93 protein-coding genes (1 of these 93 running past the window's edge) are annotated in these 108999 nt (G+C 45.2%); 45 read left to right on the forward strand and 48 right to left on the reverse strand.

The annotated features are described in order from the left end of the window. The 4 genes from trkA to gmhB form a co-directional block, all read left to right on the forward strand. Window positions 1-752, forward strand: the 3' portion of a protein-coding gene (gene trkA, locus DFP81_RS09465; protein ID WP_115897527.1) for a Trk system potassium transporter TrkA. The gene continues 622 nt to the left of window position 1, outside the view; only the last 752 of its 1374 coding nucleotides appear in the window; its start codon lies beyond the left edge, outside the window; its stop codon occupies window positions 750-752. 128 nt (window positions 753-880) lie between these two features. Further along, on the forward strand, window positions 881-2329 hold the full coding sequence (locus DFP81_RS09470; protein ID WP_115897528.1) for a TrkH family potassium uptake protein: 1449 nt from the start codon (window positions 881-883) through the stop codon (window positions 2327-2329). Between the two features lie 13 nt (window positions 2330-2342). Further along, entirely contained in the window at window positions 2343-2816 is a 474-nt protein-coding gene (gene ybaK / locus DFP81_RS09475; RefSeq protein WP_115897529.1) for a Cys-tRNA(Pro) deacylase, read from the forward strand. 58 nt (window positions 2817-2874) lie between these two features. Continuing rightward, on the forward strand, window positions 2875-3432 hold the full coding sequence (gmhB, locus tag DFP81_RS09480; protein ID WP_115897530.1) for a D-glycero-beta-D-manno-heptose 1,7-bisphosphate 7-phosphatase: 558 nt from the start codon (window positions 2875-2877) through the stop codon (window positions 3430-3432). 70 nt (window positions 3433-3502) lie between these two features. Here gmhB and DFP81_RS09485 read toward each other — a convergent pair whose 3' ends face one another. Further along, complete coding sequence (locus DFP81_RS09485) at window positions 3503-4069, reverse strand: CGNR zinc finger domain-containing protein (protein ID WP_220342903.1); 567 nt, start codon at window positions 4067-4069, stop codon at window positions 3503-3505. 102 nt (window positions 4070-4171) lie between these two features. On the opposite strand from DFP81_RS09485, the gene DFP81_RS09490 reads away from it, so the two are divergent. From DFP81_RS09490 to DFP81_RS09510, 5 genes are all read left to right on the forward strand, one after another. After that, window positions 4172-4567 (forward strand): VOC family protein, encoded by a 396-nt coding sequence (locus DFP81_RS09490; RefSeq protein WP_115897532.1) that lies wholly within the window; start codon window positions 4172-4174, stop codon window positions 4565-4567. Window positions 4568-4628: 61 nt separating this feature from the next. Beyond that, window positions 4629-6287, forward strand: coding sequence for an FAD-binding oxidoreductase (locus DFP81_RS09495; protein ID WP_115897533.1), 1659 nt, complete (start codon window positions 4629-4631; stop codon window positions 6285-6287). A 111-nt stretch (window positions 6288-6398) separates the two neighbouring features. Next, on the forward strand, window positions 6399-7271 hold the full coding sequence (locus DFP81_RS09500) for an AraC family transcriptional regulator (protein WP_115897534.1): 873 nt from the start codon (window positions 6399-6401) through the stop codon (window positions 7269-7271). 118 nt (window positions 7272-7389) lie between these two features. After that, on the forward strand, window positions 7390-9555 hold the full coding sequence (locus tag DFP81_RS09505; RefSeq protein ID WP_115897535.1) for a TonB-dependent siderophore receptor: 2166 nt from the start codon (window positions 7390-7392) through the stop codon (window positions 9553-9555). Next, on the forward strand, window positions 9545-10336 hold the full coding sequence (locus tag DFP81_RS09510) for a siderophore ferric iron reductase (protein ID WP_115897536.1): 792 nt from the start codon (window positions 9545-9547) through the stop codon (window positions 10334-10336). The genes DFP81_RS09505 and DFP81_RS09510 overlap by 11 nt, the downstream gene beginning before the upstream one ends. Window positions 10337-10376: 40 nt before the next feature. Here the strand turns inward: DFP81_RS09510 and DFP81_RS09515 are convergent, their stop codons facing one another. After that, complete coding sequence (locus DFP81_RS09515) at window positions 10377-10793, reverse strand: winged helix-turn-helix transcriptional regulator (RefSeq protein ID WP_245959130.1); 417 nt, start codon at window positions 10791-10793, stop codon at window positions 10377-10379. Window positions 10794-10876: 83 nt separating this feature from the next. On the opposite strand from DFP81_RS09515, the gene DFP81_RS09520 reads away from it, so the two are divergent. After that, window positions 10877-11728, forward strand: coding sequence for an SDR family oxidoreductase (locus DFP81_RS09520; RefSeq protein ID WP_115897537.1), 852 nt, complete (start codon window positions 10877-10879; stop codon window positions 11726-11728). A gap of 62 nt (window positions 11729-11790) precedes the next feature. Here DFP81_RS09520 and gyrB read toward each other — a convergent pair whose 3' ends face one another. The 4 genes from gyrB to dnaA form a co-directional block, all read right to left on the reverse strand. Beyond that, a complete protein-coding gene (gene gyrB, locus DFP81_RS09525) occupies window positions 11791-14214 on the reverse strand; it encodes a DNA topoisomerase (ATP-hydrolyzing) subunit B (RefSeq protein WP_115897538.1) in 2424 nt (807 codons plus the stop codon). After that, window positions 14215-15321: a DNA replication/repair protein RecF gene (recF, locus tag DFP81_RS09530; RefSeq protein ID WP_115897539.1), complete on the reverse strand. Its 1107-nt coding sequence runs from the start codon at window positions 15319-15321 to the stop codon at window positions 14215-14217. A gap of 78 nt (window positions 15322-15399) precedes the next feature. Continuing rightward, window positions 15400-16497 (reverse strand): DNA polymerase III subunit beta, encoded by a 1098-nt coding sequence (dnaN, locus tag DFP81_RS09535; RefSeq protein ID WP_115897540.1) that lies wholly within the window; start codon window positions 16495-16497, stop codon window positions 15400-15402. A gap of 32 nt (window positions 16498-16529) precedes the next feature. After that, the gene (gene dnaA, locus DFP81_RS09540) at window positions 16530-18086 is read right to left on the reverse strand and encodes a chromosomal replication initiator protein DnaA (protein ID WP_115897541.1); all 1557 of its coding nucleotides are present in this window, start codon (window positions 18084-18086) and stop codon (window positions 16530-16532) included. 514 nt (window positions 18087-18600) lie between these two features. On the opposite strand from dnaA, the gene rpmH reads away from it, so the two are divergent. From rpmH to DFP81_RS09580, 8 genes are all read left to right on the forward strand, one after another. Next, a complete protein-coding gene (rpmH, locus tag DFP81_RS09545; protein WP_084035504.1) occupies window positions 18601-18735 on the forward strand; it encodes a 50S ribosomal protein L34 in 135 nt (44 codons plus the stop codon). A gap of 8 nt (window positions 18736-18743) precedes the next feature. Continuing rightward, window positions 18744-19142, forward strand: a complete 399-nt coding sequence (gene rnpA, locus DFP81_RS09550; RefSeq protein WP_115897542.1) for a ribonuclease P protein component — start codon at window positions 18744-18746, stop codon at window positions 19140-19142. A gap of 96 nt (window positions 19143-19238) precedes the next feature. Continuing rightward, the gene (gene yidC / locus DFP81_RS09555; RefSeq protein ID WP_115897543.1) at window positions 19239-20894 is read left to right on the forward strand and encodes a membrane protein insertase YidC; all 1656 of its coding nucleotides are present in this window, start codon (window positions 19239-19241) and stop codon (window positions 20892-20894) included. A gap of 145 nt (window positions 20895-21039) precedes the next feature. Beyond that, window positions 21040-22419, forward strand: coding sequence for a tRNA uridine-5-carboxymethylaminomethyl(34) synthesis GTPase MnmE (mnmE, locus tag DFP81_RS09560; protein ID WP_115897544.1), 1380 nt, complete (start codon window positions 21040-21042; stop codon window positions 22417-22419). Window positions 22420-22795: 376 nt separating this feature from the next. After that, window positions 22796-24103, forward strand: a complete 1308-nt coding sequence (locus tag DFP81_RS09565; RefSeq protein WP_115897545.1) for an efflux RND transporter periplasmic adaptor subunit — start codon at window positions 22796-22798, stop codon at window positions 24101-24103. Continuing rightward, entirely contained in the window at window positions 24100-27216 is a 3117-nt protein-coding gene (locus DFP81_RS09570) for a multidrug efflux RND transporter permease subunit (RefSeq protein ID WP_115897546.1), read from the forward strand. The genes DFP81_RS09565 and DFP81_RS09570 overlap by 4 nt, the downstream gene beginning before the upstream one ends. After that, the gene (locus DFP81_RS09575; RefSeq protein WP_115897547.1) at window positions 27213-30374 is read left to right on the forward strand and encodes an efflux RND transporter permease subunit; all 3162 of its coding nucleotides are present in this window, start codon (window positions 27213-27215) and stop codon (window positions 30372-30374) included. Before DFP81_RS09570 ends, DFP81_RS09575 begins: the two co-directional genes overlap by 4 nt. After that, window positions 30364-31821 carry an efflux transporter outer membrane subunit gene (locus DFP81_RS09580; protein WP_115897548.1) on the forward strand — a complete coding sequence of 486 codons (1458 nt, stop codon included), beginning with the start codon at window positions 30364-30366 and terminating at the stop codon, window positions 31819-31821. The genes DFP81_RS09575 and DFP81_RS09580 overlap by 11 nt, the downstream gene beginning before the upstream one ends. Window positions 31822-31884: 63 nt before the next feature. On the opposite strand, the gene DFP81_RS09585 is transcribed toward DFP81_RS09580, so the two are convergent. The 5 genes from DFP81_RS09585 to acuR all read right to left on the reverse strand — a co-directional run bounded on the left by DFP81_RS09585 (window position 31885) and on the right by acuR (window position 37574). After that, entirely contained in the window at window positions 31885-33042 is a 1158-nt protein-coding gene (locus DFP81_RS09585) for a glycerate kinase (protein ID WP_115897549.1), read from the reverse strand. Between the two features lie 126 nt (window positions 33043-33168). Then, entirely contained in the window at window positions 33169-34527 is a 1359-nt protein-coding gene (locus tag DFP81_RS09590) for a GntP family permease (RefSeq protein ID WP_115897550.1), read from the reverse strand. 176 nt (window positions 34528-34703) lie between these two features. Then, window positions 34704-35831, reverse strand: a complete 1128-nt coding sequence (locus DFP81_RS09595; RefSeq protein WP_115897551.1) for a sugar diacid recognition domain-containing protein — start codon at window positions 35829-35831, stop codon at window positions 34704-34706. A gap of 14 nt (window positions 35832-35845) precedes the next feature. Further along, window positions 35846-36826: an acrylyl-CoA reductase (NADPH) gene (acuI, locus tag DFP81_RS09600; RefSeq protein ID WP_115897552.1), complete on the reverse strand. Its 981-nt coding sequence runs from the start codon at window positions 36824-36826 to the stop codon at window positions 35846-35848. Window positions 36827-36905: 79 nt separating this feature from the next. After that, a complete protein-coding gene (acuR, locus tag DFP81_RS09605; RefSeq protein ID WP_245959131.1) occupies window positions 36906-37574 on the reverse strand; it encodes an acrylate utilization transcriptional regulator AcuR in 669 nt (222 codons plus the stop codon). A 1678-nt stretch (window positions 37575-39252) separates the two neighbouring features. Between acuR and mnmG the strand changes: the two genes are divergently transcribed. From mnmG to DFP81_RS09675, 13 genes are all read left to right on the forward strand, one after another. Further along, window positions 39253-41142 carry a tRNA uridine-5-carboxymethylaminomethyl(34) synthesis enzyme MnmG gene (mnmG, locus tag DFP81_RS09615; protein WP_115897554.1) on the forward strand — a complete coding sequence of 630 codons (1890 nt, stop codon included), beginning with the start codon at window positions 39253-39255 and terminating at the stop codon, window positions 41140-41142. 38 nt (window positions 41143-41180) lie between these two features. After that, complete coding sequence (rsmG, locus tag DFP81_RS09620) at window positions 41181-41807, forward strand: 16S rRNA (guanine(527)-N(7))-methyltransferase RsmG (RefSeq protein WP_115897555.1); 627 nt, start codon at window positions 41181-41183, stop codon at window positions 41805-41807. Between the two features lie 4 nt (window positions 41808-41811). Beyond that, the gene (locus DFP81_RS09625) at window positions 41812-42600 is read left to right on the forward strand and encodes a ParA family protein (RefSeq protein ID WP_115897556.1); all 789 of its coding nucleotides are present in this window, start codon (window positions 41812-41814) and stop codon (window positions 42598-42600) included. A 38-nt stretch (window positions 42601-42638) separates the two neighbouring features. Continuing rightward, a complete protein-coding gene (locus DFP81_RS09630) occupies window positions 42639-43520 on the forward strand; it encodes a ParB/RepB/Spo0J family partition protein (protein WP_115897557.1) in 882 nt (293 codons plus the stop codon). 180 nt (window positions 43521-43700) lie between these two features. After that, window positions 43701-44105: an ATP synthase subunit I gene (locus DFP81_RS09635; protein WP_115897558.1), complete on the forward strand. Its 405-nt coding sequence runs from the start codon at window positions 43701-43703 to the stop codon at window positions 44103-44105. 49 nt (window positions 44106-44154) lie between these two features. Further along, complete coding sequence (gene atpB / locus DFP81_RS09640; protein ID WP_115897559.1) at window positions 44155-44976, forward strand: F0F1 ATP synthase subunit A; 822 nt, start codon at window positions 44155-44157, stop codon at window positions 44974-44976. A gap of 62 nt (window positions 44977-45038) precedes the next feature. Beyond that, the gene (gene atpE / locus DFP81_RS09645) at window positions 45039-45296 is read left to right on the forward strand and encodes a F0F1 ATP synthase subunit C (protein ID WP_009834415.1); all 258 of its coding nucleotides are present in this window, start codon (window positions 45039-45041) and stop codon (window positions 45294-45296) included. Between the two features lie 57 nt (window positions 45297-45353). Next, entirely contained in the window at window positions 45354-45824 is a 471-nt protein-coding gene (locus tag DFP81_RS09650; protein ID WP_115897560.1) for a F0F1 ATP synthase subunit B, read from the forward strand. Between the two features lie 11 nt (window positions 45825-45835). Beyond that, window positions 45836-46372 (forward strand): F0F1 ATP synthase subunit delta, encoded by a 537-nt coding sequence (locus DFP81_RS09655; protein ID WP_115897561.1) that lies wholly within the window; start codon window positions 45836-45838, stop codon window positions 46370-46372. Window positions 46373-46410: 38 nt separating this feature from the next. Continuing rightward, entirely contained in the window at window positions 46411-47955 is a 1545-nt protein-coding gene (gene atpA / locus DFP81_RS09660; protein ID WP_115897562.1) for a F0F1 ATP synthase subunit alpha, read from the forward strand. A gap of 88 nt (window positions 47956-48043) precedes the next feature. Continuing rightward, on the forward strand, window positions 48044-48904 hold the full coding sequence (atpG, locus tag DFP81_RS09665; protein ID WP_115897563.1) for a F0F1 ATP synthase subunit gamma: 861 nt from the start codon (window positions 48044-48046) through the stop codon (window positions 48902-48904). 28 nt (window positions 48905-48932) lie between these two features. Beyond that, complete coding sequence (gene atpD, locus DFP81_RS09670; RefSeq protein WP_115897564.1) at window positions 48933-50309, forward strand: F0F1 ATP synthase subunit beta; 1377 nt, start codon at window positions 48933-48935, stop codon at window positions 50307-50309. A gap of 61 nt (window positions 50310-50370) precedes the next feature. After that, on the forward strand, window positions 50371-50787 hold the full coding sequence (locus tag DFP81_RS09675; protein WP_115897565.1) for a F0F1 ATP synthase subunit epsilon: 417 nt from the start codon (window positions 50371-50373) through the stop codon (window positions 50785-50787). Between the two features lie 82 nt (window positions 50788-50869). Here the strand turns inward: DFP81_RS09675 and DFP81_RS09680 are convergent, their stop codons facing one another. After that, entirely contained in the window at window positions 50870-51610 is a 741-nt protein-coding gene (locus tag DFP81_RS09680) for a TrmB family transcriptional regulator (RefSeq protein WP_115897566.1), read from the reverse strand. A gap of 131 nt (window positions 51611-51741) precedes the next feature. Between DFP81_RS09680 and tcdA the strand changes: the two genes are divergently transcribed. Next, window positions 51742-52521 (forward strand): tRNA cyclic N6-threonylcarbamoyladenosine(37) synthase TcdA, encoded by a 780-nt coding sequence (tcdA, locus tag DFP81_RS09685; protein WP_115897567.1) that lies wholly within the window; start codon window positions 51742-51744, stop codon window positions 52519-52521. A 61-nt stretch (window positions 52522-52582) separates the two neighbouring features. Then, window positions 52583-53038 carry a hypothetical protein gene (locus DFP81_RS09690; RefSeq protein ID WP_115897568.1) on the forward strand — a complete coding sequence of 152 codons (456 nt, stop codon included), beginning with the start codon at window positions 52583-52585 and terminating at the stop codon, window positions 53036-53038. Between the two features lie 20 nt (window positions 53039-53058). Here DFP81_RS09690 and DFP81_RS09695 read toward each other — a convergent pair whose 3' ends face one another. Further along, window positions 53059-53454: a SufE family protein gene (locus DFP81_RS09695; protein ID WP_115897569.1), complete on the reverse strand. Its 396-nt coding sequence runs from the start codon at window positions 53452-53454 to the stop codon at window positions 53059-53061. Next, window positions 53447-54664, reverse strand: coding sequence for an aminotransferase class V-fold PLP-dependent enzyme (locus tag DFP81_RS09700; RefSeq protein WP_115897636.1), 1218 nt, complete (start codon window positions 54662-54664; stop codon window positions 53447-53449). The genes DFP81_RS09695 and DFP81_RS09700 overlap by 8 nt, the downstream gene beginning before the upstream one ends. Before the next feature lie 228 nt (window positions 54665-54892). Between DFP81_RS09700 and DFP81_RS09705 the strand changes: the two genes are divergently transcribed. Beyond that, window positions 54893-56431: a GntR family transcriptional regulator gene (locus DFP81_RS09705; protein ID WP_115897570.1), complete on the forward strand. Its 1539-nt coding sequence runs from the start codon at window positions 54893-54895 to the stop codon at window positions 56429-56431. On the opposite strand, the gene DFP81_RS09710 is transcribed toward DFP81_RS09705, so the two are convergent. The 3 genes from DFP81_RS09710 to DFP81_RS09720 all read right to left on the reverse strand — a co-directional run bounded on the left by DFP81_RS09710 (window position 56428) and on the right by DFP81_RS09720 (window position 58929). Further along, entirely contained in the window at window positions 56428-57054 is a 627-nt protein-coding gene (locus DFP81_RS09710) for a DsbA family protein (protein ID WP_115897571.1), read from the reverse strand. The two genes, DFP81_RS09705 and DFP81_RS09710, sit on opposite strands and share 4 nt — an antisense overlap. Before the next feature lie 181 nt (window positions 57055-57235). Beyond that, window positions 57236-58432, reverse strand: a complete 1197-nt coding sequence (locus tag DFP81_RS09715; RefSeq protein ID WP_115897572.1) for an amino acid aminotransferase — start codon at window positions 58430-58432, stop codon at window positions 57236-57238. A gap of 302 nt (window positions 58433-58734) precedes the next feature. Then, window positions 58735-58929: a PA3496 family putative envelope integrity protein gene (locus DFP81_RS09720; protein WP_115897573.1), complete on the reverse strand. Its 195-nt coding sequence runs from the start codon at window positions 58927-58929 to the stop codon at window positions 58735-58737. Between the two features lie 184 nt (window positions 58930-59113). Here DFP81_RS09720 and uvrD point away from each other — a divergent pair, with 184 nt between their 5' ends. Together uvrD and DFP81_RS09730 are read left to right on the forward strand one after the other, a co-directional pair. Further along, the gene (uvrD, locus tag DFP81_RS09725; protein ID WP_115897574.1) at window positions 59114-61327 is read left to right on the forward strand and encodes a DNA helicase II; all 2214 of its coding nucleotides are present in this window, start codon (window positions 59114-59116) and stop codon (window positions 61325-61327) included. A 40-nt stretch (window positions 61328-61367) separates the two neighbouring features. After that, entirely contained in the window at window positions 61368-62429 is a 1062-nt protein-coding gene (locus tag DFP81_RS09730) for a Gfo/Idh/MocA family oxidoreductase (protein WP_115897575.1), read from the forward strand. 120 nt (window positions 62430-62549) lie between these two features. On the opposite strand, the gene DFP81_RS09735 is transcribed toward DFP81_RS09730, so the two are convergent. From DFP81_RS09735 to DFP81_RS09750, 4 genes are all read right to left on the reverse strand, one after another. Next, window positions 62550-63233, reverse strand: coding sequence for a 1-pyrroline-5-carboxylate dehydrogenase (locus DFP81_RS09735; RefSeq protein ID WP_115897576.1), 684 nt, complete (start codon window positions 63231-63233; stop codon window positions 62550-62552). A gap of 23 nt (window positions 63234-63256) precedes the next feature. Further along, the gene (gene putA / locus DFP81_RS09740; protein ID WP_115897577.1) at window positions 63257-66379 is read right to left on the reverse strand and encodes a bifunctional proline dehydrogenase/L-glutamate gamma-semialdehyde dehydrogenase PutA; all 3123 of its coding nucleotides are present in this window, start codon (window positions 66377-66379) and stop codon (window positions 63257-63259) included. A 355-nt stretch (window positions 66380-66734) separates the two neighbouring features. Continuing rightward, window positions 66735-67517 (reverse strand): helix-turn-helix domain-containing protein, encoded by a 783-nt coding sequence (locus DFP81_RS09745; RefSeq protein ID WP_115897578.1) that lies wholly within the window; start codon window positions 67515-67517, stop codon window positions 66735-66737. Between the two features lie 174 nt (window positions 67518-67691). Further along, window positions 67692-68651, reverse strand: coding sequence for an NADPH:quinone reductase (locus tag DFP81_RS09750; protein ID WP_115897579.1), 960 nt, complete (start codon window positions 68649-68651; stop codon window positions 67692-67694). 428 nt (window positions 68652-69079) lie between these two features. Here DFP81_RS09750 and phoU point away from each other — a divergent pair, with 428 nt between their 5' ends. Both phoU and DFP81_RS09760 read left to right on the forward strand, forming a co-directional pair. Beyond that, window positions 69080-69787, forward strand: a complete 708-nt coding sequence (phoU, locus tag DFP81_RS09755) for a phosphate signaling complex protein PhoU (protein WP_115897580.1) — start codon at window positions 69080-69082, stop codon at window positions 69785-69787. Between the two features lie 172 nt (window positions 69788-69959). After that, window positions 69960-70460, forward strand: coding sequence for a GAF domain-containing protein (locus DFP81_RS09760; RefSeq protein ID WP_220342905.1), 501 nt, complete (start codon window positions 69960-69962; stop codon window positions 70458-70460). Between the two features lie 69 nt (window positions 70461-70529). Here the strand turns inward: DFP81_RS09760 and DFP81_RS09765 are convergent, their stop codons facing one another. The 7 genes from DFP81_RS09765 to DFP81_RS09795 all read right to left on the reverse strand — a co-directional run bounded on the left by DFP81_RS09765 (window position 70530) and on the right by DFP81_RS09795 (window position 78582). Then, complete coding sequence (locus DFP81_RS09765; protein WP_115897581.1) at window positions 70530-72335, reverse strand: sensor histidine kinase; 1806 nt, start codon at window positions 72333-72335, stop codon at window positions 70530-70532. A gap of 3 nt (window positions 72336-72338) precedes the next feature. Next, complete coding sequence (locus DFP81_RS09770) at window positions 72339-72857, reverse strand: putative pterin-binding protein (RefSeq protein WP_115897582.1); 519 nt, start codon at window positions 72855-72857, stop codon at window positions 72339-72341. A gap of 147 nt (window positions 72858-73004) precedes the next feature. Beyond that, complete coding sequence (gene oppF, locus DFP81_RS09775) at window positions 73005-74009, reverse strand: murein tripeptide/oligopeptide ABC transporter ATP binding protein OppF (RefSeq protein WP_115897583.1); 1005 nt, start codon at window positions 74007-74009, stop codon at window positions 73005-73007. Continuing rightward, entirely contained in the window at window positions 74006-74995 is a 990-nt protein-coding gene (oppD, locus tag DFP81_RS09780; protein ID WP_115897584.1) for an oligopeptide ABC transporter ATP-binding protein OppD, read from the reverse strand. Before oppD ends, oppF begins: the two co-directional genes overlap by 4 nt. 6 nt (window positions 74996-75001) lie before the next feature. After that, window positions 75002-75928, reverse strand: a complete 927-nt coding sequence (oppC, locus tag DFP81_RS09785) for an oligopeptide ABC transporter permease OppC (protein ID WP_115897585.1) — start codon at window positions 75926-75928, stop codon at window positions 75002-75004. A gap of 11 nt (window positions 75929-75939) precedes the next feature. Then, window positions 75940-76860 carry an oligopeptide ABC transporter permease OppB gene (gene oppB / locus DFP81_RS09790; RefSeq protein WP_115897586.1) on the reverse strand — a complete coding sequence of 307 codons (921 nt, stop codon included), beginning with the start codon at window positions 76858-76860 and terminating at the stop codon, window positions 75940-75942. Between the two features lie 99 nt (window positions 76861-76959). Beyond that, window positions 76960-78582 (reverse strand): ABC transporter substrate-binding protein, encoded by a 1623-nt coding sequence (locus DFP81_RS09795; protein ID WP_115897587.1) that lies wholly within the window; start codon window positions 78580-78582, stop codon window positions 76960-76962. Between the two features lie 331 nt (window positions 78583-78913). Here DFP81_RS09795 and cysZ point away from each other — a divergent pair, with 331 nt between their 5' ends. Together cysZ and DFP81_RS09805 are read left to right on the forward strand one after the other, a co-directional pair. Further along, window positions 78914-79693: a sulfate transporter CysZ gene (gene cysZ, locus DFP81_RS09800; RefSeq protein WP_115897588.1), complete on the forward strand. Its 780-nt coding sequence runs from the start codon at window positions 78914-78916 to the stop codon at window positions 79691-79693. After that, complete coding sequence (locus tag DFP81_RS09805) at window positions 79693-80547, forward strand: response regulator (protein ID WP_115897589.1); 855 nt, start codon at window positions 79693-79695, stop codon at window positions 80545-80547. The genes cysZ and DFP81_RS09805 overlap by 1 nt, the downstream gene beginning before the upstream one ends. A 96-nt stretch (window positions 80548-80643) precedes the next feature. Here the strand turns inward: DFP81_RS09805 and phoR are convergent, their stop codons facing one another. The 9 genes from phoR to DFP81_RS09850 form a co-directional block, all read right to left on the reverse strand. Further along, on the reverse strand, window positions 80644-81984 hold the full coding sequence (gene phoR, locus DFP81_RS09810; protein WP_115897590.1) for a phosphate regulon sensor histidine kinase PhoR: 1341 nt from the start codon (window positions 81982-81984) through the stop codon (window positions 80644-80646). A gap of 3 nt (window positions 81985-81987) precedes the next feature. Then, on the reverse strand, window positions 81988-82683 hold the full coding sequence (phoB, locus tag DFP81_RS09815; protein ID WP_115897591.1) for a phosphate regulon transcriptional regulator PhoB: 696 nt from the start codon (window positions 82681-82683) through the stop codon (window positions 81988-81990). An 84-nt stretch (window positions 82684-82767) separates the two neighbouring features. After that, on the reverse strand, window positions 82768-83622 hold the full coding sequence (gene ubiA, locus DFP81_RS09820) for a 4-hydroxybenzoate octaprenyltransferase (protein WP_115897592.1): 855 nt from the start codon (window positions 83620-83622) through the stop codon (window positions 82768-82770). After that, window positions 83619-84176: a chorismate--pyruvate lyase family protein gene (locus DFP81_RS09825; RefSeq protein ID WP_245959132.1), complete on the reverse strand. Its 558-nt coding sequence runs from the start codon at window positions 84174-84176 to the stop codon at window positions 83619-83621. Before DFP81_RS09825 ends, ubiA begins: the two co-directional genes overlap by 4 nt. An 8-nt stretch (window positions 84177-84184) precedes the next feature. Further along, the gene (locus DFP81_RS09830) at window positions 84185-85456 is read right to left on the reverse strand and encodes an HDOD domain-containing protein (RefSeq protein ID WP_115897594.1); all 1272 of its coding nucleotides are present in this window, start codon (window positions 85454-85456) and stop codon (window positions 84185-84187) included. Window positions 85457-85539: 83 nt separating this feature from the next. Next, window positions 85540-86319: an amino acid ABC transporter ATP-binding protein gene (locus DFP81_RS09835; RefSeq protein ID WP_115897595.1), complete on the reverse strand. Its 780-nt coding sequence runs from the start codon at window positions 86317-86319 to the stop codon at window positions 85540-85542. Window positions 86320-86341: 22 nt separating this feature from the next. Then, complete coding sequence (locus tag DFP81_RS09840; protein ID WP_115897596.1) at window positions 86342-87442, reverse strand: amino acid ABC transporter permease; 1101 nt, start codon at window positions 87440-87442, stop codon at window positions 86342-86344. A 10-nt stretch (window positions 87443-87452) separates the two neighbouring features. Further along, the gene (locus DFP81_RS09845) at window positions 87453-88631 is read right to left on the reverse strand and encodes an amino acid ABC transporter permease (RefSeq protein ID WP_115897597.1); all 1179 of its coding nucleotides are present in this window, start codon (window positions 88629-88631) and stop codon (window positions 87453-87455) included. A 109-nt stretch (window positions 88632-88740) separates the two neighbouring features. Further along, window positions 88741-89763 (reverse strand): amino acid ABC transporter substrate-binding protein, encoded by a 1023-nt coding sequence (locus tag DFP81_RS09850; RefSeq protein ID WP_115897598.1) that lies wholly within the window; start codon window positions 89761-89763, stop codon window positions 88741-88743. A 554-nt stretch (window positions 89764-90317) separates the two neighbouring features. Between DFP81_RS09850 and DFP81_RS09855 the strand changes: the two genes are divergently transcribed. Continuing rightward, window positions 90318-90794, forward strand: coding sequence for a winged helix-turn-helix transcriptional regulator (locus DFP81_RS09855; protein WP_115897599.1), 477 nt, complete (start codon window positions 90318-90320; stop codon window positions 90792-90794). A gap of 78 nt (window positions 90795-90872) precedes the next feature. On the opposite strand, the gene recG is transcribed toward DFP81_RS09855, so the two are convergent. After that, window positions 90873-92954, reverse strand: a complete 2082-nt coding sequence (gene recG, locus DFP81_RS09860; RefSeq protein WP_115897600.1) for an ATP-dependent DNA helicase RecG — start codon at window positions 92952-92954, stop codon at window positions 90873-90875. A gap of 7 nt (window positions 92955-92961) precedes the next feature. Next, the gene (locus tag DFP81_RS09865; protein ID WP_115897601.1) at window positions 92962-93867 is read right to left on the reverse strand and encodes a hydrogen peroxide-inducible genes activator; all 906 of its coding nucleotides are present in this window, start codon (window positions 93865-93867) and stop codon (window positions 92962-92964) included. A gap of 104 nt (window positions 93868-93971) precedes the next feature. Here DFP81_RS09865 and DFP81_RS09870 point away from each other — a divergent pair, with 104 nt between their 5' ends. After that, the gene (locus DFP81_RS09870) at window positions 93972-94823 is read left to right on the forward strand and encodes an NAD-dependent epimerase/dehydratase family protein (RefSeq protein WP_115897602.1); all 852 of its coding nucleotides are present in this window, start codon (window positions 93972-93974) and stop codon (window positions 94821-94823) included. A 73-nt stretch (window positions 94824-94896) separates the two neighbouring features. Here the strand turns inward: DFP81_RS09870 and DFP81_RS09875 are convergent, their stop codons facing one another. The 6 genes from DFP81_RS09875 to DFP81_RS09900 form a co-directional block, all read right to left on the reverse strand. Further along, window positions 94897-95283: a RidA family protein gene (locus DFP81_RS09875; RefSeq protein WP_115897603.1), complete on the reverse strand. Its 387-nt coding sequence runs from the start codon at window positions 95281-95283 to the stop codon at window positions 94897-94899. An 85-nt stretch (window positions 95284-95368) separates the two neighbouring features. After that, the gene (locus DFP81_RS09880; protein ID WP_115897604.1) at window positions 95369-97483 is read right to left on the reverse strand and encodes a RelA/SpoT family protein; all 2115 of its coding nucleotides are present in this window, start codon (window positions 97481-97483) and stop codon (window positions 95369-95371) included. 62 nt (window positions 97484-97545) lie between these two features. Then, window positions 97546-97770 carry a DNA-directed RNA polymerase subunit omega gene (gene rpoZ, locus DFP81_RS09885; RefSeq protein WP_115897605.1) on the reverse strand — a complete coding sequence of 75 codons (225 nt, stop codon included), beginning with the start codon at window positions 97768-97770 and terminating at the stop codon, window positions 97546-97548. Window positions 97771-97828: 58 nt separating this feature from the next. Next, window positions 97829-98452: a guanylate kinase gene (gmk, locus tag DFP81_RS09890; protein ID WP_115897606.1), complete on the reverse strand. Its 624-nt coding sequence runs from the start codon at window positions 98450-98452 to the stop codon at window positions 97829-97831. A gap of 292 nt (window positions 98453-98744) precedes the next feature. After that, window positions 98745-100736, reverse strand: coding sequence for an LTA synthase family protein (locus tag DFP81_RS09895; RefSeq protein ID WP_115897607.1), 1992 nt, complete (start codon window positions 100734-100736; stop codon window positions 98745-98747). A gap of 113 nt (window positions 100737-100849) precedes the next feature. Beyond that, the gene (locus DFP81_RS09900; protein ID WP_115897608.1) at window positions 100850-102082 is read right to left on the reverse strand and encodes an MFS transporter; all 1233 of its coding nucleotides are present in this window, start codon (window positions 102080-102082) and stop codon (window positions 100850-100852) included. Window positions 102083-102167: 85 nt separating this feature from the next. Here DFP81_RS09900 and DFP81_RS09905 point away from each other — a divergent pair, with 85 nt between their 5' ends. Next, window positions 102168-102974 (forward strand): AraC family transcriptional regulator, encoded by an 807-nt coding sequence (locus tag DFP81_RS09905; RefSeq protein ID WP_245959133.1) that lies wholly within the window; start codon window positions 102168-102170, stop codon window positions 102972-102974. Here DFP81_RS09905 and DFP81_RS09910 read toward each other — a convergent pair. Continuing rightward, window positions 102971-103288 carry a DMT family transporter gene (locus DFP81_RS09910; RefSeq protein WP_115897610.1) on the reverse strand — a complete coding sequence of 106 codons (318 nt, stop codon included), beginning with the start codon at window positions 103286-103288 and terminating at the stop codon, window positions 102971-102973. The two genes, DFP81_RS09905 and DFP81_RS09910, sit on opposite strands and share 4 nt — an antisense overlap. A 99-nt stretch (window positions 103289-103387) precedes the next feature. Here DFP81_RS09910 and DFP81_RS09915 point away from each other — a divergent pair, with 99 nt between their 5' ends. Beyond that, on the forward strand, window positions 103388-104272 hold the full coding sequence (locus tag DFP81_RS09915) for a LysR family transcriptional regulator (protein WP_115897611.1): 885 nt from the start codon (window positions 103388-103390) through the stop codon (window positions 104270-104272). 19 nt (window positions 104273-104291) lie between these two features. Here DFP81_RS09915 and DFP81_RS09920 read toward each other — a convergent pair whose 3' ends face one another. Then, on the reverse strand, window positions 104292-106037 hold the full coding sequence (locus tag DFP81_RS09920; protein ID WP_220342907.1) for a sensor domain-containing diguanylate cyclase: 1746 nt from the start codon (window positions 106035-106037) through the stop codon (window positions 104292-104294). Window positions 106038-106961: 924 nt separating this feature from the next. On the opposite strand from DFP81_RS09920, the gene DFP81_RS09930 reads away from it, so the two are divergent. Beyond that, entirely contained in the window at window positions 106962-108488 is a 1527-nt protein-coding gene (locus DFP81_RS09930) for a DNA cytosine methyltransferase (protein WP_115897613.1), read from the forward strand. Between the two features lie 2 nt (window positions 108489-108490). Here DFP81_RS09930 and DFP81_RS09935 read toward each other — a convergent pair whose 3' ends face one another. After that, window positions 108491-108904, reverse strand: coding sequence for a hypothetical protein (locus DFP81_RS09935; protein ID WP_181903071.1), 414 nt, complete (start codon window positions 108902-108904; stop codon window positions 108491-108493). Between the last annotated feature and the right edge of the window lie 95 nt (window positions 108905-108999).

Below are 108999 nucleotides of genomic sequence, written 5' to 3' on the forward strand. Positions count from 1 at the left end.
TCTTCTTTCTAACACCACAACGCGATGTGTTAGACGTGATGAGTGAGCTACGACCTTTGGATACCCCTTACCGTCGCATTATTATTGCCGGCGGCGGTAATATTGGGGAGCGCCTAGCTCACAGCTTAGAGAAAGAGTACCGCGTCAAAATTATAGAACGCGACCTAGAGCGCTGTCGCTATTTGTCAGAGAACTTGGACAGCACGATTGTTCTTAACGGCGACGCTTCAAAAAAAGAATTGCTGCTAGAAGAAAACATAGAGTCTACTGATGTGTTCTGTGCACTGACTAACAATGATGAGGCAAATATTATGTCGTCAATGTTGGCTAAAGTATTGGGTGTTCGCACGGTTATGACCATCATCAACAACCCAGCTTACGTCGACATAGTGCAAGAAGGGATGATCGATATTGCTATCTCTCCTCAGCAGACTACGATCAGCTCTCTGCTAAGCTATATTCGCCGAGGAGATGTTGTCAACGTACACTCTATGCGTAAAGGTGCTGCAGAAGCGTTAGAGGCCGTTGCTCATGGGGATATGCGATCATCTAAAGTGGTTGGTCGTAGCATAGCCAAAATTAACCTACCTGAAGGTGCGACAATCGGGGCGGTGGTTCGCGGTGACGATATCATTCTCGCGACCGGAGATGTGGTAATTCAAGCAGAAGATCACGTCATCATTTTTGTCTCTAATAAAAAACAAATACCCGCCGTGGAGCAATTATTCCAAGTGGGATTAACCTTCTTTTAAACAGCCAACCTTGCTCATCCCGTGGGCCATTTTTATTGGCCCACGGGAAGGGCGCTGAAAATAACATTACCTTCTACTAGGTGAATAAATTAAGCCAGATTTGGCAAAGTCTGAGCTAGGAAGCAAGTATGCACATAAAAGTAATATTGCGGGTTATTGGTTTGTTGGTCATGGTGTTTAGCCTCTCCTTGATTCCACCCATGATTGTCTCCTTAATTTACGCCGATGGCGTATTGGACTCTTTTGTTTATGCTATGTGTATCAACCTAGTAGGCGGCTTTCTACTCTGGCTGCCGGTAAGAAATCACCGTGGGGAGCTGAAGATCCGTGATGGCTTTTTGATTACGGTTTTGTTCTGGACCGTTCTAGGCTTTTTCGGTTCGGTACCTTTCTTCTTGGCGGATACTCCAGACCTGTCTTTTACCGATGCCTTATTTGAATCCATTTCTGGTTTAACCACGACAGGGGCAACCATACTGACGGGGATAGATGATCTTCCAAAATCCATCCTTTTTTATCGTCAGTTGCTCACCTGGTTAGGTGGTATGGGTATTATCGTGTTGGCGGTTGCCATCATGCCTATGCTTGGCATTGGTGGTATGCAGCTTTACCGAGCTGAAACACCTGGTCCGGTTAAAGACACCAAGCTGACACCCCGTATTGCAGAGACAGCAAAAGCACTCTGGTATATCTATGCCACGCTAACCTGTGTATGTGCGGTAGGATATTGGGCTGCAGGAATGAGCTTATTTGATGCCATTTGCCATAGCTTTTCGACTGTTGCTATTGGCGGTTTCTCGACTCATGACGACAGTATTGGTTACTTTAATAGTGTGCCAATAGAAATGATTGCTACTTTTTTCATGGTGGTTTCTGCGTTTAATTTCGCTTTGCATTTTCACGCTTGGCGACACAAAAGTGTACTGCATTATTTGATGGACCCAGAAGCCAGATTCTTTCTTTTCATCTTGCTTTGCACCATTTCTTTATCGACATTTGTCCTGGCAATGACCTCCACTTACGATTGGGGTTCATCATTGCGCTACGCTGTTTTTGAGAGTGTTTCGATCGCCACAACATCAGGCTTTGGTACTTCGGATTTCTCCGCCTGGCCGCATTTCTTACCTTTCCTATTAATCGTCACCTCATTTGCTGGGGGCTGTGCTAGCTCTACCGGTGGCGGTATGAAGGTGATTCGAATTCTATTAATCCTTAAACAAGGCATCCGGGAAATCCAACGTTTAGTTCACCCTAATGCGGTGATCCCCGTAAAGGTAGGAGGCAAAGCGATTCAGGAACGCGTGGTCTCCGCCGTTTGGGGGTTCTTCTCTGCCTACCTATTAGTGTATGTCATCTTGATGATAGGGCTGATGGCCACAGGATTGGATCAAGTAACCGCCTGGTCAGCGGTGGCGGCTACCTTGAATAATTTAGGTCCAGGGCTTGGCGATGTCTCTAGCACCTTTGCCGGAGTCAATGATTCGGCAAAATGGATGCTGTGCTTTTCTATGTTATTGGGCCGTTTGGAAGTCTTCACCTTACTGGTATTATTTACTCCTATGTTTTGGCAGAAATAAATAAGAGGTTGTCATGACACCGGCTATTAACCTGTTAAAAAAACACAAGATCGCGGTTTCGATTCATGAGTATGAACACGATGCGGAGTGCCATAATTTTGGTGAAGAGGCTGCGACTAAGCTAAATCTAGATCCAAAATCTGTGTTTAAAACACTGCTTGTCAGCGATGATAAGCACTTCTTTGTCGCTATCGTACCGGTTACTGGTACACTCAATTTAAAGCGCGCCGCAGCGGCCTTTAAAGTAAAAAAACTGCGCATGGCCGATCCTAAAGAAGCAGAAAGGCTGACCGGCTACTTGGTCGGCGGCATCAGCCCTATTGGGCAAAAAAAACGTTTAATCACCTGTATTGATAGCACGGCCAAAGAGTTTCCAAAAATCTATGTTAGTGGCGGTAAGCGCGGTTTAGATATTGGCCTAGCACCCGATGACTTAAGCAGAGTGTGTCAGCAGGCTTTGTTTGCGGATATTCGCGACGAAAAATAACCCACGATTCTTTCGGCCTTTTGATTAGGCCAATCACGTTCCAAAAAGGTATACCATCATGGCGCAAGCTAAACCCATTATTTTACTAGACCGAGACGGCGTCATTAACCAAGACTCTGATGACTATGTGAAATCTGTCGACGAATGGATTCCGTTAGCAGGCAGTATCAAATCGATTGCCGCGTTATCAAAAGCAGGCTTCCAAGTCTTTGTCGTCACTAACCAATCAGGTATCGCGCGTGGCTATTACGATGAAGCTACGCTTAATGCGATGCATGACAAAATGAGAAATTTGGTTGAGGCTGAAGGCGGTTCTATTGCTGGGATCGAATATTGCCCCCATGGCCCAGATGATAATTGCCAATGCCGTAAGCCCAAAAGCGGCATGATTGAAGCCATTGAAACCCAGCTTGGCGTTTCCTTTGAAACCACACCCGCAATTATGGTTGGTGATTCATTACGAGATTTGCAAGCAGGCAAAGCAAGAGGCTGTGCCCCTGTACTTGTGCTAACGGGAAATGGACGTGAGACACAGTATAAAGAGATCGATTTCTACTTCGATATCTATACAGACCTAGCAGCTTTTACAATCGCGACATTGCAAAAGTACAGCTAACAAAGCCGAAATAAATAGAGCAAGAAGTTAGTAAGTAATTACTTTATTCTTGCTCTATTTGTTATTCCTATTACTTGTTTGCCTGATAGAAGCTCGCCGCTTTAGCGCGATTACCGCAGCTTTCCATGCTGCACCAACGACGTCTTTTTGCTCTCGATGTATCAACAAACATCAAAATACACTTCTCATTCGAGCAACGTTTAAGCTGCTTAATCTGCGATGAAGCTAATAGATTAGCGGCTTCATCAGCAATTTTTCCTAACAATTGCGCTATCGATAATGCCTGATCAAGAGGCTGCAAAATGAGCTCTTGCTCTACTACCTTGAGCTGCTGTTGCAGTGGCGCATTCTTTAGCTGCTGATTAACCACCGCCAGAGCCTCTTCCGATAATGCTTGCTCATCAACATAACTCGTTAGTAATTGTTTTATGCTACTCCTAAATTGCCAAATATCTTCCATAGCTATGCTGGAGAACTCTTTTTTTAACGTTATTCCAGACTCATTAGCCCATTGATATACGTCTTCCATGGATGTGAGCATCTCGGCTATCACGCCCTGGTTCATATATTGTGTATTGGTAAAATCCACTGCCAGGTTGTTAGCTACATGGAGAAAGGTGTTTTTATCATTCATCATACTAACCATTATAATTTATCTTTACAGGTTATAAAAGAGAATCTAATATATAACCGTTAAAACACTATTTAATCGGTTATATATTATTGAAAAGGAAACATCATGGCACAAACTCAAGGTATCCATCATCTTGGTCTTACCGTCCCTAATATAAAAGAGGCCAGTGCGTTTTTTATCGACGCTCTTGGCTTTACTCAAGTAGGGGACGTTCCTAGTTACCCTGCCATTTTTGTGAGCGATGGCACAGTCATGCTCACTTTATGGCAAGCAGAGGAAACTGAGCAGGCAACCCCTTTTGACCGCACCAAGAATATCGGTTTGCATCATTTCGCGTTGCGCATTGCCGACTCGATTACTTTGGATGACGTCTACCAGCAGTTAAAAAACCGCTCTGACGTCACTATTGAATTCGCACCAGAAGCGCTTGGTGAAAACGGCATACAACACATGATGTGCCGTATTCCTGGCAACATTCGTCTCGAATTAATTGCCCTTTAGGTGAGTTTTAAAGCAACTATGATGCTTGCTAATACTTTGATGCTCTAGAACAAAGGAGGTGATGACCTTGGAAATACCCCATGAACCACATTCTGCTTTCCATGCAGGTGAACAAGCGGCACAAGAGCGCGTCGGCGTCCGTTCGACACTGGCTCATTGGGGCGAGAAAGCCATCCGTCCTTTTTTTCTAGAGCAGCATCAATCCTTCTTTTGTCAGCTGCCTTTTGTAGTGGCTTCTGCCCGAGATCAAGAGGGTTTGCCTTGGCTAACCTTGCTAGCTGACAGCATGGGATTTATTCACTCTCCAGATAACACCCACCTATATTTAGCGACACATCCTATAAAAGGCGATGCATTAGAAAAGGCATTCACTAAAGGGGCAGAGGTTGGGCTGGTCGGTATCGAACTCAGTACTCGCCGACGTAATCGAACCAATGGCAGAATAGAAGCTCATGATGAAGACGGCATAACCTTCATCGTGTCTCAATCCTATGGTAACTGCCCACAATACATATCAGAACGAGACTGGCGTTATGTTGATGTCGATGAATCGCAGACATCCGTAACTCATCATCAATCATTAACCGCCAGAATGAAGGATTGGATAAGCTCAGCAGACACGCTGTTTCTAGCCAGTGGTCACCCCGACAAAAGCGACCCTACAAGTGGTGTTGTCAACAAGGGAATGGACGCATCTCATCGCGGTGGAGCGCCTGGCTTTGTTACTATTTTGAATGATAATAAATTAGTTATACCTGATTATTCCGGCAATAACTTTTTTAATACCCTAGGCAATTTACTGCTAGATCCGTCTATCGGCTTATTATTCATCGACTTTGAAAACGGTAGTTTATTGCAGCTAACGGGGAGGGCTGGCATAGACTGGGAATCAGAAGAAATACAAAAGCACCCAGGCGCATTGCGCTTGCTGACCATCACTATTGATAAAATAGTACAGTTAGACGGAGTTTTACCATTGCGCTGGTATTTACCAGAAGGCATCAAAGGTGGGTTGAGGGTGAGCAATAAAACCGTTGAAAGCAATGAGGTAACTTCCTTTGAATTGGTTTCTAGCCTAGGAGAAAAGCTCCCTACATTTCGAGCGGGTCAGCATTTACCCATCCAACTGTCTCTTGCTGACAAAACTCCCTTACTGGAACGTAGTTATTCCTTATCCAATTCACCACGAAATGACCATTACCGCATCAGTGTAAAGCGGGAGAGTAGAGGGCTAGGGTCATCTCATTTACACGAAACCATTCAAGTCGGTAATATTATCCAGGCTAAGAAGCCCAATGGAGATTTCCTGCTTAAATTTCCCACCCGCCCAGTTGTATTGATCAGTGCTGGTATTGGTGTGACACCGTTAATGAGTATGCTATACGAAGCATTATCATTTAATAGCACGCCGTCAGTACACTTCTTTTATGGTGCCCGTAATGGCGAACATGCTCCTTTATTAACTGAGATCAGAAACTTACAAGAAAAGCATAACAAGGTGAATCTCAGTGTATTTTTTAGCCAACCTAATGAGCACGACCGCCTTAATCAGGATTACGATAAACAGGGGCGTATTACCGCTCATGCTATACAGCAGCAATTAACCAATCTAGATGCGGACTTTTATTTATGTGGCCCGACGTCATTCCTCAACGAGCTTATTTCTGGGTTAGAAACCCTTGGTGCCACAAAAGAGCAGATTCATTATGAACACTTTTAGCTGCCAATAGGGTTAATATAGGCTGCTTCATTGTTTTAAATAGACACAAAAGTTGGTATTTTACAGGCTCATAGATGATAATGGTTATTATTAATTTTATCGTGTTCTATTATGGCCCAGCAAAACAGACTCACCCGCATCGAGAAGGTTTTAGATTACATCCATGACAACCTGGATGAGCCTATTCATGTGGCGAACCTAGCAGAAAAAAGCTGTTGGTCTCGCTGGCAATTCCAACGTGTCTTTGGTGAAGCAACAGGCTTGACCGTCGCCCAATACATTAGGGAACTACGCCTTAGTAAAGCTGCTGAGTTACTACTTTCTAGCACAGGCCGCCAAATGGATGTCGCAATGCAATGTGGGTTTGATTCAGAGATCAGCTTCTCGCGTGCTTTTAAGCAGATGTTTGGCTGTACCCCTCGCGCCTATCGTCAAAGAGGCAAGCGCCAAGGGCTAAGAACCCCCTTACACTACCGCACTGACAATGGGCTATCAGTAAACCAGAGCAAAGCCTTTACACAAGTCCGTATAGAGAATCATGAACCTCTTTGTCTATACGGTATGCACGACTGGATTCGTGGGCCTTTCTCTTCTGCACCAAACTTTCTTGAACGTGTTCCTAAACTCTGGAGTAAAGTTGAAAAACACGCTGCAGCCATAAAAAGCAAAAAACCCATCGGCATAATAGACACTCATTATAATGCGCAGCACCCTGAGCAAATGCAGTATTGGGCTGGGTATCTAGATGAACAACTAGAAGGCCAAGAACAAATTCTAGTACCAGCTCAAGAATATGCCGTCATCCCAGTATACGGACCAGTCACAGAAGTTGAGAAGGCAGTAGGGTGGTTTTTACACCATTGGTTACCTGACTCACATTACTACAGTGTTTCAGGCTATGAATTGGAGAGATACAGTCCTAATTACGAGCCAAATAGTGTACACAGCTACATGGAGTACTGGCTGCCAATTCAGCCAAGATAGAGTAAAGAGTTTTACTTATTTCATTCAAGATGCACCAAATCGTTAAGTTTTTCCTTTTCGAGAAAAATATAATGAGAGTCATTCTCATTATAAAATCAACAACACTCTCGGAGCCAACATGAAACCCTCTTTGCCGATTCAACCCACTTTACTCGCACTCGCGCTTGCCAGCGCTGCATCTCATTCATTTGCGGCGGAGTCCGTAAATACAGATACCTCGGCAGGGAATACAGCCAACAGCGAAGAAGACGTTACCCTTTCAGCCGGACAACTTAGTCCATTAGTGGTGAAAGGAAAAACCTACCGAAATACAGCGACCAAAACCCAATTGGATCCAGAAGAAACACCTCAGGGTATTTCGGTTGTTGATCAAGAAGCCTTACAGCAAAGAGGTACTGAAACCGTTGCTGAAGCGGTTCGCTATACATCTGGGGTGAATACCGAACTTCGTGGCGGCGCAGTGACACGCATAGATTTATTTAATATTCGTGGCTTCCAAAACTATCAAACCTACTACGATGGTCTGCAATTATTATATAACGACTGGAACTTACAGCCGCAAATCGACATGGCCGCGGTTGAACAAGTGGAGGTCTTTAAAGGGCCCACCTCGACACTATATGGCTCCATGCCACCAGGCGGCATGGTAAACATGATCAGTAAATCACCACAAAAAGAAAGCAAAAGCAGTGTTGAAGTCACGCTTGGTAGTGACAATAAGCGCGAAACACAAATCGACAGCACAGGCGCTCTAACCGACGATATAAATTATCGAGTGATTGGTCTGTTCCGCAAGAAAGACGGCCAAGCAACAACGACGGAAGAAGAGCGCATTATGATTGCGCCATCGATCGACTGGCAAATCAGTGACGACACGCTATTAAATATCAATATGTATTACCAAAAAGACCCAAGTATGGGTGCCTATACCTCATTACCTTCTAAAGGAACGGTATACAGCAACATTAATGGCTCATTGGATTCAGATGCATTTTCTGGAGACGCCGACTGGAATACCTATCGTCGTGAAGAGTTTTTACTTGGCTATAAAATAGATCACACCATTAATGATACATGGAGCTTCATGCAAAATGCTCGCTTCATGGATGCCACTGCATATCAAGAGAATACCTATATAGGGAGCTTAAGTGACGACGAAACAACAGTATCAAGACGCGCTTATCTTACTGATGAATCGAGTAAAGGCATCACTATTGATAACCAGTTTTCTGGTGTCCTTGACCTAGGTGAAACAGAGCATAACTTGCTTATTGGGGTAGATTATCTGAAGCTAAAATCAGATATTCTGTATAAAGATGCGGCCACATCCAGTATTAATCTCTATGATCCAGACTACCACCAGATCAGCGCAAGTAATTTAGATTTCACTTTCACCCAAGATATTACCTTAGAAAAAGAGCAAACCGGTTTGTATATCCAAGACCAAATACGCCTTAACCAATGGATTCTTATCGCCGGTGGTCGTTACGACAAATATCACTCAACAGAGAAAGGGTATAAAACATCGGGAGACATTAATAACGAAGTCGAACAAAATCAATTTACTGGTCGTCTTGGTGTGCTCTATAAAATGGACAATGGCCTATCGCCCTTTATTAGCTACGCACAGAGCTTTGAACCTGTTTCAGGTAGCGACAAAGATGGCAATGCTTATGACACCTCCACTGCGAACCAATGGGAAGCGGGTATTAAATATGAATCAGGCCGTACCAAAGCAAGTTTGGCAGGTTTTCAGATTCTCAAAGAAAATGTGCTAACCCGTGATCCAAATGGTACTGCCAACGACAAAATCCAAGTAGGTGAAATTCGCTCACGAGGCCTAGAACTTGAGATCCAACAGCAGCTCACGCCTGCCATTAACTGGCGCGCAGCTTATACATTACAAGATGTAGAAGTAACAAAAGACAACAGCGGCATTGAAGGCAACACGCCGATTTGGGTGCCGGACCAGCAGCTGTCTACTTGGCTTTCTTACGCACCACAAGATGGGCAACTAACAGGCGCGACGTTCGGGACTGGGGTTCGCTATGTTGGTGAAATGGAACTGAACTCAACCAATACCGATACTGTACCTTCTTATACTCTTGTTGACTTCTCTGTAGGGTATGATTTGGCCATGCTCGGCTCAAAATGGAAAGGGGCAAGCGTTCGTTTCTCCATGAACAACGCCTTTGATAAAACCTACTACAGCTGTTACGACGAAGAGAACTGCTGGTATGGAGCAGACCGCTCCTTTGAATTAACAGGTCGTTATGAGTTTTAATTCCGTCAGTATGGAAAGACAGTTCACACAGAAGGAGGGTAGACCCTATCAGGAAAACCCTCTGGATCTTCTTGTTCACACTGCTGTCTCTTTTATACCTATTCTAGAAGGGGACATACTCTTCACGCCTGAGGACAATGCCATCCTGTCGTTGTCCGCTGGTGAGCCTGAAAAGTCGCTAACAATTCTACACAGCACCCTCAAACAGGCACACCCGGAAGCGGGGGCGCCTTATTGGCGTGTACGCTGTTGGGGCTTAGTATGTTGGCAACCACTATACTTGGCGCTCATCTGTGTCTATCAACTAAAAAGCGTGCCACTCAATCTACAACACCTAGTACAACGACAACAAAATACGATGGTTGCAGGCTATCAATTAGCCCCTGGACAATGGCAAACAGGCGCGCAGGGCGACTTAATACAAATGGTCTGCCAGTCACTGTCTATAATGTTTAAGACGCTCCAAGATGCTCATCTGGCTCTATTTGGCGGCAAACCCGTTCTCTACCAAACGTTATTAGCGGATCAGTTGTTGGCATCTCTTCTGGTTGCTGGGAAACTCTTACCAGAGTGCGATGAAGCGGCAATGACAACAGACTTTAGACACTGGGCAGAAGCGCTTAAACTGCCACTAACACCTCTCAAAGGGCTGCAAGTGAGCGCTGATCAAACCACACAATTTGTGCGTCAAAGCTGCTGTTTACATTTTCGTAGAGACGATGGTGCACTCTGCTCAGACTGCCCAAGACAAAAAACAAAGAATCACAAAAAGGTAAATTAAAGTAAGTACTCACTATCTGATTGAGGCTAAGGCAGCTTTATTACCCTATATTCTGTGACGCCTGGGAAGCCAAAATATCAGTGATATTACTTTCTATCCAATCAGCTAGCCCCACAACATGCTCTGATACTTGTTTGCCGGTATCGGTTAAGCTGTATTCCACATGAGGTGGCACCACAGGATATGAAACACGCAATACAAAACCATCTTGCTCTAGTACCTGCAAAGTCTGTGCGAGCATCTTCTCACTGACCCCATTAATAGTGCGACGCAATTCGCTAAAACGCTGCGTTTTTCCCTCTTTTAATGCCAATAACACCAGTACCGCCCAGCGGCTTGTCACATGTTTCAGGACATCGCGCGACGGACACTGATCCGAAAACACATTGCCGCGATCAAACTTTTGGCTTAATCCCATGTTTTCAGGCCCATTCATAGTATTTTGATTATTTTCCATACTTACCTTTTTGTACGTACTTACTAAAAGTTTGTTAGTGAATTATTCTACTTCCATCAACGACAAACTCAAAGGAGATAGCCATGATTTTAGTAACAGGTGCATCCGGTCAATTAGGCCGCCTTATCGTCGCAAGTTTACTCCAGCGCGGTACACCAGCAAGCCAAATCATCGCAGCGGTCCGCTCACCTGAAAAAGCACAGGACTTAGCAGAACAAGGTATTCTTGTGCGCCAAGCAGATTATATGGATACAGCGTCTTTAGCTGCTGCAATGGAAGGCGTAAAGCGAGTAGTACTGGTGTCATCCAGCGAAGTAGGGCAACGCACCGTTCAACATAAGAACCTGATTCAGGCAGCTCAAGAGGTTAAGGTAGAGCGGCTCGCGTACACCAGCATGCTTAATGCTCAGCATTCTCCATTAGCTCTGGCAGCAGAACATGTAGAAACCGAGCAAGTGCTGCAAGACTCTGGCATCCCACATGTACTATTACGCAATGGTTGGTATTCAGAAAACTACACAGGAACCGTCGCTATGGCCATCGAACATGGCGCCGTTTTAGGCTGTGCTGAAGAAGGCAAATACGCGACAGCAGCACGTGCAGACTACGCAGAAGCTGCCGCTGTTGCCATTACCGCAGAGAATCAAGCCGGAAAAGTATATGAATTAGCAGGAGACAATGCCTTTACACTGGCCGAATACGCCCAGAAAGTCAGTCAGGTCAGTGGAAAAAACGTGGTCTACAAAAATTTATCTGAAGCAGAATACACCAACGCCTTGGTACAAGTCGGTTTACCAGAAGGCTTTGCTGGTATTCTAGCAGACTCGGATGCGGGTGCAGCAAAAGGCGCGTTATTCGACGACAGTAAAACACTATCGGCGCTGATTGGCCGACCAACTACCCCGATAGAAGACAGCATCAAAGCCGCGCTTTAACGCCGTTTTTACCAAAAAAACCCCGCTTAACGCGGGGTTTTATTGATTACCAAAGCAAACGATTAAACGTCTAGGTTAGCAACCGATAGGGCGTTATCTTGAATAAAGTTACGACGCGGCTCTACTTCGTCACCCATTAAGGTTGTGAACATTTGGTCAGCAGCAACGGCATCATCGATGGTTACGCGCAACATGCGACGTGCATCAGGATCCATTGTGGTTTCCCAAAGTTGCTCAGGGTTCATCTCACCCAGTCCTTTGTAACGCTGTGTCGTTAAGCCACGAGACGCTTCTTTCATCAACCAAGCTTTCATGTCACTGATGGTTTCAACTGGCTGACGACGTTCACCACGCTGGATGTAAGACTCTTCACCAAACAACTCAGCAACGGTTTCTGACATAGCAACAATACGTTGGTACTCAGGCGAATTAAAGAAAGTCGCTTCAAAACGGTAACGGTTGGACACACCATGAGACATGATATCAACTACAGGCAAGTACAAGTTGCGCTCTTCGTCTTTTTCTACTGAGAAGTCAAAACGGAAACCGGTACGGGCATCCTGAGGCATCTGATTGCGGATTGCTTCCACCCATTCAGCAACGGTCGCTTCGTTGACTAAGTCTTCTTGTGACAGTGGTTTGCAGTACAGAAGCTTACCCATAACATCTTTTGGATACACACGGGACAAACGCTCAATATCCGACTCAATCTGGATGTAATCACGCACCAAGTTCGCCAAATGCTCGCCCTGTATGCCAGGAGCATCTTCATTAACGTGCATGTGCGCGCCATCGAGTGCAACTTCGATTAAGTATTGCTCCATTGCCGCTTCGTCTTTGATGTATTGCTCTTGCTTGCCACGCTTGATTTTGAACAAAGGCGGCTGTGCAATAAAGATATGACCACGCTCGATGATTTCTGGCATTTGACGGAAAAAGAAAGTCAGCAACAAGGTACGAATGTGTGATCCATCCACGTCGGCATCGGTCATGATAACAATGCTGTGGTAACGCAGTTTATCCGCGTTGAACTCATCACGGCCAATACCACAACCTAATGCAGTGATTAGCGTGCCCACTTCAACAGAGGATAGCATCTTGTCAAAACGCGCTTTCTCAACGTTCAAGATTTTACCCTTCAACGGCAAGATAGCTTGAGTACGACGGTCACGACCTTGTTTTGCAGAACCACCCGCAGAGTCACCCTCCACTAGGTAGATTTCAGAAAGCGCTGGGTCTTTCTCCTGACAATCCGCCAACTTACCTGGCAAACCGGCAATGTCCAACGCGCCTTTACGACGAGTCATATCACGAGCACGGCGAGCCGCTTCACGTGCGCGAGCTGCATCAATCATCTTATTTACGATGATTTTCGCTTCATTTGGCTTCTCTAAAAGGAATTCCGCAAAGCGCTTACTCATCTCTTGTTCTACAGCGGTTTTTACTTCAGAAGAAACCAGCTTGTCTTTGGTCTGAGAAGAGAATTTTGGATCCGGTACTTTCACAGAAACAATCGCGGTCAGACCTTCACGAGAGTCATCCCCCGTAGTGGCCACTTTTTGTTTCTTGGCTAGGCCTTCTTTTTCAATGAAGTTGTTCAAGGTACGGGTTAATGCACCACGGAAACCAGCTAAGTGAGTACCACCATCGCGCTGTGGAATGTTGTTGGTGTAACAGTAAATATTTTCTTGGAAACCTTCGTTCCACTGCAACGCAACTTCTACCGCGATGCCGTCTTCTAGATCGTCACGCTGACAAATAAAGTGGAAAATGTCGTTAATTGGCGTTTTGTTGGTATTCAAGTGCTCAACAAAGGAACGCAAACCACCTTCGTAGTTAAAGAATTCTTCTTTACCAGAACGCTCGTCTTTCAGCTTAATAGCTACGCCTGAGTTCAAGAAAGACAATTCGCGTAGGCGCTTCGCCAAAATATCATAGATAAATAGGATATTGCTGAAGGTCTCAGCAGACGGTTTGAAATGCACGGTCGTACCGGCACCGTCAGATTCGCCTACGATCGCCAACGGCGCTTGTGGCACACCATGAGCGTAATGTTGTTCGTAAACTTTGCCATTTTTACGGATCGTCAAAGTCAGTGCTTCAGAAAGCGCGTTTACCACCGACACACCTACACCGTGAAGACCACCAGAAACTTTATAAGAGTTATCATCAAATTTACCCCCTGCATGCAGGACGGTCATGATAACTTCAGCCGCTGAAACGCCTTCTTCTTCGTGCATATCGACAGGGATACCACGACCATTATCAGAGACAGAAATTGATTCATCAGGGTGGATGAGAACAGTGATAGTGTCACAATGGCCAGCTAAGGCTTCATCGATTGAGTTATCGACCACTTCGAATACCATGTGGTGCAAGCCAGTGCCATCGTCCGTATCACCAATATACATACCAGGACGTTTACGAACGGCATCTAGCCCTTTGAGCACCTTGATACTGGACGAATCGTAATTATTTTCACTCATTTAACTCTCCTGCAAACCTTTGCTCGATAAGGACAATTCGCCGTTATTCATAGAAAAGTGACGAACGTCTGTGGTGTCGGCCCACGCAAAATCCGTGGTATCTGGTCCAACACTTGTAATAAAAATTTGGCTCTCTAGAGACTCCAACAAACGACACAACTTTTGCCGATGATTGGCATCCAGCTCTGCCGGTAGATCGTCCACTAAAAAAACCAATGGGCGGCCCATGTCGATCAGTAATTGCCCCTGGGCAATCTTCAGTGCGGACACCACTAACTTCTGTTGTCCGCGTGACAGGGTATCCAAAGCATCGCCCGTTTCTGCTTTAACACGTAAATCCGCTCGCTGCGGTCCAGTGTGGGTATAACCAAGTTCAATATCTCGCTCACGACCCGCTACTACAGCCGCTTCTAACGACTTCTGCGAATCCCACCCTTGGAAGAATTGCAAAGAGACCTTTAGATCTTCGTTGAGTAACGATAACACCTTTAAAAAATAAGGTGTTAGGCGTTCGACATAGGCTTTACGCGAGGTATTAACCTGTTCACCAAGGCGGATTAATTCCTGATCGAAAGCCGCCAATAAACTGGCTGATATTTTACCACGTCTGAGTAAGGTATTCCGCTGTTTTAATGCTTTTTGCCAGCCTCGCCATGCACGAATAAATTCACTGTCGAAATGAAATACCCCCCAGTCTATAAATTGCCTTCTCACACTTGGCGACCCTTCCAGCAGTCGAAACGCATCAGGGTTAATCAGCTGTACAGGCAAACGTTCAGCGAGCTCAACAACAGACTGGGCGCGCTGGCCTTGAATACGCACCTCTATTTGCCCATCTCGATGACGCTGCAGCCCCACCGGCACTGGATTACCTTGATCTTGATGCAATTGAGCAAACACCAAACAATGTTCGGTTTCGTGCTGTATATAGGTTTTGTGCTTATGACTGCGAAAAGAGCGACCAAAGGAAAGCAGGTGAATCGCCTCTAAAACCGAGGTTTTACCGCTGCCATTCTCACCAATAATCACATTGACTTGAGGCGAAGGTTCAAACCGCACACTTGACAGGTTGCGAACATGAGAGATGTCCAAACACACCAGTGGCATAAAGTTAAAACCTTAATCGAAGGGAGGGAAAAACCGCTTGAACTTGCTATCAGCAAGCCAAGCGGTTTCAAATAAAGATTACAGACGCATTGGCATCACAACATACTGTGCTGCATGGCTTTGTGCTTCTTCAATAAGAGCACTGCTGTTCGAATCATTCAATGAGAGACGTACTTCTTGAGTATCGACCACACCTAATACATCCAACAAATAGCCCACATTAAAGCCCACTTCCAAATTGTCGCCTTGGTATTGAACCAAAACGGATTCTTCCGCTTCTTCTTGCTCTGGGTTATTCGCAAACACTTGCAGCATGCCATTTGACAAGATCAAGCGCACACCACGGTATTTTTCGTTAGATAGAATCGAAGCGCGCAAGAAAACTTGGCGTAGCTCAAGACGATCCGCAATGATAATTTTTTCGTTATTACGAGGAATCACTCGGTGGTAATCAGGGAACTTGCCATCAACCAGTTTCGAAGTGAAGACATATTCACCCACTTTGGCACGAATATGATTGGAACCAACAGTAAGCTCTACGGTTTCTTCGCTGTCGTTTAAGAGGCGGTTTAATTCCAACACCCCTTTACGCGGTACGATCACTTGCGTTAGATCACCACTTACTTGAGCGTCTTCTACTGCTGTTGCCAAACGGTGTCCATCAGTCGCAACAACGCGCAATTGACCATCTGCGACTTCAAACAGCATGCCGTTCAAGTAATAACGAACATCTTGGTTAGCCATCGCAAAGCCAGTACGATCGATCAAACGGCGCACATTTACTTGTGGGATAGCGACAACCAAATCGCCTTGCATATCTTGAATATTCGGGAACTCATCGGCCGGCAAAGTCGACAGGCTAAAGCGTGAACGTCCAGAACGAATCACCGCTTTTTGCTCATCCAGCGTAAATTCAATAACGGCACTGTCTGGCAAGCTTTTGCAGATATCCATGAGTTTACGAGCAGGCACTGTGATGCGGCCATCTTCACACTCATCTAATGGTACATGGCCCACTAATTCCACTTCTAAATCCGAACCGGTCAAAGTTAATGTTTGGTCTTTTACTTCCACCAAGACATTGGCCAAAACTGGCATGGTCTGTTTACGCTCTACAACGCCCGCCACCAATTGAAGTGGCTTAAGAAGTGTCTCGCGGACAACTGAAAATTTCATTATTTTCCCCGTTAACTCAATGTCTTAGACCATCAAGTGGTCAGAATTCGCATCAATTGTTTGTAGTCTTCACGGATATCAGAATCCGTATCTTGTAGTTCTTTGATCTTACGAATCGCATGCAAAGCAGTGGTATGATCACGGCCACCAAAGGCATCGCCAATCTCAGGCAAACTGTGGTTGGTCAGTTCTTTCGCCAGTGACATAGCCACTTGACGAGGACGAGCAACAGACCGACTGCGACGTTTCGATAATAAGTCGCTGATTTTGATTTTATAATACTCAGCAACAATGCGCTGAATATTATCAATGTTCACCAACTTATCTTGCAAGGCCAAAAGGTCTTTTAGTGACTCGCGAACAAAATCTGGTGTAATGGCACGACCAGTGAAGTGAGAGTTCGCAATCACACGCTTTAATGCACCTTCCAATTCTCGCACATTAGAACGAATTTTTTGAGCGATAAAAAAGGCAGAGTCATAAGACAATTTCACGCCACTTTCATCCGCTTTACGCATCAGGATAGCGACTCGGGTTTCCAGCTCTGGTGGCTCAATGGCAACGGTTAATCCCCATCCAAAACGAGACTTTAAGCGGTCTTCCAAACCCTGAATTTCTTTCGGGTAACGGTCACAGGTTAAAATCATCTGTTGGCCGCCTTCCAATAAGGCATTAAAGGTATGGAAAAATTCCTCTTGGGTGCGATCTTTCCCCGCGAAAAACTGAATATCATCAATTAACAGCGCATCAACCGAACGATAATAACGCTTAAAATCGTTAATCGCGTTCAATTGCAACGCTTTAACCATGTCTGCCACAAAGCGCTCAGAATGCAGATAAACCACTTTCGCATTAGGATTATGGCGCATCATTTCTGTACCAACGGCTTGCATTAAGTGAGTTTTACCTAAGCCAACACCACCATATATAAAGAGTGGGTTGTACGCACCGCCAGGATTTTCCGCGACTTGTAACGCGGCAGCATGGGCAAGTTGGTTCGATTTACCTTCAATGAAGTTTTCGAAAGTAAAGGAGTTATTAAGATTAGCGCCGTGGTTGATTCCGCCTTCCACTTCCACTTTACGTTTCGGTGCTGTCAGCGGTAACTGACCTTGTTCATAAGGTTCCAAGTCATGGCCACGTAGCCCAGCTCCCGATAAGGTTAATGGCGCTTCGAATTCTAAATCAGCATGCTGGCTGCCTTCGCCATCCATTAAGCCAAAGCCCACCCCTGGTCGATAACCGGATTCATTCGCCACTTCATTATTTAATGGGCTAGAAATAGGTTCGACTGGTGGTGCTGGCGGCGGCGGTGCAGATTGATTCGCTTGCGCAAAATTTTGCTCTTTAACAGCAAAACGTAAAGTCGGCGAAGGGTCGGTGCCAGCAAACTCTGACAACAACTCTTTGATACGCGCTTGATACTTGTTACTCACCCAATCTAAAACAAAACGGTTGGGTGCGCGTAGGCACAATTCGCCATTGGGCGTCATTTCAGCCTGTAACGGACGAATCCAAGTGTTGAACTGCGATGTGGAAAACTCATCCTGCAGGCGTTGCAGGCAAAGATTCCAATGCTCCAAAGACACTGTAGACGTACTCCTCGGTTGAGTGACAGAAATAAGAAGCGGATTTTACCTCGCGAAAACCTAGTTATCCACACATAAATGGAAAAAGAAGGATTCTCTGTATGAAAATATATTTTTGTTAATAACAGGTAAGGTTATACACACCAGTAGATAAAATTGATTTGGTGTGCATAAAACAGGTACTTATACACATATTAACAACGCTTTCTCGATTTTATTATCCACAGCTGGTTTCAAAGCTATCCTTTTGATTTTTATACACATAAATAACAGAAAAATCATTCTGTTTATAACTTTTGAAAACTCAAAAACAAACTGCCCACAGGGCAGGTAAAAGTCTGTGTGTAACTATTTAATGGAATGTGTGGTTATTTTTTTAACAATTAAGCCTTGCTAATGATTGAATTCCTTAAGGAAAGGTTTTAAAATCCGCGCCCTGATTTTGAATCAAATGCTGAGGCTTGGCTAAGGCTAACCCTCAAAACTGAAACACTGCTTCAGTGAGTGAATAAAGATGAAAAGAACTTTCCAACCTAGTGTTCTAAAACGCAAACGTAACCACGGTTTCCGTGCTCGTATGGCTACTAAAAGCGGACGTCAAATCGTTGCACGTCGTCGTGCTCGCGGCCGTAAGGTACTAAGCGCATAAACACGCTGATGACCGAATATTGTTTTCCTCGGCATGTCAGACTTCTGAATGCCGGGGATTATCAATCCGTATTTAATAACACCTCCTCCAAAGTCTTCGCAGGTGAATTCCTTCTATTGGCGACAAAACGAGATGATGACCAAACTCGCTTGGGTCTTATCGTTGCTAAAAAAACGGATAAACGTGCAGTAGGCCGGAATCGTATCAAACGCTTGGTACGTGATTCGTTTCGCCACCACAAAATTCCTCTTGCAGGTCTCGACATTGTCTTTCTAGCTCGTCAGGGCATTAAAGAATTAGACAACCCAACGTTGCACAAACGCCTCGATAAAGCGTGGGATCAACTGGCGAAAAAGTCGAAAAAATCATCACCTAATCAAAAACGCGGCCATTCGAGTCAGAAATAAGCTGAAAAAACAGTCAAAGGCTGGTTTAATAGCGCGTGTTTTTTTAAATAGGGTTCTGTGAACCCATTGTCCAACCAAACAAATTAGTTGAATACCATGGATTTCAGACGTTACTTTTTATGGGGTGCGCTTTTTGTCAGTGGCTACCTGCTGTTTTTACAGTGGACCCAAGACTATGGTCCTCAGTCCCAACAAAGCGTAGTTCAAGCAACTCAAACAGAATCTGCGACGAATGCTTCGTCAGACACAGATTTACCTAACGCCGTTCACAGCAGTGACACCAGTGTTAATGCAATCCCTAGCAATGCTAAAACTATTGCTCCAGGAAAGCTTATCGAGGTAACAACCGATACACTAAAAGTGTCCATTGATCCTGTCGGCGGTGATATTGTTGGTGCTGCTCTTCTTAAATACACCAAAGAATTAGGCCAGCCTGATCCTTTCGTCATTTTAGAGAACGATGCTGCCCATACTTATATTACTCAAAGTGGATTAATTGGTCCTAACGGTCCTGATGCATCGCCTGATGGCCGCCCTGTGTACCAGTCTGACAAATCCTCTTATGCTTTAGAGCAAGGGAAAGACAGTCTAGATGTGAATCTGTATTACACAGATGCACAAGGGGTGAAATACACCAAAACTTTCCGCTTCACGCAAGGCAACTACCGTATCCGTCAATTGATCACCGTTGATAACACCACAAACCAAACCTGGCGTGGTAATTTATTCGGTCAAATCAAACGTGATAATTCGCCAGACCCAAGCCAAGCGACAAGCATGGGTCTACAGCCTTACTTAGGTGGCGCAATCTCAGATGAAGACACAAAATACGAGAAGGTTTCTTTCGATAAAATGGAAGAAGAACCAGTAAAAGTATCTTCAGAAAAGGGTTGGGTTGCGGTACTTCAACACTACTTCGTAACCGCTTGGGTGCCTGAGCAAGGTAAGAAATTTACTCTGCAAGCACGCACCAATGGTGACTTTAACCTAATCGGTTTCACCGGTTCTGCAGTAGAAATTGCACCTGGCACGCAAGGCACATTGAGCTCTACTTTCTTTGTCGGTCCGAAACTTGAAGACCACCTTGAAGCAACCGCTGAAAACCTTGACCTGACTGTCGATTACGGCTGGTTATGGTGGTTAGCGAAACCTATTTTCTGGTTATTAACACTGATTCAATCCGTGGTAATTAACTGGGGTGTGTCTATTATCCTGATCGTAGTTTGTGTGAAAGCCATCTTCTTCAAGTTGTCTGCAACCAGCTACCGTTCAATGGCGAAAATGCGCAAATTCGGTCCTGAAATTGCCAAGCTAAAAGAACAATACGGTGATGACCGCCAGAAAATGTCAGCCGCTATGATGGCGCTGTACAAGAAAGAAAAGATCAATCCTCTAGGCGGTTGTCTACCTATCTTGGTACAAATGCCAGTGTTCCTTTCTTTGTACTGGGTACTAATGGAGTCGGTACAACTACGTCACGCTCCGTTTATGCTATGGATTAATGACTTATCTGTTATGGACCCATACTTCGTACTGCCTATTTTGATGGGTCTAAGTATGTTCGGTCAGCAGATGTTGAACCCATCTCCGCCAGATCCAATGCAAGCACGCTTGATGAAGCTAATGCCAATCGCATTTACCTTCTTCTTCTTGTGGTTCCCTGCAGGTCTTGTTCTGTACTGGGTAACCAACAACAGCTTGTCGATCGTACAGCAGTACATCATTACTAAGCGTATTGAAAAAGAGGACTAGCTACTTTAACTAGTTGCTACCTGCTTAACAAAGGCCTCCCTCGGGAGGCTTTTTTACGTTTAGATTGCCATGCTCCTCAGGCTAACGGACAATGGCAACATAGCCATTACTTTCACCTTATAAAGTCACCGTACAGAGTGTTATTATGACCGACTTTCAATACGCCACTGACCAAGACACCATCGTTGCTCAAGCCACCGCACCCGGCCGTGGTGGCGTAGGTATTATTCGCTTATCCGGCCCCAAAAGCCGTGCCATTGCAAAAACCATCGTAGGTTTTGAACCCAAGCCCCGTTATGCCCACTATGTGCCGTTTAACGACGCCAACAATGAGCAGCTTGATGAAGGTATCGCCTTATATTTCCCAGGGCCAAACTCTTTCACTGGAGAAGATGTCTTTGAACTGCAAGGCCATGGTGGCCCTGTCATTATGGACATGTTGCTGACCCATTGCGTCACCCTAGGAGCACGTTTAGCGCGCCCTGGTGAGTTTTCTGAGCGCGCCTTTTTGAACGATAAAATGGACTTAACGCAGGCCGAAGCGATTGCCGATTTAATCGATAGCTCATCAGAGCAAGCCGCTAAGTGCGCATTACGCTCGTTGCAAGGCGCATTCTCTAAACACGTCAATGAACTGGTTGAAGCATTAATCCATTTGCGTATTTATGTGGAAGCCGCCATCGATTTTCCGGAAGAAGAAATCGATTTTATTGGCGATGGTAAAGTGGCCAATGAGTTAGCGGGGATCCAAGCAAAACTGCGTGATGTACTTAAAGAAGCCAACCAAGGCGCTTTGATTCGTGAAGGGATGAATGTGGTAATAGCAGGGCGTCCAAATGCTGGTAAATCCAGCTTGCTAAACGCGTTATCTGGCAAAGATTCTGCCATTGTTACTAATATTGAAGGCACCACTCGCGACGTCTTGCGTGAACACATTCACCTCGATGGAATGCCATTGCATATTATTGATACTGCCGGCTTACGGGATAGCCCAGATGAAGTAGAACGCATCGGTATTCAACGTGCTTGGGATGAAATCGATAAAGCGGACCGTATTTTGATGATGGTCGATAGTCAATCCATCGACAGTAAGGACCCTAATGAAATTTGGCCTGACTTTGTGGAGAAACTTGGCGACACCAAACACCTGACACTGGTGCGCAATAAGGTTGACCTCACCAAAGAAGCCACTGGAACAGAAGTCATCAATGGTGTTCCTGTGATCTCTCTGTCTGCAAAAACAGGTGAGGGCGTCAATGACCTTACCAAGCACCTAAAAGCGGTTATGGGCTTTGACAGCACGACTGAAGGTGGTTTTATTGCCCGTCGTCGACATATCGAAGCTTTAAACAAAGCCAATCAATTCTTAGACGCTGGAAATGAGCAACTTCACGGCTATGGTGCTGGTGAATTGCTCGCAGAAGATCTAAAAGAAGCTCAGCAAGCACTAAGTGAAATCACCGGTGAGTTCACCAGTGATGATTTACTTGGCCGCATATTTGGCTCCTTCTGTATCGGGAAATAACCCGCTTCAGCAACCACAGATCTCCTCTGTGGTTGCTGATTCCTATTTCTTCTTGTCCAATTCCGCTGCGCTTAGCGGTGATTATGCTTCCCTTCCTTGGTGCCCGATTCAGCCACTCTACAGCGCTTACTATGCCTTTCTTGTCGATTCTACAACTTTCACATAAGGCCGCTCTCTGAGTCTTTTCCAGCTTCTTTATCCTCATACGTAAGCTTATGTAAATAAAGGTAAAAAGAATTGTTGGTCCATGGATTATTCATAGACTGATGACCACTTATCCTTAGTAAGACATCTTCTTATTTCGTTTCTGGTTAAAACAAGAACGTCGCTTACTTTGGTCACCCATTATCATCATTTTGACAACAGTGACGTAGCAATGACGACCCGCTCAGGAAAAACATCGCGATTATTTTTACTCCTTCTTGCCGTTCTAGTGATCGCTGGCGGCTGGTTTGGCTGGCACTACATTAGCGCTGAGGGCCCTTCACAAAGTGGCCCTGGCGCTCATAAAGGCGAACGCCAAAGGCCCCCCGGTGGCGGCCCTGGAGGACCAGGTGGAAGAAGGCGCTTTAACCCTAATCAGGTAACAGCAGTGTATGCGGATAAAGCGAGCCAAGCAGATGTTGCGGTGTTTTTAGATGCTTTAGGCACAGTAAAAGCCAATACTTCTGTGACTGTCACCAGCCGCATCACAGGGGAAATGCAAAAAGTCTTTTTTCGTGAAGGCCAGTACGTAACAGCAGGGCAGTTACTCGCACAAATTGATGATCGCAGCTATCAGGCGACCTTGGCTCAATATCAAGGAGAGCTAGCACAAAATGCCGCGTTATTAAAAAGTGCGCAAGCCACATTAACGCGCTATCAACAGCTGGCGAAAGAAGATTCTATTTCAATCCAAGCGGTACAAGAACAAGCGGCGACAGTCGGCCAGTATCAAGGCATAGTAGCCACTGATAAAGCTCAAATCGACGCAGCTAAACTGGACATTGAGTACGCTAAAATTCACTCACCAATCAGTGGTTATACAGGGCTACTCGATGTAGACCAAGGCAACTTGGTGACTGCTGACTCAACCTCTATCGTCACCGTGACCCAGATCAACCCCATCACTGTCACCTTTAATATTCCGCAAGCTCAGTTACAACCCGTACTCCAAGGGCTGCGTAAAAAACAGCTCTTTGAAGTGACTGTTTTTAATCAAACGGGGGAGCAAGAATTAGCACAAGGCGAGCTTACCAATATCAGTAATAGCGTCGATAGCGACACAGGTACCGTCAAATTAAAAGCGCAATTTAACAACGACAATGAAATCCTATATCCCAACCAATTCGTTAATGTGCGCATGAAAGTGGCGCAATTAACCAATGCTGTGGTGATTCCGAAAGCGGCATTGCAACGCAATGACGAGGGGGACTTTGTTTTTATCATTGCTGCGGACAACAAGGTGCATAAGCAAACGATTACCACAGGTCCTGTTGATGGCGAGGACAGAATAGTCGCCCTCACTGGGGTTACGGCAGGGGACCAGCTCGTCACCACTGGGATTGATAATTTAATCGAAGGCAGCAAGGTTCGAGTTATTAAACAGCGCTCTCACAGCGAGTCGGGTAATCACAATCAACAAAGTAAGGCTCGAATGATTCAACAACGCAATAACAGCGAGCAGAGAAAGGATCACCAATGAACCCGTCTCGACTCTTCATTGAGCGCCCAGTAGCCACCATTTTGCTGATGGTGTCCATACTGTTATCAGGTCTATTTGCTTATACCTTATTGCCAGTATCGGCTCTACCAGAGGTAGATTATCCTACCATTCAGGTCACCACCTTGTACCCTGGGGCTAGCCCTGATGTTATGGCTACCTCGGTAACCGCCCCCCTTGAACAAGAGCTAGGGGAAATGTCAGGGTTAAATCAGATGTACTCCACCAGTTCGGGTGGTGCGTCTATCATTACCCTAAAATTTGATCTCTCTCTTGCGCTCGACGTTGCCGAGCAAGAAGTACAGGCCGCCATTAATTCCGCAGATAGCTTGCTGCCTTCTGATTTACCTTATTCGCCCACTTACAAAAAGGTCAACCCTGCCGATGGCGCGGTACTCACTATCGCCGCCAGCTCAGATACTTTACCGCTGAGCAAGGTTCAAGACCTGATCAACTCGCGTGTGGCCCTCAAACTGTCACAGATTTCAGGCGTTGGCTTGGTCACCTTAGCGGGCGGCCACCAGCCAGCCATTCGTATCAAGGCAAACCCTAAAGCATTAGCGGCTCATAACCTAACCCTCGAAGACATTTACACTCTGATTAATAACAGCAACTTAAATGGCTCGAAAGGGGGATTTGATAGCAAATATCACTCGATAACAATTGATTCCAATGACCAATTAGACAGCCCAGATCAATACGCTGAGCTAATTTTAAAATACGAAAATAATGCAGCACTGCGTTTAAAAGACGTCGCTGACGTGGTATCCGGCAATGAAAATGACTATTTATCCGCTACCGCGAATGGTAAATCAGCCATTATTTTGCAAGTAAAACGCCAGCCTGGCGCCAATGTCATTGATGTCGTCGACAATATCAAAGCCAGATTGCCTCAGCTAAAAACCCTGCTTCCAGACAGTGTTCAACTGACCATTTTATCGGATCGAACACAGACAATTCGCTCCTCCATCAGCGATGTGAAATTTGAATTAATGCTGTCTATCGCCTTGGTGGTGATGGTGACCTTTCTCTTTTTGCGCAATGTCGCCGCCACATTAATTCCCAGTATCGCAGTTCCCTTGTCTTTAATTGGCACCTTTGTCGTCATGTATCTGGCTGGCTTTAGCGTCAATAACTTGAGCTTAATGGCACTGACCATTGCCACTGGCTTTGTCATTGATGATGCCATTGTTGTGGTGGAAAATATTTCACGCCATTTGGAGCGGGGGGAATCTCCCTTACAAGCCGCATTAAAAGGCTCAAAACAAATCGCTTTTACTGTAATCTCGCTCACCTTTTCGCTGATTGCGGTGTTGATCCCATTGCTCTTTATGGGGGATGTTGTCGGCCGCTTATTCCGTGAGTTTGCGATAACTTTATCGGTTTCTATCTTAGTTTCCATGGTGGTATCACTGACCTTAACCCCCATGTTGTGCGCTTATTTACTACGCCGCATTCCAGACGCAGAGCAAAGTCGTTTTTATAAGAAAGGAGGGCAGGTCTTTGATCGAGTCATCGCCGCTTATGATCGCGCCCTAAATAAGGTGTTAAACCATCAGCGTATCGCTTTAGGGATAATCTTTGGCACCTTACTATTAACCGTAGGTTTGTACATTACCTTGCCGAAAGGCTTTTTCCCGACCCAAGATACCGGCACTATTCGCGGAATTACCGTAGCCTCAGACGGCGTTTCCTTCAAAGAAATGACCAAGCGCCAACAAGCTTTGATTAACCGCTTACTCAGCGACCCAGATGTGGAAAGTATTAGCTCTACAATTGGGGTTGATGGACAAAACACCAGCCTTAACCGAGGCATGCTACAAATTAACCTAACCGACTTTGAACAACGCAGCGACCGAGCTCCTGCCATTATCAATAGATTGCGTGATGAGGTCGCAGACCTACCTGGTATTCAGCTGTACCTACAAGCTCAACAGGACCTCACTGTTGATGATCAGATTACGCCAAGCCAATACCAATTCACCCTAGATGATACCGATAATACTCAGCTGACGAACTGGACCCCAAAACTGGTTCATGCGCTACAACAAAGAGCGCAATTCAGTCACGTGATCAGTAACCTAGAAGATCAAGGGCTCGTTAGTTTTGTCACTATTCATCGTGACATTGCCGCCCGCTACGGAATTACTGCCGCAGACGTTGATACCGCGTTGTACAACGCTTTTGGCCAGCGCTTGATCTCGACCATTTTTACCCAGTCGAATCAATATCGCGTGGTTTTAGAAGTGCCACCTAATCCGCTCAATGAAGTCGACACATTTAATCATCTTTATTTGGCTGGTAACGCCAGCAGCGACGATGATACAGCTATGGTACGACTCACCGATGTGGCGACTATAAGCCAAAAGACAGGGGCTTTAATGCAAGCAAGGCTGGGCCAAATACCTGCGGTAACGGTATCGTTTGATGTGTCAGCAGGCTATTCATTAGAACAAGCCCAGCAGGCAATCACAGAGACGTTACAACAGCTGAAAATGCCAGACAGCATCACACTGAAGTACCAAGGCTCGGCATCGGCCTTTACTGACTCCACCAGCAATACCTTATGGTTAATCCTAGCGGCTGTGCTCACCATGTACCTGGTACTGGGGATTTTGTATGAAAGCTTTATTCACCCGCTGACCATACTTTCCACCTTACCGACCGCCGCCATCGGCGCATTTCTTGCTCTGCTATTACGCGATACAGATTTCAATCTTATCGCACTCATTGGCGTTATCTTATTGATTGGTATTGTAAAAAAGAACGCAATCATGATGATAGATTTCGCTTTAGAGGCAGAAAAAGAACAGCACTTGGCACCAAGAGAGGCCATTCATCAGGCCTGTTTACTGCGCTTACGTCCTATTTTAATGACCACTATGGCTGCCTTATTTGGGGCTTTGCCATTGATGTTGGCACAAGGTTCGGGAGCCGAACTACGTCAACCTATGGGGCTTGTCATAGTCGGTGGCTTGATCTTGAGTCAATTACTCACCTTGTTCTCAACCCCAGTGATTTATTTGCTGTTTGATAAACTGATTTACCACCGTCGCCGCCTTAAAAAACAGAGCGCACAAGGGCTAAACTCATGAATTTGTCCCGCGTGTTTATCTTCCGGCCTGTGGCAACTTGGCTGATTACCATGGCCATCATGCTGCTGGGTATTCTTGGTTTTCAGTGGTTGCCTGTGGCCAGTCTACCCGCCATATCAACGCCCATGATCGAAGTGAGCGCCAATCTTTCAGGCGCGAGCCCTGAAGTTATGGCGACCACGGTTGCCACGCCTCTTGAACGCGCACTAGGGCAAATTTCCGGGGTCAGTGAAATGACCTCATCAAGCTCGCAAGGCACCACGTCTATCGTCATGGTGTTTGATAACGATAAAGACATTAATGGCGCGGCTCGTGAAGTTCAAGCAGCCATTAATGCGGCCAAGAGCCTATTACCCAGTGCCATGACATCGTCACCCACCTATCGCAAAAGAAACCCGTCAGCGGCGCCTATTTTTATGCTGTCACTGACTTCGCCCTCCTTAGCAGCGAGCGAGCTTTATGACTTTGCGTCCAATCAACTTGAGCCGCGCATTGCACAGATACAAGGAGTCAGTGAGGTGTCTTTGCTTGGTAGTGCGCTACCGGCGGTACGGATTGACCTGCACCCTCAAGCATTAACCCATTATGGCATTTCGTTAGACACGGTGCGTAAAGCCATTGTGAACGCCACGGACCACCAGCCAAAAGGCATTCTTCAAGGGGAAAAAAACACTTGGATGGTCAACACCAATGACCAATTGCTGAACGCAAAGCAATTTGCCGACTTGATCATTTATCATCAAGATGGCGTCGCGATCCAGTTATCTGATGTGGCACAGGTGTCAGATGGTGTTGAAAACCGTTTCAATGTGGGCTACTACAATAATCAACCCGCGATCAATATTGGCGTCACTCAATCGTCGGGCAGTAATATGCTGTCGACCATAGACGACATCAAGGCACAGCTGCCCATGTTCAACAAGCTGCTGCCAAAAGACGCCTCACTAAACATTGTCTTGGATCGCTCTCCAACGGTACGATCTGCACTGCATGAAACAGAGCGCACATTACTGATTGCAATGGCATTAGTTATCGCGGTGGTCTTTGTATTCTTGCGCAATGGTCGCGCCTTATTAATTCCGGCAATGGCCTTACCCGTCTCATTGCTCGGCACCTTTGCAGTAATGTATTTACTCGGTTATAGCCTAGATAACTTATCATTAATGGCGCTGATCGTTTCGACAGGCTTTGTGGTTGACGATGCCATCGTTGTCTTGGAAAACACCTCAAGGCACATTGAAGAGGGCTTAGGGCCCGTCAGAGCCGCTCTCAAAGGCGCCAAAGAAGTCGGCTTCACTGTCTTAGCTATGACGGTTTCCCTCATCGCCGTGTTTATCCCTTTGCTTTTTATGAACAACATGATTGGCCAATTGTTGCGTGAATTTGCCGTGACCTTATCCGTGGCTTTGGTTATTTCTATGTTGGTGTCCCTTACACTGACTCCGATGCTGTGTTCACGAATGCTTCGTCGCCAAACACAAACCAAGACAGCGCCTTGGTTCTATCGAATCATTGAATCATGGTTTAGCAAATTACAAAGCGCCTACCAGATCAGCTTAGACTTTATCCTAACCCACAAGCGACTGACCATGCTGACCTTATTGGCAACGATTTTTCTTAACTTGCACCTCTACAGCACGGTACAAAAAGGCTTCTTTCCAAACCAAGATACCGGCATCCTATTTGGCGCGCTTCGAGCTGATCAAAATACCTCATTTGCGGCGATGGAACCACGCCTGCGTAAATACTCTCAAATGATTCAAAATGACCCAGCCGTTGCTGGGGTGATGAGCTCTATTAGCAGTGCCCGCCATGGTTCACGAAATATTGGGCAATTTTTTGTGCGCCTTAAACCTATCGACGAACGCCAAGCAACCGCCAGCCAAGTTGCAAACCGCTTGTATAAGCAAGCCCAACAATTAGCCGATGGAAGCCTCTTTTTGCGCGCTGCCAGCGACATTCATGTGGGCGGCCGTAGCGCCAATGCCAGTTATCAATTAAGCCTACAATCTGACAACCTTGATACCTTACGCGCTTGGGCGCCCAAGGTTAAAACAGCGCTTTCTAAGCTCCCCCAGCTAAGTGGTGTTGATTCTGACTTACAAGAAGGCGGGCAAGAGGTTCAGATTGTCATCGACCGAGCAGCGGCAACACGATTAGGGGTTTCCGTTGACGACTTTGACACACTGTTAAGCAACGCATTTAGCCAGCGGCAAATTACCACCCTATATAAAGCCTCTACCCAATATCATGTGGTCATGGGGTTAACCAGTGACTACACCAGTAACAGCGACGTATTGAACTATCTTAATATCGTTAACGACCAAGGTGATGTCATTCCGATCAGTGAATTTACTCATCTAGAAAGTGGTAATGCGTCCTTATCCGTTGCCCATCAAGACCTTTCTGCAACCGTCACCATTGCATTCAACACCGCCGATGGTAGCACCCTTGAAACGGCCCAGCAAGCCATCAAAACTGAGCTGGCTAGGCTGGCCTTGCCAAGCACGATTGTGGCGAATTACGCTGGCAGTGCGCAGCTGTCACAGGCCTTCGCCAATAGCTTGCCATGGTTAATACTCGCGGCCTTACTGTCGGTGTATCTGATCTTAGGTATGCTTTACGAAAGCTTCGCTCATCCATTAACGATTCTTTCGACCTTGCCTTCAGCAGGTTTAGGGGCTTTGTTGCTGATGCAAATCACCAATACCCAACTCACCGTCGTTGCCTTTATTGGGATTTTATTACTGATCGGTATCGTTAAAAAGAACGCGATTATGATGATTGATTTTGCTTTAGACGCCCAACGACGCCTCGGACTCTGCGCCAAAGATGCCATCCGTGAAGCCTGCCTAAAACGCTTTAGACCTATCATGATGACCTCTTTTGCAGCGTTTTTTGGAGCCCTTCCCATGGCCCTTGATAGTGGCGGCGACGCCGACCTACGCAGCCCATTAGGCATTGCTATTTGCGGAGGCTTGTTGGTAAGCCAAATTCTCACGCTCTATACCACACCGGTGGTTTATCTATACATGGAGCGCATTAGCGCGATCAGCAGCCGACTATGGAAACGTCTTATTCGGCCAGAAGAAGCGACACAAGGCGAGGGGAGATTAGCCCCAGCTGTAACCAAAGATAAAATGGATAATGATGAATAATCGACTTATACAAGTGTTCGGATTGGGGGTTATCTCTCTCATAGTCTCAGGTTGTAGTCTGGTAGGGCCTGATTATCAGCGTCCTGACACCCCAACAAGTGAACAATTCAAAGAAGCACAAGGTTGGAAAGAAGCCAGTCCTGCGGACTTACAACCAAAAGGGGCGTGGTGGCAAGTGTACCAAGATGACCCCCTATCCAAGCTGCTTAAACAGGTAGAAATTAATAATCAAAATGTCGCTGAGTATGCGGCCGATTATGAAAAAGCTAAAGAAGTGGCAGAAGAGGCGGGCACCAATTTGTACCCAACCATAGGCGCCAATGCTGGTGCAACACGCTCAGGCAGCCAAAGCCAAACCAGTAATGCCTATTCAGCCCAAGCTACCGTCAGCTGGGAAATAGATTTATGGGGTAAGCTGCGTCGCACTCGAGAAGCCAACCTAGCCAGCGCCCAAGCCAGTGCGGCAGAATTGGCTTCGGCAACATTAAGCGCGCAATCATCATTGGCGCAAGACTATTTTCAATTGCGTGTACTGGACGAAAAAATACGTCTTTATCAAACCAATATTGCGGTCTATGAGAAATACTTAAAAGTGGTGACAAACCAGTATCAACTTGGCAATACATCGAGCGCATCGGTATCTCAAGCCCAAACTCAGCTGCACAGCACCCGTGTCTCAATGCTGGATTTACAATGGCAACGCGCCCAATTCGAACATGCTATTGCTGTGCTTATAGGGCAACCACCAGCCGCTTTTTCAATCACACCTACCAGTCTGTCGTTCACCTTGCCATCTGTCCCCACCACGCTGCCTTCCACCTTGTTAGAACGACGCCCTGATATAGCCTTCGCAGAGCGCAGTATGGCATCAGCTAATGCATCCGTTGGCGTAGCCATTGCTGGTTACTACCCAGATTTATCTTTGTCGGCCAGTGCTGGCTTTGAAAACAGCGTACTGGGTAATTTGTTTGAATTACCCTCGAGAGCTTGGTCCATTGGACCTTCATTGAGTGGTAACATTTTTGACTTTGGTGCAACCAAAGCACAGGTAAAACAAGCCAAAGCAGAATACGCTGCCAACGTGGCTAATTACCGCCAAACAGTACTGAGCGCATTTCAGGAAGTGGAAGACTATTTAGTCGAAATGCGAATCTTAGAAGATGAAATAAAAGCCCAGACTCTGGCGACAAAATACGCAAAAGAATCGGCTCGGGTGACGTTTAATCAATTTAAATTAGGCATGATTGATTACTTAGATGTTGCCACGACAGAAGCCACCAGCCTCACTCAGCAGCAGAGCCAATTGAGCTTAATCAGCACCCAATTAGTGAACAGCGTACAGCTTATCGCAGCGTTGGGAGGAGGCTGGGATAGCCATCAATTACCCACTGCCAAGGCTCCGGATAGTGCCTCAAAGCAAGCGGCGAGTGCTACCAGAGTTAAGTAAATCATTGAGCAAAGTACAAAACAGCGAGTTAACCGGCTGTTTTGTACTGAGTGTTCAATACAACTAGCCGTTTAACTGGCCACCAAGCTGAATACTTTGTGCAATATTACGAGCGGTATAAGTAACATTTTCTTCGGCTTCAGCAAGAATCTGCTCTATTGAATGAAGGAAAGGAATAATAGGAAAAATAGCTAACATGCCTTTTTCCAACATAATCTCGGCGCCATCTCCTAAACAACCTGCAATGCCAATCGTTGGAATGCCTTTCTCTTTCGCCTGAGTTAGTACCCCCATTGGGGTTTTACCAAAAGCCGTTTGACCATCAATACGTCCTTCCCCGGTAATGACTAAATCGGCACCGTTCAACTTATCGGCAAATGCTACCGTCGACATAACAATCTCAATGCCAGGTTTTAATTCACCCTGTAAAAACGCTTTGACACCAAGTCCCATACCGCCAGCAGCGCCAGCGCCAGCCAGTAAGCGCTGATCATCTAGTCCACTTTCAACTATCACATCAGCGAAGTGAGCAAGAGCTTGGTCTAATGCCTCAACCATAGCTGGCGTTGCCCCTTTTTGAGGACCAAAGATAGCAGATGCACCTCGTTCACCACATAACGGATTGTCCACATCACAAGCAACTTCAATCACACAATTTGCCAGTTTAGGGTGTACCAGACTCGCATCAATCGAGTGCAATCGTTTTAACGCCAAACCACCATACGGAATAGCTTGCCCATTTTCATCTTGCAGCTGATAGCCTAATGCCTGCACCATACCTGCACCACCATCATTGGTCGCACTGCCACCAAGACCAAGAATAATGTGCTCAATACCACGATCTAACGCGTCTTTAATCAGCTCACCTGTACCAAAGCTGGTGGTGATACGCGGGTCTCGCTGCTCCCTCGGTACCAAGTGCAGCCCTGACGCGGATGCCATTTCAATAATGGCAGTGTTGGGCTTATCTGCTTGATTACCTAACACGCCATACTGTGCCATCACAGGCTCACCAAGAGGGCCAGTCACGGAGACATCAATAAAGTAGCCTTCGGTCGCATCAATCATTGATTGCACGGTACCTTCTCCGCCATCGGCCATTGGCACTTTGACATACTCAGCATCAGGAAAAACTTGGCGAAAGCCTGCTTCAATGGCATTTGAGACACCTAGCGCGCTTAAACTTTCTTTAAACGAATCGGGAGCGATAACAATTTTCATAAAAGAGTACCTATTAATAAAAAAACTAGTCATTAACAAACGCACTCACATCCAGAAAATCGAGCGCTCAAAAAGAGAAATAGACACCCAAACAAAAACGCAGAGTGTCTAGGTTAAGCGGTTACGTTAAAGCAACACTAGGCTCAACAAATACACCACAAACATAGCACTCACACCTTGAATAAGCGTTGCCATGGTTTGCGCTTTATAAGCTTGGTTAACACTCATTCGGCTAAACTGAGCCACCACCCAAAAGAAACTATCATTGGCATGGGAAACCGTCATCGCACCAGCACCTATTGCCATTACTGTCAGCACACGACCCATTTCGCTGTCTAAACCAATCTGGCCAAGTAAAGGCGCCACCAGTGCCGAGGTGGTTACCAATGCAACCGTCGATGAGCCTTGCGCAGATTTTAGCGCGGCAGACACTAAGAACGGCATAAAAATACCTACTCCCAGCGCCGACAAAGTCGACCCCAAATAGTCACCAATAGGGGTGGCTTTTAAAACTGCGCCAAACGCGCCGCCCGCTCCCGTTATCAATAAAATAGGGGCGGCAGACACCAAGCCTTCGCTAATACGCTCACTAAACTCGGTCACCTTGTTAGTACCCTTTAATAATGGCAAAGACAAGAATAGACCAATTAACAAGGCGTTCACCGGCTGCCCTAAAAAGACCAACGTTTGGTAAAGGCCGTCTTTGCCTAATGGTGCCGAAGGAAAATTAGCGATAGATCCAAAACAAATAAGCAAAATGGGTATAAAAATAGGGGAGAATGCTTTTACCGGGCTAGGCAACACACCATAACTTTGCTTCAGGGCTTCATAATCTTCATTTTCCGCACTGAGGGCTTCTGCGCCTTCGCCATCTGGTGCCACCTTAGCAAAGCGGTTCGCCCACAACATACCAGCAATTGCAGCCACAGCCGAGACAAGCAAACCGACACCTATCACCAAACCTAAATTCGACTCTAAACCTAAATTACCTGCGGCTGCGATCGGGCCGGGGGTTGGCGGCACAAAAGTGTGAGTTGCATACAAGCCCGTTGCTAATGCCACACTCATCGACACACTCGATACTCTCATTCGATTGGCCATAGATTGTTTGAGAGAATTTAAGATAACAAAGCCAGAGTCACAGAACACGGGAATAGACACTAGATAGCCAATAATCGACATGGTAAGAGTCGGAAAACGCTTTCCTAATAGCTTTATGACGACATCGGCCATGGTAATAGCGGCACCACTTTTCTCTAAAATTGTGCCAATAATGGTACCTAAGACAATGACTAATCCTATATATCCTAGAATGCCACCAAAGCCAGATGTGATCGTTTTAGCAATGCTACTACTGGGTAAACCATAGGCAAAAGCCGCAATAAAGGCAGCAAGAATTAAGGTAAGAAATGGGTGAAGTTTGTACTTAGAAGTTGCCAGAACAATAAAGACGATGACCGCAATCAAGATGAGTACGAGTGTCATGATTTTCCCTTTAATTTTTATTCGGAGAAGCGAGAAACCGCTCAGGATTAGAACAGATTATTATTCATTAAAATAATCTAGGATTCTTTAGACGATTGTCCGGAAATAATCGCTCTTTTCTAGCTTTTTTTGTTCATTTGCACAATATTTCTTGCTTTATCAGCCAATTATAAAGGTTATTTAGTAATCAATTGACCTAGATATAAGCTAAACAAGCCATCCAAAGAATGAATATTAAGCTGGGTTAAGCGCTGAATTTTATCCAATCGATAGCGCAATGTGTTTCTGTGTATATGCAGGGAATTCGCGCAGCTTTGTAAATCACCAAAATGCTTCATATATGCTGATAACGTCTTGATTAATATCCCTTTTTTATCAGCAATTAAGAGTTTTTGATAAGCAGAGGACAAGACTTCACCGCGCCATGTTTGCTTCATGCCAGATAACAAAACTTGTAACGAGTACTCTTCAAATAAGTACTTTTGCTCTTCTGGGTTGAACTTTTTACCCGAGATGAGTGTGTCTTGGGCCGTTTGATAAGAATGAGACAAACCTTCTAGGCCAGGGAAATAGTGCCCTAACGCGACTTTTGTGTGCTCAGACAGCGCCTTAGGTAAACGCTTTAACAGTTGATCTATCCGCCGACTTTCCAACTCAGGATCCCAGTTTAGTCCATCAAGAAAGGCTGGTTTCAAAATAACTAACTGGTTCAAGGATATCATCGCAACTAGGTTGTCACGCTCAGGATGTTGCAATAAATGCACTAGCTCTTTTAGGCTGCCGCCGCCATCACTGATTTCAATAATCGCAGCGACTCTGGGCGTTTCAAGGTCAATCCCCAATTGCCCAGCCCAAGCAACAGCTTGAGGGCTAAGAGTAAAGTCGGCACGAATCAATTGCAGAATAAACTCTTCTTTTTGGCGATTTTCCCACTGTATGGTTTCGTGCAAATTAGCTTGTTCAACAATCATTTCAGCCGTCATTTTGAGCAGTAAACCATACTGTTTCAGCTCACTAACGTCCCCTGTAATACCGATCACACCAATAATATTGCCATGATGGTGTAAGGGGACGTTAATACCGGGTTTAACGCCCATCAAGCTGTCAGAGGCATCTTGCTTGATTTCAACTATCCTATTATGTGTTATGGCCAATAACGCCGCTTCGTGAACCGTGCCAATACGCTGTTTATCACCGGAGCCTAAGATGGTTCCTTGGCTGTTCATCACGTTCACGTTGTAATCCAAGATAGCCATGGTTCGGCTAACAATTTGCATTGCAATAGCATGGTCTAACACATACATAGAAAAGCCTTCTCTTAAAAAGCCACAATTACTCGACCACGTACTTTACCATCAAGTAATGCCGAAGCTGTATCGGCGGCTTCATCAAGAGTGATTTCTTTACTAATGACATCAAAGTCTTCAGCTTGCAGCAGTTCACTCAAACGCTGCCATGCTTCAATTCGATCAGCCAAAGGACGCATCACGCTATCTATGCCTATCAATTTCACACCGCGTAAGATAAAAGGGGCGACCGAAGCAGGGAAATCAAGACCTTGTGCTAAACCACACGCAGTGACCACACCACCATATTTAGTGCTCGCACATGCATTCGCTAATGTATGGCTTCCTACACAATCAACCACTGCGGCCCAACGCTCTTTTTGTAGCGGTTTACCAGGTTCAGAAAGCGTATTGCGGTCAATTACTTCATCCGCTCCTAAAGATTTTAAGTAGTCAGACTCTGCCATTCTGCCAGTTGACGCCACTACTTTATAGCCAAGGCGATTTAAGAGACGGATCGCATAGCTGCCAACACCACCATTTGCACCCGTCACTAAGATTTCACCTGAAGCAGGCGTCACACCTTGTTTTTCGAGTGCTAATACAGACAACATCGCAGTATAACCAGCGGTACCAATAGCCATGGATTGCTTAGCATCAATACCAGCAGGCAAAGGAATCAACCAGTCACTTTTCAGGCGCGCTTTTTCTGCTAAACCACCCCAGTGCATTTCCCCCACACCAAAGCCGTTCAGTAACACTAGATCTCCTGACTGAAAACGGTCGGAGTCACTTTGCAGTACTTTTCCAACTAAATCGATCCCAGGAACCATTGGGTATGAACGAGCAATGCGGCCTTTTCCGGTAATCGCTAACGCATCTTTATAGTTCAAGGTACTGTAATTTACTTGTACTAAAACATCTCCTTCAGGAAGCTGAGACTCTTCTAGGTTGCTTAAAGTACAGCTTTGTTTACGCTCTTCATTTTGATCAATAATCAGTGCACGAAACATAAAGACTCCTTTTTAGACCGATTGTCTATTTAATGATTAAAAAAAACCAAAAATCACTTTGGTTTCCTTCTATTTCATTCTATTTGGCTTTTATCGCTTCAATAAAGAAGCGAAGAAATACCTTTAACGGCTGAGTGCTTTTTATCAAGCGTGTGCGATGAACCGCACCTTCCCAGCCAATCCAAAAGGCTTGAGAAGTATCTTCGATACTCTCTGATAACTGAAGATGGCCTAATTTTTGGCCTTCTAATAGGCATTTAGCTATGTGCTGCTGCCAACTTACATAGGTAGCTTGCAATTCTTCTCTAAATTCTTCAGAAAGTAGAGCAGATTCTTGCTCTAGATTCCCTACTAAACAACCGCGCTTAAAGTCATGACGCACAATGCCTTCTTGCGCATCTTTAGCAAAGCGCTGTAGACGCTCAATAGGAGGAAAAGCATCGTCTAATAAAAAACTGCTCAACTTGGCTTCAAAATACTGCCTATAACGCGCTAACACCGCTAAACCAAAGGCCTCTTTACTAGAAAAGTAATGATAAAAAGACCCTTTAGGCACTCCTACAGAAGTTAATATCGACTCTAATCCGCTGCGAGTGAAGCCTGTTTCAGTTAATACCAACATACCCGCCCGCAATAAAACCTCACGGGTATCTTGCATACTATTAGGGTGCTTTTTAGGACGCCCACGTCGAGGTTTGATGGGCTCTTCCACCGCTTGATTGATGAGAGTTACTTCAGAACCTAACAAAAAATCACCTGCCTAGTTTTATCTAATTTTAATAATTTAGACCACGTGTCTATTAAAATCAAATTAAAGGTTTAAAAATCATACAAGGGACTTTCTCAGTACGTATCTTGAGTCCGTGATACAAGCGCATAAGCTTTATGGTTACAGCAAAGTGAAGAGGTGATTGATAGCCACTTTATACAGCGAGTTAATTTACCTATTGTCTCGGCTTGAAAGCATTGTAAAGCTAACCATGACGTCATAATGACCTTTTGCACAGACAGATCCGCTCTCATTTTTTGAGCTAACACGTTTTTAGTAAACGCTGCGATGAACTCATTGAATAAAATGAACGGAATGAAAAGCAACAAGAGTGGATGAAGGTGGTATCTAAAAAGTAGCAAGGCAAAAAATGTCACCTAGCAGAATTGACGTTATTTATTCGCAATTTGCGCAACTCTACAAGCTTAACGAATCTGTTACCTGGTTTTTAAGTGGCCATCTATAGGAGTGAAGCTTGAAAAAGAGAAAAGGGGGTTGTTGTGGCGAAATATGCCTAACTGCTGGGAGCTAAAAGTGACTCTTTGGTAGTCTTTCGAAGTAGATTTAGAAAAGTAGAATAGCAAGCAGCTGATCACCCTATAATACCAACTAATAAACCTCAAATGCGGGCAACAACCTCTCCACATAAGTGACCTAATCGTTACTCTCCCAGTAAACTCAACTTATGCTCTTATCTTATGGTTTATAAACTAGGCATTTTGGTTAGGCTTACAAGGTTAGGCTAAATACAATTAGGTAGGTAAGGTACTGTATTCACTGAGCTACGAAGTGCGACATCTTAACTGGGTCGCAGATTGATGGTATTGCAAGCTCCATGTTAACGACAAGATGATTGCTCTCTCTTGCAAACCCAACCAAACCACATTCTGCTAGATAAATAGACTTCCTTTCCACAGCTAAAATATTTTTCTTCACCGCCGCGACTTTCTGTCTGCGGCTATTCTCAGGCCCTAGGTTAAATTTTTCTTCAGTCAGATGACTGAATGCTTTGTTTGTGACGAATGATGGAAAGTTACTCACAATTTGGCCAGATTAAGACTTTCATGCTTTCTCCACAATCTTGCTTAGACACTAAAAACCTAGCCGCAAACGAATTATTCACATTTAGATTTTTACAGAAAGTAAGGAAGTTAAAGTTTTTTCAATTTTTTGCTTGTGGATTGTTTTTCTTCGCCAAAGCCTTTTTTGACTGTGGATAAGTAAATAAATACCAATAAATACAGATATATAGATAAAGGCAATTTAAAAAAACCAATTGTTGATAAGTATGGTGATAGGTCCATAAGAAGTTTTGCACAGTTTTTAACAAGTATGAGCCAAAAATTTCGCCGTGTATAACTACCCATTTTATGCACAGGTTGAGGTTATCCACACCACAAGATAACGGCCCCTGTCTTAACAAGTTGTTATCCACGTAAAGCTATAATTTATATAACTATTTTGTTGTTATCCACTGATTTTTAGCTGCTATATAAACATAACAAACATAAAAAGACATATATATAATATACTTATATTAATATTGATGACCGGGTAATGCCTTGTCACATCGCTTTCTTTTTCAAAATTAGCCGATATACTAAGCGCCCTTATTCGAGTTGTTCGTTTTTTATTCATTTTATATTCCGAGGTTCCCGTGGATTTCCCAACCCGCTTTGATGTGATTGTGGTCGGTGGTGGACATGCTGGTACAGAAGCTGCTTTAGCTGCAGCACGTATGGGTGTGAAAACTTTATTGTTGTCCCACAACATTGAAACTTTAGGACAAATGTCCTGTAACCCTGCTATTGGTGGTATCGGGAAGTCCCACCTAGTAAAAGAAATTGATGCTTTAGACGGTGCAATGGCACTGGCAACAGATAAAGCAGGTATTCAATTTCGTACTTTGAATTCTCGTAAAGGCCCTGCTGTTCGAGCAACACGGGCTCAAGCAGACCGCGTTCTTTATAAAGCAGCGATTCGCTATCAACTAGAAAATCAAGAAAACCTATGGTTGTTCCAACAGTCTGCAGAAGATCTCATTGTTGAAGATGGCGCTGCACGTGGTGTGATCACCCAAACGGGTATCCGCTTTAATAGTAAAACCGTTGTTTTAACCGCAGGTACATTTTTGGGCGGCATTATTCATGTTGGCTTACAAAATCATGCTGGTGGACGCGCAGGTGATCCACCATCTATTGGTTTGGCTGAAAAACTACGCGCGCTTCCATTTCGTGTAGACCGTTTAAAAACAGGTACACCACCTCGTATTGATGCACGATCAGTAGATTTTACTCAAATGCAAGCACAGCCAGGTGATGACACAACACCTGTCATGTCGTATATGGGTAATCGTGGCATGCATCCACGTCAAATTGAGTGTTTCATCACTCATACTAACGAAAAAACCCACGATATTATTCGCAGCGGTATGGATCGTTCACCAATGTACACAGGTGTAATCGAAGGTGTTGGCCCACGTTATTGCCCTTCTATTGAAGATAAGATTGTTCGTTTCGCCGATAAAAATTCCCATCAAATCTTTATTGAGCCTGAAGGTCTAACAACCCACGAGCTCTATCCGAATGGTATCTCCACGTCTTTACCATTTGATGTCCAAGTGGAGCTTGTTCGCTCCATGAAAGGGATGGAAAACGCGCATATCATTCGTCCAGGTTATGCCATTGAGTATGATTACTTTAATCCGCAAGATCTAAAATACTCTTTAGAAACCAAACACATGCCAGGATTGTTCTTCGCTGGACAGATTAATGGTACAACCGGTTATGAAGAAGCCGGTGCGCAGGGACTACTTGCGGGTACGAATGCGGCACTTTTGGCGCAAGAAAAAGACGCTTGGACACCGCGCCGTGATGAAGCTTATTTAGGTGTATTGGTTGATGATCTAATCACCATGGGTACCAAAGAACCGTACCGCATGTTTACCAGCCGTGCTGAATATCGTTTGATTCTACGTGAAGACAACGCAGATATGCGCTTAACGGAGAAAGGTCGTGAGCTTGGTTTAGTATCTGATGCTCGTTGGGAGCAGTTCTGTAAAAAGCGCGAAGCGATCGAGCTAGAAACTCAGCGTTTAAAATCCAGCTGGATTGTACCTAATTCACCTGAAGCTGACGAAGTGAACCCTAAACTTGAGACGCCAATTAGCCGTGAATACAGCTTATTAGACCTATTGAAGCGTCCAGGTATCGTTTACAAAGACATTGCGAACTTAAAAAATGCACCTGAAGATGCGGTGGATGAGCAAGTCGCAGAGCAAGTTCAAATCGCAGTAAAATATGCTGGGTATATCACTCGTCAAGCTGAAGATATTGAGCGCTTACGTCGTCAAGAAAACACGCCATTGCCAGAAGATCTGGATTACAGCAAGATGGAAGGACTGTCTAATGAGATCAAACAAAAATTGACTCAAGCCCGTCCAGCAACGCTTGCTGCGGCATCTCGAATCCAAGGTGTTACCCCAGCAGCAGTATCCTTACTATTAATTCATTTGAAAAAACGTGCGATTGCACGCAAAAGTGCCTAGAATCAGCAGCCGATAACGCCTTTTAATTGGATTCGACTGTGACTCACTTTGATGCCATTCAAAAAGGCGCCCAACAAATGGGCGCCAATTTATCTGATACCACTATTCAAACCTTGGTAGATTACTTAGCGATGTTCCAAAAATGGAATAAAGCTTACAATCTCACCGCGATTCGTGATGTTGATCAGATGATTTCATTACATCTGCTTGATAGCTTAGCTACCTTGCCCTTTATTACCGGTGACGACATTATTGATGTTGGGACTGGGCCTGGTTTGCCAGGTATGGTGCTGGCCATTTGCTACCCTGAAAAACGTTTTACTTTGCTGGACAGTAATGGCAAAAAAACACGTTTTCTCACCCAAGTTAAAATGGAACTGGGAATAAACAATGTTACTGTTGCCAATGAGCGAGTGGAAAAACACGCTCATCAAGGTCACTATGATCATGTTATTTCTAGGGCCTTTGCTTCACTTCAAGACATGATAAACTGGACCTTACCACTGCCAAAGGACACAGGTAATTTTTTAGCGATGAAAGGGGTATACCCTAGTGAAGAGATTGCTGAATTGCCACCTGAAGTGGAAGTCATCAATATTGAACCGCTCAATGTGCCAACCATACAAGCCGAGCGCCATATGGTAGTGATGGCACGTAAAGGATAAAAAAATGGCGAGAATAATCGCAGTCACGAACCAAAAAGGTGGCGTAGGTAAAACTACTACTTGCGTCAATTTGGCCGCTTCTTTAGCGGCAATGAAACGTCGTGTACTTTTGATCGATCTCGACCCACAAGGTAATGCCACAACGGGAAGTGGATTAATCAAAGAAGAACTAGACACCAGTGTTTTTGATGTTTTAGTCGGAAGTCATGGCGTAAAAGATGTCATGAAGCTGGTAATGGAAGACACGCCAGATGGTAAATATTGGGTGCTGCCTGCCAATGGCGATCTAACTGGAGCTGAAGTCGCACTATTGGACTTACCCAGCAAAGAAACGCGTTTACGGGCAGGGCTTTACGAGGTAGACAATGACTTCGATTATATTTTACTAGACTGTCCGCCTGCGCTTAATATGCTAACCGTTAATGCGTTAGCGGCATCCCAAGGTGTGCTGATTCCTGTTCAATGCGAATACTATGCGCTCGAAGGTCTAACGGCTTTATTGCAAACCATTGAGCATATCTCGCGTGCATTAAACCCTTCATTAGAAATTGAAGGTATCCTGAGGACTATGTATGATCCTCGCCCCAGCTTGACACATGACGTTTCAAATCAGTTGCAAAAGCACTTTGGCAGTAAAGTGTATGATACTGTGATCCCAAGAAATATTCGTCTTGCTGAAGCGCCGAGCTATGGTGTTCCAGTGTTGTATTATGAAAAACAATCTCGTGGCGCCATTGCTTATCTCGCTTTGGCGGGGGAGTTTATTAGAAAAAGGCATGCCAAAACGGCATAGCTTAGTGGTTCGACTGATTTCAATTAGGGTATTAGAAGATGACGATGAAAAAAAGAGGCTTGGGTCGCGGTTTGGATGCCTTATTAGCGCCGCAGGCAACCACTACTGAGTCTAATGAGCCTGCTGGCAGTGAGCCAGTCAAAGGGTTAACTTATTTGCCAGTAGATTGGCTGTCTAAGGGTAAGTTCCAGCCTCGTCGTGATATGAATCCAGCCTTACTGGATGAATTAGCCTCTTCTATTCGCACCCAAGGCATTATGCAGCCCATTGTGGTTCGCCCAATTGGCACTAATCAATATGAAATTATTGCCGGTGAACGCCGTTGGCGTGCTGCCAAATTGGCGGATCTAAGCCAAGTTCCTGTGATTGTGCGACATGTTGAAGACTCTGATGCTGTGGTGTTAGCCTTGATTGAAAACATTCAGCGTGAAGATTTAAATCCGGTAGAAGAAGCCTTAGCATTACAGCGCCTAGTAGAAGATTTTAATCTTACGCAACAGCAAGTCGCTGACACGGTTGGGAAATCTCGTTCTACCGTGGCTAATTTATTGCGCTTGCTTGGCCTATCACCTGAAGTGCGCCGCTTATTGGAGCATGGTGATATCGAAATGGGGCACGCGCGTGCTTTGCTGCCATTAGAACAGGAAAAACAAATTCAGGCGGCTTCTCAAGTAGTGACAAAGTCGCTTTCAGTTCGAGAGACTGAGCGATTGGTTAAATTACTCCAAGCCCCTGAAAAAGATGAAAAAAATACCCCCGTCTTACCTGATTTTAACGCGGAAGCTGAAAAAATTAGCCAATCTATTAATGCCCAGGTAAAAATCCAACCCTCTGCCAAAGGCAAGGGGAAAGTGGTGATTGAGTACCGTAATCCTGAGCATCTTGAGCTCTTGATCAGTGAGCTCTTTACGAAAAAATAAAGTAATTTTGTGACAAGTTGATTTTTCTATCTAGACATAAATCTTAAGAAGTGGTGAGAGTGGTCAGTTTCGGTTGATCACAGCTTCTAATACTCATATAATGCGTCGAATTTTAGAATTGAAGGAAGAAAATGCACTTTCCTTGCTTTGTTTTGGTGCATGGTAAAAAGGTAGGAAAAAATGACTAACAAGAAGCCTTTAAGTGCGACAGCTCTGCTTCTTGCTAAGAAACAATCGGTCATGCGATTTATTTTTTTGCAGATTCTTTTCGTTTTCTTCGTTTCTTTGGGAATTTTTTGCTTTGTTGGTGGTCTCTACGGGTACTCTTTTGTACTTGGAGCTCTTTGTAGTATCGCCCCTAGTATTTATATGGCGTGGCGCGTCTTCGGATATCGAGGAACACGACCTGCTAAGGATGTAGTAAGAGCATTCTATCGAGGAGAAGCCGGTAAATTGGTTTTGACAGCGGTGTTATTGTCGCTGGTTTTTCTTCTTATTAAGCCATTAGCGGCAGGCAGTTTTTTTGCTGGTTTTGGTATTGCGATTTTGAGTCACTGGCTCAGCCCTTTTGTACTGAATAAATAGCAGTACAAGAGGATAAGGTTTTAATCATTGAAAGAGCGTGGATATAAATATGGCAAGTGAAAATCCAACAGCTTCTGAATATATACAGCATCACCTTCAGAATCTGACTTTTGGTCAGCATCCTGATGGTAGTTGGGGCATTGCTCACGGTGCTAAAGAAGCAGCTGACATGGGGTTTTGGGCGATTCACCTAGATACGATGGGCTTTTCTATCGGTTTGGGCATACTGTTTTTATGGTTATTCCGTAAAGCAGCTAAGAAAGTGTCTGCTGACACACCGTCCGGATTACAAAACTTTGTAGAGTTGATGGTTGAGTTCGTTGACGGCAGCGTCAAAGAAACCTTCCACGGCAAAAATAAAGTCATCGCACCTTTGGCGTTGACGATTTTCGTCTGGGTATTCTTAATGAATACGATGGACCTTGTGCCAGTCGACTTTTTGCCTACTATTGCAGCAATGCTAGGCATTCCATACTTTAAAGTTGTACCAACCACGGACCTTAACGCTACCTTAGGTATGTCTTTGTCTGTTTTTGTGCTGATTATTTACTACAGCATTAAAGCCAAAGGTGTAAGTGGTTTTGTTGGTGAACTAACCTTACAGCCTTTCGGTAAATGGATGATTCCTTTCAACTTATTGCTTGAAGGCGTCGGTCTATTAGCGAAACCTGTTTCATTAGCATTGCGTTTATTTGGTAACCTTTATGCTGGTGAATTGATCTTTATTTTGATTGCCATTTTACCTTGGGGCCTACAATGGGCGCTTTCGGTACCATGGGCTATCTTCCATATTTTGGTCATCGTGCTTCAAGCCTTCATCTTTATGATGTTGACTATTGTCTACTTGAGTATGGCGCACGAAGAGCATTAAAAAAGAGTTCTTTAGTTATATTTATTTCTTGAATCTAAAACTGTGAAAATGTAGGAGTTAAAATGGAAACTGTAGTTGGTCTTACTGCGATTGCTGTAGCCCTTCTTATCGGTCTAGGTGCCCTAGGTACTGCGATTGGTTTTGGTCTACTAGGTGGCAAATTCTTGGAAGGCGCTGCGCGTCAACCTGAGATGGTTCCAATGCTGCAAGTTAAAATGTTCATCGTAGCGGGTCTTCTTGATGCCGTAACTATGATCGGTGTAGGTATCGCATTGTTCTTTACTTTCGCGAATCCTTTTGTTGCTCAGGTCGCTGGCTAAGATTCTGTGATACTTTGCAGAAACGATTTTTAAACGACTTAGAGCGAGGATATTAGCGTGAACTTAAATCTCACACTTATAGGCCAAGCTATCTCGTTTGCGATTTTTGTCTGGTTCTGCATGAAATATGTGTGGCCACCAGTTATTGCTGCGCTCGAAGAGCGTAGCAAAAAAATTGCAGACGGTTTGGAAGCAGCGAACCGTGCTTCACGTGATCTAGAGACAGCTCAAGAACAAGCTGCTCAAACATTACGTGAAAGCAAGGAACAAGCGGCCGAGATTATTGAACAAGCCAACAAACGTGCGAACCAAATGATCGACGAGGCGAAAGAGCAGGTAATTGCCGATGGCAAGCGTCTGCGCGAAGCGGCTCAAGCAGAAATAGAACAAGATGTTGTGCGTGCTAAAGAAGCATTGCGAGCTCAAGTTTCTGTTCTAGCTTATGCCGGTGCCGAGCGTATTTTGGGTGCCACTATTGACGAAAAAGCACATAGCGAGATCGTTGAACAACTCGCCAAAGAGCTTTAAGCGAGGGTCTAATGGCTGAATTAAAAACAGTCGCGCGACCGTACGCTAAAGCGGCTTTTGAAGTAGCTCGCGAGCAAGGGCAAGTAACAGAATGGGCTAGTATGTTAAACATATTAGCGTCTGTTACTTCTGAGCCTAAGCTTAAAACTGCTCTTCAGAACCCAGCTTTTAGTGCGGAAGAGAAGGCAAACGCTCTAGCGGAAGTTTGTGCTGAAGTAACAAGCGAACAAGGTAAAGCATTTTTGCTTAACCTAGCAGAAAACAAGCGTTTATTGCTGTTGCCTGCGATTTCAACGTTATTTCAAATGTTTAAATTGAATTTCGAAAAAGCGGTAGACGTTAAGTTTACATCAGCGTTCGAACTATCAACTGAACAAGCACAAGCATTAGCCGCTTCGTTGGCGAAAAAGTTAGATCGTACGGTCAACTTAACCAATGAAACAGACGCGAGCCTAATTGGTGGCGTGGTTATCCGTACCGGTGACTTAATCATCGACGGTTCAGTACGCGGTAAATTAGCGAAACTGGCCGAGGCGATAAACTCCTAGTATTTCGTTAAATCGAAAACAGGGTTGAGGAATTTAGCATGCAGCAACTGAATCCATCTGAGATCAGCGAGATTATCAAGAAGCGCATCGAGAACCTTGATGTTTCTTCTGATGCCCAGAATGAAGGCACAATTGTCAGCGTGGCAGACGGTATCGTTCTGATCCACGGTTTGGCAGACGTAATGTACGGGGAAATGATTGAATTCCCTGGTGGTATTTTTGGTATGGCTTTGAACCTAGAGCGTGACTCTGTAGGTGCGGTTGTACTTGGTCAATACCATGACCTTGTTGAAGGTCAAAAAGTTAAATGTACAGGTCGTATTCTGGAAGTTCCAGTTGGTCCTGAACTACTTGGTCGTGTTGTTGACGCATTGGGTCACCCAATCGACGGCAAAGGCGCGATTGAAACAACTTTGACAGATAAAGTTGAGAAAGTGGCACCGGGCGTTATCGCTCGTCAGTCAGTTGATCAGCCTATCCAAACTGGTTACAAGGCTATCGATGCCATGGTACCAGTAGGCCGTGGTCAGCGTGAGTTGATCATCGGTGACCGTCAGATTGGTAAAACGGCGTTGGCTATCGACACCATTATCGCTCAGAAAGACAGCGGTATTAAGTGTGTGTATGTAGCGATCGGTCAGAAACAATCTACTATTGCTAACGTTGTACGTAAGCTTGAAGAAGCTGGCGCAATGGAATACACCACTGTAGTTTGTGCAGGCGCATCTGATCCAGCAGCAATGCTTTATCTTGCTCCATACACTGGCTGTACAATGGGTGAATACTTCCGTGACCGCGGTGAAGACGCATTGATCGTATATGATGATTTGACTAAACAAGCTTGGGCTTACCGTCAAATTTCATTGCTACTACGTCGTCCACCAGGTCGTGAAGCTTACCCAGGTGACGTATTCTACCTTCACTCTCGTCTTCTAGAGCGTGCATCACGTGTAAGCGCTGATTACGTTGAGAAGTTCACCAATGGTGAAGTAAAAGGCCAAACTGGTTCTTTGACTGCTTTGCCAATCATCGAGACTCAAGGTGGTGACGTATCTGCGTTCGTACCAACGAACGTAATCTCCATCACTGATGGTCAGATCTTCCTTGAAGCGAGTGCATTCAACGCGGGTATTCGCCCAGCAATGAACGCAGGTATCTCGGTTTCTCGTGTAGGTGGTGCGGCTCAAACTAAGATCGTTAAGAAACTAGGCGGTGGTATTCGTCTAGCCTTGGCTCAGTACCGTGAATTGGCGGCATTCGCTCAGTTCGCATCTGACTTAGATGAAGCAACTCGTAAGCAGTTAGAGCACGGTAAACAGGTTACAGAGCTGATGAAACAGAAGCAGTTCTCTCCAATGCCTGTTGCTGACATGGGCGTAGTCCTTTACGCTGCTAATGATGGCTACCTTGAAGATGTTGAAACAAGCAAGATTGGCAGTTTTGAAAGCTCTCTAATCAGCTACATGAACAGCGAACACGCTGATCTTATGGCTGACATTAACAAAACTGGTAATTTTAACGGCGAGATTGAAGCGACATTTAAAGCGGCAATCGAGAAGTTTAAAGCGACACAAACTTGGTAATGAGCTTGGTGATAGGCCGTTAACGCAGCCCGTCACCAGTCTTTCTTTGCAGTTTGTGAAATAACATTCTCACAAGGGCAGTTCTATTATGGCAGTCGGAAAAGAGATACGTACTCAGATTTCGAGCATTAACAATACGCGTAAAATTACTCGTGCTATGGAAAAAGTAGCAGCAAGTAAAACGCGTAAAGCTCAGGATCGTATGGCCGCTTCTCGTCCGTATGCGGAACGAATTCGCCAAGTAGTTGGTCATTTGGCCAACGCGAATCCTGAGTATAAACACCGTTACCTTACCGAGCGTGAGGCGAAGCGTGTTGGTTATATCGTAATCTCTTCTGATCGTGGTTTGTGTGGTGGTTTGAACGTTAACGCGTTTAAAGCCGCAATAAAAGGTATGAAGCAGCAAGCTGAAGCAGGTATTGAAATTGATATCTGTGCTATTGGCAGCAAAGCGGTTTCATTCTTTCGCAACTACGGCGGAAACGTAACAGCAGCCTTTACTGGATTAGGTGATGCCCCTAAAGCAGAAGACCTAGTCGGTAGTGTGAAGGTGATGCTTGATGCATTTGATGAAGGTCGCATTGATCGTCTTTATGTCGTGTCTAATGAGTTCGTGAATACCATGACTCAGACGCCTAAAGTCGAGCAGCTTTTGCCATTGAAAGCAGAAGAGAATACAGAGTTACAGCACCACTGGGATTACATTTATGAGCCAGAAGCCGTTGAGATTCTCAACGAATTATTGGTTCGCTACATTGAATCTCAAGTATATCAATCTGTGGTTGAAAACATTGCGTGTGAACAAGCAGCTCGTATGCTTGCTATGAAAAACGCAACCGACAACGCAGGCGATATCATTGATGAATTGCAGTTGGTGTACAACAAGGCTCGTCAAGCAGCAATTACTCAGGAAATTTCTGAGATAGTTAGCGGCGCGGCAGCGGTTTAAGGTATTTAGGTATTAAGAGGATCCGAACATGAGTAGCGGACAAATCGTACAGATTATCGGTGCGGTTATCGACGTGGAATTCCCACGTGATAATGTGCCAAAAGTATATGATGCCCTTACCATCGAGGGTAAAGAGTTGGTGTTGGAAGTTCAACAACAGCTAGGCGACGGTGTTGTTCGTACCATCGCCATGGGTTCCACTGACGGCATGAAGCGTGGCTTGGTTGTTGAAAACACAAACCAACCAGTTTCTGTACCAGTTGGTACTCAAACACTAGGACGTATTATGGACGTTCTAGGTAACCCAATTGATGAAAAAGGCGCAATTGGCGAAGAAGAGCGTTGGTCAATTCACCGTTCAGCTCCTTCTTATGCTGATCAGTCTTCTAGCAACGAACTGCTAGAAACAGGAATCAAGGTTATCGACCTTGTTTGTCCTTTCGCGAAAGGTGGTAAAGTTGGTCTGTTTGGTGGTGCCGGTGTAGGTAAAACCGTAAACATGATGGAACTTATCCGTAACATCGCAATCGAGCACAGCGGTTACTCTGTATTCGCTGGTGTTGGTGAGCGTACTCGTGAAGGTAACGATTTCTACCATGAGATGACTGACTCGAACGTAATCGACAAAGTATCTCTAGTATACGGTCAAATGAACGAGCCACCAGGTAACCGTCTTCGTGTTGCTTTGACTGGTTTGACTATGGCTGAGAAATTCCGTGACGAAGGTCGTGACGTACTTTTCTTCGTAGATAACATCTACCGTTACACGCTTGCCGGTACGGAAGTATCTGCATTGCTAGGTCGTATGCCATCTGCGGTAGGTTACCAGCCTACACTTGCTGAAGAGATGGGTGTTCTTCAAGAACGTATCACCTCTACTAAGACTGGCTCTATCACGTCTGTTCAAGCGGTATACGTACCTGCGGATGACTTGACTGACCCGTCTCCAGCAACAACCTTCTCTCACTTGGACGCAACGGTTGTATTGTCTCGTGACATCGCATCTTTGGGTATCTACCCAGCGATCGACCCACTAGATTCTACTTCACGTCAGCTTGACCCTCTGGTTATCGGTCAAGAGCACTACGACGTAGCACGTGGCGTACAGATGGTATTGCAACGTTACAAAGAGCTTAAAGACATTATCGCAATCTTGGGTATGGACGAGCTATCTGAAGAAGATAAGCAAACGGTTAACCGTTCTCGTAAAATCCAGCGTTTCTTGTCTCAGCCTTTCTTCGTAGCAGAAGTCTTCACTGGCGCACCAGGTAAGTATGTTTCTTTGAAAGATACTATCCGCGGCTTTAAAGGCATCTTGGATGGTGAGTTTGATGACCTTCCAGAGCAAGCGTTCTACATGATTGGTAGCATCGACGAAGCAGTCGAGAAAGCTAAGAAACTTTAACCATCACGCGAAGCAAGGGCGTTTAGGCGCTCTTGCTTAGTCTGACTAAGAGAGGCAACTTATGGCTATCACAGTACACTGCGATATCGTAAGCGCTGAACAAGAGATCTTTAACGGTGCCGTTACATCTCTTGTGGCTGCAGGTGATTATGGCGACCTAGGCATTATGCCCGGTCACGCGCCATTATTGACGACTCTGCAACCAGGTCCTGTTCGTGTGGTTAAAGAAAATGGTGACGAAGAGTTTATCTTCGTGTCCGGTGGCTTCCTAGAAGTTCAACCGCACCGTGTCACCGTCTTGGCCAACACGGCCATTCGTGCAAGAGATCTTGACGAAGAGGCGGCACTAAAAGCGAAGCAACATGCGCAAGAGCTTTTAGCCAACCAAAAACCTGATGTTGACTATTCTCGTGCAACAGCGGAATTGGCAGAAGCCATGGCTCGCTTACGCACTATTCAGCAGTTCCGCCATCAATAAGCGAAACGCTCGAGTAGAACAGTCTAAAAAGCAGCCCTAGGGCTGCTTTTTTTTATGGCTAAAGCATTTTCTTAAGCGTTATTTAGAGCATTTTCCAGAGCGTATCAAAAATGATTTGTTGGGCACTGGCTATGTCCTTTGACTCCAGTACCACGGCCGAAGGGAAGTTGTTGCTTGCTAAGGAAATAATCGCACATTTTGGCGGGTAGATAGCGATATAACTGGCATCTACCGGGCCTTCTGTTTTGATCCACTTACGTTCTGATAGACCAGCTTCTTCGCCACCTTCTCCTAACGCGATCACTTTTACATTGATGCCCAGCTTGATTCGCTGTTTGGTGTAGTTAGGAAACGGACGATATAAGTAAGGACGAATCGGTTTCGACGAAAACACACAATATTCTTTATGGTCTTGTTGCGAAACGACGTTTAGAATGTCGCGCAATACCCATTCTATGCCATCGTCGCCTTCATAATAGCGCACGTCAGTATGATGATAATCAGGCTGCTGCTGGCTTAAATTGGGAATGATGGTGCTTTTGAGTGATTCAATGGTTTTGTCTAATTGCAGACGCTTGTCTTCTGCTAGGCTGAGCAGAATATCTGGGTTTTCGGCCATAAAAAAACGCCGTTTTCCTTTCGGAAAATAGCTGATCACGCCTTTGCTTTGTAGCTGTTTTAGCGCTTCGTAAGCAGTACCGCGATTAATACCGCTGTGTTCGGCAATGTCACGAATTGAGGAAGGTCCAAGCTTTAACAAGGTTTGATAAAGCTGAGTTTCTCTTGGGGTGAGACCGAGTTGTTCAAAAGCGTTTTGGGTCATAGGATTCACAAAAACCAAATATCAATAGTAGGGTGCAGAATACTCGCCCGTTTAGGCTGCTGTAAAGGCATGGCATAAGACATTTAATAAGTGATAACACGCAGAACTGAGGGTTTTGTGAGGAGTAGAAAGTGACAGATGATCAACGATTTGGCGGAATTCGCCGGTTATATGGCGATGCGGCTTATCAGACCTTTGCTCAAGCCCACATATGTGTAGTTGGAATTGGTGGTGTTGGTTCGTGGGCGGCTGAAGCATTAGCGCGTTCTGGCATAGGTAAGATCACCTTGATTGATATGGATGACATTTGTGTCACCAATACCAATCGCCAAATTCACGCACTTGATGGCAATATAGGTAAATCGAAAGTTGAGGTAATGGAAGCGCGTATCCGGTTGATAAATCCCAACTGTGAGGTAACGGCAGTAGAAGACTTTATTACCCCTGAGAACCTCTCTGAGTTACTGCTAGAGCCATTTGATTATATTATTGATTGCATTGATAGTATTAAGCCTAAAGCGGCGCTTATCGCTTGGTGTAAGAGCAATAAGCGTTCTGTGATTACTGTTGGTGGAGCTGGCGGACAAACGGACCCGACTCAAATTCAGACGGCAGATTTGGCGAAAACCACGGGCGACCCATTGGCGGCCAATTTACGCAACTTCTTGCGTCGTTATTATAATTTTAGCCGCAACACCAAGCGCCGCTTTCATATTGAGTGCGTGTATTCCATTGAGCAACTGAGCTACCCTCAAGGCGATGGTAGCGTGGCCAAAACGAGACCTAAAGGCGACACTGAAACAAAAATGGGTTGTGATACTGGCTTTGGCGCCAGTACCGCGGTCACGGCGACGTTTGGCTTTGTGGCGGTGTCTAAAGTGCTCGAAAAGTTAGCTAAAGCGAGCTCATAAAGCGTTACGACTATTGTTTAACCAAATTGTTTAACTTATCCATTATTAAAAGAGACTGTTTATGAGCGTGTCAGAAACAACAAAACCCACCGTAATTTATGGTGAAAAAGGGGCGAATCTGTCGTTTCGAATTATTCGCTACGCGCTACTGTCTTGCTTGCCTTTATTAGCGGTGTGTATTTACGTCAATAATTACTTTTTGATCGCCCCTGTGTTGTTGCTGATCGCATCGCGCTATATGACGGCCAAATATTGGAAAACCACACCTTATGTGGTGTTTAGCGCTACACGCATGGAAGTAAAGCCTTCTAAAGTGGCTGTGGTCAAAGTGATTCCCTATGAAGATGTTGTGAGTGTGCAAGAGCATAAACGGGCTTGGTCGCTAGATTACACAGATAAAGGCAAGGAAAAGCAGGTGGTGATTGTGAAGTTCTGGTTAACACCGGAGGGAATTGAACGTGTTCGTAGCGAACTAGAACAACATGTTGCTAGTGTGACACAGCCTTTTCAACCATAGCGGAGAAAAGGCTGCTGCTATTATGCTTGTAGCCTTGCCAAAATCGATAATACGCCATTCGTACGAGAGCTGGTGAGATAGCTGGAAAGGTTCAGCTCGGCTAGCTCTGTTTTTAGATCCATCTCTTGTATGGCTTGCTGGGTTTTGCCTGTGATCAAGCTAATAATGGCTACGAGCACGCCCCGCATCAGCTTGGCATCGCTGTCGGCTTTAAAGTAGCGTTGCTCAGCACTTCCTTCTACGATCAGCCAAACGGCGCTTTCGCAGCCTTTGACTTGGTTCTCGTCTGTTTTTTCTTCATCGGATAAGCGTGGTAAGCGCTTGCTCAAAGCGACTAACGCTTTGAATGTTTCTTCTTTACTACGACAAGCTTGTAGCTGTTGTTTGACCGTGTGTGGGCTAGGGAAATCATTCATCTGCTAAGATCTCAATGGCTTCTAATAAAACGTCGCAGAACTGGTCTGCTTCTTCCAAGGTATTGTAACAGGCAAATGAAGCTCTTAAGGTGCCACTGACGCCCAGTTGTGCCATGAGAGGGTGAGCGCAATGGCTGCCTGCTCGAACCGCGACACCTTTACTGTCTAAGTAGGCGTTCAAATCAATGGTATGTATATTTGGCACACTTAGTGAGACCAAGGTGGTCTCGTGCTCTGGCGAATAGATCTCGATACCGCCTTCTTTACGTAGGCGAGTATAGACGTGATTAGCGAGTTTTTGCTCCCAGTCGAGCAGCGCAACTCTGTCTTGTTGGGCGAGAAATTCACACGCTGCGGCTAAGCCTATAGCGCCATCAATATGAGGCGTGCCAGCCTCAAGACGATACGGCAGAATGTTAAACTCAGTAGCTTGATAAGCCACATGACGGACCATTTCACCACCTGTTTGATAAGGGAGAAGTACGTCTAATGCTTGACTCTTTCCATATAAAACACCAATCCCTGTAGGGCCATACATTTTATGGCCTGAGAAGACATAGAAGTCACAATCAATTGCTTGCACATCAACAGGGTAATGGGCCACAGCTTGTGCACCATCGACCAAAGTAAAGGCGTTATATTGCTTTGCTTCGTTAATCATTGTTTGCAACGGTGTGCGTACCCCAATGGCATTGGATACCTGAGTGGCAGCAAAAATACGCGTTCTATCGGTAAAGTACTTTTGGTACTCGGGTTCCCATTCGCCGTTCGAGGTGAGAGGCAATACCCTTAGCCGTGCACCAGTACGAAACGCCAGTTGTTGCCAAGGTACCAGATTAGCGTGATGTTCCAGGCTAGTGATGAGGATTTCATCGTCTTTTTCGAGCAGGTGCTCTAACCCGTAGGCCACCATATTGATCGCTTCTGTGGTGCCTTTGCTCCAGATAACATGACTGTTTTCTGGCGCATTAATGAAGTTCGCGACACGTTCTCTTGCTTGTTCAAAGTGATTGGTAGCGCGGTCACTGAGAAAATGAGCACCCCGGTGTACATTGGCATTGAAAGAGCGGTAGTAGTCTTGAATCGCGTCTAAGACAAGTAGAGGCTTTTGCGTGGTGGCCGCATTGTCGAGGTAAGCCAACGGGTAGTCATACGCCGTTTGTTGCAGGATTGGAAACTGATTGCGCAAGGTATAAGAATCAAAAGCCATAGACAGTCTACTTTTTGCGTTACTGGTTATCTTAAATAAGCTCATTGCAGCACGCATTAGAATTAGAGAAAAGCCTAAAAAGTAGCAATACTGCTGTTAAAGTGATGAAATTGTACCTTAACTTTTCCATTGTATTAGGAATAATTGGTATTTTGCTTGTCTTTTTCGATAAGCCCCTTACTCTTTGATAACAGATCTTAGATGACAAACTAGAAAAGGTACAAAACAGTGGCGGATTTTTTATACAAAGGGGTAGTAGATTGGTTTTTGGATCAAGTCTCACAAGAAGCGATTGTTGCTGGCGATCGTATGCCCTCGCTACGCACATTGGCTAAGCAGCTTGGCCTGAGTTTAAACACAGTCATCCATGGTTATGAGATTTTAGCGGCAGAAGGCTGGATAGAATCGCGGCCTAAATCGGGCTACTTTGTTTGCCATCGAAGTGATGTTAAACCGGCACTGTTATTAGCAGGCGAGGCGATGCGCAAACTGCCTTCTACTGGTAGTAAAGCAGCCTGGTCTTGTCTTGCTCATCGTGGTGCCCTAGTCGATCAAAGTGATGCTTTCCTTGCGTCATCTGGGCGCACCGAAGAAGTGGATATTCCTGTCTTAGGAAAAGGCCATTTAACCGTTCGTGAGACGGTGAGTGAGTATTTAAAAGGCTTAGGTATTAAGAGTCATGCATCGCAATTATGGTTGGGCCAGTCACCCTTAACGGTATTAACCCAATCGATTCAAGCGTTAACCCAACGCGATGATAATGTATTGGTCATTACGCCGTGTGATCCTCGATTATCATCAACTTTACAAAGCTTAGGACGCCGCGTGATTAGCATTGCAGCGGGAGATCGAGGTGTCGACCTTGATCTAGTGGTTCGTTGCTTGCAAGAAAATGACATCAAATTGCTTATTCTTCCTGGGCAGTTTGCTTTTCCGGCTGGCCTGGCCATTAGCAATTTAAGCTTGCGCCGTTGGCTTGCTATTATTGATGAACTGAAATTGCCAACCATTGAGTGGGATTTGTGCTCGCACCTAGCTCATCGGGCTGGCTCGCTAATGACTTATAAATCATTGGATTCATCGGATCATATTGTTTATATCGGAGGGGTGGAAACGAAAGGGGTTAATCGTTCTGCCAGCTGGTGTTTACCTGGGCGTCATCAGAGCGCTTTAGAAGGGGCGTTTTTGTCCATTGATATGGCATTAAGCGATGCGCAGCAAAACGCCTTAAGTGACGCGTTATTATCGACGGGTAAGCGCTCGTTAGCACGGCGGTCGCGTCAGGTTTGGGCCAACTCAGAGCGGATAAAAGCACATTTAGAAAGCTGTTTAAAAGGCCAAGTCAGCTTTGCGGCAAGCAAAGGGGGAATGGGGCTTTGGATGAAGTTACAAACACCTTTGGACGAGCAAGATATGACGGCGCTGTTGGCCAATTATCGTCATGTTATTGTGCCTGGTAAATTGATGAGCAATGAGCCAGACGCGGATTATTGGATCGCTATTAACGTTACGCTAGACGATGTAGAGCCATTAACCAAGAAGCTGGCTGAACGCTTGTCGCTGAAAGAGGAGAATCAATCAGAAACGGCTTTCGTTAGTGAGGATTCTGCCGCGATATCAACAGCTACAGTAGAGGCGACAGAACCCCAAGATGCGTTAGAAAAAGCCCCCTTAGCTGAGCCAAAAGAGGATAGAAAGCAGCATGATGCCGCTACCAACCCTCTTTACAACCCAATGCTAGACTTGATTAACCACGATTTTGGCTAAGCAAGTGCTTTTTTGATTGCCGCTAACATGCTTGTATGATCTTGGTAGTCTAGCGGAATAGGGGTCAAATGGTCCCCGAGTATCAGGGCCAGAGAAGGAAATGAATTTAACCCCAAGTGACGAGCTTGGTTGATTTCTTGCTCTAGTAAGCCTTCTTTTTTCACATGCGCCATGGCTTTTTCAAAACCTTCAGGCTTTAAGCCAATGTGTTCCGCACACGCGGTGAGTGTGCTGAGGTCTGATGGGTTTTGCGCCTGCAGGTAATAAGCTTCTTGGATCGCATGATACATCTCATCTTCAAGGTCTGAATCTCGCGCCACCATACAAGCTCGACAAGCAGGGTAAGTCGAACGGCGAGGCTGAGTATTACGCCAAAAATCAAAATTAAACTCAGTACCAAGCGCAGCATTAATATGCTGCCAAGTGCCCTCTAGTTTTGCTTTCATCTCGTCTGCCATAGGCACATCAGAATCCGCGGCCAAGCCTCCTAATAAAGGTTGAATGGTGAGCTGCTTAGTATCGATTAAAGGCTGTAAGCTTTTTTGCAGTGCGGTCCAAGTAGGGCGAAATCCCCAACACCAACTGCACATAGGGTCATAACAGTAAATTAGCGTGGCTGTCATAGGTGATTCCATCAAAAGATAAATTAAAGAAAGCCTTCAAGGCTAACAGCCTGACTCACGACTGAACAGTACTTTGTTGTGATTTTTAGCGGTGAATAGCCATAAAAAATGGCCACCTTAAACTCATTAAGGTGGCCATTTAAAGGTGTGTATTTTGTTTCCTATACGGCGAAACGAAATGCTAGCCTTTTAGAACCGTGGCGATGGCATCACACAAAGGTTCCATGTTCTCATGGGTCATGCCGGCGACGTTAATACGGCCAGAACCGACAATATAGATACCAAAGTCTTTGCGTAGCTGAGCGACTTGATCTGGGGTTAAACCAGAAAAAGAGAACATACCGCGTTGTTTAGAGATGAATGAAAAGTCCTGTGTCACGCCTTTAGTGCGTAGCGTATTAACAAACAAACTGCGCATCTCATGGATACGGGTTCGCATACTTTTCAGTTCCATTTCCCACAAGCTGCGTAGCTCTTTGCTGTTTAGGATCTCTGCCACAATAGCCGAACCATGGGAAGGTGGGTTCGAATAGTTGGTTCGAATACAGCGTTTTACTTGAGTGAAGGCTGCTTCGGTTTGTTCTGCTGTTTCGCAGACAATCGTCAATGCACCCACGCGCTCATTATATAGGCCAAAATTCTTCGAGAAAGAGTTTGCAATCAGCATCTCTGGAACGTGCTCCAGGAAGGTGCGCAAGCCTTTCGCATCTTCTTCGATTCCTTCACCAAAGCCTTGGTAAGCAAAGTCAAACAGAGGTAAGAAGCCTTGTTTGCTGCACAGCTTGGCTAATTGATACCACTGCTCAGGTGTTGGGTCTATGCCTGTTGGGTTATGGCAGCAGCCATGGAACAAAACTACGTCGCCCGCTGGTACTTGAGAAAGGCTAGCCAGTAGCGCTTCGAAATCTAAGCCTTTGGTATTCGCGTCGTAATACGCGTAGCTGCCTACTTCTAGACCCACAGATTGGAAAACTGCTTGGTGGTTCGCCCAGGTTGGGTTACTGACCCACATGGTTGCTTCAGGCAAATGTTTTTTAATGAATTCTGCCGCGATACGCAGTGCACCAGTACCGCCAGGTGTATGGGCCGTCTGTGCAAGTTGTTTGGTGATGATGTTGTGGTCTTCACCAAATAAAAGTGTTTGTACCGCTTGTCGATAGGCTGGTGCGCCTTCGATGCTTAAGTAGCTCTTTGTTAATTCTTGATTTAACAGGCGTTCTTCTGCTTGTTTTACAGATTTTAGTATCGGCGTGGCGCCTTGCTCGTCCTTGTATACACCCACACCTAAATTAATTTTATTAGGATTTAGATCGTTGCGAAAAGCGTCATTCAGACCAAGAATAGGGTCTGCAGGAGCAGCTTGGATATGTTCAAACATGGTGACTCCCCAAAAGGGTTATTTGCTGTTTTTATTATCGGTTAAAAGATCAGAAATCAGGGCGTATGGTACTCCAACACGGAGATAACCGCTATAAAAAGGGAGCAAAGAAGGAAGAATTACGAGGTGTTTTATGTTGCTTTATATCAATAGTTAGTGAATTTTTGTGTACAAAAAGCACTTACCAAGCAAAAGTGTTGGCGATAAAAAGACGATCACTGGTGAAAAGCTCAGCGCGTCTGAGCAGCAGGCGAGTGTCTGCTGCTTAATTGATTACTCTATGGTGAGGCAATAAAAAGTGCTTATTCGTCCCAACCATCAGAAATAGCTTGGTGTAAGCGTTTTTCTTCTATGTATTTTTCAATGGCACGTCGTGCTTTGAGCATACGTACACTGTCTTCCTTTTGATTACGTTCACTTTTTTCCTTCTCTAAACTAATAGAGGCGTGAAGGATGTCAGTTTTTACTTCAGTCAAAGTTTCAGAAATATGGTTCATCGCTATACCCTTTGGCTAATTCGATGACACTGAAATGCACAGATCACTGTCATCGACTGTTGAAAAAAGTCAAAATAGACAGACAACTCGTTTTCAAGCTTATAAAAAACTCAAATCGATCAAAAATCAACCTATTTTTGCGTTTTTTTATGACAAACATATTAAATAATTACGGCGGAATGTGATGGACGTTTCTTTTATCCTCGACTCGTTAAATGATAAACAGCGTGATGCGGTGGCCGCACCACTGCAAAATAGCTTAGTGCTAGCGGGGGCAGGATCCGGTAAAACTCGCGTATTGGTACATCGCATTGCGTGGCTAATGCATGCTTATGAATTGTCGCCATATAGCCTGATGGCAGTGACCTTTACCAATAAAGCTGCGCGCGAAATGCAAGGGCGTATCGAAGAGCTAGTGGGGGTGCCACCACAAGGGATGTGGGTGGGAACTTTCCATGGTTTAGCCCATCGTTTGTTACGCGCTCATTGGCGTGATGCTGGTTTGAAAGAAAACTTCCAGATCATGGACAGTGATGATCAACTGAGATTAGTGAAACGTATCATGAAGTCGATGAATATTGACGATACCCGCTGGCCGCCCAAGCAAGTGTGTTGGTTTATCAACGCACAAAAAGACGAAGGTCGACGTGCTGCTCATGTACCAGACAGTCACGACCCTTTCTCCAAGGGCATGCGTGAGCTTTACTATCATTATGAAGAGGCTTGTGAAAATGCGGGCTTGCTGGACTTTGGTGAGCTGTTGTTACGTGCCCATGAGTTAATGCTGACCAATCCACCTTTACTTCGTCACTACCAAGAGCGTTTTCGTCATGTGCTGGTGGATGAGTTTCAAGACACCAACACCATTCAATATGCTTGGCTGAGAGTCATGGTTGGTGATCAAGGTACTATTACAGCAGTGGGTGATGATGACCAATCGATCTACGGCTGGCGTGGTGCGAAAATTGAGAATATCCAAAACTTCACTAAGCATTTCAAAGATGTACAAACCATTCGTCTGGAGCAAAACTATCGCTCTACGGGCCACATTCTGAATGCCGCCAATGGCTTGATCAAAAACAACGACGATCGTCTCGGCAAAGAGCTTTGGACGGAAAGTGGCGAAGGGGATCCGATTTCACTGTATGCCGGATTCAATGAACAAGACGAAGCACGCTTTATCCTTGGCATCATTAAGCAATGGCGTGATAAAGGCACGTCGCTAAGCGATATGGCCATTTTATATCGCTCTAACGCCCAGTCTCGAGTGCTGGAAGAATGTTTGGTGCGCGAACAGATTGCCTATCGTATTTACGGTGGTCATCGCTTCTATGATCGCTTAGAAATCAAAAACGCTTTGGCTTATGCACGCTTAGCGCTTGATCCAAATGACGATGGTGCCATGGAACGTGTGGTTAATGTGCCGCCTCGTGGCATTGGTGAGCGCAGTATAGGCACCTTGAGAGAAATGGCTCGTGATGAAGGCTGCTCTATGTGGCGAGCCGCGCAAATAATTGTCGAGAAGAGCTTGATGCCCGCTCGTGCAACCAACGCGATCAAGTCTTTCTTACATTTGATTGAAGGCTTAAATACCACGGTTCAGCAACCAGACCTCAATTTAAACGACATCTTCGAACAAATTATCGAAGAAGCGGGCCTAATTCCCTTCCATGAAAAAGAGAAAGGTGAGAAGGGCGAAGCGCGCATTGAAAACTTGAAAGAGTTAGTTGGTGCTGCAGGCGGCTTTAGCTGGAGCGACGAAGACGAAGAGTTTAGCTCACCGTTAATGGCCTTTTTGGACAAAGCGGTATTAGATGCGGGTGAAGCGCAAGCGGATGAATACCAAGAAGCGGTGCAGCTGATGACATTGCATTCAGCGAAGGGGTTGGAGTTCCCTCTGGTGTTCTTGACTGGGGTGGAAGAAAACCTCTTCCCGAGCAAGATGTCCTTTGAGGAACCGGGCCGTCTAGAAGAAGAGCGCCGTCTTTGTTATGTGGGCATCACCCGTGCGATGGAAAAACTCTATATCACCTATGCGGAATCTCGCCGTTTGTTTGGTAGCGAGTCGTTCAATAGCCCATCGCGCTTTATCAAAGAAATTCCAGTAGAGTGTTTAGAAGAAGTGCGTCTGCGTTCGCAAGTGAGCCGACCTGTGTCCATGCAACGCCCAGATTACCAAACGGAGAAAAATCGCCTGCAAAACAGTACGGTGCTGAACAATTTTAAAGCGCCAGAGGTAAACGTCAGTATGGGCGATAGAGTAAGACACCCGGTGTTTGGGGAAGGCTTGGTCATCAACTACGAAGGCCAAGGCCCACAGGCTCGTGTGCAAGTGAACTTCGACGATGAAGGCTCTAAATGGCTGGTGTTGTCATTTGCTAAACTGGAAGTATTGTAGCCGTAGACTGTTGATAAAATAATAAACAAAGGAGAGTGCTATGACCATTAGGGTCGGGCTGGTTGGCTTTGGTTTATCAGGACGTGTGTTTCACGCACCGTTTGTGATCAATGATCCTGATATGGAGATGATGTATGTATGCAGCTCCAAAGTTGATGAGGTAAAAACCGTGCTGCCGGATGTAACGGTGGTGTCGACGGCAGAGGCGATTTTTAGTGCCTCAGATGTGGATTTAGTGGTGATTACGACCCCTAATGAGTTGCACTTTACGCAAGCCAAACAGGCATTAGAAAGTGGTAAGCATGTGTTGCTTGAAAAGCCTTCGGTGACGAGTGTCTGCCAAATAGAGTCATTGTGTGCTTTAGCTCAACAGCAAGGCTTAATATTTTGTGTCTATCAAAATCGCCGCTTTGATGGAGACCTGCTGCGCTTGAAAGCCCTCATTGATGGCGCAGAACTGGGTGAATTAAAGCATCTAGATTCTCGATTTGATCGTTTTCGACCACTTGCTCAAGCTCGCTGGCGCGAAGAACCTGGTGTCGGAACCGGTATCTTTTGGGATCTTGCCCCGCATTTGCTTGACCAAATACTGTTTCTTTTTGGGCCCCCGAAGTGGCTGCATGCGAGCATTGATAGCTTAAGAGAAGGCAGCCAGACCCACGATTGGTTCGAACTGGAGCTGGGTTATGATGGCCAGCGAATTCGCCTAGCATCAACGCCGTTTGAAGCAGGAGAGATGCGTCGTTTTAATGCGCGATTTACCCAAGGTAGTTGGCAATGTGTGGGCTTAGACCCTCAAGAAGAAGCATTACGCGCTGGACAAATGCCATGGCAGTCTGAATTCCCCTCACAGGCCGCACAGCAGCGAAATACCCGTTTTGTTGCCCACACTCAAAATGACATAGAAACCTTCCAAGAGCCTGCCACACAGGGCGACTACGCGGCTTTTTATCGTCAGCTTGGCAATGCCATTATCGGCAAAGGTAAGGCTCCAGTGCCGATGGCGCAGGCTTGCCAACTAATCTATGGCTTATGCCTAGCAGAGCAATCCGCAGAAACCGGCCAACGAGTCGCCTGGGATTACACTCCAAAGTTAGCTTGATACTTTTTTAAAGACAAAAAAAACCCTCTTTGAAGCAAAGAGGGTTAAATTTGTTCAATAGGGAGGGTCTCTATTGAATAAAAAACTAACTCAGAGACCTGCGTCTCTGAGTCTGCTGCATTACTCGTCTAAACTACCAAGCTCAAGCAAGGTGGCGTTACCGCCGATTGCTGTGGTGTTGATAGAGATAGCGCGCTCTGTTACGAAGCGCAAAATGTAATGCGGTGCTGCAATAGTGGTTAAGTTCTGGCTGTCATTTTCAATGACTAGCTGACAGATCAAGCCGCTTTTTGCTGCTAAGCGTTGGTTCAATACTTGTGCCGCTGCATCATCACAAAGGATGGCAATGCCTGCTAGATTGTTTGCTTCAACAATCGAATCTAAAGCAGACTCAGCGATGTTTTGGATCACACCTTCAGGAACAGATGTCGCAATCTTATCCATGATTTCCTGACCTTTTAGGCCAACGGTGATAACCGGGTTACCAGCGATTAAAGCGGCGAATACTTGGCCAACTAAACCAACAGTTGCGGCGTCACTTTCGTCATTTGAAAGACAAAGGAAAGCACCACGACCTTGGGTAGAAAGCTCGTTGTTTTCTCCTGTCGGCCCTTCCATTGTTAATGTGTCAGCAATCTCTTGCTGAGCGTTGGCGATTTGCCAAACAGCCATTTTACGTTGTGCTTCAGGGAATAGGGTAAGGGTGCGAGCTAATAGCTCGTCACGACCTTGAACACCTAGAGAATCCCACGCTTCAAATACTTTGTCTGCTACTTGAATTTGAACAGGTTGTACGATTGTCATTGCCTTGTCTCCTCTGCTCGCCTTTAAAGTTGCTTTTCAATAGCGAAGCGCTGTAGATAATGTGGACCGCCCGCTTTAGGGCCTGTGCCGGATAAACCTTGGCCACCGAATGGCTGAACACCAACAACGGCACCTACTTGGTCACGGTTAATGTACAGGTTACCAACGCGAGCGCGGCGTGCGATACGGGCACAAGTCGTTTCATTACGGCTGTGAACACCCATGGTCAAACCGAACCCTGAGTTGTTGATCGTGTCGATGATCTTATCTAGGTCTTTTGCTTTGTAGCGAACCACGTGCAAGATAGGACCGAATTTCTCATCTGTTAGCTGATCGATGCTGGCAATTTCGAACGCAGCAGGTGCCACATAAGTGCCTTTATCTGCAAACGCTGGAAGCGCTGTTTCACCGATCAACTTGCCTTCTACCTTCATACGCTCAATGTGCTCAAGCAGCATAGTTTGGGCTTTTTTATCGATTACTGGGCCAACATCTGTGCTGTGTAGGTAAGGTAAGCCAACAGATTGTTCTTGCATCGCACCCTTAATCATTGGGATAACGCGATCTGCGATGTCTTCCTGAACAAACATAACACGAAGTGCAGAACAACGCTGACCAGCAGAAGCAAAGGCAGAACGAACTGCATCACGAACTACCTGCTCAGGAAGAGAAGTAGAGTCGATTAACATAGCATTCTGACCACCGGTTTCTGCAATAACAGGCACTGGTGCAACACCACGAGCCGCTAGTGTGCGGTTGATCAATTGAGCGGTACCAGTTGAGCCTGTGAAGGCCAAGCCAGCAATGCGCTTGTCGCTGGTGATTGGAGCACCGACTGTTGCGCCGTCACCTGGAAGCAGGTGAAGTACGTCAGTAGGAACACCCGCTTGGTGCATCATTTCAATGGCACGAACCGCGATTAAGCTCGTTTGTTCCGCTGGTTTCGCTACCACAGTGTTACCAACTACTAGAGCGGCAACCACTTGACCAGAGAAGATCGCCAATGGGAAGTTCCATGGGCTGATACAAGTGAACACACCACGACCTGTCATTTGAACGCTTTGTTCCTGACCTAGGTAGTTAGTGAAGGTGTGAGGTGCGGCGAAGTTAGTACGAGCTTGTTGCGCGTAGTAACGGCAGAAATCCACGGCTTCACGAACTTCATCAATACTGTCTTGGATGGTTTTACCCGCTTCACGATGGCAAAGTGCGATCAATTCAGCGTAGTTTTCTTCCATTAGGTCAGCGGTTTTGTCTAGGCAATCCGCACGCTCAGATGCTGGACGTGAAGACCACGCAGGGTAAGCGGCTTCTGCTAGATCGATTGCTTTGGTTACGGTTGCTGCGTCCGCCCAGTCGATTTGACCAGCGGTTTCGCTGTGATCGTATGGGCTAGTAACTGTATGAGTTTGACCCGTTTCAACTTTTTCGCCACCAACCAATGGGTAAGCACGCCATTGAGTGTCTTGTGTCATGAAGGCATCAATTTTGGCTTTAAAAGGGCCCCAATCAGATGCGATTTCGATGTTTGGACCAAATGAGTTTTTACGCTCTGCAAACATGTCGATTGGCAACTTGATGTTTGGGTTCGCCAGAGATTTACGGCTTTCCAATGTCGTTACAGGGTGATCTACCAATTCAGATACTGGGCAACGAGCATCGATCAGGCGGTGAACGAAAGAGCTGTTCGCGCCGTTTTCAAGCAAGCGACGAACCAAGTAAGGTAGCAAGTCTTTGTGACTACCAACTGGTGCGTAGATACGAACACAAATGTCGTTGCCTTTGATTAGGCTGTTGTATAGCGCATCACCCATGCCGTGTAGGCGTTGGAATTCGTATTCTTGTGTGGTTGCACCTAGCTCTTGTGCCAAGCAGCTAATAGTCGCAATGGTGTGCGCATTGTGGCTGGCAAATTGAGGGAAGATGTTAGCACGAGTGTGTTCGCTCAATAGGAAGCGTGCACAGGCCAAGTAAGAGGTATCAGTGGCTTCTTTACGAGTGTAAACCGGGTAGCCATTAATGCCGCGTTGTTGGCAAAGTTTGATTTCTGAATCCCAGTAAGCACCTTTTACTAGACGCACTGGAATGCGGTCGCCTTGCTCTTTTGCTAGAGCCGCTAGCCAAGCGAGAACAGGCAATGCGCGTTTTGAGTAGGCCTGAATAACCAAACCGAACAAACCCCAACCTTGAACACTTTCGTCGCGGTAAAGTTTTTCGAACAGTTGTAGAGATAGTTCTAGGCGATCCGCTTCTTCTGCATCAATGGTGATGCCGACGTTCAAGGCGCGTGCTTTAGTGATTAGACCTTTTACGCTTTCGAACAGCTCTGTCATAACACGTTCTTCACTGCCCACTTCGTAGCGCGGGTGTAGTGCAGAAAGCTTGATAGAGATAGTCGGGCGGTAGCCTTTGGTGTAAGTATCACGGCCAACGGATTCAACCGCTTGCTCGTAAGATTTTAGGTATTTGTCAGCGTCAGCTGCTGTTAGAGCCGCTTCACCTAGCATGTCGAAAGAGTAGGTGTAGCCTTTGTCGCGGTAGCTTTTACCACGTGACAATGCTTCTTCGATGCTGCGACCTAGGACAAATTGGTGTCCCATGATTTTCATCGCTTGGTTCATCGCTTTACGAATTACAGGCTCAGAAACACGGTTAACCATGCGGTTTACTAGGTTTGCTGGCGTGCCATCGTGTTTTTCATCCATAGTGACGATTTTGCCAGTAAGCAAAAGTCCCCAGGTAGAGGCATTAACAAAGAAAGAATCTGAGTTTTTAGCGTGAGAAGCCCAATCGGCAACACTTAAACGATCTTTGATGAAGGCATCTGCAGTGGCTTTATCTGGCACTCGCATTAGCGCTTCAGCTAGACACATCAGCAAGATGCCTTCTTTTGTATCTAGGCTGTATTCTAGCAACAAGGCGTCGATCATAGACATGCTGTCATCGTCTTTACGCACTTGTTCGATCAATTGTGTAGCTGCATCCGTGCAAGTTTTTAGCGCCGCATCAGTTGGCTTGGCTAAAGGTAATAATTCGTTTAACCATTTTTCCTCATCCATATTGTAAAGAGGAGAAATAAGCTGCCACAATTCGTTAAGTGGTCGCTGAATGAAGTTGGGTTGTAATACTTCAATTGCTTTAAACATGGTCGGATTCTCCCGCTACAAATCGAAAAGCCGATGGGCTTTTATTGATTAGACCGTGTGTTGTTATAGAGCTTATGACAGCTTTTTGAACTTCAATTAACGGTTTATTTTTACTGTTAATTTGCAAAAAACTGCATGTCCGGATAATGGACACACTTTAGTTACAGAGTGTAGAAACTGTCTTTCGAAAAAGTCGGTTTTTTTTATAAGAAAATCCGATTTTAAGGGGAGATAGTGCAAGCCGCTCGATAATTGTGCAAAAACAGTCGCTAAAATGATCGAAATGCTTACGAATGGTGCGTAACTGGTTTGGAGGTTCTGTGATGTTTTGGTATTAAAGGTTTGTTATAAAAAGTCAGATGTCCTGCTTAGGAAACTGTTTTTGATAGCGCAGCGGAGTAATACCCAAGGTTTGAGAAAAGACATTGGTCATGGCACTTTGGCTTGAAAAACCACACATCTCAGCAACTTGGATAGGGGGGAAACCATCGCTTAATAATTTCTGAGCTCGCTCTAAGCGTTTGCGCATTAAATACTGATGAGGTGTCATGCCGGTACGTTCTTTAAAGCGCTCGTGAAACTGACTCACGCTCAAAAAACAAAAATTGGCGAGCTGACTAATATGAACACGACGGGATAAGTTGAGTTCAATAAATTGGTCGAGTTTTGAAATATCCAGATGGTTGCCACGCACGCGAACGTCTTTATTATTGGTCAGCTGATGGCGGATAGCGCTGAGCAAGGTGTTACCGCAAGCGCGGGCTAGCATTGGATCATTTGGGTATTGTTGTAACTCCCCAGATAATGCGGAAGCTAAAATTTGTAATCTAGGGTTCAGCTGAAAGTAAGCGGCTTGATCGAACAGGCGCGAGACAATTTCATACTCTTCATCTGTAATGGCTTTTTGCGGAGGAATGGGCAAGTTAACCACCATAATCTGGTTGTCCCCTAGACCGGCAAAAGCATGGCTGTTTTCAGACGGCAAAATACAGCCACCGCCAGTAGGCAGTTGCTTACTTTTACCTTCAATATCGAAGTCGGTATTACCATCTACCACCACCACAAGTTGGTGATAATCATGATCGTGAGTATCGGCTTCGTTAGGTAAACTGAAAACGTCAGATTCGGAAGTGGTCAAAGTCTAAAAACTCATCAATTTAATCATATGAAATATTGCCAAGTATAGCGGTCTTAACTGGTCTTTAGTAGAGGCAGGATGATGAGAATTATTCAGTAAAATCTTTGCCTTCGCGGCACAGCGATAAGTAGCAAGACACCTTATTGATCTACAAGGTGTCTTGCGTTTAAAAGGCTAATTAATTTGCACCACCAAATTGCCTAATGCCCCAGATAATAGGACGTCATCATGGGCTTGAGCGAGTTCTGTTAATGGGTAGCTCTTGCGCACAACGGGCTTTAGTAGACCCTTTTGAAACAATGGCAGCATGGCTTTGGCGATTAACTGAAGGTCAGCGGGTTGGACATTCGCTAGAGCGACACCAATTACGGAAGCATCACGCGCCATTAAGTCTCTAGGGTTGATTTCTACCGTACCTCGGTTGCCGACAACTGCCACACAACCACCAAAGGCGAGGGCTTTTAAATCTTGGTCAAGGTTGTGATTAGCGAGCATCTCAATGATCACATTAAAGCCTGTTTCAAGTGATTGAAAAGGTACTAAATGATCGGCATCGTTATGCAGAATAACTTGGCTTACTCCTAGTTGATTCAGCAGTTCAACGCCGGCTTGAGTTCCGGCACTGGCAGTGACTTCCATGCCTGCGGCTAGAGCGAGTTGCACTGCTGCAGTACCAACGGCACCCGTAGCACCATGGATTAACACCTTGTCGCCGGCTTTTGCTTGGGCACGACCAAATAATGCGCGGTGGGCTGTGGTGAAAGGTACTCCTAGACAAGCGCCTTCTTCGAAGCTTAGGCTGTCTGCCAGAGGAAAAAGTCTGTCCGGGCTACATACCGTGTATTCTGCCGCTGAACCGCCAAGGTTTCGGCTAAAATAAACTCGTTGTCCAGCGCTGAAACCGGTCACATTTGACCCCACTTCAATGACAGTGCCTGCACCATCTGAACCAGGAGTATGAGGGAAATTAGCAGTATAATTATTCACGCCTGAGCGAATATAAGTATCCACTGGGTTTACGCCTGCAGCACCGACTTTTACTAACACCTGATCTGCATTTATAGTAGGTGTATCCACGTCTACTATGGTTAGATCGCTTGCTGGGCCGTAATTCATTATCTGCATTGCTTTCATAAAACTCTCGCTTATCACCGTAGTTGTAATTGTTGTTTACGTCGAATATCACTAGTGAGCAACAGTTTATGGGATATTGAAATGCATGGGAATCTTCTTCTGGCAGGAAATAGCGATACAGACATAAGTGGGTAAATGCTTTTAATATTTCTGTAATATATAGGCTTTATAGTTTTGCCTAAATATAAGTAGTCTATGGAAGGTATGATGGCATTATCTAAGCCAGCGTCCTCTTAAAATGGCTAGCAACTTAAAGCAAATGTGCCAGTTTGAGCTTTTGCTTGTTCTCTTTGGAAGTACCATGCAGGGCTGGTTCTAGCCGTAGTGTACTATCAGAAATGTACCATCAAGAAAGCAATACACTCAATAAACGGGTTTTCAATAAACCGCATTACAGTCATTAAGGCATCGGGGCGGAAGGACTAATTATGAAAGAGTTAACATCAGATCACACATCGAAGCAGTTTAATAATGAGCTGGAAGCATTGCGCCAGCACTTTCTAACTATGGGTGGTGTGGTTGAGCTGCAAGTACAAAATGCGGTTCAAGCCTTGATTGATAGCAATGGTTCTTTGGCGGAAGATGTAAAAGACAAAGATGCGGCAGTGAATGAGCTAGATGAGATTATCGATCAAGAATGTAATCGTATTTTAGCAAAACGCCAACCTGCGGCTGGTGATTTACGCATGGTTTTATCCATCAGCAAAGCGGTAAGTGAGCTTGAACGTATGGGTAACGAAGCGAAGAAAATTGCACGTTTGACCCTAAAATTGATTGATGAGGGTGAATCTCCTCGTGGTTATGTAGAGATTAATCGTATTGGCCAAATGGTATCGCGCATGATCCACGATACTCTTGATGCTTACGCGCGTTTAGACATTGATGCTGCCATTGCCGTGGTAAAGCAGGACCATTCTGTGGATCAAGAATACAAAACGGCGTTACGCTCTTTAGTGACTTACATGATGGAAGATCCTCGTAGTATTTCTCGTGTTTTGAATGTGATTTGGGTGCTTCGCTCGCTAGAGCGTATTGGTGATTACTCGCGCCATGTGTGCCAACACTTGGTGTTCATGGTGAAAGGTGTGGATGTTCGCCATATACCAGCCCATGAAATTGCAGCACAAGTAAAGTAGTAACCCTCGGCGTTAAAGATTACGAAATGCCCCTAAACAGTTTACTAGTTTAGGGGCATTTTTTTGGCTCCTCTTGGACGTTGAATTCCCCATTCTTTTACGTATTACCGCTTGGTTGTTAGCCTTTATTTACCTATCATTTGTGCCTGTTTTTCTTAATTAGGTAACTCCCGTGTTTGAGATAGAAGTCGACTCGAATAGCACACCTGAAGTGCATTATCAGGAATTGAATGAGCAGCTGGCAGGCCTATTAACAGGCGAGCGTGACTTGATTTGTAACGCGGCTCAGTTCTCTGCGTTTATCATGCAGACGGTTGCTGATTTGAACTGGGCTGGCTTTTACTTTGCTCGTGGTGAAGAGCTTGTGTTGGGGCCTTATGTGGGCAAGGTGGCCTGTACCCGTATTCCTTTTGGGCGTGGGGTTTGTGGCGCCGCTGCCATCGAGCAAAAAACACAACGTGTTGACGATGTTCATGCTTTCTCTGGGCATATTGCCTGTGACGCCGCTTCTGCTTCTGAGGTTGTTATTCCGGTGGTTGTCGACGGTCGCTTTATAGGAGTGTTTGATATGGACAGTCCGCGAACTGGGCGTTTCTCAAGTGTCGATCAAAGTGGTTTAGAGCAATTAGTCGAGACCTTTGTAAAAGCGACCGACTTTTCTTGGTCATTTTAAAATAGAGTTGTCGATTCACTTATCAAGCTATGTCAGGGCAAGTCGGTATTTTAGGCGCCCTGATGTCGCTTATGTTTTTTGAGCATTAAAATAACGTTTAAGGCGTATGTTCAACTGGGACTGAGTAAGAGGAAAGGTCAAACTTTGCGCGCGCGCCAAGTATGGGCATTGCTCTGGATCTAACTCAAGCTGATGATCATACAATACGAGGGCGCCGTTATTTTGCCAATGTAAGATATGACTTTCTGTTTCCGGACTGATCACATCCGGCTCGGTAATAATGACCAAATCAATTTCTTCTCCCTCGTGATGAGGGCCTTCGGAATACAGTCCAGCTTCAATATTGATATCTTTTAATTGCAGTCCAAGAAATTTCGCTAAATGCTCATCTCTGGTAAAGATAAGGGCGCGTTTTTGTTCGGCACAGACGAAGTTATTGTTCTTCTCAGGTTGCTTTTCTGCTGCGTGATAAGGGATGTCGATCCAAAACTCTGTGCCGCTATTGGGTTCACTAGAAAAGTGAATATCCCCTCCCATTAGATGGACTAACTGATAACAAAGCGATAACCCAAGGCCAATATCACTTTGCAAGATGGAATGTTGATCGCTTTGAGTCAGAGGCGAAGTACGTAAATGTTTTTGCAGGGCGTGTTCTAGACCAAATCCTGTGTCTTTTATAGCGATTTGCAGCATGTTCGAGGTGTGGCTGTTTATCCCGTTGTGCGGTTGCGATGGCGCTACACTAGAGGGCCTAAGGTGAATGCTGATGCTGCCTTGTGAAGTATGGGTGATCGCATTTTGTAACAGTTCTAAGATAATCTCTTTGACGCGTTTAAAGTCGAGATCAATCCAATCTGGTAAATCAGGGTCGACATAAGTGACTAATTTTAAACCTTTAGGCTGTAGTTTATGGGCGAATATATGCACATAATTATCTAGGCTACTACGTAACGATTCGGTGGTACTGACCAAATTGAGCTTTTGAGCGTCCATCAATACTAGATCGGAAAACATATTAATGGTGTGCAGTAGTTCATTCGCCGTTTCTTTGATATTGGTAGACAACGCCGAGTTGGATTTTTTCGTACCAGAATGACGCCCGGGTTGCCCTAATAAGGCTTGGATTTGCGGACGTGTCTCTTGCACAACCAAAGTCAGAATTTTGGCTTTTTCATCGTGAATGCGCTGAACTTCCAGAGCTCGCTGCTTATGGTCTTTGTGGTTTTTCCGGTATACAGATAGCCCTTTAGCGATACATAAACAGAGCAAGAGTAAGCTGGCAAGAAAGCAAACCATGAGAATCCTGACGCGTTCAAGTTTATCGCCGAGCGCTCTTCGTTGTTGGGCAATGTATTTATTGGTGTCTTGGCTCACCAAAACAGTAAACTCATTTACTTGGTTATCGAGCCGCTTTAAGCGAGTCGTCATGTCATCCAGATAAGACAGATCGCCCGCTTCGATTTTCGATAGATTTAAGCTAATAAGTTCTAGTTCGCCGGTAATAATATTGAGCAATCGCACCGTTCGACCGCCGGTTAACCCGCGTATCAGGTAACCGACTTCGCCATTGCGTAATAAATCGACGCGGCTCATTAATAGGTCGTATTGCGCATAGGCTGCGCCTTGTAGAGGTAGGTCGTTCTCGTCTATTTGCACCAAATAATTGAGAAAGCGATAAGACTGTAATTGGAATTGTAAGGAGTTCCAGAGGGAATCTTCGTAAATGCGTTGTTTAGTCGCTTGAGAGCCATCACTGGAGTAGATAACAAGGCCAAATGAAAGTAATAAGGTGCTGATAAAGAAGGTGGCTAAGCCATAAATATACCAATGCTGTAATTTTGGTAAGGAAAGCCGATGTGTCAATCGTGACAGCATTATTTAATCAACCTGAGCGCTATTGGTAAGCACTTTTATTGAACTGACTTGCCAGATTGCTCGCCAGTAATACACTTCATGACGCAAATCTTTATTGTCATCAAATGGATAGAGCACCATGATGGGACCTAGATTTCTGATGCTGATGTCTTTGCCGTCTTTCTTGATCGCAAAAATAGCACCGTAATCCACAAAGTCGCTGATGGGAACATCGATCACATATTGGTTCAGTGCTTTGATGCGTAAGATATCGCCCGTTCCCCCCACAAGTTCTAGTAAATCCAGTGCAGAAAAACCAACATAGTCATGAGGGCGCTCTTTTTTGCTAACCCAAGCCATTGTCGTCGTCAGTTTATGTTGAGGTAATGCGGCCAGCATCTTTCTATCAAATTGTGCGCTATCACCGACATTGGTATTAGCGATGTTGCCCGTTAGGGTTAACAACACCGGGCCCGTTGGCTCGGGCAGTGCAAATGCTGGGACGACGAAAAGAAATCCAATCAACAATAAAAGTGCGCGCATACATAGATCCCTTATGATTTAGTCATGCTTTATCATATCAAAGTACGGACAATTTCGGAGGGTGCGATTGATCACAATAAACTCTATGTTTATAACAAACGCCCAATAAACTATATAGGGCGCTGTTAGGGGGTGAGTCAAGCTAAGTTATGCAATTTCTGCAAGTCGAATGCAGGCTGCTTGATGTTCTTCAGAGCACTTTTCGAGAGCAGGCTTTTGTTTTGTACACTCTTCATTAGCGTGTGGGCAACGGGTGCGAAATACACAGCCGGATGGTGGGCTAATCGGTGACGGTAAGTCGCCCGCTAGCAGTTGGATGCTTTTATTTCGCTCACGTTCCGGGTCTGGCACTGGTACGGCTGACAACAAGGCTTTGGTATAGGGGTGGCGCGGGTTGGCGTAAAGCGCATGCTTACTAGCGAGCTCAACCGCGTTACCAAGGTACATAACCAAGACCCGATCAGAGATGTGTTTTACCACACTTAAATCATGGGCGATAAAGACCAATGCCAAGCCCATTTCGGCTTGCAGCTCTTTTAACAGGTTCACGACCTGCGCTTGAATAGACACGTCCAAAGCCGAAACTGGCTCATCACAAACGACCAATTTAGGCTTCAGTATGAGTGCGCGAGCAATCCCAATACGCTGACACTGACCACCAGAAAACTCATGTGGGTAGCGGTTAATCACATTAGGTAGTAGCCCGACACGGTCCATGATGGCACGCACCTGATCCTTAACCTCTTGTTTGGATAAGTGCGGTTTAAAGGTGATCAAGGGCTCAGCAATAATGTCCCCAACCGTCATGCGTGGATTTAACGAAGCCAATGGATCTTGAAAGATCATTTGCAGTTCTTGGCGCTTGTCGCGCATCTGTTTCTTATCAAGGTCGGTCAAATCTTGGCTGAGCCAAACGACACTGCCGTCGGTGATAGGCACCAAACGCAACAGCGCACGCGCTAGGGTGGATTTGCCACAACCAGATTCGCCAACCACTCCTAAGGTTTCGCCCTCATAGATAGTCAGATCGACACCATCTACTGCTTTTAGGGCTTGCCCTTTTTGCCAAGGCCAGGCGTTATCGGGTTTGATATTGAAATGAACTTTTAAGTTCTTTACGTTCATTAAGACTGTGTTAGTTGAGTTGTTCATGGCGTCATCTCCGAGTGAACCGGTTTGTGACACGCGCGTAATTTGCCTGGCTGATACTCTTCAAGTGCAGGGGCTTCTGTACGGCAACGGTGTTCGACAAATTGGCAGCGCGCTTGGAATGGGCAGCCAGTAGGGAGGTTTAATAGGTTCGGTGGATTACCTGCAATCGTTGTTAAGGTCTCTTCTTCGCCATCAAGGCGAGGAATGGCTTCTAGTAGCCCTTGCGTATAAGGATGCGTAGGGCGATAGAACACATCGTCAGTTTGCCCGTATTCCATGGTGCGGCCGGCATACATGACCAGTACTTTGTCACATAACCCTGCCACCACCCCAAGATCATGGGTAATCATGATGATAGAAGTATTAAATTCGGACTTAAGTTCGTTCAATAAGGTCAAAATTTGCGCTTGTACTGTTACATCCAGTGCGGTTGTCGGCTCATCTGCAATCAAGAGTTTTGGCTGACATAACAAGGCCATGGCAATCATTACCCGTTGGCGCATACCGCCTGAAAACTCATGGGGAAACATGTTCATGCGTTTGCGTGCTTCTGGCATCTTCACCGCATCGAGCATTTTGACTGAGGCTTCAAACGCGTCAGCTTTGCTCATGCCCTTATGCAGAATAAGCACTTCCATAAGCTGCTTGCCGACCTTCATGTAAGGGTTTAATGACGTCATTGGATCTTGAAATATCATGGCGATTTTTTCGGAGCGAATACGATTCATTGCTTTGTCATTCAGTGCAAGAATGTTTTCTCCTTCGAAACGTGCTTCCCCTGTGATCTGGCCATTGCCCGCGAGTAACCCCATGAGGGCAAAGGCGGTTTGGCTTTTGCCTGAGCCTGACTCGCCAACGATACCTAGGGTTTCCCCTTGAGCTAGGTTGAAGTTCAAGTTATTAACGGCAGTCACTTGACCATCTGGTGTTTTAAAGTTCACGCGCAGATTATCAACTTCTAAAATGTTGTTAGACGAATTCATCATAGCCTCCTAGCGGTCTTTTGGGTCTAGAGCGTCGCGTAAACCGTCGCCTAGGAAGTTGAAACAAAACAGTGTGACGACTAAGAAAGCGAGCGGCCAAGCGAGTTGCCAGACAGCAATTTCCATATTAGGGGAGCCTTCTGAAATTAAGGCGCCCCAGCTGGTCATCGGCTCTTGTACCCCAAGGCCTAAGAAGCTGATGAAAGACTCAAGTAAGATCATGTTCGGCACCAATAAGGTGGCATAAACAATCACTACACCGAGTACGTTTGGCACTATGTGGCGGAGGATGATCTTGTGAGACGACACCCCACAAGCATAGGCTGCCTCAATGTATTCCTTGTTTTTCAAACTCAGTGTCTGTCCACGCACGATACGCGCCATATCAAGCCAGGACACCGCACCAATCGCGATAAATATGAGTAAGATATTGCGACCAAATACCGTCATTAGAATGATGACGAAGAACATAAAAGGGAATGAGTTGAGAATTTCTAGGATACGCATCATCACGCTGTCGACACGACCTCCCAGATAGCCAGACGTAGCGCCATACAAAGTGCCAATGACAATGGCAACGAAACTGCCCAAAATGCCCACCATCAAGGATATTTGACCGCCTTGCATGGTGCGTACAAAAATATCTCGGCCTAACGGGTCGGTGCCAAAATAGTGACCTGTCTCGATACTTGGGCGTCCTAAAGTGCTGATGTCTGACAGGGCTGCCCAATCAATGTCAGCATAATTCCACTGGCTTAAGAGAGGGCCAAAAATAGACAGTGAAGCAATCAGTGCCAGTATGATTAAACTGATTACCGCGGCTTTATTAGTGAAGAAACGACGGCGAGCGTCTTGCCACAAACTGCGGCCTTCGATTTCAGTCACTTGTTCGGCAAATTGCTCGACAGCCGCGACTTTATCTTTACTTGTGATCATAGTGGGTCGCTCTAGTAACGAATTTTAGGGTCAATGAAGACATACAAGATGTCGACAATGGCGTTAAAAAGAATGGTCAGCGTACCGATCAAAATGGTGATTCCCATGACCATTGAGTAATCACGGTTAATCGCACCATTCACGAAGTGTTGACCAATGCCTCCGGTACCGAAAAACTGATCTACCACCACTGAGCCGGTAATAATGCCAACAAATGCGGGGCCAAGATAAGACACCACAGGCAGCATAGCTGGGCGTAAGGCATGACGAATAATAATGTGTGACTTCGGCAAACCTTTGGCTCTGGCGGTACGGATGAAGTTGGAATGCATGGTTTCTATCATGCTGCCCCGGGTAATACGGGCGATTTGTGCGATGTAGCTGGTGGACATAGCGATAACTGGCATGATCAGATAAGGCCAAGCGCCGCCATTCCAGCCGCCGGCGGGCAGCCATTGGTAATGAATGGAGAAAAACAGAATGCACAAGGGAGCAATCACAAAGTTAGGTAATACCATTCCTATATTGGCAAAAGCCATCACGCCGTAGTCGAGTAAAGAGTTCTGGCGTAGTGCGGCAAACACACCGCATAACACTCCTACTGACACCGCCACGAGAAAAGACCAAAAGCCGATTTCAGCCGAGACAGGAAAGCTTTGTGCGACCAGTTGGTTAATAGTGAAGTCGGTAAAACGGAAAGAGTAACCTAAGTTACCGTGCAATAAATCCCAGAGATAATGGAAGTACTGGCTCATTAGGGATTCGTTCATGTGGTACTTGGCTTGCAAGTTCGCTAATACGGCAGCGGGAACGCCGCGTTCTGAGGTAAATGGGCTGCCTGGAGCAAAGTGCATCAAAAAGAAAGAGAGTGTCACTAAAGCAAGCAGCGTTGGAATCGCTTCAAGCAAGCGTTTAATAATAAATTTGAGCATACAAAATACCTGATTAGGCCGCGAGACGGCTAATGCTAGGAACCGTTAATGGAGAGTAAATCCCAGCGCATGACGGCGCTGGGGGAAGTCGAAGCAATCTTAATGCGCGATAATATACATATCGCGAGTGTAGATATTGTCTTCAAGGTTGGGCTTGTAGCCGCCAACATAGGTTTTCACCAGACGCTTGATAGAATATTGATAGATGGGCGCAACGGCCATGTCTTGATCAATGACTAAATCTTCTGCCTTTTGGTAGAAAGGCGCAGGGTCATTGGCTTTTGCTGCTTGCGCCATGTATTGGTCATATTGCGCATTTTTGTAATGGGCGTTGTTACTGGTATTAGTAGATTTAAACAAATCCAAGAAGGTAGAGGCTTCGTTGTAATCACCTACCCAACCGTCACGGGCAACGCCAAAGTTACCTAGGTTACGAGTGTCAATGAAGGTTTTCCATTCTTGGTTCTCAAGCGTGGCATTCACTCCCAAGGTTTTTTTCCACATAGAGGCCACCGCAATGGCAATTTTCTTATGACCATCGTTGGTGTTGTAGAGCAGGGTGAAACTAAGCGGGTTGTTCTTGTCGTAGCCGGCTTCTTTTAGCAGCTCTTTTGCTTTTGCATTACGTTCTGCTTGTGTCCACTTCGCGTATTCAGGCTGTTTTGCAGTAAAGCCATCAACAGAAGGCGGGGTAAATGTATAGGCAGGGATCTCACCGACACCGGTTACGTATTTAGTGATGATAGAGCGGTCGATTGCATAAGAAAGCGCCTTACGAACACGTACATCATCAAATGGCGGTTGTTGGTTATTAAAGTCATAGTAGTAGGCCGCTAATTGCGGTGTGACTTTTACTTCATCGGGTGTGGTTTTCAATAACTCTTTATAACGGTTAGTCGGAATACCTGAGAAAGAGGTCACATCCAAATCTCCAGCTTGATAACGGCTGAACTCGACGGTTGAATCCTTGATCGGTAACACAGTCACTTTGTTAATAATGGTTTTTTTGTCGTTCCAGTAGTTATGGTTACGGACAAACACCATTTTCTCATTCACAATCCAAGTGTCTAACTTATAAGCGCCGTTGCTGACCAAATTGCCTGCTTTTGTCCAATTATCGCCAAATTTTTCAATGGCTTGTTTCGGTGCTGGGTACATGGCCGAGTTAACGGTCATTTTAACAAAGTAAGGTACGGAATGATCTAGAGATACCTGGAAGGTGTATTTATCCAGTGCTTTAACGCCCAAGTCAGAAACTTTCGCTTTACCGTCGATGATGTTTTGCGCATTGTTGATGCCAGCAAGAGCGGCGTACCAGGAGTAAACAGACGCGGTTTTAGGGGCGACAAGGCGTTGAAAGCCATAGACAAAGTCATTGGCTGTGACGGGGCTGCCGTCAGACCATTTTGCATCGTGGCGTAAGTTAAACGTGTAAACAGTATTGTCGTCATTGACCGTATAGCCGGTGGCTACGCCAGGTACGAGCTTGCCACCTTCGCCTTCACTGTACAGTCCTTCAAATAGGTCTTTAGCACGAAGAGAGCCTGGCGTTCCTTGGATTTTCTGAGGATCTAGGGTCGCCGGCTCTCCTTCACCGCCTTTTACTAACTCTTGTTTGTCGGCTAGCTTTACGCCCACTGGCACATCCGCAGCGTGTACTTGCATGGCACTCAATGAGGTGGAGAGGAGTGCGCTTGCAAGCAACGTTTTTGTGAATTTCATAATCTTCCCTTTGCTAGTTAGCTTTTGTTTGTGTTTTTTATAATCGTTTCCTTAGACCGTCATTTCGCGAGAGGACGACGGCTGAACTTTTATATTTCATTAATTCACAAAAGGTCACAATCGAAATTCCGCATCATGTTATGCGTCTAATAAACCAACCGGCACTGGTGTTGGTAAGTGAAGATAATGTGAGAAGTGCTGTTTGTTTGAGATATCCGTGTTAGGGAGAGATGGCTTTGGTTGATAGTCGAGGCTCTGTATGGAGCCCATGATAAGCGCGTGTTACTCTTTGTTGATTAGAAAGGTAATTTATTAAATTAAGGTAGGAAGAGTGATTACACAGCCATTTAAGGCCGCCGGTGCGTTTATAAAAGCACTGCCTCTGGCCGTTTCCCCAGGATTAAGAATATTCATCGTGGTGCCTTTGTTAGCAAACTTTGCTTTGATGGCTTTGATTTACATGGTGGCTTTAAGCTATTTCAACGATTTAATTGCTATCGCAATGGACTATCTACCTAGCTGGCTGGCGTTTTTGCACTGGTTGTTTTATTTGATTTTCGCTGCGGTTATCAGCGTTTTGCTCTTTTATAGTTTCTCGGTCGGTATCAATATTTTAGCCGCGCCTTTCATGGCCTTTTTGGCAGAAAAAGTCGAAGAGCGACAAACCGGTAAAGTGTTTGATGAGGAGTTAAATGCGAAAGCGCTTTTGTTGATCACTGGGCGGACTTTGCAGCGAGAAATGCAAAAGATATTGTACTTTTTGCCGCGTTTTATTTTGTTGTTATTGATGTCTTTTATTCCCTTGGTCAATGTTGTTTCACCCGTCTTACTGCTGTTGTTTTCAGCCTGGATGCTGTCTTTACAATATATGGATTATGCCTTTGATAACAACAAGGTAGCCTTTCATGACATGCGCCAAATGCTGCGCACAAAACCATTATTGTGTTGGACGTTTGGTGGTATTGTGATGGTTTGTTTAACCATTCCATTGGTTAACTTATTCGTTATGCCAATTGCTGTCGTTGCAGCAACCTTATTATGGATTTCGGTTTTTAGACCTCAGCACGGTGATGTGTCTTCATTGGTCGGTCGTACGAGTGGGCTTTTATAATGACAATAAAGATTCTTGTAGTAGATGATGCGTCTTTCACGCGTGATTTGATTAAACGTACAGTGCGTCAGCAGTTTCCTGCTTCTGTTGTAGAAGAGGCGGTAAATGGCCGGAAAGCTCAGCAAATGCTTGCAAAAAGTCAGTTTGATATGATTTTGTGCGACTGGGAGATGCCTGAGATGACTGGTGTTGAGCTGCTGAAATGGTGCCGAGAGCAGAGTCATTATAAAAAAGAAAATATCCCTTTTATTATGATTACCAGCCGAGGCGACAAAAGTAATGTGGTAGAAGCCGTGCAATCGGGGGTCACTGATTATTTGGGTAAGCCATTTTCCAGTGAACAGCTGGTGAATAAAATTTTCAGTGCAGCCAAAAAGCACAAGATGGAAAGTAAGCTGGTGGCTGAAAAGCCTCGGAATGCTTCTAATGCCGCCGGACAAGGTGGCGTGGCGGCCGCATCGATTGATGTTTTAATGAACGCTGGAAAGTCCACCCGGCCAGTACAAGCGACTAAATTTACCCACCCAGCCGCTGCCACGGTGACGACCAAAGATGTCAAAATTCCAACCATGGTGCGCTTCGAAGAAAAGCAGTTCCGTTGTATGGTGATTCAACTCAGTAAGCAAGATGTGACTATCTTGATCAAGAGTGATGATGTGGTGCCGCAAGTGCTAGGGCAAGCGGTTCTGGATTTAGAGTTGGCGGGCAAGGTGAATCGTTTGAACTATTATATTCAATCGGTAGCCACCACAGAGAAGAAACATGATTCTACCTTTTTGACGGTTGTCTTAGGCTTAATTGATCAGGATGCAGAAAAAGAAGCCTTTATCAGCCAATTATTCGATGGCTTTTAACACTATGACGCTGCGGTCTCATTAGTGCGTTAAAAACGGCGGTGTCAGACTAACTTGAAGTGTCCTATCAAGTTGGACACTTCAAGCTGGCCGCTTTTATTCTTCTGGTAATGTCGAGAGTGTTGACGAAGTTGCGGATGGAATGCTGTCGCTACGTACACGGTTAGCTGGGAAATGACATGAAAAGACACTCCCTCGATTGAGTTCACTGCGAATTTGAAGTTTGGCGTCATGATGCATCAATATGTGTTTCACAATAGCCAGCCCAAGCCCTGTGCCGCCGGTCGAAGAGCTACGCCCTTTGTCGACCCGAAAGAAGCGCTCCGTAAGCCGCGGAATGTATCTAGGGTCAATACCTAGGCCGCTGTCCTTCACGGAGAACACGCCATTAAACTCGCTTGATTCCCATTTGACCAAGATAGCACCACCATTAGGTGAGTACTTGATGGCATTCACAACTAGGTTTGAAAAGGCGCTATAGAGTTCATTATAAGAACCATAAATACGGTCATTTTCGGCGAAATCAAAGCTGAGCTGATGTTGCTCAGAGAGAATGGGCGTCGCTATTTTCTCTATGGCTTCAATGAACAGTTGAACGCTATACCACTGATCCTCTTCTCGTTTTTCATCATTTTCGAGACGAGATAGCAGTAATAAATCGTCGATCAAGTGTTCCATACGAAGAGACTGGTCTGACATGTTAGTAATGCCTCTTTGCATGCTAGCAGGGAGGTTGTCTTTGAACATGTCTAGGGTTTCCAAATAGCCTTTAATCACAGTGAGCGGTGTTTTCAGCTCGTGAGAAGCATTGGCCACAAAGTCTTTACGCATTTGCTCTAGTAAGTGTAGGCGGGTGACATCACGGATAAAAATGAGGTGGTCATTCTTGTCATACAGAGTTGTTTGGATTTCTATATAGATACCTTCTTTTGCAGGTGACTTGATCACCAAAGGTTCACCAAAACGCTTTTGAGTGAAATATCGGAAAAAATCTGGGTTGCGAACAATATTGGTAATAGACTGGCCACGGTCTACGGGCCGCATAAGACCTATGAGGTGAGCGGCGGAATTGTTCCACCATTCTAGACTGCCCTCACTGTCCGCCATAATGACGCCTTCTTTGAGGGCCGCAGTAGAGTGTTCAATCCGTGTAAGAGCTTGTTGCATACGCCGTTTGGATTTGCGTTGCTTTTTTTGTAGTCGGTAGACCGCATCAAAAATATCGCCCCAGATTCCTGAGGCTTCTGGCGGTGGAGCCTTTCCAGAATAGCGTAACCAGCTATGGAATTGGTAAAGCTGGTATAGCTGATGATAAAGAGAGCCTAGAAGGTAAATAAGCACAACGAGAATAATATGCCCGATGCTGAAACCTATGACGAGACAGGCGATTAGCCCAAGCAACCAGCGAATAATCGATTGTCGCCAAATGAATTTCATAAATTAAGCGGTCCGTTTCGCTGAGAATCGATATCCCGTACCACGCACGGTTTGAATTAATGAGTCATGGTCTGTGCCGATGGCTTTACGCAAGCGACGAATATGTACATCCACGGTTCTTTCTTCAACATAGACGTTTCCGCCCCATACTTGATCAAGCAGTTGAGCTCTTGAATAGGCACGTTCTTGGTGTGTCATTAGGAACTTTAGTAAACGATATTCCGTAGGACCCATGTCCAGAGGCGTGTTGCCTATCGTTACTCGTTGACTAATAGGGTCTAGTATTAAGCCGTCAATTTCAATTGGCTCATCAACACCTTGAGGGGTCGCACGACGTAAAACGGCTTTTAAACGAGCCACTAGTTCGCGAGGCGAAAATGGTTTAGTGATGTAATCATCTGCACCAACTTCTAAACCTTGGATTTTGTTGTCTTCTTCACTTTTCGCGGTCAGCAAAATAACCGGGATCTCGGCGGTTGTGCTGTCCTTTTTTAAGCGACGAGTCAGCTCGATACCGCTGCCCCCAGGCATCATCCAATCGCAGAGAATTAAATCTGGTCGATGGTCTACGATAAGCTCGTGGGCTTGCTGGCTATTTTCAGCTTCCATGTACTCGTACCCTGCCATTTCTAGGGCAACCGCGATCATTTCGCGAATGGAAGACTCATCATCAATAATTAATACTTTTTTACCGGTCACAGGATCTATCCTCATCTCAGGAACGGTTTCATTTAATCTATATAATGTGACAATAAGATTACATTGTCACATCTTTGCCATATTTTAAAGTAAATAACTGCCAACTAAGCCAATAAATACACAGTAACCAATGCGATTATTATCTAAAAAAGCTTGGAAACAAGGCTGGCGCTCTCTGTTTTTTGCCTTATTAAATTGTAGGGAAAACAGCACAATGCTAACCAGCAGAGACAAAAAGTAGGGCCATTGCAGTTGCGACAGTACGCCAATCCAGAGTAACAGTGACAAGGTTAATGCTTGTAAGCAAAGGATCACTAATAGGTCGTATTGAGCGAATAAAATAGCGGTAGATTTAACGCCAATTTTCAAGTCATCAGGGCGGTCTGTCATAGCGTAATAGGTGTCATAGGCTATCGTCCATAGGCAATTAGCGACAAATAGCATCCAAAGTTGGGGGTCAAGCAAATCCCCCCCTTGGGCGCTGTAAGCCATCGGGATTGCCCACGAAAATGCCAAACCTAAAAAGAGTTGAGGCAGATGAGTATAGCGCTTCATGAAAGGGTATAGCGCAGCGAGCCCCAAGCCGATAAATGACAGTAAAATGGTGCGTAAATCGGTGAATAGAACCAATACAAAGCTTAATAAGGCCAATCCAGCAAATAAACTCAGTGCTTCTTTTTCACTGACTCTGCCGGAAGGAAGGGGGCGGTTTTTGGTGCGCTCCACATGCCCGTCGATTTTGCGATCGGCGTAATCATTAATGACGCAGCCAGCGGAGCGCATGCTAAACACACCTAAGACAAAAATAATCACCAGATGCCATTGTGGCCAGCCATCGGCAGCGAGCCACAAAGCCCATAATGTCGGCCACATTAACAGCAATGAGCCTATCGGGCGGTTAAATCGAGTAAGGTCTGCGTAGTCGTGTAGTTTGCTCATAAAGGTCTCAGAGGTGGCTTAATGTCGAGAATAGTATCAAAGAAAGCTTCATTGACTAATATTCCAGGTCCATATTGTTGGAAGACTGAGCGTCTTGCCCAAACTCTTTTTTGAATGCCAGGAAACAAGCTCGCTGGTAATTCGGTAATTTCAATGGTGCTGCGGGACAGATTGCGGTGTCGGAATAGATAGCCACCCAGAGGTTTTTCTTTTAATTGACTGACACGTCGCCAGTGCCCGCGCAGGGATTGCGCTGGGATAATTGAACGACCGTAAATCACTATTTCGTCATTGAATTTTAGCAGTACAGTTCGAATACGTGCAGCGTGTCTAGGTGCTAATCCCAACTTTTTTCTTTCCCTTTGTGTTGGCCGGCCCCAGCCGTCTTCTAGGATGACCACGCTTAACTTGCCGGCTTGTTGTAGCTTCTTGGTCAGTGAGGCAGCAGTGGCAAGCCAAGGCCATAAATCTGCAGGGATTTTTGCCTTATTCACCCGGTGAATTGGGTGCCAGCGATAATCTAATTGCTGTGCGATGGAGTGGTTGATCTGCATTATAGGGTTTAAGACTTCTTACCGTTGATCAGGGCGACCATTTTATACAGTTCCGCAGAAGATTGTTGAACTTTACTGTAGCAAGCCTCGGCTTGTTCTAATGAAATGCCCATCCGTGAAAGAACAGACTCATTCACCCTGGTTTGGCTATTAAGTTGATGCGCTATGTACAAAAGATTAGCCAAATTGGCGTATTCACCTTGATAACTTGGGGTTTTACTATAGCGAACAGCCAAGCAGATGTTTTCAGGAATATCCCATTGCTTGAGTAACCAGGAACCAAGTTGTTCTTTAGTAAAACGTAAAATTTGCATCTCTACAATGTCGGAACTTAAATGAGCATTGGCTTCTTGGTAGCGTGACAAAATAGAAAAATGCGGTGGCATCATGGTACTAATCGCCAAAAAGCCAAAATTATGCAACAAGCCGGTTAAATACGCATGGCCACTGGATGGGCGATGGCTAACAGGCACTATGGTGACCAAAGCCTCCATCAAGGCAGCATGAGACACCGAACTTAACCAAAAATCTTCGTAATGGCGTGGGCCTTCTTCTGGTTCAGAGAACGCATTCCCCATTGACAGACCAAGCGCCAGATTCATCACCATGTCATAGCCCAATACGCGAATAATCGCGTCTTTAACGGACTCTATGCCGCCTTTTGCGCCATAGTAAGGTGAGGCGGCCCAGCTGACGACTTGAGCGGCCAAACTCGGATCTAAGCTAATAACATCGCACAGTTCATCCATCCCTGATGATTCGTTAGAGCTGAGACGAATGATCTGATTGGAAATGGCCGGCAGAGGCGGAATTTCTAATGTTTCTTCTAAACGTTGTTTCAGGCGAATGGATTGAAATTGACCAAGCGAATTCAGCATCTGCTGCTCATCGCTCAGGTAATCGTCAGACGGCTGTTGAATGTCATCCGTGTGAATAGAGATGTTTTCAAAGCGACAAAGGGGGCCTGAAAAACGCTGCATGACATCGTCTGTCGAAAGTTGTTGGTATTGGCCGTCCGCATTACTGCGTATTTGAAGAAAGGATTCTTTTAAAAGATTGCTTTCTATGATGCTTGGGCAATTACTGGTTGCTAATAAAGGGTCCCCAGCCGTATTGTAATTTGCGATTGGCTCAAAACGGCGCTTAGTGAGGCGGGCGATGGCAGCGAGATCCAACATGCTATCTTCGGGGAAAATGACTTGTAGACGTCCCGTGTGGTCCGCCAGATGAACCACTCTCACTTTTTTGGTATGGGATAACTCTGGTGCCACGAACTTCATAAATCAGCTCAAATAAAATCGTTGCTTAAAACGTAAAAAAGGCCCCAAAAAGGAGCCTTTTTAATATAGCAGTTTTTGCTTGATTAGTGGTTCAAAATTTGACTTAAGAACATTTGCGTACGGTCATGCTGCGGGTTATCAAAGAATTCGTGTGGCTCGTTGGCCTCGACGATCTCACCAGCATCCATAAACACCACACGGTCAGCAACGGTTTTGGCAAAGCCCATTTCGTGGGTCACACAAACCATGGTCATACCTTCTTCCGCCAATTGAATCATAGTGTCCAATACTTCCTTGATCATTTCAGGGTCAAGGGCAGAAGTTGGCTCATCAAACAACATGATACGAGGTTGCATGCACAGACCACGGGCAATTGCCACACGTTGTTGTTGACCACCGGATAGCTGACCTGGGTATTTCAGTGCTTGGTTCGCGATTTTAACGCGTTCCAAGTAATGCATCGCCATTTCTTCCGCTTCCTTTTTAGGCATTTTGCGTACCCAAATTGGTGCCAACGTCAGGTTTTCTAGAATGGTAAGATGAGGGAACAAGTTGAAATGCTGAAACACCATGCCAACGTCTTTACGAATGGCTTCGATGTTCTTCAAGTTGTTATTCATCTCAATACCATCGACTAAGATAGAACCTTTTTGGTGTTCTTCTAAGCGGTTGATACAGCGTATCATTGTGGACTTACCAGAGCCGGAAGGACCACAGACAACGATACGTTCACCCTTTTTAATACTGAAGTTGATGTTCTTCAATACGTGAAAGTCACCATACCATTTATTAACATCGTTAAATTCGATGATTGTAGATTCACCCTGCTCTAATTGGGCGCGTGCCATGTTCGTATTTGTCATTTTAAAGGCCTCAAATTCTTAACTAATTCCGCTTGTGTCCGGTGTCTAATTTACGCTCTAGTGCCATACTGTAACGCGACATACCAAAGCAGAAGATCCAGTAAACAAAGGCGGCGAAGGCGTAGCCTTCCACGGTTGTTCCTAACCAATTTGTATCGTGGTTGGCGGCTTGTATCCTACCTAGGAAGTCGAACATACCAACGATATAAACCAGCGTTGTATCTTTAAATAAGCTGATGAAAGAGTTCACAATGCCTGGAATAACAAGCTTCAATGCTTGAGGCAAAATGACCAACACCATTGATTGCCAATAGGTTAATCCCATGGCATCTGCTGCTTCATACTGGCCTTTTGGAATAGCTTGCAGTCCACCACGGATCACCTCTGCCATGTAGGCAGAAGAGAACAGGGTGATACCAATTAAGACTCGTAAAAGCTTATTAAAGTTTAGGCCTTCCGGTAAGAACAGCGGAATCATAACCGATGCCATAAACAAAATGGTGATCAATGGCACTGCACGAATTGTTTCGATAAATACCAAAGAGACGGATTTTGCCACCGGCATATTGGAACGACGTCCCAAGGCCAATAACGCCCCTAGAGGGAATGAAGCGACAATACCGACAACACCCAACAAGACGGTTAAGAAAAGGCCGCCCCAACGAGATGTTTCAACTACTTCTAAGCCAAACACACCGCCAGCAAACAAAAAGTAAGCGACGACAGGGTAAATAAGCAGAATTGTCAGCGACAAGAACAGCTTATTAATAGCTTTAATTGCAAACATACCAACGAGAAGAACAATTAGAATCACAGCTAAATTAATACGCCATGTTTCCTCTGATGGGTATAAGCCATACATGAACTGTTCGAAATAGACGTTGATAAACGCCCAACATGCACCCCCAGCAGTACATTCTGCCTTAGACGCGCCTTCCCACGTTGCGTTGATAATCCCCCATTCAATAATGGGTGGAACGATCAAATAAATAATGTAGATGCTGAATAAAGTTAAGAACACATTCAATGGAGAAGAGAATAAGTTCTGACGTAGCCAAGCCACAGGGCCTACTGCAGTAGACGGTGGTGGGAGGCTGGGTGATGGTTTAAATTCAATAGCCATGTTTAGCCTCCTAGCGCTCAATTAATGACATTTTTTTGTTGTACCAGTTCATGAACAATGAAATCGATAGACTCAATGATCCGTAAACCAGCATACAAAGACCGATGGTTTCGATAGCTTGACCTGTTTGGTTCAGCGTCGTACCCATGATCACGGCCACCAATTCAGGGTAAGCAATAGCGGCACCTAACGAAGAGTTTTTCGCAAGGTTTAAGTATTGGCTTGTGAGTGGCGGAATAATAACGCGCAGCGCTTGAGGCAACACGATTAGGCGTTGCGTTAAGCTATCACGCAGTCCAAGAGAGCGGGCTGCCTCTGTTTGTCCCCAGTTTACCGATAGAATACCGGCTCGCACGATCTCGGCAATAAACGCTCCCGTATAAGTAGAAAGAGCGACTAATACGGCAACAAATTCTGGAGGTAATACCATACCGCCAGTGACGTTAAAGCGGCTTTTCTGAGGTAGATCAAACTCTAGAGGAAAGCCAGCAGCGGCAAAAAATAGGAAAGTAACACCAAGGATGATGCCTAATGATGACCAGTAAGCAGGAAACCATAGTCCCGTTCTCGTTTGGCGCTTTTTAGCCCAAACAATGACGCCAATAGCCAATGCTATTGATAGGATAAAACCAATTATTACCAGGCCAAAACCATCTTGAGCAATTGGATTTGGGGAGTAAATACCACGCTTATTAAGCAGAAAGTCTGCAAATTCATAGCTATTGCGAGGCACTGGTAGGGCCGCCAAAACGGCGAAATACCAGAAGAACATTTGCAGTAACAAAGGAATGTTACGCATGGTCTCGATGTAAACCGTTGCAAGGCGTGCAACTAGCCAGTTTTTTGATAAACGCGCTAAGCCCATCACCACACCAATAATCGTGGCCAGAATGATGCCTAGAAGCGAAATTACGAAGGTGTTGATTAAAGCAACAAGAAAGGCACGTCCATAAGTGCTTGATTCTGTGTAACTAACAAGGTGTATAAGGATTGGAAAGCCCGCTGGCTCATTTAAAAATGAGAAACCAGTAGAAATTCCTCGGTTTTCTAGGTTGGCTTGTAGGTTACTGAAAAGGTAATAACCAACGAAAACAACAACCGCTAAAAGCACAATTTGAAAGATGAGGGAGCGATTACCGGCATCGTTCAGAAAGCTTTTGTTACTAGGAATATTTTTTATATTACTCATCTTGATTCAGGCAGTAGATATGCTCGTCAGAGGTATAAAGGAAGGGGAAGAGATCCAGCGGCGGATGGCCGCTGGATAATAACCCGAAGCGAGTTACCTAAGTCAGATATTAACGTACTGGTGGCGCGTACATGATGCCGCCATTGTTCCATAGATTGTTGATGGCACGAGGAAGGTTAAGCGCAGTGTCTTTACCTAGGTTACGTTCGAACTCTTCGCCGTAGTTACCTACTTCAGCGATTACGTTGTAAGCCCAATCAGCATTAAGACCAAGATCTTGGCCCATGTTGCCTTCAGCACCTAGAAGACGACGGATGCCTGGATCTTTCGCTTCAGCTTTGATCTTAGCAACGTTTTCAGAAGAGATGCCCATTTCTTCAGCATTTACTTGAACGTACATTACCCAAGTAACCAAATCTTTCCACTGGTTGTCGCCATGACGAACCACTGGGCCTAGAGGCTCTTTAGAAATGGTTTCTGGAAGGATGATGTTATTGCCTGGGTTTTTAAGTTTAGTACGGTGTGCTGCCAAACCAGATTTATCGGTAGTGTAGACATCACAACGACCTGAATCGTATGCGGATACCGCTTCGTCTGCTTTTTGAACGACAACTGGAACGTAAGACATATTGTGCTTACGGAAGAAGTCAGCCATGTTCAATTCGGTTGTTGTACCTTGCTCGGTACACACTGTTGCACCATCAAGATCCATTGCAGATTCTACGCCTAGATCTTTACGAACCATAAAGCCTTGGCCGTCGTAAAAGTTAGTTGCAGTGAAATCAAGACCTAGAGAAACATCACGCGTATAAGTCCAGGTAGTGTTACGAGACAAAATGTCGATTTCGCCTGATTGTAGAGCGGTAAAGCGTTCTTTAGCAGAAAGAGGAGTGAATTTTACTTTTTGAGCATCACCAAAGATAGCGGCAGCAACGGCGCGGCAAGCGTCAACGTCGATACCCGTCCAATTACCTTTGTCGTCAGCGTTTGAGAAACCTGGTACGCCTTGGCTGACGCCACATTGTACGAAACCTTTTGCTTTAACGTCATCTAGTGTACCTGCAGCAGCACCAGTACTGATGGCGGCAGCAACAGCGGCGGTTGAGAGTAGTTTACAAACGTTCGATTTCATTGATAGCCTCCCAGGCATTTCTTTCTTTTGTGTATGTTGTGTTTTTTTTCATTGTTATTAAGTCTTGGGACTTAGTTAAAAACAATGCAAATATATTGCCAACATTATGATTATTTATTTTTGTTGTATGAGATGCAGAGCATTCTTCTAGTGGAATGTTGCATTACCTAATAGAACGACTGTTGATGGTCTCTAGTCAAGGATAAAGTGCTATAAATATGTTTTTTGGTGCATAATTCTTACAAAATAGGGGGCTAAGAAGACTGATCTGTTTAAAAAATAGGCGGTTTTTATTGTTTATTACGAAATGTGCGCTTTTGTAAGAAAATGTGTCACTTAATGGTGCAAGCCAGATATGAAAAACTTAGCAGACTTAACGAAAAAAGCAAAAAATTACCAATTTGGTGCGACGGTTTGTTTTTGTTTTATATTGGTGCGATCTTGATTTGCTCGTTTTGAGAGTAAATATATATTCTCGAAAGCGCTTCCCATACTTTGTTATCTACATGATAGTATTAACAATACTTTAGTGTGATTAAGGAGATCCATGTCGAATGGAAAGCTCAACTAAACCGCTCGATCGTTTAGATAAAAAGATTCTACGTGAACTGCAAGTTAATGGTCGTTTGTCGAACGTTGAATTAGCCAGTCGTGTAGGCTTGAGTGCAACCCCGTGTTTAGAGCGGGTGCGACGTCTAGAACGTAACGGCTATATCACAGGCTATTGTGCATTAGTTGACCCTAAAAAGGTCGATGCTGGATTACTTGTATTTGTGGAAATTCGTTTGAAGACAACCTCTCCAGAGGGCTTTAACGAATTTAAGAATGCCGTCACAGAGATTCCTGAAATTCTTGAATGTCATTTGATTGCCGGCGACTTTGAATACTTATTAAAAGCGCGAGTGTCGAACATGGATACTTATCGGCTGTTGCTTGGTGAAACATTGCTAACCTTACCGCATGTGCGAGAGTCGCGTACCTATGTGGCGATGGAAGAAGTGAAAAACACCACTGTGGTTAGCATCCCATAAATCGGCTACTTGATGGGTCAATAAAGAAGAAGGGGCTGAATAATCTCAGCGCCTTCTTTTTTTAGACGATAGAGAGAGTTAGACATTTAAATATTGGCTGTGATTCGGTAGCCATCGGGTTAGCAAGGGAGAGACCCTTTCAGGGTATTGCTGATGCAACTGAGCGGCGGCTTTTTGCACATCATCGAGTAGGGCTTTATCCCTTTGTAAATCCGCGACTTTAAATTCCCATAAGCCAGTTTGCCGGGTGCCTAAAAGCTCTCCTGGTCCTCTTAGTTCTAAGTCTTTTTCAGCGATTTTGAAGCCATCGCTGGTTTCTCGCATGGTCGATAAGCGCTCTTTTCCTTGTTGCCCTAAAGGGGCTTTATACAGAAGTACGCAGTGGCTTGCGGTTTGGCCGCGACCCACTCGACCACGTAGTTGGTGTAGCTGAGCGAGTCCTAAACGTTCGGGGTTTTCAATAATCATTAAACTCGCATTAGGTACATCTACTCCGACTTCAATAACGGTCGTTGCGACCAATAACTGTATCTCATTGGCTTTAAAGCGAGCCATGATCTCGGCTTTTTCCGCCGCTTTAAGGCGTCCATGAACCAAGCCAATAGATAGCCCACTGAGTTGTTCTGCCAATAACAGCGCAGTGTCTTCCGCCGCTTGGCATTGTAACGCTTCAGACTCTTCGATCAGAGTACATACCCAATAGACTTGCTTGCCTTCTTGGCAGGCGATTTTTACCCGTTCGATGACCTCATTACGCCGCTGATCGGATACTACAATGGTATTGACTGGCGTCCTTCCTGGAGGCAGCTCATCGATTATCGAACAGTCCAGATCTGCATAGGCAGACATAGCTAAAGTGCGTGGAATCGGTGTTGCCGTCATGATCAGCTGGTGAGGTTGGAAGCCTTGTTTTAACCCTTTTTCTCGCAATGCCATCCGTTGATGGACACCAAAGCGATGCTGTTCGTCAATGATCGCCAAGGCCAGTCGATCAAAGTGTACGTTTTCTTGGAAAAGAGCGTGAGTGCCGACGACAATATGTGCCGAACCAGATGCGATGCTTTCTAGTTCAGCTTCACGGGCTTTGCCTTTTAGCTTGCCTGCCATCCACGCCACATTCAGTCCCAGAGGTTTGAACCATTGAGTGAAATTCGCGAGATGTTGTTCGGCTAAGATCTCAGTCGGTGCCATAATGGCGACTTGATAACCGGCATTGACAACGGCTGCCGCGGCCAATGCGGCCACCAAGGTTTTGCCAGAACCCACGTCACCTTGAACAAGGCGCAGCATGGGATGTCCAGATTTTAGGTCGCTTAACAGCTCTTGAAAAACCCGCTGTTGGGCATTGGTTGGCGAAAATGGAAGCTGTTCTAGTAAATCTGTCGCCAATTGACCAGAGGCTGTGACTTGAATGGCTTTGTCTTCTTTGGCTTTGATCTTCTTACCAATTAAAGACAGCTGATGGGCCATCAACTCCTCAAAAGATAGGCGATATTGCGCCGGATGCGAACCTGTTCTTAATTGCTCTAGGTTCGCGTCCGCTGTTGGATGGTGAAGAAATCGAATAGAATCGTCTAATGGCGGCAAGCTAAATGACTGACGCAGGTTATCAGGCAGCCATTCTTTTAGGTTATAAGGCGTTAGGCGTTCTAATGCTTGTTCACATAACAGGCGAATTTTGGTTTGGGTAAGCCCATCAGTGAGTGGGTAAATTGGCGTCAGTTGGTCGCTGTCTGCATGGGGATCATTATCACCAATGAGTTTGTATTCAGGATGATATATTTCAAAGCCGGTACTGCCACGACGTATTTCACCAAAACAACGGATCCGCTTTCCTGATTCTAGCTGCTTTTTCTGCGCCGCTGAAAAATGAAAAAACCGTAGGCACAGAGTGCCACTCGAATCTTTGATGCGGCAGAGCAAACTACGGCGTTTTCCCATTTTTATTTCGCAGCCAATAGGTATTCCTTCTATTACGGCTTCATCGCCAAAGCGCAGCTGCCCTATGGGAATAACACGGGTTCTGTCTTGGTAACGAATGGGCAGATGAAACAGTAAATCCTGCACCGTATGAAGGTGCAGTTTAGCCAGCTTTTCCGCCATGGCGTCGCCAACGCCTTTGAGTTCTCTCACATCTTGTGTGTCGAGATCATCTATCATAATGCGCTTAGATATCCAGTTTTTTACTAGCGCCGCGAATTGCTTGGCTAACCGCATCGATTGCATTCGGGCGAGGGTAGCTTGCTCGCCATGCAAGAGCAACGGTGCGTTTGGGCACTGGCTCTTCAAATGGACGTACCTCTAATAGCGAATGATCTATGCTGGTCACCGCTGATTTTGGCAGTACAGTGACGCCTAAGCCAGAAGCGACCATGTAACGAATGGTTTCCAGCGAGCTGCCATTAACAATCGTGCGCCCTTCACCAAACTCTTCTTCTTTCACTAAGGGGCAAGCTTCGAGTACTTGTTCACTAAAACAGTGACCTTTGCCTAATAGCAGAAGGTTATCTGTAGATAGCTGTTCAGTGTTGATGTGCGAAAGGTTTGTCCAAGGGTGATCCTTAGGCATTAAAACCACGAATTCTTCTTCGTAAATCGGTTGTGTAACCACATCAGGCTCATTAAAAGGCAGTGCAATAATAATGGCATCTAATTCACCGTTACGCAGTTTAGGGCGCAGGTTTTCGGTAAGATCTTCTTCAATGATCAGCGGCATGTCGTTAGTGATTTCCCGTAGATTAGGAATCATCATCGGGAAAAGGTACGGAGCAATGGTAAAAATAGCCCCGATTTTCACTGGCCCTTTTAGCTGGTTATGGCCGGTAGAGGCGAGCTCTTTAATGGTATTTGCTTGTTCGATAACCCGTTTTGCTTGCGTCACAATTTGCTCCCCGATCGGAGTAATATAGACGGAGCTTTTACTGCGTTCGAAGATGGCCGCGCCAAGTTCTTCTTCGAGTTTTTTGACCGCTACACTTAGCGTGGGTTGAGACACATGACACTTTTCTGCTGCGTGCCCAAAGTGCTTTTCTTTTGCTAGCATAACAACGTACTTTAATTCAGTTAATGTCATTTTGTGTCCCCAACCTAATCATTGTTAATAACTATGATAATACAAAATTTGATAAAGTGTATCGGAGAATCTAGTTTGCGCTTTTATTGCTTAAAGAGGTAGTCATGAATTCAAAGCGAGTCCTAATAGCAGGCTGCGGTGACTTAGGTACCGGAGTCGCCGAGTATTTTGTGGCGAAAGGGGATCAGGTATATGCAGTGCGTCGGTCGGGCACAGTGTTTCCCCATAAGGTGCGAGGTGTAACTGGTAATCTCACCGAGTTAGCGGACGAAGCGCTGCCTGATGTGGATCTTATCGTGCTCATTATGACACCTTCTGAACGCAGCCCCGCAGGTTATCGAGCGGCCTATTTCGATACGGCACAACGCCTTACAGAGCGCTATCAGAGCGCGCAAACGCCGCTACTTTTTGTTTCAAGCACCAGTGTTTATGGGCAGAATAAAGGGCAATGGATCGATCAAGATACGCCGCCAATTGGGGCACAGGAAACCGCTAAAATTCTCCTGGAAACTGAGCAGTTACTGGCACGTGCTTTGCCCTCTATCGCGCTACGTTGTTCGGGTATTTATGGTCCCAAGCGCTACCGCATGCTAGATAAAATTAACGCCGGGGAGGTCTGGCAGGCAAACAGCTGGACGAATCGTGTTCATCGACACGATGTTGTCAGGGCTTTGTGTCATCTCGCGGAAAAGGTGCTTAATGGTGAATCGCTAGCGGGGCATTATAATGTGACTGATGATACACCGGTTTCCATGTGGGAAGTGAAGCTCTGTATTGCGCATTTACTAGGAGTAGCGGTGAATCTTCCAGATGATGTCGCGGCTTTTCTACCGATTTCTGGTAAGCGGATCAGTAATCAAGCGCTGAAAGAAACGGGCTTTTGTTTTGCTTACCCTAGTTATGTCAGTGGCTATGAAGAATTAGTGAAAGCGTATCTAGCGGAACAGTCGGCATAAAAAAAGAGGCACTAAAGGCCTCTTTTTAGATTATCTTCACGCATGCTGAAAACAACATGGTGAGAGAGAATAATTAGTCTTCCAGCACCATGATGCCTTCGATCTCAACCTGTACACCTTTTGGTAAGGCGCGAACACCCATCGCAGCGCGCGCTGGGTAAGGTTGTTTGATGAACTGAGTCATGACTTCGTTTACGGTTGCAAAGTTGCTTAGGTCCGTCATGAAGATGTTGAATTTCACAACGTCTTCTAAAGAGCCACCAGCGGCTTCACAAACGGCTTGTAGGTTTTTGAAAACCTGAGTCGTTTGCTCAACGATGTCTTCACTGATTACTTCCATTGTTTCTGCTACCAAAGGAATTTGACCTGAAAGGTAAACAGTATTTCCTGCGCGAACCGCTTGAGAGTAAGGGCCGATTGCTGCGGGTGCTTTTTCAGTGTGAATCACTTGCTTTGCCATGATATTCAATCCCATTTCAGAGTTGTCTTGCCTCAGCCTCTTGCGTGGCTGAGACGGGTTAAAAACCGTGTTAACGCTAACGGTATTAGCGACCTACGATGGTCTCACGAGAAACTTTCTCGACACAGCGTACCGCTTTAATGCGGCGCATTACGTCGGCTAAGCCTACTCGACTAGAAATAGTAATGCTTAAACGTAGACGGCTTACGCGGCCTCGCTCAATAATATCCAAGTTAGACACTTGATAGTCTGTATCACTGATAGAACTGGCGATTTTTGCGACGGCGCCACGTTCATTAATATAACTAACAATCAGGCTAATATTGAGGTCTTCTTCAATGTCCTTACCCCACACCATGCGAATAAAGCGTTCAGGGCTCGATAAATGATCCTGAATATTCGGGCAATTCAAATGGTGAATGATGATGCCTTTGTCGACCTGAACATGACCCACAATAGGGTCTCCAGGAATTGGTGAGCAGCATTTCGCATAAGAAATTAACATGCCCTCGGAGCCATTTACCTTAAAGGATTTTGGCGTCACCAAGGTGTTTTCATCGTAATTCGGGAACAGCTCGCGAGCGACCAAATAACCAACATGTCGGCCTTTACCAATGGATTCTAATAAGTCATCCAGAGTAGCTAGCTGATGCTGTTTAAGTACTTGATTAATTTGCTCGGAGGTAAGCTCTTCAATGTTTGTCTTAAAGGCATTTAACGAGCGCGTTAACAGACGATGGCCGATAGATATCGCATTTTCGCGTTGTTTGTCTTTCAGGTAATGACGAATGTTTGTACGTGCTTTACCGGTAATCGCAAAACTTAGCCAAGCGACGTTTGGTTGGGCGTTCTTAGCGCTGATAATCTCAACCGTCTGGCCACTTTCTAGTTGTGTGCTAAGCGGAGCTAAACGACGGTTAATGCGACAAGATATACAAGTGTTACCAATTTCTGTGTGGACACCATAGGCAAAATCGACCGGTGTTGCCCCAGATGGTAGCTCAATAATCTGGCCTTTAGGGGTAAACACGTAGACTTCATCAGGGAATAAGTCACTTTTCACGTTATCGACGAACTCAATAGGGTTACCGGCTTTTTGCTGAATTTCCAGCAAGCTTTTCACCCATTTTGTTGCACGATCGTGATTGTTTGGTGCGGCTGCATTGCCACTAAACTTGTAAGCCCAATGCGCAGCGATACCATTGTTTGCAACCAAATCCATTTCTTCAGTACGGATTTGTACTTCCATTGGCAGACCATTCGTGCCGACCACTGTGGTATGCAAAGATTGGTACCCGTTGGATTTTGGTACTGCAATATAATCTTTAAAACGGCCTTCAATAGGCTTAAACAAGGCGTGGATAATACCCAGAATACGGTAACAGCTGTCGTGGCGGTCAGTAACAATACGCACACCTAACACATCCATAATCTCGTCAAGAGAGCGGCGTTTCTTGCTCATCTTTTGATAAATACTATAGATATGTTTTTCTCTCACACTGATATTGGCATCAATGTAATCAGCGGCCAATTCAGAGCGGATAAAGTCTTCAAGTTTTTCTGTGTCTTTACTGCGGTGGCCATATTTCTTATTAATGGCGCGTTGCAGCATGCGGGCTCGCATAGGGTAATAAGCTTGAAATGCGAGCGACTCCAGTGCGACACGCACATTATACATACCCAAGCGGTTTGCAATGGGCGCATAAATATCGAGCGTTTCACGCGCAATACGACGCTTTTTATGGGCTGGCATGGAATCCAGCGTGCGCATATTGTGCAGACGGTCAGCCAACTTGACAAGAATGACGCGAATGTCATCCGCCATGGCCATGGCCATTTTTTGGAAGTTATGCGCTTGCTTTTCGATCTGGCTATTGAATTCAAGGTGTGTCAGCTTACTGACACCATCCACCAAACTGGCAACGCCTTCTCCAAACTGCTCAGTTAACGCTTCACGGCTAATGCCGGTGTCTTCGATAACGTCATGAAGGAGGGCTGCAGTTAACCCTTCGCTGTCCATGCGTAAGTCGGCAAGGATCTCAGCAGCAGCAAGAGGATGGGTAACATAGGGTTCGCCACTTTTACGCCATTGGCCATCATGGGCTTGTTCTGCGTAATAGTAAGCGCGTTTTACCTGAGCAACTTGCTCGTGGGGTAAATATTGACCTAACGTCTGAGCTAAATTTTCAATGGTATACATCGCTCACCTCACAACAGCAAATAGAAAGCACGACGGCAGTGGTATGAGCGACACCATCAATATTAAAACTCGTGAATAGGTTGCTTTTGAAGATCAACGTTACTGGCGTTAATCAAATCTTCTGCAATTTCACGTAAAGCAACAACGGTTACTTTGTCGTCTTCAAGTGCCACTTTCGCTTCTTCACCACCAGTGGCAAGTTGACGTGCACGTTTTGATGCCACCATGACTAATTCAAAGCGGTTATCAACGTTTTCTAAACAATCTTCTACGGTAACTCGAGCCATTTTGACCTCTGTATTACGGTTATCTATTTATCCAAATGCAATTCTACTTAACGCCTTCTCATATTGACAAGAGATCATTGATAAGATTGCCATATTTTTGTTTCATTACGGTGTTTTTTGAGCGCATTGCAGTAAAAATCGACTGCATTTGTGTTAACGCTGTCTCAAAGTCGTCATTTACGATGACAAAATCGTATTCATCATAGTGTGACATCTCAGCAACAGCCTTACTCATGCGACGCTGAATCACCTCTTCACTGTCAGTGCCGCGACCATGCAAGCGTTCTTCAAGTGCTTTTAAAGAAGGCGGCAATATAAAGACGCCAATGGCATCTGGGTAGAGCTTACGCACTTGGCGCGCACCTTGCCAATCGATCTCTAAAATAACGTCTAAGCCTTGCTCTAGCATGTTGAAAATCGAAGCTTTCGAGGTGCCGTAATAGTTATCAAACACTTGAGCATGTTCGAAAAAGGCATCTTCGGCAATCATATCTAAAAAATCTTCGTCTTCAGTAAAGTAGTATTCACGGCCATGCTCTTCGCCTTTACGTGGCGCTCTGGTGGTGTGAGAGATAGAAATACGTACTTTATCATCCGCTTTTAGTAATGCTTTATATAAAGAAGATTTACCTGCACCAGAAGGCGCTGAGAGGATAAATAAGTTGCCCGTGTGTCGATCCATAGAACCTTTAAACCCGTTGAGATTAGTCAGAATATTTGGAATATGACTATACCATAGTCTGCTTTACCCCGCTTTTTTTATGTTATGTTAAACGCAGCAAAGTGGGGCTATTTTATATGGATATTAAGAGTGCCTTTTTTATGCAAGCAAAACGACAGCGTCTATAAGGCATTGTCTGTAGGGTATGATTTAGATTATCAAGAAGCCTTAACAAATGCGCTAGGTCGGGTGCCACATCGAGAAAGGCCTGAAGGCAGACCAAAGGCGTGCAGCACACCTTTGGTCAGTAGTCTTATTTAGCGTCTTTGAAGCCTTTTATATGGGCGTTAATTTGCCAGCGTAATAACTCTGGTAACGCTTTTTGCTTCGCCTGTTGTAAGGCTGGAACTGCTTGGCTTTGCGGCATGACTTCTAGGCTGGCGTCATTTTTCCACGGGTAAAATGCAGGCTGACCGCTCATTGGGTAAGCACCTTTTTCGTCAATCCAGAGTTTAGTGTTATAGCCAAATGCTCGTGATTTATCATCCTCTACGGCGAGCATATTTCGTCCTGCAATAGCTTGATAAGAGGTGTCTGATAATGAGTAATGGTACAGAGTTGGGAAGATGTCCTTATGGGACCCGACTCGGCTTGGGTCATAGTGCCATTGGCTGTTATCCAGGATTTTCTTCGGTACGTGTAAGTAGAATGGCACAGCACGATCCAACATCTGCTCTTCTGGATAATAGGCTTTTAGGCGGCGCATTTGATGGTCGCCGGTTGCTGCGATCAAGGTGCTATCCGCTTTATCAGAGCTTTCTACTGAACTAATAAACTGCCCAAAAGCATCCGCAGCATACTGGTAGGTTTCTTGTATGTTTAGCTCTTCTTGTCCTTGGGCTTCTGCATGTCGTATCACTTCTGGCGTTAGCGCAATAGGTTGCGGCGTGTAGCGCTCAGGCGTGACATAAGGTGGGTGGTTAGTAATGGTCAAGATACTAATAAAAGTTGGCTCTTTTGCTTCTTTTAGCAGCTTTTCAGCGAGACGATAAGCGTAGTCATCTGGCACGCCCCAATCGGTTATTTCATTGGCTGCTGCAGGGTACATTTTCATCAGGCTATTCTGGTCGTAAATGGCATCTACCCCTTGCACAGGTAAATAGTTAACCAAGTTACGCCACATCATATTGCCTGGAGAAATGAAGATAACCTTATAGCCCGCTTTTTTGTAGACATCAAAAGGCGTGCCTGTGAGTTTGGTGTTTTGTGCTGAACTATGGCTGATATTCTGCAACGGGCTATGGAAGAACATCGCAGCTAATGAAGGTGCAGTACCGTTATCTTCAGAAATAAAACGTTTAAAAACAAAGTCTTCGGCAAAGTGTGGGCGAAGGTGACCGAGTAAATCGTTCTTACCTACTTCATCAAACTGCAGCATGTTACTGCCAAAACTTTCCATTAACACCATGACGACGTTAGGTTTATGCTCAGCGAGGAAAGGATTATTGGGGGTTTTTTCCATTAGGCTGGAGATACCTAATTGCTTTTCTAATTGCTCGCCTTTTGTTTTTGAGACAGAGGAAAACGACAGATCTTCATTATGGTCTTTTATGGCCCAATTAAGGCTCATTAAGCCATTAGGTGTGATCTTGTTAAGCAACAGTAATTGTGACACTTGAGCGTTGTCTCGTCGTAACGGGAAAGTACCCACACTGCCGCGGCTGATGATGGCTAAAATAAGAATCATGACAAAAACAAACAGTACAAAAAGCGCGATGTTCCACTTTTTTGGGTTTTTATCTTTTACTAAATAACGAGTAAAACGCCCAGAAATAAAAGCGGCGACTAAGGCGGCAAGCAGCCCGCGAATAACTGGGTAGCCTTCCCACATATTGGCTAACACGCTGGCAGTGTCATCTTCTGCTAGACCGAACGCAAAAACGTCAAAGGTGTTGTGATAGGTCTGGTAATAGTAATAGTTACTGATGGCGACCATGGCAACGGCAAAGGTAATCAACCCAAATAACCAAGGTAAGCAGACTCTAAATGCCGTCCAAGTAAAACGACTGGCCGCCATGAACAAACCAAGTAGCGCAAAAGGCACCATTAACATTCCGCCCACGCGCAAATCATAGCGAACGCCAGTTAGCCACATGCGTTGCACATCGTCACTGTGGGTGGCCAGCTGACTCGGCTCAGAAAAAACCGCCAGCATGACGTAGCGAGAGGCCATTAATATCAACACGAGATACAGGATCTGGATGGTTAAGGTGAGGAACAGTGAGCGGATTCTCGTTTGATACATGAACTGGCAATTCCTAAGGGAAAAATATGAAGAAAAAATGGAGTATAACACTCCATCTTTTTTTTTCGACTGAGTCTTTTCTGATCCTTTATAAAACTTTATTTCTTACGTTTTTATCGGCGGCTGCTTGTTGCTGAGTGAGCTTGATCCGATGGTATCGGGCTGGCCATCCAGCCAAGTATCATCCATAAAAACCCGATTCCTAAGAGCACATAAAGTGGGGCACTCCAAGAGTGTTGCCAGTCATGTAATGCACCAATTAGCACGGGACCCAATGCCGCCAGTGTGTAGCCGATGAGTTGTGCCATGCCAGAAAGAGCCGCGGCCTGTTTAGGGCTATTAGTTCGTAAACTGACAAACGACAAACCTAATATAAACCCCATGCTGACTCCAAAACCAAAGCTGACGGCCCACACACCAGACCAGCTTGGCAGGTATAAAAAGCCCAACAGGCTGAGCCAAGTTAAGCCGGTAGCAAATAAGCATAAGCGACGGTGACTACCTAGGCGGTGAATAAATGGTGCAAGGATTAACGAAGGCAAGGCCCCTGCTAGCTGCAAATAACCTTGATACAGACCTGCTGTTGTATCCGTATAGCCGTAGCTCACTAAAATCGCGGGAACCCAAGCTACCACTATGTAATTGATTAAGGAGTTCACCGCGAGAAACCCAGCAACTTGCCACGCAGTGATCGAGCGCCACAACTTAGGAGATACGTCAGCGTTGTTGATTTGTGGCGTGTGGTGCTGGGTTATTTTACAGGTAAACCAAACCACCAATGGCAAAAGAATCATTAACCCTTGGCAAGCTAACGCGAATGACCAGCTACTCATTGGCAGGGTGAAGTTCGACCCTTCAGCAAACACACTCAACGGCACCGCAAGGCTCGACATCACAAAGCCGCCAATGCTCATCATCAAGACGTAAATCGCCGTAAGTTGAACAATATAATGGGGAAATTCACGTTTTAATAAACTTGGCAGCAACACATTACCAATAGCAATGCCGGCACCAATTAGCACGGCGCCAATATACAAGGCAGCGAGCGAGCCCAAAGAGCGAGTTATCATACCGAGCGCAATCAAAGCTACGCCAGTCGCTAAAATGCGTTCGATCTGAAAATGTCTGGTTAACCAAGATGCCACCGGTGCGAATAGCGCAAAAATAAGCAGAGGCAAACTGGTTAATAAACCGGATTGCGAACTAGTGAGCTGTAGATCTTGGCTGATGCGGTCTAGCAGAGGTGGTAAGCCTGTTACTGGGCCTCGTAGATTTAGCGAAATAAGAAAAATAAACAGCAATAAATAGGCAGCATCGTGTTGCGCCAGACGGCGTAAGGTGTTCATAGAAAATCGCTATATTTTGAATATGGTAAGGGCATTTATTATATGCGATAGTCGGCTAACTTAATTTAGATGTTTGGACAATAAATTGCGCAATACAGACAGCTCTTCGACTCGGTTGTTAAGGGATTTAAACCTCATTGAGGAATATTCACCACGAGTCTTTGTATCGCGCTCTGAGTCTGTATCTCACGTTGAAGAAACCCCATGGCATCAGCATCAAAGTGGCCAATTAGTGCTGCCTTTAACGGGTGTTGTCACCTGTTTTATAGAAGACAAAATGTGGCTTGTTCCGCCACGTTGTGCGGTGTGGATTCCGAGTATGGTGAGCCACAGTAACCAGATATCAGCCAATGCTGATGTGTGTATGTTACTGGTTGCACAAGCTGAATTAACCATGCCTGATTATGCTTGCACGCTCACCGTGACGCCGCTCTTGCGGGAGTTAGTAATACATTTAGCAACGCAAACGTTGGATTACGAACCAGGTTCTGCAACAGATAGATTAGTGACTGTTTTACTCGATCAACTTGTGGCGTTAGAGCGTGAAGAGTTTGCTTTCCCGATTCCTGAGCATCCGGTATTGAAGCGCCTCGCTTTTGCTTTGTTAGCGAAACCTAATGAAAAACGCACATTAAAAGGCTGGGCAAATGACTTTGCTATGAGTGAAAGGACATTGGCTCGGATGATAAAGCGTCATGTGCAGCTGACTTTCGGGCAATGGCGGGCTCATTTACATATTGTTTTAGCGCTGCAAAAGCTAGCTCATGGTACGCCCGTACAAACCATCTCCGAAGAGCTAGGCTATGAATCTGTCAGTGCTTTTATCACCTTTTTTAAAAAAGCATTGGGCAAATCACCGCGTCAATATCGACTGGAGCGGTGGGGATTCTAGTGAGCAAATTTTAATACAATGACACCAAGAATAATGAGCATCACACCGGAGTAGCGCAGCAAAGAGGTTGGGTCTCCATAAAACCACACGCCGACTAGAAAAGTGCCTGACGCACCGATTCCTGTCCATACCGCATAAGCGGTCCCCATCGGAATTTCCTTTTGAGCAAGCCAAAGTAATGCGCCACTGACAAACATAAAGAACACCGCGATGACGATACCGATTATTCGTGTGCTACCGGATTGGGCTATTTTTAAGCCAATGGGCCAGCCGATTTCGGTAAGACCTGCTAACAGTAAATATAACCAACCCATTTGATGATTTCCTTTTAGTGCGAATTGAAAAGGGTATTTGCGTTCGATGGTATCAATAATTAAGATGTTTAAAAGTTATTAACTATCGAAATTATTCATATGTTAAGTTTAGAACAAATCAATATGTTGGTTCTGTCGGCTGAGCTTGGGTCATTTTCTGCGTGCGCTAGGCGGCTTGGAAAAGTGCAGTCGGCGGTCAGTCATGGGATTAATAGTTTGGAATTGGATTTAGGCGTAGCGCTTTTTGATAGAAGCTCCCGCAGCCCTAAATTAACGGCAGAAGGGGAGCGTTTACTGCGCAGCGCAAAATCTCTGTTAGCTCAGTCTCATGAGTTTGAGCAAATCGCAGAGTCGATCCTAAGAAACGAAGAAAGCGGCTTGACGATTGCCGTAGACGACGCGCTATTAAGCCCTTATATCTCTAGTGTATTGCCACAATTTGCGCTCACTTTCCCCTATGTTCAAATTGAACTGGTGTCTTTGGCATCTCCTGATATGGTGAGCGCGGTAGCGACGGGCCATATTGATATTGGTGTGATGTTTGCCGAAATTGAAGCCCACAAACAAGTGGATTTTTGCTATGTGGGTGGGGTCGATGTTATTGCCGTTTGTCATAGGGGGTTCTCTTTGGCAGGGCAAAGGGTGAGCTCGGAATCGGACCTTGTGCCGCATCGGCAGATTACGGTGCGAGGAACGCGTAAAAAAGAGTCTCAAGCATTGATCAGCATGACGCCAAATGTGTGGTGGTGCTCCAGCAATTACGCGGCGCTAGAATTGGTGAGGCAAAAAATTGGCTGGGCGTATTTGCCCACTTCTTTGGCACAGCCTCTCATTGAGCAAGGTGAACTTTGCAAAATAGACGTGGTGTTTGACCACAAGCCTTGGTCAGTACCTGTGGATTTGGTCTCGAAGAAAGGGGCGCGACGGGGCCCCGCTTATGAGTGGTTGTTTGACGCATTTAAACAAGCTCTGTCTGCACCATGAGAATGGTTTGCTTGAGCTCTTATCCGACGAATAATTGAGACTGATTTCGGCCGTTGTTTTTGGCTTTATATAAGGCTTTATCGGCTTGTTCTATTGCGGCTTGTAAGTCTGCAGTAGTGGGGTCGACTTCGGCAATACCAACGCTCAGAGTAAAATTGACTAACTGCTGCTGATCAACATGAATCGTGGCATTTTCTAGCACTTTACGGATTCGTTCGGCCAAAACATGGGCTTTTTCTATGCTGGTGTTGGGCATCAGAATAACGAACTCCTCACCGCCATAGCGGGCCACTATATCTTGATGGCGGCATTGTTGTCTGAGTACATCCGCTACGCGTACGATCACCCGGTCGCCTAAACCATGGCCATAGGTGTCATTAATATTCTTAAAGAAATCGATATCGAGAATGGCCAACGAAAGAGGGTGTCTTATCTGCTTGTCTTGGCGCAACAATTGATTGGCCTCTAAAGCAAAAGAGCGTCGATTTAACAGCTTTGTTAAGGGGTCTGTCGAGGCGAGTAGCTGCAACTCTGCTTGGCTAGCTTTGAGCGTTTCTAGGGCACGAATACGATTCGCGATGATCAGCGAGAGAACAAGTGATTCTAGTAAAATACCAATGCCCACACCATGGCTACTGATGTAGCTAAAGCCGATTCTACCCTGATAAAAGAGTACGGCTAGAACACTAAAAGTGATGAATAAGCTATGGCCAATTAAGAATAAAAGGGCAAGTGGGTGCTTACGCACAAACATTGAAATAGTGACGCATAGGCTGATCGACAGAACAATAAAAGCCAGTGTACTGGCGTATTCCAGCGCTTTGATAATATCAAACAGGCCATAAATGGAGTTGGTTGCCAATATGGCAATAACTGTCAGCAAAGCCTTGTGTTCGGTTGGGTATTTGGTTCTCGTTTCAAAAATATTGATCATGAAAATCAATAAGCAGATCGGCATGGTGCCGAGGGCAATATTCCATTTCAGTGTGATAGAGCCAAAGACATCAAAAAAGCTGGCAAATAAACCATATGAAAGGGCGATCCAAAAGCCCCCGGAAACCAAATAACAAGCGTAAAAAAGGTGTTCTTTTAAGCGTGATGATAAAAACAGGAAAAAATTATAAATAATCAGAGCCAAGATCATGCCAACGATTAAAGTAATGTCATTATTTTGGTTGATCAGGACTCTTTTTGAGGCATCTTGGCTGTAGAGCTCGAGGCTAAATACCTGATAAATATAAGCAAGGTTTTTTAGATAAAGTGTCGTAACCTGTTGGGGCGCTAGCGTTATATCAAACACAGCCGTGCCTTGATACATCGATTCTTGAGTGTCTTTAATGTCCATATCCAGAAGTCGAGTGCGGGTGACTTGGCCATTTACGACTTCATTAAGCTCAATAGCGCGGTTGTAGTAAGCATAAGAGTTATGAAGATATAGAGTGATCGGAGTATCGCTGGTATTTTTCAGGGCTATTTTGGCCCAAGTTGTTTTGGCTTCGGCGCCCAAGTTGATTGAATTAGAAGAGTCTGTAAAACGCTGATTTTGTACCTGACTAATGGGCATATCGCCGCTTTTATCAACAAAATAACTCATTTGAAACTGTTCGAGCTGATCAAAGTTGTTGTCTATTAACAGCGCCGATGGCGCTGCATTTACGGTGCTAGCGCACAGTCCGAGCAAACTTAATGTCATTAAGTAAATGAGTGAGCGAAAAGCGGCGCCAATCATTAGTCGTCTTCCATAACTAGTAAAGTGGTTAGTCATTGATCAACTCATCTTAACCGATTGATCAGACAAAGCACGCTTTTAATCGTTTAAAAGACATTTAATGATGACTTACCCCTTAAACCTACAACCAAAAGCTCTCTGTTAAGAATGCCTACTTTTAATCAAATTGTCCGTGGATTTATCCAATGCGGTGAATTGATAAGTAAAACGTATCGTTTCAATAACTCTTTGCTAAAGCATTAATTCTCATCCTGCACTTTTATGCGTATAAAAATCTGGTTTCATTCTGAGCTAGTCTAAAACAGCCCTCAATAGCTCTCTTTCTTCTTTGCCGATACAAGCTTGTTGGGTACGCTTTGTTAATTTGTTATAGAATACCGCTATACGAATGTGACGCACTTATTTTTTATTTAGCAATTGGATGTCTTACAGCTTTCTTCCTAGCTCGTCATCACGTCACGTGCGATCTTGGTTAGGTCGTCTAACAAGCCGAGAGCTGCCAAAACATTAACGTAGTGACCAAGAGAAATGGAAGGGTCGCCTTTTGATATTTTTCGCAGTGTTGGCTTAGAATTCCTGTACTGCTATGTGTCATCTCTTGAGTAATGCCGCGCCTCTTCATTGGCAATGTTAAGTTTTCGCCCAAGATGTTTAACATCTTCGTTTGTATAGGGAATATGACAGCAGTGCGTTTTGTTTTTGATTCGATAGTATTCATTGTGAAACTATAGTTTCACTTTAATCTTCAAGTTGTAAACTAATAAATTGCCAATCTCTCGAAATAAAGTGAGCATAGATCTGAACAGGTCATGTCGATTTTTCTCTGTTGTTTCAACATGAGCTTTTTCTGTGTCGATACGCTCGACATACTAAGACCCAGTACATGGAACTCAGCTAATTTTGTCTTGTTATTGATTAGGGGTATGATTATGCGATTTGTGATAAGAAGCTGTATAGCACATGAAAACCAAACAAGCGCTAGTTATTGACCTTTTTGCAGGCCCTGGTGGACTCGGGGAAGGCTTTTCATCGGTACAAGATGAAAATGGAAATCCATTTTTTAAGATAGGTATTTCTGTTGAAAAAGAAGCTTCAGCACATAAAACGCTTACGACTCGGGCTTTTTATCGAAAGATAAAAGGTCTAACAGGTGGACTAGTCGGTTATAACGAATACCTACAGGGTACGTTAACTCAGCAGCAGCTTTTTGATCTATATCCAGAGCAAGCCAAAGAAGCGACTATGGAAACTCTCTATAGTCCTAGAGCGCTTGGTGATGATAACGAAATCATTCATGAACGTATTACGGAGCTTGTGAAGCTTCATGGTAATGGCCCTAAAGTCGTTATTGGTGGTCCACCATGCCAAGCTTACTCTCTGGCTGGACGGTCTCGTAATGCGGGTATAAAAGGCTACAAGGCTGAAGACGATCATCGAAATTTTTTATATAAAGAGTATCTAAAAGTACTTTCCATCGCGCAGCCTGATGTTTTTGTAATGGAGAATGTCAGAGGGATTCTTTCTGCTAAAATCGATGGTACTGTCATGTTCCCTAGTATTCTTGAAGACTTACAAGACCCTGGGCAAGCGACAAAAATCGAGAGCGCCAAATACAGAGTCCACTCTTTAGTCGTGAGTGCTGACGACCCTAATAATCCTGTTTATCATGACTCAAAAGACTTTTTGATCAAAGCGGAAGAGTATGGTGTGCCACAGGCCCGCCATAGGGTCATTTTACTTGGTGTACGGGAGGACATTAAAAATGTGCCTAGTACGCTACATCGTTCTGACGAACAAGTTTCTGTCAGGCAAGCAATTGACGACCTGCCGAAGCTGCGAAGTGGCTTCTCGAAGCGGACAGATGATCCAAAAGATTGGGAAAAGACTGTTTCAAAAAACTCAAAGCAGATAAAAGCCTTACTTAAAAACCAGTTTAATGAGGTAAGTTGTTTAGATTTAAAGCCATTCAAAAACTTACCTCGATCTGCAGATCAGCCTATCGAGCCGCTTAAAAAAGTGCCAAAAAAACTTGCCGAATGGTATCGAAATAACGCACCGATCTGTGTGCTTAATCATGAGACTCGTGGTCATATGGAAAGTGATCTACTGCGGTATGCATACAGTGCAGCTTATACAGAACTGAGTGGTGGTATATCACCAAAATCGCGAGACTTTCCAGAAGAGTTAGCGCCTAAACACGAAAATTGGAAATCAGGTAGCCATGCGGATCGCTTTAGAACCCAAGCGGCTAATAAAAGTGCCACAACCGTAACAAGTCATATCTCAAAGGATGGACACTACTTTATTCACTATGACCCAAAGCAATGTCGTAGTTTAACCGTCAGAGAAGCTGCACGTTTACAGACATTTCCAGATAATTACCTATTTGAAGGCAATAGAACGCAGCAGTACGTGCAGGTTGGAAATGCTGTGCCGCCGTATTTGGCACAGCAGATTGGTATGGTTGTAATGGGGCTAATTAAGTAAAGTTACTCTGGGTGAGAGTAATCAGGAGTGCCAATACGGCTGAAATAAGCACCCAGACGTTCAACCAAAGATGGAACAAACTCATTAGATAAAGTTGCTACTCTTTGATCGGTGAGTGATCTTCTGATTTCAGCATTAGCTTCCATGCAATTCATAAAGTTGAACTGAGCATGAAAGGGCCCTAATACCTCATCAGCACTGAGCTTAATTTGGGGGATGAAGTGCAGCTTAGGTGATCGATCCCCATGATTTACTAATTTTCTTATGCTCTTTTCGGCACTATCTTTGGTTTTTTTGCCGGCTGTTTCATTAGACTTTATCTCATGAAGCTCCAACCATTCTTCCTTAACTGACTTAAGATTCACTAGTTGGAAAGTGGGGTTTTTCTCTCTAGCAAGGTCACATCGAGGTGTCACGGTAATCCCCCCGAAAAATAACAGCAGCCAAAAGTAGAATTTTCTCGTAATCTAAACGCAGGAGGTTCTGCATGAAAAAATCTCGTTACACTGAT

It is taken from the genome of Marinomonas pollencensis (assembly GCF_003387375.1).
Lineage (GTDB): Bacteria > Pseudomonadota > Gammaproteobacteria > Pseudomonadales > Marinomonadaceae > Marinomonas > Marinomonas pollencensis.

Excerpts from the sequence above, each read along its gene's own strand:
- DFP81_RS09470 (WP_115897528.1), top strand. The coding sequence starts at position 881 with ATGCACATAAAAGTAATATTGCGGGTTATTGGTTTGTTGGTCATGGTG.
- ybaK (WP_115897529.1), top strand. The coding sequence starts at position 2,343 with ATGACACCGGCTATTAACCTGTTAAAAAAACACAAGATCGCGGTTTCG.
- gmhB (WP_115897530.1), top strand. The coding sequence starts at position 2,875 with ATGGCGCAAGCTAAACCCATTATTTTACTAGACCGAGACGGCGTCATT.
- DFP81_RS09485 (WP_220342903.1), bottom strand. The coding sequence starts at position 4,069 with ATGATGAATGATAAAAACACCTTTCTCCATGTAGCTAACAACCTGGCA.
- DFP81_RS09490 (WP_115897532.1), top strand. The coding sequence starts at position 4,172 with ATGGCACAAACTCAAGGTATCCATCATCTTGGTCTTACCGTCCCTAAT.
- DFP81_RS09495 (WP_115897533.1), top strand. The coding sequence starts at position 4,629 with ATGACCTTGGAAATACCCCATGAACCACATTCTGCTTTCCATGCAGGT.
- DFP81_RS09500 (WP_115897534.1), top strand. The coding sequence starts at position 6,399 with ATGGCCCAGCAAAACAGACTCACCCGCATCGAGAAGGTTTTAGATTAC.
- DFP81_RS09505 (WP_115897535.1), top strand. The coding sequence starts at position 7,390 with ATGAAACCCTCTTTGCCGATTCAACCCACTTTACTCGCACTCGCGCTT.
- DFP81_RS09510 (WP_115897536.1), top strand. The coding sequence starts at position 9,545 with ATGAGTTTTAATTCCGTCAGTATGGAAAGACAGTTCACACAGAAGGAG.
- DFP81_RS09515 (WP_245959130.1), bottom strand. The coding sequence starts at position 10,793 with ATGGAAAATAATCAAAATACTATGAATGGGCCTGAAAACATGGGATTA.
- DFP81_RS09520 (WP_115897537.1), top strand. The coding sequence starts at position 10,877 with ATGATTTTAGTAACAGGTGCATCCGGTCAATTAGGCCGCCTTATCGTC.
- gyrB (WP_115897538.1), bottom strand. The coding sequence starts at position 14,214 with ATGAGTGAAAATAATTACGATTCGTCCAGTATCAAGGTGCTCAAAGGG.
- recF (WP_115897539.1), bottom strand. The coding sequence starts at position 15,321 with ATGCCACTGGTGTGTTTGGACATCTCTCATGTTCGCAACCTGTCAAGT.
- dnaN (WP_115897540.1), bottom strand. The coding sequence starts at position 16,497 with ATGAAATTTTCAGTTGTCCGCGAGACACTTCTTAAGCCACTTCAATTG.
- rpmH (WP_084035504.1), top strand. The coding sequence starts at position 18,601 with ATGAAAAGAACTTTCCAACCTAGTGTTCTAAAACGCAAACGTAACCAC.
- rnpA (WP_115897542.1), top strand. The coding sequence starts at position 18,744 with ATGACCGAATATTGTTTTCCTCGGCATGTCAGACTTCTGAATGCCGGG.
- yidC (WP_115897543.1), top strand. The coding sequence starts at position 19,239 with ATGGATTTCAGACGTTACTTTTTATGGGGTGCGCTTTTTGTCAGTGGC.
- mnmE (WP_115897544.1), top strand. The coding sequence starts at position 21,040 with ATGACCGACTTTCAATACGCCACTGACCAAGACACCATCGTTGCTCAA.
- DFP81_RS09565 (WP_115897545.1), top strand. The coding sequence starts at position 22,796 with ATGACGACCCGCTCAGGAAAAACATCGCGATTATTTTTACTCCTTCTT.
- DFP81_RS09570 (WP_115897546.1), top strand. The coding sequence starts at position 24,100 with ATGAACCCGTCTCGACTCTTCATTGAGCGCCCAGTAGCCACCATTTTG.
- DFP81_RS09575 (WP_115897547.1), top strand. The coding sequence starts at position 27,213 with ATGAATTTGTCCCGCGTGTTTATCTTCCGGCCTGTGGCAACTTGGCTG.
- DFP81_RS09580 (WP_115897548.1), top strand. The coding sequence starts at position 30,364 with ATGATGAATAATCGACTTATACAAGTGTTCGGATTGGGGGTTATCTCT.
- DFP81_RS09585 (WP_115897549.1), bottom strand. The coding sequence starts at position 33,042 with ATGAAAATTGTTATCGCTCCCGATTCGTTTAAAGAAAGTTTAAGCGCG.
- DFP81_RS09590 (WP_115897550.1), bottom strand. The coding sequence starts at position 34,527 with ATGACACTCGTACTCATCTTGATTGCGGTCATCGTCTTTATTGTTCTG.
- DFP81_RS09595 (WP_115897551.1), bottom strand. The coding sequence starts at position 35,831 with ATGTATGTGTTAGACCATGCTATTGCAATGCAAATTGTTAGCCGAACC.
- acuI (WP_115897552.1), bottom strand. The coding sequence starts at position 36,826 with ATGTTTCGTGCACTGATTATTGATCAAAATGAAGAGCGTAAACAAAGC.
- DFP81_RS09625 (WP_115897556.1), top strand. The coding sequence starts at position 41,812 with ATGGCGAGAATAATCGCAGTCACGAACCAAAAAGGTGGCGTAGGTAAA.
- DFP81_RS09630 (WP_115897557.1), top strand. The coding sequence starts at position 42,639 with ATGACGATGAAAAAAAGAGGCTTGGGTCGCGGTTTGGATGCCTTATTA.
- DFP81_RS09635 (WP_115897558.1), top strand. The coding sequence starts at position 43,701 with ATGACTAACAAGAAGCCTTTAAGTGCGACAGCTCTGCTTCTTGCTAAG.
- atpB (WP_115897559.1), top strand. The coding sequence starts at position 44,155 with ATGGCAAGTGAAAATCCAACAGCTTCTGAATATATACAGCATCACCTT.
- atpE (WP_009834415.1), top strand. The coding sequence starts at position 45,039 with ATGGAAACTGTAGTTGGTCTTACTGCGATTGCTGTAGCCCTTCTTATC.
- DFP81_RS09655 (WP_115897561.1), top strand. The coding sequence starts at position 45,836 with ATGGCTGAATTAAAAACAGTCGCGCGACCGTACGCTAAAGCGGCTTTT.
- atpA (WP_115897562.1), top strand. The coding sequence starts at position 46,411 with ATGCAGCAACTGAATCCATCTGAGATCAGCGAGATTATCAAGAAGCGC.
- atpG (WP_115897563.1), top strand. The coding sequence starts at position 48,044 with ATGGCAGTCGGAAAAGAGATACGTACTCAGATTTCGAGCATTAACAAT.
- atpD (WP_115897564.1), top strand. The coding sequence starts at position 48,933 with ATGAGTAGCGGACAAATCGTACAGATTATCGGTGCGGTTATCGACGTG.
- DFP81_RS09675 (WP_115897565.1), top strand. The coding sequence starts at position 50,371 with ATGGCTATCACAGTACACTGCGATATCGTAAGCGCTGAACAAGAGATC.
- DFP81_RS09680 (WP_115897566.1), bottom strand. The coding sequence starts at position 51,610 with ATGACCCAAAACGCTTTTGAACAACTCGGTCTCACCCCAAGAGAAACT.
- DFP81_RS09690 (WP_115897568.1), top strand. The coding sequence starts at position 52,583 with ATGAGCGTGTCAGAAACAACAAAACCCACCGTAATTTATGGTGAAAAA.
- DFP81_RS09695 (WP_115897569.1), bottom strand. The coding sequence starts at position 53,454 with ATGAATGATTTCCCTAGCCCACACACGGTCAAACAACAGCTACAAGCT.
- DFP81_RS09700 (WP_115897636.1), bottom strand. The coding sequence starts at position 54,664 with ATGGCTTTTGATTCTTATACCTTGCGCAATCAGTTTCCAATCCTGCAA.
- DFP81_RS09710 (WP_115897571.1), bottom strand. The coding sequence starts at position 57,054 with ATGACAGCCACGCTAATTTACTGTTATGACCCTATGTGCAGTTGGTGT.
- DFP81_RS09715 (WP_115897572.1), bottom strand. The coding sequence starts at position 58,432 with ATGTTTGAACATATCCAAGCTGCTCCTGCAGACCCTATTCTTGGTCTG.
- DFP81_RS09720 (WP_115897573.1), bottom strand. The coding sequence starts at position 58,929 with ATGAACCATATTTCTGAAACTTTGACTGAAGTAAAAACTGACATCCTT.
- uvrD (WP_115897574.1), top strand. The coding sequence starts at position 59,114 with ATGGACGTTTCTTTTATCCTCGACTCGTTAAATGATAAACAGCGTGAT.
- DFP81_RS09730 (WP_115897575.1), top strand. The coding sequence starts at position 61,368 with ATGACCATTAGGGTCGGGCTGGTTGGCTTTGGTTTATCAGGACGTGTG.
- DFP81_RS09735 (WP_115897576.1), bottom strand. The coding sequence starts at position 63,233 with ATGACAATCGTACAACCTGTTCAAATTCAAGTAGCAGACAAAGTATTT.
- putA (WP_115897577.1), bottom strand. The coding sequence starts at position 66,379 with ATGTTTAAAGCAATTGAAGTATTACAACCCAACTTCATTCAGCGACCA.
- DFP81_RS09750 (WP_115897579.1), bottom strand. The coding sequence starts at position 68,651 with ATGAAAGCAATGCAGATAATGAATTACGGCCCAGCAAGCGATCTAACC.
- phoU (WP_115897580.1), top strand. The coding sequence starts at position 69,080 with ATGAAAGAGTTAACATCAGATCACACATCGAAGCAGTTTAATAATGAG.
- DFP81_RS09765 (WP_115897581.1), bottom strand. The coding sequence starts at position 72,335 with ATGCTGTCACGATTGACACATCGGCTTTCCTTACCAAAATTACAGCAT.
- DFP81_RS09770 (WP_115897582.1), bottom strand. The coding sequence starts at position 72,857 with ATGCGCGCACTTTTATTGTTGATTGGATTTCTTTTCGTCGTCCCAGCA.
- oppF (WP_115897583.1), bottom strand. The coding sequence starts at position 74,009 with ATGAACAACTCAACTAACACAGTCTTAATGAACGTAAAGAACTTAAAA.
- oppD (WP_115897584.1), bottom strand. The coding sequence starts at position 74,995 with ATGATGAATTCGTCTAACAACATTTTAGAAGTTGATAATCTGCGCGTG.
- oppC (WP_115897585.1), bottom strand. The coding sequence starts at position 75,928 with ATGATCACAAGTAAAGATAAAGTCGCGGCTGTCGAGCAATTTGCCGAA.
- oppB (WP_115897586.1), bottom strand. The coding sequence starts at position 76,860 with ATGCTCAAATTTATTATTAAACGCTTGCTTGAAGCGATTCCAACGCTG.
- DFP81_RS09795 (WP_115897587.1), bottom strand. The coding sequence starts at position 78,582 with ATGAAATTCACAAAAACGTTGCTTGCAAGCGCACTCCTCTCCACCTCA.
- DFP81_RS09805 (WP_115897589.1), top strand. The coding sequence starts at position 79,693 with ATGACAATAAAGATTCTTGTAGTAGATGATGCGTCTTTCACGCGTGAT.
- phoR (WP_115897590.1), bottom strand. The coding sequence starts at position 81,984 with ATGAAATTCATTTGGCGACAATCGATTATTCGCTGGTTGCTTGGGCTA.
- ubiA (WP_115897592.1), bottom strand. The coding sequence starts at position 83,622 with ATGAGCAAACTACACGACTACGCAGACCTTACTCGATTTAACCGCCCG.
- DFP81_RS09825 (WP_245959132.1), bottom strand. The coding sequence starts at position 84,176 with ATGCAGATCAACCACTCCATCGCACAGCAATTAGATTATCGCTGGCAC.
- DFP81_RS09830 (WP_115897594.1), bottom strand. The coding sequence starts at position 85,456 with ATGAAGTTCGTGGCACCAGAGTTATCCCATACCAAAAAAGTGAGAGTG.
- DFP81_RS09835 (WP_115897595.1), bottom strand. The coding sequence starts at position 86,319 with ATGACAAATACGAACATGGCACGCGCCCAATTAGAGCAGGGTGAATCT.
- DFP81_RS09840 (WP_115897596.1), bottom strand. The coding sequence starts at position 87,442 with ATGGCTATTGAATTTAAACCATCACCCAGCCTCCCACCACCGTCTACT.
- DFP81_RS09845 (WP_115897597.1), bottom strand. The coding sequence starts at position 88,631 with ATGAGTAATATAAAAAATATTCCTAGTAACAAAAGCTTTCTGAACGAT.
- DFP81_RS09850 (WP_115897598.1), bottom strand. The coding sequence starts at position 89,763 with ATGAAATCGAACGTTTGTAAACTACTCTCAACCGCCGCTGTTGCTGCC.
- DFP81_RS09855 (WP_115897599.1), top strand. The coding sequence starts at position 90,318 with ATGGAAAGCTCAACTAAACCGCTCGATCGTTTAGATAAAAAGATTCTA.
- recG (WP_115897600.1), bottom strand. The coding sequence starts at position 92,954 with ATGATAGATGATCTCGACACACAAGATGTGAGAGAACTCAAAGGCGTT.
- DFP81_RS09865 (WP_115897601.1), bottom strand. The coding sequence starts at position 93,867 with ATGACATTAACTGAATTAAAGTACGTTGTTATGCTAGCAAAAGAAAAG.
- DFP81_RS09870 (WP_115897602.1), top strand. The coding sequence starts at position 93,972 with ATGAATTCAAAGCGAGTCCTAATAGCAGGCTGCGGTGACTTAGGTACC.
- DFP81_RS09875 (WP_115897603.1), bottom strand. The coding sequence starts at position 95,283 with ATGGCAAAGCAAGTGATTCACACTGAAAAAGCACCCGCAGCAATCGGC.
- DFP81_RS09880 (WP_115897604.1), bottom strand. The coding sequence starts at position 97,483 with ATGTATACCATTGAAAATTTAGCTCAGACGTTAGGTCAATATTTACCC.
- rpoZ (WP_115897605.1), bottom strand. The coding sequence starts at position 97,770 with ATGGCTCGAGTTACCGTAGAAGATTGTTTAGAAAACGTTGATAACCGC.
- gmk (WP_115897606.1), bottom strand. The coding sequence starts at position 98,452 with ATGGATCGACACACGGGCAACTTATTTATCCTCTCAGCGCCTTCTGGT.
- DFP81_RS09895 (WP_115897607.1), bottom strand. The coding sequence starts at position 100,736 with ATGTATCAAACGAGAATCCGCTCACTGTTCCTCACCTTAACCATCCAG.
- DFP81_RS09900 (WP_115897608.1), bottom strand. The coding sequence starts at position 102,082 with ATGAACACCTTACGCCGTCTGGCGCAACACGATGCTGCCTATTTATTG.
- DFP81_RS09910 (WP_115897610.1), bottom strand. The coding sequence starts at position 103,288 with ATGGGTTGGTTATATTTACTGTTAGCAGGTCTTACCGAAATCGGCTGG.
- DFP81_RS09915 (WP_115897611.1), top strand. The coding sequence starts at position 103,388 with ATGTTAAGTTTAGAACAAATCAATATGTTGGTTCTGTCGGCTGAGCTT.
- DFP81_RS09920 (WP_220342907.1), bottom strand. The coding sequence starts at position 106,037 with ATGACTAACCACTTTACTAGTTATGGAAGACGACTAATGATTGGCGCC.
- DFP81_RS09930 (WP_115897613.1), top strand. The coding sequence starts at position 106,962 with ATGAAAACCAAACAAGCGCTAGTTATTGACCTTTTTGCAGGCCCTGGT.